Consider the following 110,027-nt stretch of genomic DNA (forward strand, 5'->3'; position numbering starts at 1 on the left):
GACGGAACATGAACTCCAGCCAAGTTGAATGCCGCCAGCGGTCGTCCTTGCCGATGTAGTGATCGTTATAGACCCAGTCCTTGTTGCCGGTATTGTAGGGTGGATCGACGTAGATGCATTTGATCCGTCCGGCCATCGTCATACGCAGCCAGCGAAGGCTGTCGAAGTTGTCGCCTTCGAGGATCAGGTTGGACCATCCGCCCTCGCGATCAGCCGGGTCCGACTTTTCGACCAATAGTTCGGCGGCGATGAACTCCGCCTCCAGTGATCGGTCGGCTTCGATTTCGTCGCGCTCCCAAACAAGTCCGAGCTTCTTGGAGCGGTCATGTTTCTCAAGCAGCTGGATCAGCTGCTCGCGCGAGAGGTTTTCATACCGCCCGCCTGCGTCGTCAGTAGTAGCGACATTTCCCGGATTTTTAGCCATGACCGGATTTGGCATGCTGGCGCCTGATGAGCAACGCTAAGCCCATCGCAACAAAAAAGGGCGGCCCCGTCCCCGGAGCCGCCCTCTTCAGTTTCAGCCGCTAGAGCGAACTGAACGACCGGATCAGAAATCCATGTCGCCCATGCCGCCCATGCCGCCGCCGCCCATGCCGCCACCGGCGCCGCCGGCGGAGCCCTTCTTCGGTGCGTCGGCAACCGCCGCTTCGGTGGTGATCAGGATACCGGCGACCGAGGCGGCGTCCTGGAGGGCGGTGCGGACGACCTTGGCGGGGTCGATGACGCCGGCCTGGATCATGTCGACATATTCCTCGGTCTGGGCGTTGAAGCCGTAGGTGGCCGAGGGGTTTTCCAGCACCTTGCCGACGACGATGGAGCCTTCGACGCCCGCGTTCTCGACGATCTGACGGATCGGGGCCTGGATGGCGCGGCGGATGATGGCGATGCCGGCGGTCTGGTCGGCGTTGTCGCCTTTCAGGCCTTCCAGCGCCTTGGTCGCCTTCAGCAGGGCGATGCCGCCGCCGGGGACGATGCCTTCTTCAACGGCGGCCCGCGTGGCGTTCAGGGCGTCGTCGACGCGGTCCTTCTTCTCCTTGACCTCGACTTCGGTCGAGCCGCCGACGCGGATGACCGCGACGCCGCCGGCCAGTTTGGCCAGACGTTCCTGCAGCTTTTCCTTGTCATAGTCCGAGGTGGTGGACTCGATCTGGGCCTTGATCTGGCCGATGCGGGCCTCGATCGCGTCCTTCTCACCGACGCCGTCGACGATGGTGGTGTCGTCCTTGGTGATGGTGACCTTCTTGGCCTTGCCGAGCATGTCGAGGGTGACGTTCTCGAGCTTGATGCCCAGGTCTTCCGAGATCACCGTGCCGCCGGTCAGGACGGCGATGTCCTCCAGCATGGCCTTGCGGCGGTCGCCGAAGCCCGGAGCCTTGACGGCAGCGACGCGCAGGCCACCGCGCAGCTTGTTGACGACGAGCGTGGCCAGGGCCTCGCCCTCGATGTCCTCGGCGATGATGAGGAGCGGGCGGCCCGACTGGACCACGGCTTCCAGGATCGGCAGCATCGACTGCAGCGACGAGAGTTTCTTCTCGTGCAGCATGATGAGGGGCTCCTCGAGCTGGACCTCCATCTTGTCGGCATTGGTGATGAAATAGGGCGACAGGTAGCCGCGGTCGAACTGCATGCCCTCGACGACGTCGAGTTCGGTCTCGGCGGTCTTGGCTTCCTCAACCGTGATGACGCCTTCGTTGCCGACCTTTTCCATGGCCCTGGCGATCATGTCGCCGACTTCGGAGTCGCCATTGGCCGAGATGGTGCCGACCTGGGCGATTTCGGAGTTGGCGCTGACCTTGCGGCTGGAAGCCTTGATGTCGGCGAGGACGGCGGTGACCGCCTTGTCGATGCCGCGCTTCAGATCCATCGGGTTCATGCCGGCGGCCACGGCCTTGAGGCCTTCCTGGACGATCGACTGGGCCAGGACGGTGGCGGTGGTGGTGCCGTCGCCGGCCTTGTCATTGGTCTTGGAGGCGACTTCCCGGATCATCTGGGCGCCCATGTTCTCGAAGGCGTCTTCCAGCTCGATTTCCTTGGCGACCGAGACGCCGTCCTTGGTCGAGCGTGGGGCGCCGAAGGACTTCTGGATCACGACGTTGCGGCCCTTGGGACCGAGGGTGACCTTGACCGCATTGGCCAGGACGTTGACGCCGCGCAGCATCTTTTCGCGCGCGTCGGTGGAGAACATCACTTGTTTGGCAGCCATCTGGCAGCTCCTTGAATGGGTGGTGAGTGAGGAGTGGCGAGTGGCGAGATCGATGGGGCGGCGCTGGCGGATGACCGGAACGGTCTCACTCGCCACTCGCCACTAACCACTCGCCACTGGAGTTTTGAGCGTTAGCTCAGAACTCCAAGCACGTCCGATTCCTTCATGATGATCAGGTCTTCGCCGTCGATCTTGACCTCGGTGCCCGACCATTTGCCGAACAGGATGCGATCGCCGGCCTTCAGGTCCATGGCGACGTGCTTGCCGTCCTCATCGCGGGCGCCGGGGCCGACCGAGATGACTTCGCCTTCCTGGGGCTTTTCCTTGGCCGAGTCGGGGATGATGATCCCGCCCTTGGTTTTGGATTCTTCTTCAACGCGCTTGACCAGCACGCGATCGCCGAGCGGACGAAACGCCATTTGTCTGTCTCCCTGAGAGTGTCTTGAGGCCCTCCCGCGCGACTTTGGCAGCCGATACACGAGAGTGCTAACGGCGGGCAGATAGGGTCGGCGACCCGGGGCGTCAAGCCGGGCGTCTGTTTTCGTCTTGACGCAATGCACTTTGCAACATAAAGCACTCTACATGAAGCAGCGGGATGGCCCGTTCGCTCACTGACCAGGAGGCTTTCATGCTGTTCAAGACCCTGTCCCTTGCCGCCGCTGCGGCTTTTTCGCTCGCCGCCCCCGCCATGGCCGAGGACGTCACCGTCACCCTTACGGGGGTCCAGGCCCGCGGCGGCGTCATTCTCGCCGCCCTGCAGACCGAGGCCCAGTTCATGCAGCCGGCCGGCACCTATGGCGAGCGCATCACCGACCCTGCCTCCGGTGCCGTGCGGGTGACCTTCCGCAACGTCGCCGCCGGTGACTATGCCCTGATGGTGCTGCACGACGAGGACGGCGACGGCCAGATGAAGATGAACGGCTATATGCCCGCCGAGGGCTGGGCCATGGTCAATGGCGACACCCTGCGGGCGACCCCGACCTTCGACCAGGTGAAATTCACCGTGACCGCCTCGGGCGCCGATCTCAGCGTGCCGATGTCCTATCCGCGCTAGGGGTGGCCGCCGCCGGGGCCCGGCTGTCGTCATGGTCGATGGCCGGGCCGTCGGGGATGAACGCCTGATGAACGGCGGCCTCGCGACGTGTTCAGACGCCCCTGACTAGACCGTGGATCAACCCGGCGGTTCGCCGTCCCCGGCCATGAAAGGACAGACCATGACGATGTTCCCGAAGATCGCCCTCGCCTCGCCGGCCCTGATCGGCGCCATGGCGCTCAGCCTCATGGCCGCCAGCCCGGCCGACGCCCAGAGCCGCCATCGCGACCGGGATCGCGACCGTAACGAGGACCGCACCGGGGACGTCCTGATCGGCGTCGCCATCGGGGCCCTGGCCGGCGCGGCGCTCGCGGCCAGCTCGAACGACGGTGACTGCGACTACTACCGCGGCGGCCGCTGCTACCGGAACCGGGGCCACTGGGAGCGCGAGCACGGCATCAACAGCCGCGACGGCTACGATCGCTATGAACGCCGGCAAGACCGCCGCGACTGGCGCCGCGACCGTCGCGACGACCGGCGATATGACCGCGACTATCGCTACGAGCGTCGCTGGTAGTCAGGCCGACATTCGTCCGGTCGCATCGTCACTGACCCGACGGGAACGAGAGAGGCGGCCTCCGGAAGCCGGGGCCGCCTTTTTCATTACTTTCGTCATCCTCCGGCGCGCGCAGCGCGACCGGGGGACCCAGCGGCGCCGAAGGCGATCTGTTCAGGCAGGCTGTCCGCTTTCCGGCCTGCCGCCGGCGGCGGGTACCGGGCCATTGCGGACAGTGAGCGCGAATGCGACCCTCGTCTCATGAGCCGAAGCGCAATCGTTCTCGCCGTCCTGGGATTGGTCATGATGCCAGTGACAGCACTTGCATGCAGCCCGGTCCCCAGAACGCCGGAGCAGCAAGGTGCTGTTGAGGACCGCCAGCTACGTGAGGCCACGGTCCTCTACCGGGGGACCATCGAGAACATGCGGCAGGAAGACGGCTCGCGTGTGATGGATATTCGTCGAGAGCGGGTCTTCTGGGGCTCCGGTGCACGGCAACTGGTGCAGCTTCCTTGGGACTACTTCTCACAATGTCCGCGAGGCAATCTTCGGGCCGCCGAACTTCTTGGCGTGAGTCTCAGAAATGGGCTGGGCGTTACCGTGATCGGCAGATCGGAAGATATGGCGCGCCCTGAAGACCTGATCATTCTCGTCGATGGTCTGCCCGACACAGAGCGGGTGCTGAGCCGCTTTCGGGAACTGAGGGGAACTCCCTGAGACGACCCGCGAACTATACCTCCGCTCCTGACCGGTAGCGGACCGTGGCGGCGACGTTGGCACAGGCAACGATTGGTGCCCGGCTAGACCGCCAGGGATTGCTCGCCGATTTCGCTGGTCAATCCTTCGAGGAAGCGAATGACGCTGGTGGGGCCATCGATCTGACGCATGTGTATGCGAGCCGATTTGGAGCCAGCACATACATGAATCCACTGCTGTTGCTCATCGACACGAAAGCTGATGCCTCGTTCTTGGGCGACACTGAAAGACTGGTTGTTCCAGCCCCTAACGAGCAGGACTTGACCGTCATATTCAATGACTGGAATCCTGAGCGCAGTTCTCACGACGGCCGGTAGCTGCCACAGCAAATAAATAACGATAACGGCGAGAACGACATCTATGATCAGCCTACCGGGGTAATCGGTTAACAAAACAAAATAGGTAGATGGAAGGTCGAGCAGATTTAAGAAAACTATTCCAATCAGTCCGAGCCAATACCAAATCACTGAAGCGCGGTAGTAGAACTTGGTGACGGGCATTTTTCTGTATCAATTCGTCGAGCACATAAGACGACCGTAGACGACCCCGGAGCCCCCCGCCACTGCGATGTCCGCTCCCCACCCACAGCGGACATGCCGGGCGTCCGCTTCCCGCCCCGACCCTAGACCATCAGCCGCTTCATCAGCTCTGCCGTCGACGGGTCCAGCCCGGCGGACGGTTCCCCCGCCGCGACATCGGCCAGCACCGCCTTCGCCAGCGCCTTGCCCAGTTCGACGCCCCACTGGTCGAAGCTGTTGATGTCCTGGATCACCCCCTCGACGAAGGTCTTGTGCTCATACAGGGCGATCAGGGCCCCGACCGCCTCGGGCGACAGGGCGTCCATCAGGATCGTCGTCGAGGGCCGGTCGCCCGGGAAGGTCTTGTGCGGGGCCAGACGGTCGGCCTCGGCGGCGTCGGCGCCCGCCGCGATCAGCTCGGCCCGGGCCTCGGCCTCTGACTTGCCCACCATCAGCGCCTGGGCCTGGGCCAGGGCGTTGGACCACAGGGGCGCATCGCCCTCGCGCGCATCCATGGCGGCGTCGGTGGTGTGGCCGACGACGATGAACTCCGCCGGAACCACCATCGGCCCCTGATGGATCTGCTGGAAGAAGGCATGCTGGCCGTTGGTGCCGGGCTCGCCGAAGACGATCGGGCTGGTGGCGGTGTCGACGGGCGAGCCGTCGCGCTTCACCCGCTTGCCGTTCGACTCCATCTCCAGCTGCTGCAGGAAGGCCGGCAGCCGGCGCAGGCCGTGGGCATAGGGGGCGACGGTCCGGGCCATGCGTCCGCGGCCCTCGACATTGTAGATCTGCGCCAGCGCCAGCAGCACCGGGGCATTGCACTCCAGATCCGCCTCGAGGAAATGCGCATCCATGGCCCGGGCGCCGTTCAGCACCCGCTCGAACACATCCCACCCCAGGGCCACCGCCACCGACAGGCTGACCGCCGACCACAGGGAATACCGGCCCCCGACCCAGTCGCGGAAGGCAAAGGTCCGGCCACAGCCCCAGGCCGCTGCCTTGTCCGGTGCCGCCGTCACCCCGATCAGGTGATGGACCATCCGCTTGGGCGACAGGCTCTCGGCCAGCCAGGCCTTGGCCAGTTCGGCATTGGCCAGGGTCTCCTGGGTGGTGAAGGTCTTGGACACCACCACGACCAGCGTCGTCTCGGGGTCGAGCCCGGCCAGGGCCTCGCCCATTTCGCGCGGGTCGATATTGGCCACGAACCTCAGGTCGATGACCGGCTCCAGCGGCCGCAGGGCGTCCCACAGGACGCGCGGGCCCAGGTCCGACCCGCCGATGCCGATGTGGACGATGGCGGTGAACGGCTGGTTGGTGCCACCGCCCTCGGCACCCGAGCCGACGTCGGTCGCGAACCGGGCCATGGCCTTGCGCGCGGCGGCCACCTCGGCGGACACCGGCTCGCCGAGCGCCCGGAAATCGGCGTCGTCGGCCGCCCTCAGGGCCGGATGCAGCACCGCCCGACCCTCGGTGTTGTTGACCGCCTCGCCGCCGAACAGGGCCTTGCGCCGCCCCTCGACGTCACAGGCACGGGCCAGGTCCAGCGCAGCCTCGAACCCTTCCGCGCTCCAGGCCTGTTTCGACAGGTCCAGATACAGGCCTGCGGCGTCCACCCCCATCCGGTCGACCCGGCCGGGATCGGTCGCGAACTGGTGCAGGATGCGTCCGTCGGCGTCCTTGCGGGCGACGGCGCGAAGCATGTCGAGGGCCTGGGTGCGGGCGGTCATCGGGCAAGCTCGGAATTCGGGAGGGTAAACCCTCGTTTACGGCTCGGGCGTAAGCCGGTTCAACGCCGAATCCGCGATTCGGCCAACTATATGAGGTTTGCCATGTCCTGCGGCGTCGCCCTGGCGGTCTCCCTGCTGCTCACCGACCCCAATATCGCCCTGGCTGCGGCCCTGCCGCCGCCGGCGGCGGATGCGCCGGTCTCGGTCGCAGGCGAGCCGCTGTTCGCCGAGATCGTCAGCCGCTCCGGTGCCCTCAAGGGCGTGGTCCAGGGCTGGATCGACGCCGGGGTGATCGAACAGTCCGACTTCGCCACGGGCGAAGCCTTCACCGGCTTCCGCGCCCGCGCCGTCGAACTGGCTGCCCTCGACATGCAGGGCCACCTGATCCTCAAGGCGCGGGGCACCGACGGTGACCTGAAATGCATCCTGCGCGGCATCGCCGAGGACATGCCGTTGAAGGTCGCCGCCGTAGCCGCCGCCACCACCCCCGCCGAACGCCGCCTCGCCCTCGAGGAACTGCACTACCTCCTCAACGACAACGTCGAAGTCATCACGGCCCCGCCCCAGCCTGAAGTCTAGACCGTTCTTGGATGGGTGAGGCGGCGTCCGGGCCCTTCACCGGCGATGGCTGTTCATCACGACGGACACAACGCGGGTCACAACGGACACCACGGGTCCTGTGAGCCTGCCGGTACCGCACCTCTTGCCTGAACAGCTGGACGCTGCCCGGAATTGCGCGAGGGCATCGGATCACCGCGGCGAACGCCGCGATCTCGAGCCAATCGAGGAGCCTCGACCTCGACACCGCTCCGGTCCCGTCGTGTTCGTTGTGACCCGCGTTGTGTCCGTCGTGCTGAACCTGCCAACACCTGCACCTCGCCCGAAGGCGCAACCGATCGCTTCGCTCCCGGGCGCTCAAGCCCTCTCCCAATGGGAGAGGGATCAATATCTGACTATCTCCGGATGCTTCGCTGAACAGCGCGACCGATTCTGACGCACCCACCCCCGATGCTGCGCCCATGTACGAGGGACAAACCCGAAAAATCCGCTGCGAAGACACCTGGCGCGCGGTCCGCCGCGCCTGGGAAGCGGGCGAGACCGGGGCCTCCCTGGCCCAGCGATATGATGTCGGCCTGGCCAATCTCTGGCGGCGCCGGGCCTCGGAAGCCTGGAAACGGCGTCCGCCCGCCGAGCCCGATCCGGAACCGGCCGAGGGCTGGAACCGCTACGCCCAACGCAAACAGACCGAGTTCGAATACCGGCGGGAGGAGACGCGGCTGCTGGCGGTCAAACTGGCCGAGGCGATGCGGGGCGAGCCGTTGGCACAGGTTCCGGTCTGGCACCTCGGCTTTGTGCTGGAATGGCGGGCCGAGAACCTGCCGCCCGACCAGGCGGCCCGTGACCGGGACTGGGCGGTCCGTCACGGCTGGACCGAGGCCTTCTGGAGCGAGACAGGCTGGCTGCACCCCCTGTCCTACCTCGACGAGGTGACCCTGCAGGCCAACCGCGAAGACTGGCGCGAGGACGCCGGACTGCCGCCGGGCACGGCGGAGGGGTGGCCGTGTTGAGGGCTTCCTGCTTTCGTCATCCTCCGGCGAGCGCAGCGAGACCGGGGGACCCAGCGGCGCCGAAGGCGACCTGTTCAGGCACGCCGTCCAACAAAGCCGCCGCGACAGGTTCGCGCTCTCGCGCGCCGCTGGGTCCCCCGGTCTTCGCGGCTGCGCCGCTTCGCCGGAGGATGACGAAAGCAAAGGGATCAGCGGTTGGGTCTACCGCCGCCCATCCCCCAACGCCTCCACCACCACCCCCTCGGTCAGCAGTTGCGGCAAAACCCGGGGCTCCGCCACGCCCGGCGTATACAGCAGATACAGCGGCACCCCCGACCGTCCGTGGCGCTGCAGTTCAGCCGTGATGGCGTCATCGCGACGGGTCCAGTCGCCGACCAGATAGACGGCGTTTGACCCCTCGATCGCGGCCTTCACGCCCGCCGTGGCAAGCGAGGTCCGCTCATTGATCTTGCAGGTCACGCACCAGTCGGCGGTGAAATTGACCAGCACCGGTCGGCCCTGGGCCCGGGCCGCCTCGACCGCCGCAGTCGACCAGGGCGCGCTGGTCGGCCCCGCACCCTCTACCGCCGCGGCCGAACCCGCGGCCTCGGCCGGGGCGCGGGCCGCCACGATCAGCGCGGCCCCCGCCAGCAGAAGCGCCGCGACCCCGGCCGTCAGATGAAAAACACCCCGCCGCCCGAAGCCGCGCTCGGTCTGGCCGCAGCCGATCAGCCAGACGCCGAGTGCCAGCATCAGGCCGGCTGCGAACAGCGGGCCCAGCGCCTCCGCCCCGGTCTGGCGGCTGAACACCCAGGCCAGCCACAGGGCGGTCGCATACATCGGGAAGGCCAGAAAATTCTTCAGCCGCTCCATCCACGGTCCCGGCCGCGGCAGCCGTGCCAGCAGGCCGGGCGTCAGGCTGACCACGACGAAGGGCAGGGCCAGACCCAGTCCCAGGCCGAGGAAGACCAGCAAGGCCATCGGCCAGGGCATGACCAGGGCGGCCCCCAGCGCAAAGGCCATGAAGGGGGCGGTGCAGGGGGCGGCCACGACCACCGCCAGCGCCCCGGTGAAGAAGGCGCCGAGACCGCCGGGCAGGCGCGACAGCGGCCCCGATCCGGCACCCTGCAGCCTCCCGCCGACATGGAAGACGCCGGACAGATTCAGGGCGACGGCCAGCATCAGCAGGGCCAGACCCGCCGTCACCGGCGGCGACTGCAGCTGGAAGCCCCAGCCCACGGCCTCGCCGGTCGCCCTCAGGACCAGAAGAACACCCGCCAGCAGCAAGAAGGTCGTCAGCACGCCGGCCAGGAAGGCCAGTCCGTCGCGCCGGGCGTGACGGGTATCATGGGCCGAGCCCGCCAGAGCGGCGGCCTTCATGGCCAGGATCGGAAAGACGCAGGGCATCAGATTGAGGATGAGTCCGCCGAGGACGGCGAACAGCAGGGCTTTGGCGAAGGTCGCCAGATCGCTGCCGCCGTCCGGGTCAGCCGCTGCGGCATCCGCGTCGGCTGCCGCAGCGAGCGCGCCGGATCCGGATGTGCCGGCGGGCAGGGCACCCGGCTCGGCCCGGATTTCCCATGCGCCTGCGGCCGTCACCAGCACACCCCCGACCGGCCCGGTCAGGCCCGTCGCCCGGGTCTCGCTGCCCGGCCGAAGCCGCAGGCTCAGCCCCTGCGGTCCCCATGCGCCGGTCTGGGGGGCCGGATGGTCGATGATCCCTCCCTCAAAGGGGAAGAAATAGCTGGGGCCCGGATCGCTTCCGGCCAGGGGCCCGCCGGCCGCGCCCAGGGTCAGTACGCCGTCCTCCAGCGCGACCCGCGCCGTGATCCCCGCCGGTCGAGGCGCCTTCTCCAGCACCGCGGTGATCGCGGCACCGTGGCGCGGGTTCAGCGGCGCGGCACCGTCGCGGACCCGCAGGTCGAGCCTAAGGGTCAGTTCGTCCGGAACGCACATCTCGGCGCTGCAGACGAGGAACAGGGCCTTGACCGTCAGGGGCAGGTTTGTACCCGGTCGCGCCGAGGCCGGGACTTCGATCGGGACCGGCAGATAGACCGTGCCCGAATAGCCGTAGTTCATCAGCCCCGAGATCCGCTGCCGTTCGGGCACCGGCCAGACGATGTCGCCGGCGCTGACACCCCGGGGCAGGGTCCAGGTCAGGGTTGTGGCTCCGCCGGAATCCCCCGGATTGCGCCAATAGGTGTGCCAGTCCGGCCGGATGGTCTGTTTGACCGCCACCACGGCCGTCGATCCGGGCGCGGCCCAGGCCGACATCGGAACCAGCTCTGCCTCGATACGGTCGGTGCGCTGCGCGCCCTCGGCCCCGGTCTGGCCCATGGCCTGCGCGGGCCACAGACTCAGGGCCAGCAGGATCAACACTCGAACGAACGGGTTCACAAAGCCTCCGGAAACGGTCGACGCCACCTTAGTCGCCCGGACGGCCATCCGTCACCGCCCCCGTACTCGCCGGGCGCACCCCCGCGCTGCCGTGCCGCATCCACTCAAGAAAAGGGCGGTCCGTCCAACGACAAACCGCCCCGAACCCTCGGCCAGTCCGTGAACGCCTAGTAACGACGCTGGCCGTTTTCCCAGTAACACTCGTCCTGACGGCCATCATAGCAATAGTAGTAGCGGTTCTGGCTGTCACGGTAGCGCTGCTGGTTGGCACGGTCCTGCTGGGAGCCGCGCACGGCGCCTGCAACGCCGCCTACGACGGCCCCGATGGCAGCACCGCGTCCGGCGTTGCCGTCGCCGACATTGTTGCCGATGATGGCCCCCGCGATCGCCCCGATGCCGGCACCGATAGCGCCCTGCCGTGTGGCCTCACTGGGGTTGCCGTATTCGTCCGTCGCGCAGGCGCTGACCAGAAGTCCGGCACCGGCGATCGCAATAATTGCCTTGTTCATGTGAGTTTCCTTGATCTCTCGGGTTCGCCCCGTGGGTGAGAACACTGGATAAGCGTAGCGGTTCCGAGGCTATTGTACATCTCAAGCCTGCACCAGGTTTTGATTGGTCCCGCACGGAGGTTGCGGCACCGGTGTTCTGAGTTGAGACGGGGGTTTCGTATGCGTTTTTCTGAACCGGTTCGAATGGCGGATGGCGGTGAACACAGCCCGGTGTGGGCTCGCACCAAACGCCGCTCCGGGGGCAATGCCCTGGTGGGGATCATTGTCACCTTCCTGGCGCTGTTCGGCGTCCTGACGGCCGTTCTGGGTGTCAAGGAACAGTCGTTGGCTGAAGGTGGTGCGATGATGGACGGCTGGATTACCAAGGGCGTCGATACCGTTCGCGGTGTCCTTCCGGGGGGCGCTGAGTCCGCTGCTGCGGCCGATGTCGCTGACGCGGCTGCCGGGACCGCCGGTCCTGCCGCCGTGGCGGGAGCCGCCGCGGCTTCGGACGGGATGAAGAAGGAATAGCCAGACCTGGCCGGTCCCGATCGGAACATTATTCCGGTCGGGACGTTCGGGCGTCATGATCGGTACGGGAGGCCCCGCGCGTGTTATAGCCGCGACGGTGGACAGCGGGACCGCAGATTTACCCATCCTGACCCCGCATGTCGCGCTCGGGCGGGTAACGATGCTGCTCAATCCTTTGTCCGGCGGAGTCGGACCGAATGCGGCATCTGAAGCGTCGGGCATTTTCGCGGAATATGGCCTTGAGGCCGCCATCGTAGTGCTTGAGGGCGGGCAGTTCGATGCGCAAGTGCAGCAGGCGCTCGATGTTTGGCCTGATGCGCTGTTCGTCCTGGCCGGCGACGGCACAGCCAGGGCTGTTGCTTCACGGGCCGGACCCGATGGACCTTTGATTGCGCCGCTGCCGGGCGGCACCATGAATATGCTGCCCCGCGCCCTGTACGGAACTTCGGACTGGAAGAACGCCTTGAGGCGGGCCCTTGAGGAGGGTGCCGAACAGTCCGTCGCCGGCGGAGAGGTCAGCGACGGCAGGGTCCGTCAGTCATTCTTCTGCGCTGCAATCCTCGGTGCGCCTGCGCTTTGGGCACCCGCCCGCGAAGCGGTACGGGAGGGCAAGTTTGGCCTCGCCTGGGCCTATGGCCGCCGGGCGCTGAAGCGGGCCTTCTACGGCCGCTTGCGCTTTTCTCTGGACGGCCGCGCAGACTGCCGCGCCGAGGCGCTTGTTCTCATGAGCCCGATGATTTCAAAGGCGATAGACGAACATGCCGGATTGGAGGCCGCCGCTATGAACACTGCTGATGCGCTTGAGGTGTTCCGCCTCGCCGCTCATGCCGTGTTTGATGACTGGCGTCAGGACCCGGCGGTGACCACCCGGTCGATCCAGCAGGCGACGGTCCGGGCGCGGTCGCGTATACCGTCTGTGATCGACGGCGAACCCGCCCTGTTGCGGCATGTGACCAAGGTACGTTTCATCCGCAGGGCATTCCGCGCCCTTGCACCCAATCCGCCGACCCAGGCCGCAGGCGTCTAGTGGGGCGCATCCTCCAGTTTTCCGACATTCATTTCGGCTGCGAGCATAAGCACGCCTGCGCCGCCGCCCTCGACTACGCCCACGCCACGGCTCCTGACCTGATCCTGATTACCGGCGATATCACCCAGCAGGGGCTACCGGTCGAGTTCGAGGCAGCGGGCCGCTGGATCGCCGGCATGCCGGACCCGCGGTTCGTCGTCGTCGGCAATCATGATGTCCCCTACTGGAGCCTGTTTGCGCGGGTGTTCAATCCCTGGAAGGCTTTTGAGCGTGCGACAGGCCATCCGGCTCATGATCATCAATTCCTCAGCCCGAATTTGATGGTGCGCGGCGTCGTCACCGCGCGCGGTTGGCAGGCGCGGGCGAACTGGTCCAAGGGCGTCATCGATCTTGATCAGACCCGCAAGGCAGCCACGGCCTTGCGCGATGCCCCGCCGGGGGCGCTGCGCATCCTCGCCTGCCATCACCCGCTGGTCGAGATGATCGGTGCCCCGATGACCGGCGAGGTCAAGCGCGGTGAGGTGGCCGCCCGGATTTTCGCCGAGGCCGGCGTCGACCTGATCACGACGGGCCACGTCCATGTACCGTTCGCCCTGCCGATCACGCTCGGGGACCATTGTTCCTACGCCGTGGGCTGCGGTACCCTTTCGCATCGGGAGCGGGGGTCGCCACCGAGTTTCAACCGGATCGAATGGGATGCGGACCACATCACCGTCACTGCGATGGCGTGGTCTGGCCGGCATTTCGAGCCGGACCAAACCTGGAAACTGCCTCGCCGACAGGACACGCGGCGGACGTCCACTGCGCCGGATCCGGAAGATGCCGGTCCGACGAAAAAGGCCGCGGTCTGAGCGACGGCGGCCTCTTTATATCTTTCCGGGCTCGATCCCGCCTCAGCGCCGTCGGCGACCCCCGTGGGATTTCTCGGTAAAGGCTGCCGCCACCATTGTTGCGAGCGCCGGGTTGCGCAGGAAGATCCAGCCGCCGGCGAGGGCCGCAACGGTGCCGAGGATCGGCCGCTGCCGGAACAGCATATAGGCACGCTGCCCAAGGCCTGCGACGTCTTCCTCATCCTCTTCGTCTTCCGCCTCGCTGCGCGCCAGGAAAATCAGCGCGACCGCCAGGGCAATCACCGTGAACAGGAGGAATGTAATCGCCGCGGCGGCGAGCGCCGGGACGACCAGCTGCAGAGCGTAGAAAATCGTCGCGCCGAACGCGAGGACAGCTACCAGGGCGGCCCCGGCCGCGACCGATGCCGCGACGGCCTTCTTGACGAGGCCTCTCGCCATGCCTTCACCCAGCATCAGCGGCGACGACCGGCGAGCAACAGGCCCAGAACGACCCCAACGCCCAGGGCGATGGCGGTGGACTGCATCGGCCGCTCCTGCACGCGCTCGACCAGATAGCGTTGGGCTTCGTCAAGACGTTCGCTGGCCTCGTCATAATACTCCTGACCCCGCACCCGCGCGGTGTCATAGTAACCGCGAGCCCGCTCGCGCAGCACGTCTGCTTCTTCCCGAAGGCGCGTTTCAGCTTCCGCAGCCTTGGCGCGCAGACGGGCTTCGGCCGCCGTCGCCTTCTCACGGAGCCGTGCCTTTTCTTCGGTGCCGAGCACCTTGAGATCGTCCTTCAACGTATTGATGTCGTTCTTCACGGCTGCCCGTGCTGTCTTGGTCGTGGCCATGCTGCGCGCTCCGTTTTTCAGGCTTGACGGTTAGATAGAGAACCCGGTGCCGGAACGCCACTCCCCGGCGGCGGTTCCGGTCCTGCAATACGGGTGATGGTAGCGAAGCGCTGCAACCAAGCATAGACAGGCAGAATGACTGACTGGCTCTTCCCTCCCTCACCCCCCGTTTTCCTGCCTGTTGTGGGGCAGTCTGCGCGGTTTCCGGTTCGTCGCATCCTGTGCGTGGGACAGAACTATGCCGCCCATGCGCGTGAGATGGGTCACGCCCGGGCCGAACCCTTCTTCTTCACCAAGCCGGCCGACGCGGTTGTTGTTGATGGCACCGACCCCGTCTTTCCGATGGCGACGGCCGATCTGCACCATGAGGTCGAACTGGTGTGTGCGGTCGGATCGGCCGGAACCATCGTCGGCTGGGCTGTCGGCTGCGACCTTACCCGGCGGGACCTCCAGGCGGTGGCCAAGGAAAAAGGCCGGCCCTGGGACGCGGCCAAGGGGTTTGACCAGTCCGCGCCTTGCGGTGCCCTGACTCTTGATGCCATGCCGGACCCCGCCGCGCCCATTGCCCTTTCAGTGAATGGAGCGTTGCGTCAGTCCGGCCGGTTGAACGACATGATATGGAGCCCGGACGAGATCCTCGCCAAGGCGCGGGAGCTATGGGAGGTTCGACCGGGGGACCTGATCTTCACTGGCACCCCTGAAGGCGTTGGCCCGCTTCATCCCGGGGATCGGGTCGAGGCGACCATTGAGGGCCTGCAAACCCTGAGCTTCTCGGTGCTTCCGCGATGATCCTGCACGGCTACTGGCGTTCGGGTGCCGCCTACCGGACCCGCATCGCCCTCGCCCTGAAGCACCAGGTCTATGAGCCCCAAGGCGTTGACCTGCGGGCCGGTGCCCACAAGTCCGAAGTCTTCGTCGCCCTCAATCCGCAAGGTATGGTGCCTGCACTGGAGCTGGACAGTGCTGTCCTGACCCAAAGTCCGGCCATCCTCGAATGGCTGGAGGAGACCTGCCCTGCGCCCGCCCTGTTGCCTGCCGCGTCGGTGGATCGCGCTCATGTTCGCGCAATGGCTGCCCTGATTGGCTGCGATATCCACCCGCTCAACAACCTCCGGGTCGGCAAGGCATTGCGCGAGACCTTCGGGGCCGATCAGCCGGCCATAGACGCGTGGGCCGCCCGCTGGATTCTGCCCGGGTTCGAGGCGCTGGAGGCTCTGGTCGCCCGGCACGGCAAGGGCTGGTGCTTCGGCGACGCCCCTACCCTCGCCGACTGCTATCTGATCCCGCAAATCTATTCTGCGCGTCGGTTCAATGTTCCGCTTGAGGCTTTTCCACGCCTTCTGGCCATCGATACTCTCGCTTCGCAGCACCCCGCCTTCATCGCAGCCCACCCGGACGCCCAGCCGGACGCGGATTGAGTAAGTGCCGCGGAAGAGCTCCTCTGCCGCCCTGCTCGCGAGAGCCAGCGGTGCATGAGGTGAAAGTCTAGCCTTGGGCGGGCCTGAGGCCCTCGACCGAGGCGCGCTGGACGACTGGGCGACGCTCACCGCCGGCGGCCCGGATACGATCAATACGGGCTTTTTCCGCCTTGAAGGCCGCCAGATCGGCGCCCGCAAGGATCGTGCCTTCGGTCGTTCGAACACCGGCCGGATTGATCCGCTGGCCGCCGCGCCAGATTTCATAATGCAGGTGCGGGCCGGTCGATGCGCCGGTTGACCCGACATAGGCTACGGTCTGGCCCTGCCGCACACGCTGTCCTGCGCGAATGCCAGAGGCGTAGCGCGAAAGGTGACCGTAGCCGGACTCCAGGCCATTGGAATGCCTGATGCGAAGCCAGTTGCCATAGCCGCCCCAGCGGCGCGCCTCGACGACGACACCATCAGCCGGGGCCACGACCGCGGTCCCGCTGGCGGCCGCGAAGTCGATGCCCTGGTGCATCTTGCGATAGCCGGCGATTGGATGACGGCGGAAGCCGAACGAGGACGAGACGCGGAAGCCTCGCTCGAGCGGGGTCCGCATGAAGGCCGAGCGCGTATTCTTGCCGGTTGCGTCAAAATACTGTGCCTCGCGAGCTCCCGCGGGTCGGAACCGGTAGAAGGCAACCCCCTTCAACTCGGCGTACAGCAACCCATCCGTCCCGATGGTGCGCCCGTTTTCCGTAACGGTGCGGCCAAACACATAGGTGAATTCGTCGTTCGCCCGGATGTCGCGATCCAGGTCGAACCGGTGCGAGAACAGACGTCCGGCGGCGCGGGCCACATCGGCGGGGGCCCCTTCACGACGGGCCGTGCGGGTCAGTGAGCCCTCGACCTTGCCGGTCAGGACCACGATCTCATGAGAGACCTTTTCCTCGAGGGCCCGAAGGCGCAAAGCACCATCGAAACTGCGGGATACGGTCAACTGGGTCGCCGGACCCGTGCGCATGGTCAGACCGATCAAGCGAGCCTCGCCCCGGCCACCGCGCGGCTGGGAGATTGCGGTCTCGAAACGCTGGCCGGCGCGCATTGAATTGACATCCATGGCGTTCGACAGGGTGGCGGCCACAGCCGAGGCTTCTTCGGGTGCGATACCCGTGCGGCGCACGGCCTGCTCAAAGGTTTCGCCCCGGCGAATCTGGACAGGGATGGCTTCCGGCGTCGTCAATCCAGCGGGCATGCCGGCGGCGGCAAAGGCCTGATCAGCCAGGGCGGCGATCTCGGTCTGGGTGAGCGGTGGAACTTCTTCCGCTTTCGCAGGTTGATAAACGCGACCGGCAAGAAGCGCCACCGAGATCGCGGCCACCGCCGTGAGGGCGTGGGGCGCGATGCGCATCGGCTGGCGACGTGGATCGAACTGAGCCATCGGTCCCCGAAAAGCAGCGACGCCCGACGGCGCCAAACTCACTGGTAGCAAGGATCGCGCCGGATGCAGGCCCCGCCGCGGAACAGGGCATATAACCCCTTAGACCCAAGATGGGAAGGCGGTTCGTTACAGTGTGTTAACCGGAGCCGTCGTCGCTGGTAAATCCGCTTTGCCTGCTGAGATTATCTGGAGTTTTCGACAGTCTACCCGCCGAGTTTGCGCACTGATTTGACTCATGGATGCGGCAACCTGTCCCAACCCGAACCAGCCGGCACTAGGAGTGGCTGATTGGCCACTGGACTGTGTTTCAGTCGACACGATCGTGCTGCTGAAAGGAAGGATTCCTTTGCTCAACCGCCTTTCCACCGGCGTGTCCGTCCCGATATGACCGCCTGATGACCATCACGCCCGCTCCTGCCTGCCCTCCTTCGCGGCCTGCACGCGGGCGTGGTCGTCGCGCCGTTATCCTTGCGGGTGCGGCTGTCGGCGTGCTGTCAGTCCTGATCGCCCTGCTCTACCTGAACCGGCGCGAGGCGACGCGACAGGTCCTGACAAGCTGGCTGGAGCATCAGGGGATCGAGGCCGATGCCCAGGTCGAGCGGCTGGAACTGGACGGTCTGGCGGCCAGCATCCGCATCGGCGACGCCGCCGATCCCGATGTGATCGTCGAACGGGTCGAGGTCGACTACGCGATCCGCGCGCCATGGTCGAAGGGAGGGCTCGCCCTGACGCCCACGCGCATCCGTCTGGTCCGCCCGGTGGTGCGCGCCAGTCTTCGTAACGGCAAGCTGACCCTGGGTTCACTGGATCCCCTGATCGAGCGCTTCACCGGTCGTCCGCCGCGGCCCGACAGTCCCGGTCCGCTGGTCCTCGTCGAGAGCGCCCGCGTCCGGCTCGATACGGACTATGGTGCCGCCAACATCTTCGGTGACGCCCGTATCGATGGCGGCAAGCTTGTCCGGCTGGCCGCCCGGATGCCCGCGATGGCCTTCAAAAGCGGTGACGTGGAGGCAGAGGGGTTGCAGGCCACGGTCGAACTGGCCACCGAGGGCGATCGCGTGGCCGTCCGACTTGCGACTCAGGCCGATCGGGCGCGCCTGCGTGGCGTCCAGGTTGATGATGCCCGCCTGACCCTGGCCGGCGACCTCCCCTATCCCGATCTCGAGTCCCGGCGGGGTGATGGCCCGGCAAGGTTCGAACTGCGCGTAGCCGCCGCCCGTCTTTTCGGCGGCGAGGTGTCGGCCCGGGATGTCGACGGGCAGATGACGTTCGCCGGCCAGACCACCGGCTGGATCGAGCGCTTCGGCATCGAGGGAGTCAGCACGGGCGAGCTTCGCGCGGTCAGTATCGACGGCCCTTCTGCCTCGGCGAATACCGTGCGCCTGGGTGTGACTTCGACCCGGGTCCGGTTGGCATACGATACCACCGGGCTGAGCTGGGGACTGGACGGGAGCGCTGCGATCACGGCGGCCCGTGCCGTCGGGGCCGGACTGGACATGGCCGGACTGAACCTGACCTCAGACCGGCTGATCGCGGGCGGACGGGGGTCAGCGGTCGAAGCGGAGGCTCCCATCCTTCTCGCTGCAGGACGGTTGATCCGGGGCGACCTGATCCTGACGGGCGTAAGAGGCGCGATTGATTTCGATCTGACCTCGGTTGATGGCCTGCGGGTCACAGCCCGGGGTGCGCTCCGGTCGGGGCGTGCCGATTGGCCGCTTCTCGGGCAGCCATCCGGGGCTGACGTGCCGGAGCTCGCCGGCATGAAGGGTGCGCTCGCGGCCTTCACTGTCGATGTCCCCGGGTTCGAACTCAGCGCGGAGCGGTCCGGTACGCGCCTGACCCTGACCCGTCCGGCAACGCTGCGGCCATTGAACGGCGGCATACTCGCCGTGAGTCCGGCTGACACACCTGTCTTCCTTGCTGTGCCCGGGCATGCGGGTGGCGGTGCCTTTTCACTGACGGCGACGCGGGGGCGGGGTCTGCCGGAAGCGACCTTTGTCATTCCGGCCTGGCGGCTGACGCCGTCGGGCTTCATGGCCACACTCGATGGCCGTGCTGCCCTGGATTTTGGCCTTGCCCGGCGGCTCGTGCTTCAGACCCGCGGCGAACTGAGGTCGTCCGGCAGTCGCCTCACCTATTTCGCCGACCGCTGTATTCCCCTGACCGTCGGACAGCTCGAGCTGGATGAAAGCGATGTCGTCGATGTTGCCGGCGACATCTGCCCTGTCACCGGTCCGTTGGTCAGCGTCGCAGACGGTCTCTGGCGGGTCGAGGGCGCGCTACGGCACCTGAGTGCCTCGGCTCCCTTTCTCTCCCTGCGGTTCAGCGACACCGAGGGTGGCTTCAACGCCAGCGGCGGCTCGGGAGGCCTGAGCATGGAGGCTCGCATCGCCCGGGCGACGGTCACCGACTCCACCTCACCCCCTCGCTTTCATCCCCTGACAGCGACCGGTTCCGCGCGTCTGGCGGACGCAGGCTGGACCGGCGACTTCGATCTGGTCCGTGGCGAGACTTTGCTGGGGCATCTGACCCTGGCCCATGATGGCTCTGAAGGAGCAGGGGGACTGGTGATCGAAGCCCCGTCAATCGCCTTCGTCGAAGGCGGTCTCCAGCCCGCCGATCTCAGCCCATTGGCCGGGTTCATCGGATCGCCGGCCACGGGGTCGGTCGCCTTCGATGGTCGCATCGACTGGCGGGCCGGGACGGAGGCGACAAGCTCGGGACGTCTGACCATCCCGGGCCTCGACTTCATCAGCCCGGCCGGTCCGGTGAAGGGCCTGAGCGGAACCGTCGACTTCATCAACCTGAGCCCGCTGACCGCGGCTCCGGGGCAACGGCTGTCCGCTGCAGTCCTGGAATCGGCGGTCCCTCTGACCGACATCCAACTGACGTTTGGCCTCGACAAGGCGGCGGTGACCATAGAGGGCGGCGATCTTGTCGTGGCCGGCGGCCGCATAAGCGTCGAGCCTTTCGCCGTCCCCCTTGATCCGAACCGGCCGATAACCGGTGTCATTGTGCTCGAGAACGTCCAGCTGGGTGAGGTCATCACCGGCTCCGGCTTCGGCGACAAGGTCAGTCTCGACGCCGTGGTTTCGGGCCGCCTGCCCTTCACCGCCGACCGGGTGAACGGTGTCCGCATCGCCGGCGGCGCGCTGGCGGCGGTCCGGCCCGGCCGCCTGTCCATCGCCCGCGCAGCCCTCAATGGTCTGGAGGCCGGCGGTGGCGGAGAGGCGGTGCCATCCAATATGGTCCAGGACCTGGCCTACCAGGCCATGGAAAACCTTTCGTTCGACATCCTCTCGGCAGAGGTCAACAGCCTCGATGAGGGCCGTATAGGTGTGTTATTCCGCATTCGCGGCCGTCACGATCCTCCGGTGCGGCAGGAATTGCGCATACCTCTCTCCGAGTTCATCAGCCGTGAGTTCCTGAACCGGATTCTGCCCTTGCCGTCCGACACCGGGATCGACCTGACCTTGGACACCACCCTCAACCTGAACCAGTTGATCGGCGACCTGATGGAGATGAACCGGGCCCGTGGCGGACAGCCTTCGGTCACGCCGTGATCAGCCCGTTTTCGTTGTTCAGGACCCATTCACGCTCCTGCGCGTTAGATCGCATCAGATTGAAGACCGGAGACCTCCGCCCATGACTCGGCCCAAGACCCGGACGCATGCCCGTCTCGCCCTGATCGGCCTCATCGCCGCCGTGGGGACCGGGGCCTGCACGCCCACGGTCCGGCTGCAGGTCGATCCGATCACCATCTATGCGAAGCTCGACGCCGATGTTCGCGTACGCCTCGACAAGGAGTTGCAGGACCTCCTGATCGAAAACCCCAACCTGTTCTGACGCGAAAGTTGCCCCAGATGTCTTTCCGCAAATTCTTCGTCGTCGCTGCGGCCATTGCGGCCCTCGGCGTCGCCGCGGGCGCGGCCTTCGCCCAGACCGCCACCCAGAAATCGATGATCGACGCCGCCAAGGCTCAGGGCACGGTCGGTGAACAGGCTGATGGCTACCTCGGCTTCCGGCTGCCGTCGGTCGATGCTCCGCTGACCGAAGCCGTCCAGGTCACCAACGCGGCCCGTCGGGAAGCCTATGCCCGCAGCGCCCAGGCGGCCGGCGATGGCGCAACGACCGAAACCGCAGCAGCCCGGATGTTCCAGACACAGCTCCTGCCCCGCATCAGCACCGGCCAGTGGTACCGCAACGCCGATGGTCAGTGGGTCCAGCGCTGACCGCGCCTCGTCTGCTGCTGAAGAGTCTCGCGGTCATTGGCGTCGCGGTGATCGCGATGGCGGCCATCAGCTTGGTCTGGACCGCGATTGGTGGTGGGCCGTTGGGCCTGCATGGTCTGATCGCCCTGTCGCTCGGTGTGCTGGGTACGGTGGGACTGACCTGGGCATTGATGGCGCTGGCCTTCAAGTCCAGCCGTGAAGGTTGGGACGACCGGCCCGACGATCCCGACAAGCCTTGAGCCGCCGCGCCGCCCGCGCGATAGGTCGCGGATGACAGACGCCCCAAAGCCCTCCGACATCACCTACGCCGGCTATCTGGCCCTCGACGACCTGCTCGCTGCACAGCATCCGTTGTCGGACGAGCATGATGAGATGTTGTTCGTCATCATACACCAGACCAAGGAGCTGTGGCTCAAACAGATCCTGCACGAGGTGACCCTGGCCCAGGCCCTGGTCCGCGGCGGCGATCTCGTCCCGGCCTACAAATGCCTGGCCCGGGTCAGCCGCATCCAGGCGGTGATGACGATGAGCTGGGATATCCTGGCGACGATGACGCCGGCTGACTACCTGCGCTTCCGCGGCGTGCTGGGCTCGTCCTCCGGCTTTCAGAGCGACCAGTTCCGGCGGTTCGAGTTCATGCTGGGGCTGAAGGACGACCGCTTCCTGCGCTTCCATGTTGAACGCCCCGACGCTCATGCGGCGCTGCAGACGGCGCTGGCGGCGCCCAGCCTCTATGACGACGCCCTCGCCCAGCTCGCGGCCGCCGGCCTGCCGGTGCCGGCCGAGGCCCTGAGCCGCGATGTCAGCCGCCCCTATGAGCCGTCGGAAGGTGTCGAGAACGCCTGGCTTGAGGTCTATCGCGACACCGCCCGCTGGTGGGCCCTCTACCAGCTGGCGGAGAAGCTGGTCGACCTGGACGACGCCCTGCTGACCTGGCGGCACAAACATGTCGTGACGGTCGAGCGCATCATCGGCCGGCGGCGCGGGACGGGCGGGACCGAGGGGGTCGCCTATCTGACCGAGACCCTGCAGCGACGCTGCTTCCCCGAGCTCTGGTCGCTGCGGACGAAGCTGTAGAGAACAAAGGCCCCGGTCGCAGGACCGGGGCCTTTTCAGTCTCAGCGAAAAGAAGCGGCTCAGGCTTCGGTTTCGTCGGCCTTCTGGGCGGAGCCGGTTTCCGGGACCACGACGCCCTTGACCGGGCGGATCGTCTGCTTTTCGGCGATCCGGGCCGATTTGCCGCGACGGTCACGCAGGTAATAGAGCTTGGCGCGCCGGACGACGCCGCGGCGCTTGACCTCGATGGAGTCGATGTTCGGCGACAGGATCGGGAAGACCCGCTCCACACCTTCGCCGAAGGAGATTTTGCGCACGGTGAAATTCTCGTTCACGCCGCCGCCGGCGCGGGCGATGCAGACGCCTTCGAACGCCTGGATGCGTTCGCGCTCGCCTTCCTTGATCTTGACCATGACCCGCAGCGTATCGCCGGGCTGGAAGTCGGGAATGTCGCGCTTGGCGATCAGGCGGGCTTTTTCTTCGGCTTCGATCGTCTGAAGGATGTTCATTCTATTCTCCTCGAGCTTTTGCGCTCTTTACCTGTGATTTGGCGGGCTCAAGTCCCGCATGGGCCGTCTTGTCCGGATAGGCCGCCCAGAGGTCTGGCCGGCGGTCCCGGGTCGTCTCTCGCCGCTGCTCCTCGCGCCATGCGGCGACCTTTTTATGGTCTCCGGACAGCAGAACCTCGGGTATCTCCAGCCCCTCGAACGTCCGCGGTCGCGTGTACTGCGGATGCTCCAGAAGGCCGTCCTCGAAGCTCTCCGAACTCAGGCTGTCGGCCTGGCCCAGCACTCCGGGGATCAATCGTACGCACGCCTCGATCACCACCATGGCCGCCGCCTCGCCACCGGCGAGCACTGCGTCCCCGACGGAGACCTCCTCGAACCCGCGCGCGTCGAGCACACGCTGGTCCACCCCCTCGAACCGGCCGCAGAGGACGGTGATCCCGTCCGCCTTCGCCCATTCCTTCACGCGCGCCTGGGTCAGGGGCCGACCCCGGGCACTCATGTACAAAAGCGGCCGCCCTGACCCGGATACGCTGTCGAGCGCCTTGGCCACCACGTCCGCTTTCAGCACGGCTCCCGGCCCGCCCCCTGCGGGGGTGTCGTCCAGGAAGCCGCGCGTATCTGTGGAAAAGGCCCGAATGTCAACCGTATCAAGGCTCCAGAGCCCGCGCTCACGCCATGCCGTGCCGATCAGCGAGACGCCGAGCGGGCCGGGAAACGCTTCGGGGAACATGGTCAGGACGGTGGCGGTGAAGGGCATGAGGAGGAGTGATTAGTGGTTAGTGATTAGTGGTTGGGGGCGAGCGCGGCGGCGGCGACAGACCCTCTAGCCTCAACCGTGGCCACTAGCCACTAACCACTGATCACTCAGCAGACCTGCCCCGCCGCCCAGCCCGACGACCAGGCCCACTGGAAATTATAGCCGCCGAGCCAGCCGGTGATGTCGGCGGCCTCGCCGATGACATAGAGGCCCGGCACCGAGGTCGCGGCCATGGTCTGCTGGTCGAGCTGGTCGGTGGCGATGCCACCGAGCGTCACCTCGGCGGTGCGGTAGCCTTCGGAGCCGACGGGCTTGACGGTCCAGCCGTTCACGGCGGCGTCGAGGCGGCGCAGGGTCTTGTCGCCGACCTCGGCCAGCTTGCCCTTGACGTCTTCGCGGTCGCAGACGCTTTCGGCGAGGCGGCGGGGGATCAGATGGCCCAGGGCCGTGTGGACCATCTGTTTGCCGTTCTCGTCCTTGGCGGCCTTGAGGCGGGTGTAGAGGTCCTCGCCCGGGGCCATGGCGACGGTGATGGCCTCGCCCTCGCGCCAGTAGCTGGAAATCTGGAGGATGGCGGGGCCCGAAAGGCCGCGATGCGTGAACAGCATGGCCTCATTGAAGGTTGGCCTATCGCCCGGAGCCTGTCCTCGGGCCGACCTTTGGTCGGACCCGGGGGGGCTACTTGAGGCCGGGACGGCGGTGACGCTGACATCCACGGCGACCCCGGCCAGCGGCGTCGTCTGTTCCAGCAGGCCGGCCTCGAAGGTCAGGGGGACCAGGGCCGGGCGGGTGTCGGTGACGCGCAGGCCGAATTGGCGGGCGGTGTCATAGGCCCAGCCGGTGGCCCCCATCTTGGGGATCGACTTGCCGCCGGTGGCCAGGACCAGCGAGCGGCAGCGGACCACAGAGCCGTCCGACAGGGCAGCCTCGAACCCGTCAGCGACCCGGTCGACCCGCTCGACCGAGACGCCCAGCGACAGGACCGCGCCTGCCGCCCGCAGGTCGTCGGTGAGCATGCGGATGATCTGTCTGGCGCTGTCGTCACAGAACAACTGACCCAGGGTCTTTTCGTGCCAGGCGATGCCGGCGCGGTCGACGCGTTTGACGAAGTCGTGCTGGGTGAACCGCTTCAGGGCCGAGGTGGCGAACCGCGGATTCTCGCCGAGGAAATTGGCGGGGCTGGTTCCGGTATTGGTGAAATTGCAGCGCCCGCCGCCGGAGATGCGGATCTTCTCGCCCGGCGCCCGGGCGTGGTCGAGGAGGCGCACGGAGCGCCCGCGCCGCCCGGCCTCACCGGCGCACATCATCCCGGCCGCGCCGGCGCCGACGATCAGGACATCCACAGTCTGGGGGGTCATGGCGAGGGGCTTAGCACGGGCGGCGCCCGGGGCGGGAATACACTGTGACGCGCAGAAAAAGTTGAGGCGGTTTCGGGCGCGCGTTCGGGCAGCGTCAATAGGCTGACATTCCGCGTCGGCCTGGGGCGGTCGGGCGGGGTTTGGGGGTGGCGATGTCAAAGACCCTTGAGGCGGGGCGGGCCTTTGGCCGCCTCGCGCCGCATTATAGGTCGGTTTGGGGCAATGGTGGGTTGGCGGCGGTTTGTGGCGGCGGGTTGGTGCCGGAACCGGGGTCGAAAGGGCAGCTTCTGGGGTCGGGAGGGGGGTGATTATCGGGGGCGAGAATACACTGTTTGCGGCGCGCCCCCTCCGGCCCTTCGGGCCACCTCCCCCATGAAGGGGGAGGAGAACTTGTCATCCCGGACGCCGCGAAGCGGCGATCCGGGACGGTGGTGCCGCCAACCCCACGACCGTCCCGGAAGCGGCGCCCGCCGCTATCCGGGGCAAGGGTCCGGAGGACGCGCGGGTCGCCGCCCTGCTCCCGGCTCAGCCCTGCGGGCTGTCCGGGAGGACGGAAGGGGTGGCCTGTCCCGTCCCGGCTCTTCCCCCGGCTTTCGCCGGGGTTCGGCCGGGATGACAAGGAGGCCTGCATTCCTCCCCCGCCGGGGGAGGGGGAGGAGCGCATGCGATCCGACGACGGGACCATGCGGAGCATGGTGGAGGGGCCCTACCCCTCCGCTGTGGTCAAAAAGAACAAACCACGAACATTCCGGTTGACTCCGTCCCGCCGGATCGGCTGGATCATCCCGGGTCGGCGGTTTCAGAAACGAAGGACACAGATCATGCCGGTCGAAGACCGTATCGCCGCCCGCCTGCTGGAGGCCCTGGCCGGCCTCGACCTGACCAGCGCCGACGGCCGCGCCGGCATCCACACCCTGCTGTCCGAGATCGAACGCGCCTGCCCCGGCGTCCTGCTGCAGCAGGCGGCGCGGATGGAGCTGCGGGCGGTGGGGTGGCCGCGCCCGGGCACCGACCGATAAGCCCCCCGCGCCCCGCCAGCCCCCCGAACGCCCGTCAGCTTCGCGAAAGCTTGTCATCCCCGCGAAAGCGGGGACGCGCCACGACCTTTCGCCGCAAACGCACCTCTTCACAACCGGGAGTAAATCGCGCGATCATACGGCCATGCTTGTCTATATCGACGAAAGCGGAGACGCAGGCTTCAAGGTCGACCAGGGCAGTTCCCCGGTGTTCGTCGCCGCCATGGTGATCTTCGACGACGCCGAGGACGCGGCGCTGACGCGTGACCTGATCAAGGGATCCGCCGCCCGCCAGTTGCACAGGGGCGAGTTCAAATTCAGCAAGAGCCGGGACGAGGTGCGGGACCGCTTCTTCCGCTCGGTCGCCGCTGCGCCCTTCCGTGTCCGTGCCATCGTGGTCGAGAAGGCGGTGATCCGCTCCGCCCATCTGCAGACCGACAAGGAGAGCTTCTACGAATTCTTCGTCAAACAGATGCTGCGGCATGACAACGGCCGCCTGGACAACGCCAAGGTCATCATCGACGGTTCCGGCGACCGGGACTTCCGACAGAAGCTGTCGACGGCCATTCGCCGCAAGGTGCGCGAGGGCGCCGTGCGGGATTGCCGGTTCTCGGATTCAAGGACCGACCCGCTGATCCAGCTGGCCGACATGTGCGCCGGGGCGATCGCGCGGTCTTTTCGCGCCGACCGCCGGGACGCCCATCGCTGGCGCGACATGCTGCGCCCGCGCATCGACGACGTTTGGCGGTTTCAATGACTGAAGGGGTGCCTTCCCGGCCCCTAGTCCCGGCGGAACCGGGACACGCACGCCATACGGCGACAGTTCGGGACGCGGGAAGGACTTTGCCTGCTCAATATGAGTCGTATCGGTGAAAATTTCAACAAGGGGGCTGGTTTTTCACCGGAGCAGTCACCGGACCGGAACCGACCATTTTCCCGGCTCCGGCAAGATGGTCGCGATCATTGCGGTGGCCTCACCGAAATGATCGGTGAGGACCCTGTCGTCAGCCTCACCAAATTGGTCCACCCGCGCTCAAGCAGCGAGCGATAAGACCCTCGCGCCCCGTCATCCCTGCGAACGCTTGTCATCCCCGCGAAAGCGGGGACGCGCCACGACCTGCCGCCGGATGGGCTGCCCGGGCCGGGTCACCTTCTGGGTGCGGCCGCATGGGGCGAGCGGGGATGTGGCGATGACGTGAGGGGGGCTTGGAACGGTGATAGAAAAGCATTGCTCGACACCACTCGGGATTGAGGCCATGTCATTCTGAGGTCCGGTGAGTTCCCGACCATGGAGGGGGCTCCCCAGAATGAAACACGCTGTTGCAGCGGCCGTTTGCGCCGCCATGTCCGTATCTGCCTGCGCGTCGACCTATACGTCCACGCCACGCCCGACCGCCGGTCAATCGATCCGCTATATTCAGGGGGTCGCCACGACCCAGGCAGAGGGCCGCAATGCCACGGTGCAGGTCACCTCGTTTGGCCCGAATGACAAGGGCCGGCTGATCTTCGCCGTAGCGGTGTTCAATCGCGGCGAGGCCGCCATGAATTTCGGCGTGGAGAACATCTCCGTCTCCGCGCTCGGTGCTCCCGTTCGTGTCTTCACCTATGCCGAGCTTGAGCGGATGGCCAAGAACGACGCGACCACTGCGCTCGTGCTGACAGCGCTGGCCGGCGGCGCCGCTGCCGCTGCTGCCTCTTCGGGACCGACCTATCGCAGCACGACCGTGACGCCCTACGGCACCTACAGCACCGTCGCGACGAACTATGCCGCACAGGCTGTCGCCAGCTCGGTCGCGGTGGCCAGCACGGCCAACCAGATGAACAACATCAGCGCCAATCTGGACAGCACCCTGTCCTCGCTGAGCGGCAGCGTGTTGCAGACCACGACCATCGACCCGGAAACCTCGTTCGGTGGGCAGGTAATCTCAGATCGGGTCGCCTTCCCAGAAGCCGGTGCCCTTCCCACCAACTTCATCGTGGTCGTGGGCGACGAGACATTCGACTTCGCCTTCGACATCGCCAAGGACTAGCGACCGATCGGCTGACTCCCGGGCCCGCGAACGCGGCCCGGGCTTCGTCCTGTGTGGCCTCGCCACGACCTGCCGGAGAATGGGCTGCCTGGGGCGGGTCATCTTCTGGGTGCGGCCGCATGGGGCGAGCGGGGATGTGGCGATGACGTGAGGGGGGCTTGACCGCGCCTCACAAACTAAACACCAGAGCTCATCTTATTCCGAGCCGTTAGAAAAACGAGCCACTCTTTGCAGTAAATCTTCATAGTTTCTAGGCAAAGCGAGCGCATTACTATTGATATCTATATTTTGTTGTATTTTAAGCAAAACCAACGAAATTTTGTCGTTAGCATTTGCGGAATTAACGAGATCTCTTTGGCTCAATCCAACTTTACCAGACAAATCAAGAAAGGCAGACTCCATGCTAACGGTTGAAAGAGTCTGATTGTTCCAATCCTCAAACGCGTAATTCCACGAGGGTGCAGTCTCGATTTTTGGAGTCTGGCCAAATTTCATTCCCTTGACCTTCCTGATTATCATGGGAAGTAGGTATGGCATCAGTAGTTCGCTGTCTTTTGTTACAGCGACGCAGGTTTGAATTATATCCATGATGGAAAACGCATCACGAGCAGTCATGCCGTAAGCACGCATGTATCTCGCTATCATTTCACTTGCTGGAAGAATTTCGAGAGTACGATCGGTCTTGGCAACCGCCGGGAATATCAGTCGACTTTCTGAGATTGCATGCTGATTAAGCAAATGCCTTACGAGCGGTTCCAAATCGGGAAATCTTAGGCTATACTGTCGATTAACAAACCGACGTAGGTATCCTTGACCGTCAAAATCAGGACCATAAGCGCCAGATACAGATCGGCTCAATTGTTCAGAGTGCATTCCAAGGACGAATACGATACCCGTAACATCAAATAGATGCTTCGTTTCTTCAAGTAATTTGATCGCATAAGTAGGTCTACACCGGTCAAGCTCATCAATGATTACGACCACTGGTGTTGCTATGTCCCCGACGGGTAGAGCCTCTACCAAATCGCTCAAGCTCTTCTTCAACTCGGTGATCGCTAGCTGTCCGGCCTCGAAAGTGGCAATTCTTTCAGCCATAAGTTCGCCAGCTTTCCGTTTGGAGACGGCATCTACGGCGTCGTCTGCCGCACCTTTCCCAGCATCCTTGAGGGCGTCATCGAGTGCGGCGTCTTTGGCTTCCGGCAAATCACCTAAGGCCGCGTCTGCAAGGTCCACAGCGGCCGATGTGATAACGAGCCCAAGCCCCTTCTTCAGAAGTCCCTTAGCGACGATCTTGGCGACTTCGCCTGTTTTTGATGCGACGGCTTTCCACTGTTGTTCTAGTTTGGGCTCCTTTCTCACCAAAGGCGCGATAGCCTTTTTGAGCGTCGCCGTAATCGCGGTCAGTGGCTCGTTTGCCAAATCGTCTGACCATGCATCAACAAATGCGACTGGATGAGTAAGTTCTAGATGCTCGGCCAAACGGCGTAGAAAATAGCTCTTCCCTATGCCGTAGTCGGCATCAACCGAGATAGTGTAGCCTCTGCAATCTTCGCGCAGAGAGGGGCGACTTCCGACGCTTTCGATGTAGTCAATCAGCAACTCGGCATCACCACGTCGGCCAAAGAGATCGCCTTCCCAAATTTGATCTGGAGTTTTGGCTGGAGGATTCGGATGGTTCATTCGGTCAGGTTGGCATCCTTGAAGCCGATTATCCACCACTGCGTGTAGTAGTTTGCTGCACCACAAGGGATTTTGGCCGAGGCTCTTGACACCCCCCCTCAGATCAGTGCGCCTCATCCCAGTTCCCCGCCGCCCGCGCCTCCACCACCAGCGGCACCGTCAGGGCCACGGCCGGTTCCGCGGCCCCCTCCATCGTCCGCTTGATCACCGCAATCGCGCGGTCGGCCTCGGCTTCCGGAGCCTCGAAGACCAGTTCGTCGTGGACCTGGAGCAGCATCCTTGTTGCCCCATCCTCCCTGACCAGCCCGGCGTCCGTCAGCGCGCCCGGCATCCGCATCATGGCGCGGCGGATGATGTCGGCGGCGGCGCCCTGGATGGGGGCGTTGATGGCGGCGCGTTCGCCGAACTGGCGCTCGGCGCCGGACCTGGAATGGATGGCGGGGATGTGGATGCGGCGGCCGAAGACGGTGCTGACCATGCCGGTCTCGCGCACCTGGGCCTTGGTGGCGTCCATATAGGTGCGGATGCCGGGGAAGCGTTCGAAATAGGTCTTGATATAGTCGCCGGCCTCGCCCTGGCCGATGTTCAGCTGGGCGGCGAGGCCGAAGGCGCTGATGCCGTAGACGATGCCGAAATTGATCGCCTTGGCGCGGCGGCGGGTCTCGGGGTCCATCTGGTCGACGGGGACGCCGAACATCTCGCTGGCCGTGGCGGTGTGGATGTCGATGCCGGCGGCGAAGGCGCGCTTGAGCTCGGGGATGTCGCCGATATGGGCCAGCAGGCGCAGCTCGATCTGGCTGTAGTCGGCGCTGATCAGCACATGGCCGGGGGCGGCGATGAAGGCCTGGCGGATCTGGCGGCCGGTCTCGGTGCGGATCGGGATGTTCTGGAGGTTGGGGTCGGAGGAGGCGAGGCGGCCGGTGGTGGCGGCGGCGAGCTGATAGGAGGTGTGGACGCGGTCGGTGGCGGGGTCGAGCGCCTCGATCAGGGCGTCGGTATAGGTGCCCTTGAGCTTGGCCAGCTGGCGCCAGTCGAGCAGGACGCGGGGCAGGTCGTGGGTGGGGGCGAGGGTCTCCAGGGTGGCGGCGCCGGTTTCCCACTGGCCGGATGCGGTCTTCTTGCCGCCGGGCAGGTTGAGCTCGCCGAACAGGATGTCGCCGATCTGTTTGGGGCTGCCGATGTTGAAGGGGCGGCCGGCGATCTGATGGGCCTGGGCCTCCAGCTCGGCCATGCGCAGGCCGAACTCGGACGACAGGCGCTTGAGGCGGTCGGGGTCGACGCGGATGCCGGCCTGTTCCATGGCGGCGAGGACGGCGGGCATGCCGCGCTCCAGCGTCTCATAGACGGTCATAAGGCGGTCCCCGGCCAGGCGCGGCTTGAGGATGTGCCAGAGGCGCAGGGTGACGTCGGCATCCTCGGCGGCATAGGCGGTGGCCGGTTTCAGGGCGACGTGTTTGAAGCTCTTCTGCGCCTTGCCGGTGCCCGCGACCGCCTTGAACGGAATGGGGTCGTGGCCGAGGTGGAGGCGGGACAGCTCGTCCATGCCGTGGCCGTGCAGCCCGCCCTCCAGCACGTAGGAGATCAGCATGGTGTCGTCGATCGGGGCCACGCGGATGCCGCGCCGGGCCATGACGGCGAGGTCGTATTTGCCGTTCTGGGTGACCTTGAGGACGGCGGGGTCTTCCAGCAGGGGTTTGAGCCGGGCCAGCGCCGTGGCCTTGTCGATCTGGATCAGGGGCTCGCGGGTGTCGGCCTCGCCGCCGAAATCGAGGCCGCCGGCGCCGGCCAGGGGCTCGGCCTCATGGGCCAGGGGGATGTAGCAGGCGTCATTGGGGCCGATGGCCAGGGAGATGCCGCACAGGCCGGCGTGGGTGGCGCTGAGGGCGTCGGTCTCGGTGTCGAAGCCGATGACGCCGGCCGCCGTGGCGCGGGCGATGAAGGCGTCGAGGTCTTCGAGGGTCTGGATACAGCGGTAGGCCTCGGTGTCGAAGCCCGGATCGCCAATGGGCGCCACGGCCGGGCCCTCGACGACCTGGCCGTAGCGGGGGGTGGCGACGGGCGCGCCAAGGGGGGCTGAGGGGGCTTTCGGTCGGGCGACGAAGGCGGTGCCGTTGGTGGCCGGGGCCTTGCCGTCGCCGACCCGGGCCCGCAGGGAGCGGAACTCCATCCGGTCGAGGAAATCGGCCAGGGCCTCCGGGTCGGGGTCGCGGACGGCGAAGTCGGAGATGGGTTCGGGCGCGGGGGCCTCGCAGTCGAGGGTGACGAGGCGGCGCGACAGGCGGATCTGGTCGGCGAATTCGATCAGGGTCTCGCGGCGTTTGGGCTGTTTGATCTCATGGGCGCGGGCCAGCAGGGTGTCGAGGTCGCCATATTCCTCGATCAGCTGGGCGGCGGTCTTGGGACCGATGCCGGGGGCGCCGGGGACGTTGTCGGTGCTGTCGCCGATCAGGGCCTGGACCTCGACGACCTTGTCGGGGGTGACGCCGAATTTCTCGAACACGGCCTCTTCGGCGAGGCGGCGCTCCTTCATCGGGTCCCACATGACGACCGAGGGGCCGATCAGCTGCATCAGGTCCTTGTCGGAGGAGACGATGACCGCCTCGCCGCCGGCGTCGCGGGCGCGGCAGGCATAGGTGGCGATCAGGTCGTCGGCCTCCCAGCCGGCCAGTTCGACACCGTGGATCCCGAAGGCGGCGGTGGCCTCGCGGACCAGGGGGAACTGGGGGATCAGATCCTCGGGCGTGGCCGAGCGGTTGGCCTTGTAGAGGTCGTACATCTCATTGCGGAAGGTCTTGTCCGAATGGTCGAAGACGGCGACCAGATGGGTCGGGCCGTCCTCGCCCTTCATGTCGCGAATGAGCTTCCACAGCATGTTGCAATAGCCCTGGACGGCGCCGACGGGCAGGCCGTCGGACTTGCGCGTCAGGGGCGGCAGGGCGTGGTAGGCGCGGAAGATATAGGCCGAGGCGTCGATCATCCACAGCCGGACGGGGGCACCGTCGGGGGCGGCGGGCGTGGCGGAATCGGGGGCTGTCTCGGTCATCGGGCGAGCATAGGGGGGTGGACCGCCGCCGTCACCGGCTGAGCGTCAGTAGAACGAGGTCACCGGACAGGGCTCAACGAGCCGCCATTGCCCTCCTTCGCGCCGAAGCCGGCAGGACCGCCCCCAGCTATGGATTCCGTTCCAGTACAAGACCTTGACCTGCCGCTGATCGCCCAAGCCCCAGGGGCGGTCGAACCTGACAAGTGGCGTCAAGGCTTCGATTTCCTGCAAGGCCAGCACTTCAACCTCAAGGCCGAGCGAAGGCCAATCACACCGCGGGACATAGCCGGCCCGGTCTATCGGCATGGGCCGGTCAATGCCGAACTCGTACTGTGCCTTCGCGACCTCGGCGATCAGAATGCAGTTGAGCGGCTGTGACGGTGCCCCAACCGGCAAGGGCTCCGAAGGCGAGGTCGCGCAGGACGAAAGTGCCAGTGTAACGCCCAATGCAGCGATGACTGACCTTCTCATCGCTGGCCTACCCGCCCCTGAGGCCGGTGATCGTCCGGCCGGGGGCGATGTCCTCGGCCGAGGTGATCAGGTGGACGAGGGCGGGGCGGCCGGCGCTGCGGGCGGCCTTGAGGGCGGCGGGGAAGTCGGCGGTGGTCTCGCAGCGGATGCCGAAGGCCCCGAAGGCCTCGGCATATTTGACGAAGTCGGGGTTCACCAGGTCGGTGGCCATGACCCGCTCAGCACCCGGATAGTGGCCTTCCTGGTGCATGCGAATGGTACCGTAGGTGCCGTTGTCGACGACCACGACCACGACATTTATGCCGTACTGGACCGCCGTGGCGATCTCCTGGCCGGTCATGAGGTAGTCGCCGTCGCCGGCGATGCAGATGACGTCGCGCTCGGGGTGGACCGACTTGGCGGCGATGGCGGCCGGATAGCCATAGCCCATGGCACCGGAGGTGGGGGCCAGCTGGGTGCGCCGGGCGCGGTGGCGGTGGAAGCGGTGCAGCCAGGCGGCGAAATTGCCGGCCCCGTTGGTGAGGATGGCGTCGGCGGGCAGGACCTCGGCCAGATGGCGGATGACCTCGCTCATATTGACCGCACCGGTGACGGTGACGGGCTGGATGAAGGCGCGGTAGTCGGCGTGAGCGGTGGCGGCCTCGGCGGTCCAGTCGCGGCCGGGATCGATGCCGGCGAGCGCCATTGCGGCGAGCGAGCAGTCGGCGGCGGCGCCCATCAGGGTCGGCCAGACGCGGCCCAGTTCCTCGGGCCCGGGGTGGATGTGGATCAGGACCTCGGCGGTCCGCGCCCGGGTCAGCAGGGTGTAGCCGAGGGTCGGATTCTCGCCCAGCCGGGCGCCGATGGTCAGGATCAGGTCGGCGTCCTTGACCCGCTGGACCAGTTTCGGGTTCGGCCCGAGGCCGAGGTCGCCGGCATAGTTGGGGCGGTCGTTGGAGATCAGGTCCTTGCGGCGGAACGACAGGGCGACCGGCAGGCCGATGCGCTCGGCCCAGTCGCCGATGGCGGTGGTGGCGGCGTCGGTCCAGCCGGAGCCGCCGAGCACCAGAAGCGGGCGTTCGGCCTTCGACAGGCGCGCGCGCACCTGTTCGACAAAGGCCGGGTCCAGTGCGGCCTTCGCCGGGGTCACCGGCCGGATCGGGGCCGGGCCGCCGTCGGCGTGGAGGATGTCCTCGGGCAGGGCGATGACCACGGGCCCCATCCGGCCCTGCAGGGCGGTGGCGAAGGCGCGCTCGACCACCTCGACGGTGCGTTCCGGGCTCTCCAGCTCGGTGGCCCATTTGGCCAGGCCGCCGAAGACCTCGCGATAGTCGACCTCCTGGAAGGCGCCGCGGCCGCGGTCGGTCAGGGCGATCTGGCCGACGAACAGGATCATCGGGGTGGAGTCCTGATGCGCCGTATGCACGCCGATGGCGGCATGGGTCGCGCCGGGGCCGCGGGTGACCATGCAGACGCCGGGCTTGCCGGTGAGTTTCCCGTAAGCCTCGGCCATATTGGCGGCGCCGGCCTCATGGCGGCAGGCGATGACCTGGATCCTGTCGCGCACATCGGCGAGGGCATCGAGGACGGCGAGATAGCTCTCGCCCGGGACGCAGAAGACGCGGTCGATGCCGTTCATGACGAGGGTGTCGACGATGCGGCGGGCGGCGGTGTTGGCGGGCTGGCTCATGAGGCGGGGGTTAGCAGATCAGACCCCGGCTTGGCCATGCGGGGGCTGTCGTGCCCGCTTTTCGGCGACAGCTGGTTCATCACAAAGGACACGAAGGGGGCACGAAGAACACGAAGGGGTCCGGGGGAGCGGCAACCCTGTCGCCGCAAGCGTCCCGAGGCGTGAGTGATCGAGGCCAGGGCCTCGATCGGATTTGTGCGGCGAATGCCGGGGCGGAGGAAGCCAGGACCCAGGTCGAACTTGTCATCCCGGCCGACGCGAAGCGGAGAGCCGGGACGGGCCAGCCCACTCCCCCCGCCTCCCGGACAGCCCGCAGGGCTGAGCCGGGAGCAGGGTGGCGGCCGGCGCGTGCTCCTGACCCTTGCCCCGGATAGCGGCTGGCGCCGCTTCCGGGACGGTCGTGGGGTGGAGCCGTGGTCCCGTCCCCGATCTCCGCTTCGCTCCGTCGGGGATGACAAGCGCCGAGCCCGATATCGATTGAGCTAGTAACGCACGCCCGTCAGATAGAGCCCCGTGGAGGGTGCCACCGGCCCGCAGGCGGCGCGGTCGCGGGCGGCGAGGGCGGTGGCGACGTCGTCGATGGTCCAGCGGCCCAGTCCGACCTCGGCGAGGGTGCCGGTCATGGAGCGGACCTGGCGGTGCAGGAAGCTGCGGGCCTCGAACACCAGATGCACCTCCTCGCCGACGCGCCGGACAGAGGCGACGTCGAGCGTCTTCTCCGGCGATTTCGACTGGCAGTTCACATCGCGGAAGGTGGTGAAGTCGTGCAGGCCGACGAGGACCTGGGCCGCCGCATGCATGGCGTCGGCGTCCATGGATTTGCGCATGTGCCAGACCCGGCCGGCATCGAGGGCGGGCGGACCGGGGCGGTTGAGGATGCGGTAGAGGTAGCGGCGGCCGGTCGCCGAGAAGCGGGCGTGCCAGTCGTCCTCGACGCCCTCGCAGTCCAGCACCGAGATCGCCTCGCCGACCAGATGGGCGTTGAGGGCGTTCATCACCGTCTGCGCCGGCCAGGCCTTTTCCAGATCGAGGCTGATGACCTGACCGGTGGCGTGGACGCCGGTGTCGGTGCGACCGGCGGCGGCGAGGCGCACGGCCTCGCCGCAGAAGGCGGTGATGGCGGCCTCGACGGAGCCCTGCACCGTCGGCTGGTCGGTCTGGGCCTGGAAGCCGTTATAGGCCGAGCCGTCGTATTCGAGGGTCAGTCGATACCTCGGCATCAGCCCAGCACCGTCCCCTGTGGCAGCGGGAAGCCGCGCAGCATCTCATCGGCCGACTGGGCCGCCTTGCCCGCCCGCTGGACCCGAAGCAGCCGCACCACGCCGTCGCCGGTTGCGATACGCAAGTCGCTGTCCAGGACCTCACCCGGCGAACCGTCACCCGCGCCGCGCAGCGATGGCCGCGACATCAGGACCTTGATCCGGACCGGGCCGTCCTCGCCGGGCACCTCGAACCAGGCGCCGGGGAAGGGTGACAGGCCGCGGATGTGGGCGTCGATGTCCGCCGCCGGGCGGGACCAGTCGATCCGGGCCTCGGCGGGGGTGATCTTCTTCGCATAGGTCGGCTCGCCGACCTGTTCCGTGCCCTCGACCCCGCCGCGCTCGATGGCGGCCAGGGCCCGGGGCCAGAGGGCGGCACCGATGTGCGACATGCGTTCGCCGAGGCTGGCGGCGGTGTCGTCGGGGCGGATATCGAGGATTTCCGAGAGCAGGATCGCGCCTTCGTCGAGGCCCTCGGACATCCGCATGATCTGGACGCCGGTCTGGCGGTCACCGGCCATGATGGCGCGCTGGATCGGGGCGGCGCCGCGCCAGCGGGGCAGCAGGGAGCCGTGCAGGTTGAAACAGCCGAGGCGGGGGGCGTCGAGCACCTCCGTCTTGAGGATCTGGCCGTAGGCGACGACGCAGGCGGCATCGACCTCGAGGGCCTGGAAGATCTCGATGGCCTCGGCCGACTTCATCGAGGCGGGGGTGAAGACCGGCAGGCCCATGGTCTCGGCAAAGGCCTGGACCGGCGACGGCGTCAGCTTCTGGCCGCGGCCGCGCGGCTTCGGCGGCTGGGAATAGACGGCCACGATCTCATGGCCCGAAGCGATGAGCTCGGCCAGGGACGGCACGGCGAATTCGGGGGTACCCATGAAGGCGAGGCGCATGCGCGCGCTTTGCCCTAAGCGCGGGGCGGGGACAAGGCGAGGGGCGGGAGGGGGCGGCTTTCAGGCGGGGCGCCGTCCCGGATCGCCGCTGCGCGGCGTCCGGGATGACAAGGCTCCGCAGACCCAGCGTGTCATCCCCGACGAAGCGAAGCGGAGATCGGGGACGGCGCGCCGTCCTCCCTGACCCCTCCCGGACAGCCCGAAGGGCTGAGCCGGGAGCCGGGTGGTGGCGACGCGACTTCATGACATCTGGCAGGGGCGTTCAGCCTCTTTCCCGCCTGTCCGGGGGGCCGCAGGCTGTCGCCCGGCTCAGCCCTGCGGGCTGTCCGGGCGTGGCCAAAGAGGGAGGCTCACTCCGTCCCCGATCTCCGCTTCGCTTCGTCGGGGATGACAAAGGAGCGATTTCCACTTCGCTCCGTCGGGGATGACAAAAGAGCGATCTCCACTTCGCTCCGTCCGGCATGACAAGGGCTCCCGCCGGCTCTACTCCCAGCGGGTGTAGACCCCGCCGCCCTCGTCCCATTCGCCGCCGGCGTCGAGGACGTCGTCGAAATCGAGCATCCGGTCCAGGATCACGCCGGCGATGACGCCGACGGCGGCCACGCCCAGCAGGACGGCGATACTGCCGATGCCGACCTTTTCATTGCGGGTCAGGCGGCGGCGACCCTGGGGGTCGATGATCCGGTCACGTCCGCGCTTCAGGCGTGTTGCGTTTCTGGCCATCAGGCAGCCATCCTTGCATTCTTCTTGACCTTGGCCACGGCGCGTTCGCGCTTCAGCCGGGACAGGTGGTCGATGAACAGGACCCCCTCGAGGTGGTCCATCTCGTGCTGGATACATACGGCATAGAGGCCCTCGGCCTCTTCCTCGACCGTCTCGCCGGCATAGTTCATGTAGCGCAGGCGGACCCGGGCGGGGCGTTCGACGCGGTCGAAAAACTCCGGCACCGACAGGCAGCCTTCCTCATAGGTGAACAGTTCGTCGGAGGCCCAAACGATCTCCGGATTGACGTAGTAACGCGGATTGCGGCGCGCGCGTTCCCATTTGGCCCGGTCCTCGTCCGACAGTTCGGCGGGGTCCTGATCGTCGGCGAGGCCGTCGCGATCATTGAGGTCCATGACGATGACCCGGCGCGTGTCGCCGATCTGGACGGCGGCCAGGCCGATGCCGGGCGCGTCGTACATGGTGTCGAGCATGTCATCCATCAGGGCCCGCAGCTCATCGGTCACCGGCCCTTCGACGGGGGTGGAGATCTGCTTCAGCACCGCCACGTCGGCGGCGTTGTCGATGGTGAGGATGCGACGGACGGCCATGCCCGCGAGGTAGGGGCGCGGAGGCCAAAGGTCAAGATTTCCCACTGTCGCAGTGGGTTATCCGGCGGCGTCCGGCAGCGGCCTCGGCTTGCGGTCATCGTCGATGGCCACATAGGTGAAGATGCCCTCGGTGACGCGCACGGAGGCGGCCTGGGCGTGGTCGCGGGGGCGTTTCCAGGCCTCGACATGGACCCGGATCGAGGTGCGGCCGGTCTTGAGCACACGGGCGTAGATCGAGACCTCGTCGCCGACCGCGACGGGCTGGTGGAAGACCATGCCGTCCAGCGCAATGGTCACGCAGCGGCCCCGGGCCAGTTCAAAGGCGGGGGTGGCCCCGGCCAGGTCCATATGGGCCAGCAGCCAGCCGCCGAAGATGTCGCCCTCGGGATTGGTGTCGGCGGGCATGGCGATGACGCGCCCGACGGGCTGGCCGGTTGGCACGGTCGGAAGGGCGTCGGTCACGCGCGGCTCCGGCAGGACAAGGGAAGATGGCGCACCCGACACGATTCGAACGTGTGACCTTTGCCTTCGGAGGGCAACGCTCTATCCAGCTGAGCTACGGGTGCGTCTGTCGGCCATGACGCCGGACGAAGGGCCTTACAGCAGGAGCGCGCTGCCCTCAATCCCGAATGCGCCCGCGGTCGTTCCAAGGTGCGGGCCGGACCGGTCGATTTGCAGGGTGCGGGACGCCGCGTCCCGGTCTAGCCTGTCTCCGCTTCGATGAGGGAGGTCCCGATGCGCGCCGTTCTGTTCAGCCTGTTGATGCTTGTGGGAGTCTCGGCCGCGGTGCCGGACGAGGCGAAGGCCGGCCCGCGCGACGGCGCGCCCGACAGTCTCAACGCCATCGCCGAATCCTATGTGATGCTGATCCTCGATATCGGCGAGCTCGAGCCGGGCTATGTGGACGCCTATTACGGCCCGGCCGAATGGCAGGTGGCGGCCCGGGCGGAGACCGAGACCCCGGCCCAGCTGATCCAGCGCGCCGGGGCCCTGACCGACCGGCTGGAGGATCTCGAGCGCAACGGCGGCATGGCGGGGGCGAGCCCGGCGGAGGTCCAGCGGCGCAAATATCTGGCCGCCCATGTCTCGGCGGCGGCGGCGCGGCTGCGGATGATCTCGGGCGAGGTGATGAGTTTCGCCGATGAGGCCGAGGCCCTGTTCGGCATCCGGCCCGAGCTGCCGCCGCTGGAGAGCTTTGATCCGGTGCTGGCAGAGATCGACGCCCTGCTGCCCGGCGAGGGGTCGCTGACCGACCGGGTGATCGCCTTTCGGGCCGATTTCGTCATTCCGAAGGACCGGCTGCAGCCGGTGATGGACGCCGCCATCGCCGAGTGCCGCCGCCGCACCGCCGTCCATATCGCCCTGCCCGCCCATGAGCGGTTCACCCTGAGCTTTGTCGGCGACAAGGTCTGGTCTGGCTACAACTACTATCTCGGGGACGCGGCCAGCCGGATCGAGATCAATTCCGACCTGCCGATCTATACCGAACGGGCCATCGATCTGGGCTGCCATGAGGGCTATCCCGGCCACCACGTCTACAACGCCCTGCTGGAACAGACCTTTGTGCGCGAGCGCGGCTGGGTGGAGATGAGCGTCTATCCGCTGTTCTCGCCCATGTCCTTCGTCGCCGAGGGCAGTGCCAACTACGGCATCGACCTGGCCTTTCCGGGCGATGAGGGCCTGGCCTATGAGCGGGATGTGCTGTTCCCGTTGGCGGGTCTCGACCCGTCCACGACCGAACGCAAGGCGCGGCTCGCAGGGCTGATGCGAAAGCTGGCGCGGGCGGAATACACGATCGCCGACGCCTATCTGGCCGGGCGGATCGACCGGGCCGAGGCGATCCGGCTGGTGATGCACTACAGCCTGTTCAGCGAGGCGCGGGCGACCCAGCGGGTGCGGTTCATCGACGTCAACCGCAGCTATGTCATCAACTACGGCCTCGGCCGCGACGTGGTCCAGGCCTGGGTCGAACGCCAGGGAGCGGATCACTGGCAGGGGATGGAGACCCTGCTGGCGAGTCAGATCCTGCCGGTGGATCTGGTGGAGTAGGGCTTGGGGCTTGGGGCTTAGGGCTTAGGGATTAGGGATTAGGGAGTAGGGAGTAGGGAGTAGGGAGTAGGGAGGATTTTTCGAGCTCTGCGTTTTCGCGCAAGCCCTAAGCCCTAAGCCCTAAGCCCTAAGCCCTGCGCCTCACTGCGCCAGCATGCCGCCGTCGATCTTGAACTCGGCACCGGTGACGAATTTGGATTCGTCGGCGGCGAGGTAGAGGACGCACCAGGCCACGTCGTCCGGTTCGCCGATCCGCTTCATGGGGATGCCGCGGCTGAGGCGTTCGTGGGCCTTGGCCTCGTCGCCGCCGGACAGGGCGATGAAGGGGTCGAGGATCGGGGTCTTGATGAAGACCGGATGGACCGAGTTGCAGCGCACGTTCCAGCCGCCCTTGGCGGCCTCGAGGGCGATGGTCTTGGTGTACATCCAGACCGCTGCCTTGGTGGCGTTATAGGCGCCCATGCCGGGGGCGGCGGCGAGGCCGGCCACCGAACTGATGTTGATGATCGAGGACCCTCCCGGTCCCTTGGCGGCTGAGGCCCGCAGGTGGGGCATGGCGTGTTTGCAGCCCAGCATGATGGACTCGATATTGACCGCCTGGACCCGACGCCAGTTCTCGAGCGTGTCGGTCTCGACGAATTTCAGGTCGCCGCCGATGCCGGCATTGTTGACCAGGATCGACAGCCCGCCCATGGCCGCCACGGCCTGGTCGATGACCGAGACCCATTCGGCCTCGTCGGTGACGTCGTGAGCGAAGGCGAAGGCCGCGCCCGGGACCTCGGCATTGATCGCCCCGGCCAGGGCCTGCGCCCCCGCCAGATTGACATCGGTGACCGCGACCTTCGCGCCCTCGCGTGCGAGCATCCAGGCCATGGCCTCGCCGAGCCCGCCTGCTGCGCCGGTGATCAGGGCCTGTTTGCCCGCGACCCGTCCTGCCTTGCCCGTCATCATTTCGCTCCCGTTGCCGCGGCCGCTTCATCGATGAAGCGGGCCATGCGGACATCTTTTTCTGTGACGCCACCGGCGTCGTGGGTGGTCAGAAGAACCTCGACCCGGTTGTAGACATTCGACCATTCCGGATGGTGGTCGACCTTGTCGGCCAGCAGGGCGACACGGGTCATGAAACCGAAGGCGGCGTTGAAATCCGTGAAGGTCAGGCTGCGGGTGATCGCGGGCCGGTCGCCCTCGTGCGCGCGCCAGAGCGGCAGGGCTTTCAGAGCTTCCGCAACGTCAATCCGGTCGGTCATGGCGTCCTCCTGTTCCCCTCGCCGTATCGTGCCGGACCCGGCTCCACAAGCGTCGATGGCGGGGTGGCGACAACCGCGACCACTCAGCCCGGTGACGGCGGCCCGGCGACGCGCTAGACCGCGCCCATGACCGACGCCTCCGCCTCGACCGGCAAGACCTCCTCCTTCGGCTTTCGCGACGTCGACGCGAAGGAGAAGGTGCAGCTTGTCCGTGGCGTGTTCGACAGTGTGGCCTCCAGCTACGACCTGATGAACGACCTGATGAGCGGGGGCGTGCACCGGCTCTGGAAGGATGCCGCGGCGGCGAAGCTGAACCCCCGCCCGGGCGAGACCATCCTTGATGTGGCCGGGGGTACCGGCGACATGGCGCGGCGCTATGCGAAGATGGCCCGGGCGGCGCAGGAGCGGCGCGGGGGCGAGGATGCCTCGGTCATCGTGCTGGACTACAATGCCGAGATGATCATGGCGGGCGTCCAGAAGGGCGGCGAGCCGGAGATGCAGTGGTCGGTCGGCGACGCCATGGCCCTGCCCCTGCCGGACGCCTCGGTCGACGCCTATTCGATCAGTTTCGGAATCCGCAACGTGGCCGACATTCCGCAGGCGCTGCGCGAGGCGCGGCGGGTGCTGAAGCCCGGCGGCCGGTTCCTGTGCCTGGAGTTTTCGCGCCCGACCGCTTCGGCGGTGCGCAAGGCCTATGACGCCTGGTCCTTCCACGCCATTCCGCGCATCGGTGGCTGGGTCGCGGGTGACCGTGACAGCTATCAGTATCTGGTCGAGAGCATCCGCCGCTTCCCCGACCAGACGACCTTCAAGGGCATGATCGAGGACGCGGGTTTCAGCCGCGTGACCGTGACCAATCTGTCGGGCGGGGTCGCCGCCATCCATCACGGGTGGGCGATCTGACCCGTTCCGCCGACTACAGGACAGCGCCGCCGCCGCCGGTGGCCGAGCCGGTCCAGCATCCGGTCGAGGCGACCCTGCGCCTGCTCGGCTGGTGCTGGGTGCTGGTGCGCCACGACGCCCTGGCCCCGCGCGAGATCACACCGATGCTGCCGGTCTGGATCCGCTGGCTGGCTCATCTGCTGCACATCTTCGCCTCCCGTTCGGCGCGCGAGGGTCGTCCGGGCCAGCGGCTCGGCAGGGCGTTCGAACATCTGGGGCCGGTTGCGATCAAGCTGGGCCAGGTTCTGGCCACCCGGGCCGACATCTTCGGCATCGAATTCGCGCGGGATCTGGGCCGTCTGAAGGATGCCCTTGCCCCCTTTTCCGTCGAGGAGGCCCGGCGCGAGGTCGAGCGTTCGCTGGGGCGGCCGGTCGAGAGCCTGTTCACGGAATTTGGCCCGCCCGTCGCCGCCGCTTCCCTGGCGCAGGCCCATCCGGCCCGGCTGGCTGACGGCCGCAAGGTGGCGGTCAAGGTGCTGCGTCCCGGCGTCGAGCGGCGGGTGGAGCGCGGGCTGGACTCGATGCGGCTGGCGGCGCGGCTGGCGGTCCGGTTTGTGCCGCTGGCGCGGCGGCTGGAGCCGCTGGCCTTCGTCGAGACCATCGCCCGGTCGATGCAGCTGGAGCTGGACATGCGGCTCGAGGCCGCCGCCGCCTCCGAGCTCAAGGACATCATGGACAAGGAGTCCGGCGTCGGCGGCCACATGACCGCGCCGGCCGTGATCTGGGACGGGGTCGGCAAACGGGTGCTGACACTGGAGTGGGCGCCGGGCATGGCCATGACCGATCCGGCCGCCGCCGACCAGCCGGGACTGGACAAGAATGCCCTGGCCGACAATGTCGTGCGCGCCTTCCTGACCCAGGCGCTGGACCACGGGACCTTTCACGCCGACCTGCATGAGGGCAATCTGTTCTGCCATGCCCCGGCCGAGCTGACGGCGATCGATTTCGGCATCGTCGGACGGATCGGCCCGGCCGAGCGGCGCTATCTGGCGGAGATTCTCTGGGGTTTCCTGAGCCGCGACTATGACCGCATCAGCCGGGTCCATTTCGAGGCCGGCTATGTCCCGCCCGAACATTCCGTCGAGGCCTTCGCCCAGGCCCTGCGGGCGGTCGGCGAGCCGGTGATCGGCAAGGCCGCGTCCCAGGTGTCGATGGGGCGGCTGCTGGGCCAGTTGTTCGAGATCACCGACCTGTTCGACATGCATCTGCGGCCCGAGCTGATCCTGCTGCAGAAGACCATGGTCTCGGTCGAGGGGGTAGCGCGGCGGCTGAACCCCGACCACGATCTGTGGGCGGCGGCCGCGCCCGTCGTGGAGCGCTGGATCCGTCGGGAACTGGGGCCGCAGGCGCAGGTCCGGGACGCCGTCGAGGAGATTCGCGCCACCCTGAAGGCGCTGTCGCGGCTGGCCATGAACCCGCCGCAGACGCAGACGGTGGTGATCCGCGAGGCCCATACGCCGGCCTGGCTGGTGGTCTGTGTGACCCTGGCCCTGACGGCTGCGGCCGCTGCCCTTGTTCTGTCGCTTTGGCCCGGCATGGTCTGATCTCCGAACCGGAGACGACCCCATGAAGCCGCTTTTGATCGCCGCTGCCCTGCTGTTGCTTCCGGCCGGGGCCCAGGCCCAGGTTGCGGCTGCTTCGATGCCCAACAGTTTCGACGGCCCTGTCCGGGTCGCCCAGACTGCGCCCCCGGCCGCTGTCCCGGCCGCCCCTGCGCCCGCCAATCCCCAGGCCGAGGCCGTGCTGCGCGACATCATCGCCGGCGCCCAGGCCGGTACGATCGACTATGCCCTGATGAGCGATGACCTCGCCGCCCGTGTGCGTGAGCAGGAGGCGACCATCCAGCCCCTGATCGCCGGCTTCGGCCCCGTCCAGGCCGTTGATTTCGTCAGCAGCCAGAATGGCGCGGACCTATTCGCCGTGATCTTCGCCAATGCCGCGACCGAGTGGGTCATCGGCTTCAATGAAGCCGGCAAGGTCGCCGCCCTGCTCTTCCGCCCGGCGGCGTAGGGACGTCAGTCGTCGCTGCCCGGTCGTCCGCGGCCGCTCTTGATCGTGGACCGTTTCGCCTTGCCCTCCAGCCGCCGCTCCTTCGAGGCGCGGGTGGGCTTTGTCGGCACGCGATAGACCGGGGCGATCGAGGCCTTGTCGACCAACCCCTGCAGCCGCTCGATCGCATCGGCCCGGTTGCGCTCCTGGGTGCGATAGCGGACGGCGGTGATCAGGATCACGCCGTCCAGCGTCAGCCGGCTGCCCGCCAGTTTCATGAGCCGTGCCCGCACCGGCTCGGTCAGGGACGGCGAGTTGCGGGCGTCGAACCGCATCTGGACCGCCGTCGAGACCTTGTTGACGTTCTGGCCCCCCGGTCCGCCGGCGCGGAAGAAGCGGAACTCCAGCTCGCTCTCGGGGATTACCGTCACCGAACCACCCGTTTGGCACGGACCACGGCCTGATCCAGCGCCTGCAGGAAGGCCGAGCGATCCTTCGGTCCGAACGGCGGCGGGCCGGAGGTGGCCACGCCCATGGAGCGCAGATGCTCGCCGACCATCCGCCCGGCCAGGGCCGAGCCGATGGAGTCCGGGGTGAAGGGCTGGCCGTTGGACTTCAGCGCCTGGGCCCCGGCCTTGAGGCAGCGGTCGGCCAGGGGGATGTCGGCGGTGATCACGATGTCGCCCTTGCCTGCCCGTTCGGCGATCCAGTCGTCGGCAATGTCAGGCCCGGCGTCGACGACGACCTGTTCGATCCATTTTTCGCGCGGCGTGTTGATCCAGCTGTTGGAGACCACGAACACATGCAGGCCGTAACGCGCCGCCACGCGATAGACCTCGTCCTTCACCGGACAGGCGTCGGCGTCGATGAAGAGGCGGGGGGAGGGGGGCATGGGGGGTGGGGTGTGGGGTGTGGGGTGTGGGGATTAGGGATTGGGGATTAGGGATTAGGGATTAGGGAAGCTGGTGCTCATACCCCCGCAAGCCCAGCCCGTAAAACCTCGGCCCCCAAGCCCCAAGCCCCAAGCCCCAAGCCCTAAGCCCTAAGCCCTAAGCCCTAAGCCCTAAGCCCTAAGCCCTTACCTCGTGTAAGCCGGCGGCATCGCCCCTTCGCCACCGGACGCATAGCGGTCGCGGAGCAGGAATTGGCGGCTGGTCGGGGCCTGTTCGGCGCCGCCGATGAAGATGGTCTCGGCATTGCTGAGCGGTTCCAGCGGATCGCCGGACCAGATCACCACATCGGCGGCCGCCCCGGCGCGCAGTTCGCCGAACTGGCCCGCCATGCCGAAGATCTTCGCCGGATTGACGGTGATGGCCTCGATGGCGGCGTCATAGGGCAGGCCGTGCGAGACGGCGTTGCCGGCATTGTAGCGGGTCTCGCGAACCCGGTGGGAGCCGTCATTGCCCTTGATGGCGATGACCACACCGGCCGCGTCGAGAACGGCCGCGTTCTGCATCCGCGCCGCCCGGGTTTCGAGGCTGCCGGGCAGGTTGGAGATGGGGTTCAGGAGGACCGGCACATTGGCCGCCGCGATCTGGTCGGCGACCAGCCAGGCTTCCTCGGCTCCATCGAGAATGATCTTCACACCCTCCTCGCGGGCGAGGCGCAGGACCTGCTGGATATCGGCCGCACGGCGCACGGTGACGATCAGCGGCATCGAACCGTTGGCGACCGGGATCAGGGCCTCCAGGTCGGCGCGGGACAGGCTGAGGTCGCGCAGGCCGGCGCGGTCATAGGCGGCGCGGTTGCGGGCGAAGAGACGGACCTCGGCCAGGGTTTCCTTGAACTGGGTGAACTGGGCCCCGCGAGCCCCGCCGGCGATACCGGCCCCCGCTTCGCCGAACGGGGCGATCATGGCCACGCGCGGCTTGACCAGGATGTCGGTCCCGGCCGCCAGATGGATGATGGCCGCCTGGCCGGCGAACAGGCCGGGTGACTGCAGGCCGCCGTGACCGACGCCGGCGAAATCGGAGTCGTCATGGGCATGACCGCCACTGCCACCGCCGCCGCCGGCATGGGTCGGGACGACGATGGCGCGGGTGATGCCGCCGAGGCGGGCCACCGGCAGGGTGAAGGACCAGGGGTCGAGGCCGTAGCTGACATCGAACGAGGCACTGATGGTGTTGGCCCCGTTGGACAGGTCGTCCGAGCCGTTGACGGAGGAGATCTCAGACCCGCCGAGGCCGCTGTCGACCGCGACGAAGCCGGGCGAGACCACCTTGCCGCGGGCGTCGATGATGCGGGCCCCCGCAGGGGCGGCACCGGTCCCGACCGAGACGACCCGACCGTTCTGGATCACGACCGTGCCGTTCTCGATCACCGAGGTTCCGGTCAGGACCCGACCGCCGGTGATGGCCGTCAGGGACTGGGCGGAGGCGGGGCTGGTCAGGGCGAGGGCGCAGACGGCGCCGAGGATGAGGCTCTTGAGGCGCATCAGCGGGCTCCCTGCAGGACGTTGGCGGCGGGCAGGCCGAAACCGGGCTGGCCCAGTTCGAAGTCCGACAGCGGTTGATAGGCCGGGTTGGTGCGGTCGAAGGTCAGGGCTCCGTCGATGAAGACCTGGTCGGCGCGGGCATAGACGCTGAACGGATTGGCGCTCCAGATCACGACATCGGCGCGTTTGCCGGTCTCGAGCGAGCCGGTCTGGTCGGCGATGCCGAGCGAGCGGGCCGGGTTGAGGGTGATCCAGCTGATCGCCCGCTCCTCGCTGATGTTCATGCCGATGCGGCGACCGGCGGCCAGGGCGGCGGCGGCCTCCTGGTTCAGGCGCTGGGTCAGTTCGGCGTCGTCGGAATGGATGACGGCGCAGGAGCCTTCGGGGGCGTCGACCAGGGCGGCATTGGCCTCGACCGCGTCGAGGGCCTCCATCTTGAAGCCCCACCAGCCGGTCCACATGTCGGCGCAGATGCCTTCGCGGGCCAGCAGGGGCGCGATCTTGTAGGCCTCGACGGCGTGGTGGAAGGCGGTGATCTCATAGCCGAACTCATTGGCGATATCGATCATCACCGCCATTTCGTCGGCGCGGTAGCAGTGGTTCTGGACCAGGACGGTGCCGTCCAGAACCCCGGCCAGGGTCTCGAGCTGCAGGTTGCGGGTCGGGGGCGAGCCCTCCCCGTCCTCGCGCCATTTGTCCCATTTGGCCTTGTAGTCCCGGGCGGCGATGAAGGCGGCGCGATAGCCGGCGACATTGCCCATGCCGGTGGCGGGCGAGCTGTTGCGGCCGCCGTAGACGCGGCTGGGGTTCTCGCCACAGGCCATCTTCAGACCGTAGGGGGCGCCGGGCATCTTCATGCCCTGCATGGTCACCGAGGGGACGTTGCGCAATGTCACGCCGCGACCGCCGAACAGATTGGCCGAGCCGGGCAGGACCTGAAGGGTGGTGATGCCGCCGGCGCGGGCGGTGTTGAAGCCGGGATCCTGGGGCCAGATCGAATGTTCGGCCCAGACCTGGGCGGTGTTGGGGCTGGTGGCTTCGTTGCCGTCGCTCATTCCGGCCACGCCGGGCGAGGGATAGACGCCGAGGTGGCTGTGGACGTCGATGATGCCGGGGGTCACGAACCGGCCGCGGGCGTCGACGATGCGATAGCCGGCGGGCACCGGCGTTGAGGCACCGCCCACGGCGGCGACCTTGCCGTCGGTGACGATGACCACGCCGTTCTCGATCTTCTGGCCGGCGCCGGTGAAGACCGTGCCGCCGACGATGGCCATGTTCTCGCGCGGCAGGCCGCGATAGGTCGAGGGGAAGGGATCGGGGACGTCCGCGACGTCCAGACCTCGTGCCAGCGGCGTGCGCGCCTCCGCATCCGACGCGTCGTCGGCCGCAGGGGGGGCGGCGTCGCCCGCGAGGGTGGCGCAGGCCGACAGGGCCAGTGAACCCGCCAGCACACAGGCGAGAGTGGCGAGGCTTGAGCCCCGCAGGCTTTGACGTCTCATCGAAGGCTCCCCGGATGCGCCCGGCGTGAAGGATGGGGCGCAAGTCGGGAGGGATTACAAAGGCGTTCGACGGGTTCCGTCAAAGCCGGAAACATTACAGATCGGTAAGGTGGGCTTTCCGTTCGGGTTCGGACAGACCGGCGACCTCGATCAGCTTGGTCCGCGACTGGCCGCCGCGCGGGGCCGGACCTGTCCCCCGGATAGCGTCTGCCGCCGCTTTCGGCAGGGCGAAGTGAGTGTTGGTTGCCGTCCCGGATCGCCGCTTTGCGGCGTCCGGGATGACAAGGGGTTTGGTCCCTACCCCAGTGCGGCCATCAGCTCCGGCACCACGGTCTTGTAGTCGCCGACGATGCCGTAGTCCGCGACCTGGAAGATCGGGGCGTCGGCGTCCTTGTTGATGGCGACGATGACCTTGGAGTCCTTCATCCCGGCCAGGTGCTGGATGGCACCCGAGATGCCGATGGCGATGTAGAGGGCCGGGGCGACGACCTTGCCGGTCTGGCCGACCTGGTAGTCGTTGGGGGCGTAGCCGGCGTCGACGGCGGCGCGCGAGGCACCCACGGCGGCGCCGAGGCGGTCGGCCAGCGGGTCCATGACGGCCTGGAATTCCTCGGCCGAGCCCATCGCCCGGCCGCCCGAGACGACGATCTTCGCCGCGCCCAGTTCCGGACGGTCCGACTTGACCATCTCCTCGCTGACGAAGGTGGCCTTGCCGCCGTCAGCGCCCGCGATGGTCTCGACCTTGGCCGAGCCGCCCTCGCCCGCCGCGTCGAAGCTGGTCGGGCGGACGGTGATGACCTTCTTGCCGTCCGACGACTGGACGGTCTCAAGGGCGTTGCCGGCGTAGATCGGACGCACGAAGGTGTCGTTGGAGACGACCTCGATGACGTCCGAGATCGGGGCGACATCGAGACTGGCGGCGATCCGCGGCATGAAATTCTTGCCGTCGGTGGTGGCCGGCGAAAGGATGGCGTCATAGCTGCCGGCCAGGCCGACGACGGTGGCGGTGACCGCCTCGGCCAGCTGGTGGCTCAAGGCCCCGCTCTCGGCGAGCAACACCTTGCGCACGCCGGCGATCTTCGCGGCGGCCTCGGCGGCCGCCTTCGAGCCCTGGCCGATGACCAGGATGTCGACGTCGCCCGACAGCTTCAGGGCGGCGGTGACGGTCTTGTGGGTGGTGTCGCGGACGGTGTCGCCGTCGCGATCGGCGATAACGAGAACGGCCATTACAGGACCCCCGCGGTCTTGAGTTTGGAAACCAGTTCGGCGGCATCGGCCACCTTGATCCCGGCCGAGCGGGTCGGCGGGGCCGTGACCTTCTTCACCGTCAGGCGCGGCGCGATATCGGCGCCGTAGTCGGCGACCGCCTTGACCGCGATCTCCTTCTTCTTGGCCTTCATGATGTTGGGCAGGGAGGCATAGCGCGGGGTGTTGAGGCGCAGATCGACCGAGACCACGGCGGGCAGGGTCGCGGCCAGGGTCTGAAGGCCGCCGTCGACCTCACGGGTCACGGTGGCCTTGCCGCCGCCGATCACGATCTTGCCGGCGAAGGTGGCCTGGGGCCAGTCCAGCAGGGCGGCCAGCATCTGGCCGACCGCATTGTTGTCGCCGTCGATCGACTGTTTGCCGAGCAGGACGAGGTCCGGCTTCTCCTCATCAACCACGGCCTTGAGCAGTTTGGCGACGGCCAGGGGCTCGAGGTCGGCGTCCGACTGGATCAGCAGGCCGCGATCCGCGCCCATGGCCAGGGCGGTGCGGATGGTTTCCTGGGCCTGGGTCACGCCGATGGAGACGACCACGATCTCGGTGGCGGTTCCGGCGGCATGGTGCTCCTTGCCCTCCTTCATGCGCACAGCCTCCTCGACGGCGATCTCGTCGAACGGATTCATGCTCATCTTGACGTTGGCCAGATCGACACCGGTCTGGTCCGCCTTGACGCGAGCCTTGACGTTGTAGTCGATCACCCGTTTGACGGGGACGAGAACCTTCATTGTGCTATCCACGAAAGCGCCGGAATGTTGGGTGAGGGAATGGTACGCCTCACCCCGCCTGTCAACGTAACGCCGCGTCAACGGACAGAAACGTCCGCCTCTCAAAGCTTTGGAACGCCCCCATGCATCGCCTCCTGTCCATGAAACGGCTCAGCATCCTGTTCCTGTCCATCTTCGCGGTCCTACTGGCCGGCATGTTCGCCTATGAGCGGCTGGTCGTGGCTCCGGGCGACCGCTGCGAGGCGGGCGGCAAATGGTGGGATCCCGAAAGCAGGGTCTGTGCCCAGCCGATCTCGATCGCCGAGATCACGGGCCGTCCCAATCCCGGTGAACGCGCCGCAGCCTCGGCGGAGAAGAACCGCGAACTGGTGGCGATCGAGGATTCGCTCGCGGCCCAGAAGCGCGCCCGTGACGCGGACGCCGACCGCCAGCGCGCGGCCCTGGCGGCGCAGTAGTCCGGGGCATCGGGATCAATGGGCTGTCGGTCTCTGCTGTGCCGAGGTGCTGACCGCCGGATGTTTCATCACAAAGGGCACGAAGGAATTCACGAAGGACACGAAGAGACCGGTGATGGGTTCAAATTCGCGTCTTCCTCCGCGACCAATTCGATCGCGGCTTTGCCGCATTTGACTTGATCGAGGTCCGGCGCGTTCGCCTCCCGCGGGTGAAGCGCGTCTGTTTCAGACCCACAGGACCCTTGGTGTCCTTTGTGAATTCCTTCGTGCCCTTCGTGATGAACCTGCACTCGCCGAAGGAGGTTCGCAGGCGGCGTCGGCTCGCCCTATCGGGTCGCGCCCGGTTTCCACTTCACGTCGTCCGCGCCGTTGGCGTTGGCGCGGCGGGCGGCGACGAACAGGTGGTCGGACAGGCGGTTCAGGTAGCGGATCGCCGCAGGGGTCACCGCCGCGCCGGTTTCGACCAGTCGCACCGCCTCGCGTTCGGCCCGGCGGGCCACGGTACGGGCCAGATGCAGATGGGCCGACAGGGCGGAGCCGCCGGGCAGGATGAAGCTGTCCAGTTCCTTGAGACTTTCGTTCATCCAGTCGATCTCGGACTCAAGCCGATCGACCTGGCTGTCGATGATCCGCAGTGCCTCCCATTTGGGCGGTGGGTCCAGCGGGGTGGCAAGGTCTGCGCCGAGGTCGAACAATTCGTTCTGGATCCGCCCCAGCATGGCGTCGATGCGGTCGTTCTGGCCGGAATGCAGCCGGGCCAGGCCCAGGACGCTGTTCAGCTCGTCGACGGCACCATAGGCCTCGACGCGGCGGTCGCTTTTGGAAACCGTTTCACCCGACGCCAGACGGGTCTGCCCGCCATCGCCGGTCTTCGTATAGATGCGGTTCAGGACGACCATGGGCTCAGCGTCCCGCGGGTCTAACCGGCATGCGTGGATTTCCACCACATGCCGACGCACAGCAGCACGACCGCCACCGCCTGCAGTCCCACGCGCAGTCGCATGAGCTTGTTGGAACGCGACCGATCCGCGTCACTGCCCCTGTGAAGGGACCAGAGGCCGAACCCGAGGGTGACGGCGACGGCCAGGATTGCGATGAGGATGAGGATGTTGATCAGGTTGCCCATGTCCGCAATCTAGGCCGGGTCGCCGGGCGAGACCAGTGCGTCGGTGCCACAGGTCGCCCGCCCTGGCCGTTAAGCTTTCGGTCATCCTTTCGGCTAGGTCGATGGTCATTTTTCCGTGGTTCGTTGGCGCTCCCCGAGGGTGTCCATGACCGACCGCACGATCCGCAATCTGGCCCATCTGCGGCGCTCTGCCTCCACGGCTCGTGTCCTGAACCTGCTCAGAGTCTGGCTGGACCACGGCCATGAGTCCGAATGGGCGGAGCGGCCCGTGTTCCAGACAATGGCGCTGAACCGCTCCCTGATCATGAAGCACCGGCTGCGGCGGGACGAGGTGGACTCATTCTACCTGCGACGGCAGGTGGCAACGAAGGTGATCATTCCCCTGGATTCCCGCGACCTCAAGGCAGGGGGGCGTTACCTCTTCGTCGGTCAGCGCGACTATGAGCGGGTCATGCGGGAGGCGTTCGGACTCTCCCCCAGTCATCCGGACATGAAGACGCTCGCCCTGTTGGACCGGCTGCCATCGCTGGACCCGTTCCTTCTGCGCGAACAGTTGAGGCGGGGCGGGGTGGATCCCGCGTTCTGCTATTTCTCGATCAGCGATTCCGACCTCGAACGCATGTCGAGTTTCGTTCAGAAAGAGATCCGACCGCTGGTGACCCTGTCCCTCGGCCCCGATCTTGAGTCCGTGGGTTCCACCCGGCGCCTTGCGGCCAAGATCATGTCGAACCGCCCGACCGACCATATGGAGGCCCTGCGCACGACCCTTCGTCTGGAGCTGGAGGAATATGAAGACGGCATCTTCTGCTGGAAGGGTTTCCTCTACTACAAATGGGTCCTGACCAGCCTGAGGGTCGAGGCCTTCGGCGTCGCCGATGCCGTCAAGTCCGTGCGTCCGGTCGGGAAGGTGGATCGGGAATCCCGGACCTGGCTGGAGCGGGGCAGGAGCGTGCTGCATGACCGGATCATCGAGACCTGCAATGAGGCGGAACGCACCCTTGCGATTTACGATACGGCCTTTGCCGGGCTGACGGACAAAAACCGGCCGGCTTCTTTCCGGGAGTTCCTCCTGGAATCGCCGCAGTTGTTTTCCAAGCTGGGCGACCAGCTCGGGGCCATCCAGCACATCGTAAGCTTCTGGCGGTTCCGGTTCAGCTCCGGGTCCTCGGGGGTGGCGGTCGATGAACTGATCGACATCTTCATGGATTTCGAGGCCGGTCTTGCGGCCGGGCAGGCCGGCAGATCCGCCTCCCGCTGGGCGGCCTGAGCGAATCTCGCAGTCATCGGCTCATGGCGTAAGCCCGGGTCAGGACGGCGACGTCCAGTTCGGATATCCGGCCACCGGAGCCTCCCAGTGAACATTCCCGCCGCCGGGCCTCGGCGCGCGCAGCCGCTGTGAAGGCCAGATCCACCCCTCGCCGACGATGTATCGGGTCCTCGAGATAGTGCATCACCGAACAGGGGTCATACTGACGGGTGAACAGCAGCCGGGGCGTCGTTCCGACCCCGTCGGCTGCGCCGCGGGGGTCCGTGACGGGGACCTCGAGGCGGACGGAGTAGTTTCGCTGCCAGAGGGCCTCGCGTTCGGCGAGGGCGGTGGGCCCCGTTCCGGCCGGTGCGGGCAGGCGGCCGACGTTGAGCCATCGGGCCCGATCGCTGCGCTCATGCTCATGGTCCAGCCCGAGGACATGGCCGATCTCATGGACCAGAACCCGGTGACGGCAGGGCCCGCTGAGGATGAGGAAGCTTCGGGCCGTCGGTGGCGCGCCGGTCCCTGATGGCCGCTCAAAGGCACCGCGCGGCGGCGGCCGGTCGATGGCCCCGCGCCCGACGGTGGCGCGGCACCGGTTGGCACCGTCGTCGGACTGGTGCCGCAGAATGATCAGCCGTGGGCCGGAGGTCGCAGTCACAAACCGGACCGGGGCACCGGCCGCGGTCCATGACTGCATGGCCAGCCGCACCGCGGCCTGGTCCGCGGCTGTGACGCCCGGCCCAAAGCTGTAACGAACCTGGCCGTCGGGCCACAGGCCCGTGTTCCGCTGGACCACGCCTGCCGTCGACGGGCTCGCTGCCGTCAGCCCGGCGACAAGCGCGGCGACAACCTGCAGCCGCCGTTTGCTGATCCAGATCATTCTCGCTCCCGGAACCCCGCCGGGAGAAGCCTAACAGGCCACGGCCTAGTAGCGGTAGTGGTCCGGCTTGAACGGTCCCGCCGTGGGGACCGAGATATAGTCGGCCTGTTCCTTCGACAGGGTCGTCAGCTTCGCGCCCAGCTTGGCGAGGTGGAGCATGGCGACCTTTTCGTCGAGGTGTTTGGGCAGGACATAGACCTGGTTGTCGTAGGATTTGGCGTTGGTCCAGAGTTCGATCTGGGCCAGCGTCTGGTTGGTGAAGGACGCCGACATCACGAATGAGGGGTGGCCCGTGGCATTGCCCAGGTTCACCAGACGGCCCTCGGACAGCAGGATGATCTTCTTGCCGTCCGGAAATTCGACGTGGTGGACCTGGGGCTTGATCTCGTCCCATTTGAAATTCTTCAGGCCGGCGACCTGAATCTCGGAATCGAAATGGCCGATATTGCAGACGATGGCGTTGTTCTTCATCGCCCGCATGTGGTCGACGGTCAGGACGTCCTTGTTGCCGGTGGCGGTGACGAAGATGTCGGCCTCGTGGGCCACGTCCTCGACGGTGACGACCTCATAGCCTTCCATGGCTGCCTGCAGGGCGCAGATCGGATCGACCTCGGTCACCTTCACCCGGGCGCCGCCCTGGCGCAGCGAGGCGGCCGAGCCCTTGCCGACATCGCCATAGCCGCAGACCACGGCGACCTTGCCCGACAGCATGACGTCGGTGCCGCGACGGATCGCGTCGACCAGGGATTCACGGCAGCCGTAGAGGTTGTCGAACTTGGACTTGGTGACGCTGTCGTTGACGTTGATGGCGGGGAAGGGCAGGTCGCCCTTCTTCGCCATTTCATACAGGCGGTGGACGCCGGTGGTGGTCTCTTCCGACACGCCGCCGATGGCGTCGCGAATGGCCGAATAGAAGCCGGGCTTTTCGGCGATGTAGCGCTTCATGACCTTGAAGAGGGCTTCCTCCTCCTCATTCTGCGGGTCCGACAGCAGGGACAGGTCCTTCTCGGCCTTGGGGCCGAGGACGCACAGAAGGGTGGCGTCGCCGCCGTCGTCGAGGATCAGGTTGGGATAGCCGCCGTCGGCCCATTCGAAGATCCGGTGGGCATAGTCCCAGTATTCTTCCAGGGTCTCGCCCTTGGTGGCGAAGACGGGGGTGCCGTTGGCCGCGATGGCCGCAGCGGCGTGGTCCTGGGTTGAGAAGATGTTGCAGGAAGCCCAGCGGACCTCGGCGCCCAGGGCTTCCAGCGTCTGGATCAGCACGGCGGTCTGGATGGTCATGTGCAGCGAGCCGGCGATGCGGGCGCCCTTGAGGATCTGCTGCGGACCGAACTCTTCGCGCAGCGCCATCAGGCCCGGCATTTCGGTTTCGGCGATGGCGATTTCCTTGTTGCCGAACGGGGCAAGCGAAATGTCGCGGACGATATAGTCGGTCATGAGGCGAGGCTTTCCGGCAAGGTGTTGCGGCGGCCTATAGACCGGTCCCGGGGCCGGGGCAAGAAACCCATAAGGATGTCTTTATGTGTTTGGGTGCCGACAGGCTCTGGCGTGTGGCGCTCAGGTGCGCTCAACATAGGGCTCGGTTCGGGAGAGGTATCATGCACAGATTGACGGCGAGCGCAGCGGTTGCGGCGGTTCTCGCGCTGGCGGCACCGGTGACGGCGCAGGCGCAGGCGGGCAGCGCGGCCGGCCCGGTGACCCTGGTCCAGGCCGGACGGCTTCTGGATCGACCGGGACAGGCACCGCGCGGCCCCTCGACCGTGGTGGTGCAGGACGGGCGGATTGTCGAGATTCGCGACGGCTTCGTCGACGCCTCGGCCTTCCCGGGCGCGACTGTGATCGATCAGCGCGAGCGGTTCGTGCTGCCGGGCCTGATCGACAGCCATGTGCATCTGGTCTCGGACCTCGGCGGCCAGGCCGGCTTCCTGTCCGGCGTCACCGAGAACCTGCCGGCGCATGCCTTTCGGGCGGCCGAGAACGCCGAGAAGACGCTGATGGCCGGCTTTACCACGGTGCGGAACCTCGGCGACGAGGGCGGGGTGACCCTGGCCCTCGCGGACGAGACCGCCGCCCACCGACTGCCCGGTCCGCGCATCATCGACTCGGGCAACAGCATCTCGACGACCTCCGGTCATATGGACGGGCGGCTGGGCTTCAATGACGATTTCCGCGAGACCATTGCCCACGACAATGTCTGCAACGGCGTGGAGAGCTGCCGCGAGGCCGTGCGCATCCAGGTCGGGCGCGGTGCCCGGGTGATCAAGATCGCCACTACCGGCGGGGTCAACAGCCGGATCGGTGCCGGTCTGGGGGCCCAGATGTTCGAGGACGAGGCGCGGGCCCTGATCGAGACCGCCCACCTCTATGGCCTCAAGGTCGCGGTCCATGCCCATGGCGCGGACGGGATCAATATGGCGCTGCGGCTGGGTGCCGATTCGATCGAGCACGGGACCATCTTCGACGACGAGACCCTGCGGCTGTTTCGGCAGTCGGGGGCCTATTATGTGCCGACCCTGTCGACGGTGAACGGCTATCTCGAAAGGCTGGCCGCCGATCCGAACGCCTATCCGCCGGAGGTCATGCCCAAGATCCAGTGGCGGATCTCGATCACCGGCCAGTCGCTGCGAAGGGCCGTGCCGGCCGGTGTTCGCATCGCCTTCGGCACCGATGCGGGTGTCTCGAAACACGGCCGCAACGCTGATGAGTTCGCCCTGATGGTCGCCAACGGCATGACGCCGATGACGGCCATTGAGGCGGCGACGGTGAACGCCGCGGACCTGCTGGGATTGTCAGCCGAGATCGGGACGCTGGAACCCGGCAAGCGCGCCGACATCATTGCGGTCGATGGTGACCCGCTGACGGATGTATCGGCGCTGACGTCGATGGACTTCGTCATGCGCGACGGCCGGGTCTATCGCGACGAGGAGTAGGGGGTGGCTTGGCGGGCGGAGGCGGCGGCGTAACCGACCCTTAAGCGCCTTCCGCTATGGTCGGCCTATGGATCGACGCGCCCTTCTCGGATTGAAGACCCGCCCGCTCAGGGTCAGTGGCGGCGGCGGTGGCGCGGCTGCCGCGCAGTCCACCTATCTGGCTATGCCGACCATCACCGCCAATGTCGTCCGCACGGGTGGACGCCGGGGCATGATGACGGTCGAGACGGGGATCGATACGCCCGACGCCGCCCTGCGTGTCCGGGTCGCCCAGTCCATGCCGCGGCTTCGGGCTGCCTTTGCGGTGGCGGTGCAGCAGTCGGCGAATGTCATCCGGCCCGGCGCGCCACCGGATGTGGAACGTCTGGTGGCCCAGCTTCAGGCGGCGACCAATACGGTGATGGGGCGGCCCGGCGCGCGGCTGCTCATCGGGACCGTGATGCTCAGCTAGGGGTAAGGGGGCGCCTGCCCTGTTCCTTCAGTCCTTCGTCGGACTGACCTGACGGTCATCGCCATAGGTCAGGGCCAGGAAGACGTCTTCCAGATCCGGGTCCTCGGTGACGATATCGGCGATGGTCACGCCTGCTGCCCGCACGGCGGCCAGCACCTGCTCCACCGAGGACTGGCCCTTCCTGTAGGTGACAGCAAAGGCCCCGTTGGGCCGGGCGACGGCCTCGAAGCCCTTGAGCTTCGGCAGGGCCTTCAGGGGGCTCTCGGGCGTCACCACGACGTTCCGCGTGTCCAGCCGGCGCAACAGCTGCGGGGTCGGCTCACAGGCCACGACCTCGCCGCGGTTCATGATGGCGATGGTGTCGCAGAGCTCCTGCGCCTCTTCCAGATAGTGGGTGGTCAGCAGGATGGTCACGCCCTCGGCATTGAGGCGGCGGACGTATTCCCAGAGCTGGCGGCGCAGCTCGACATCCACGCCTGCGGTCGGCTCGTCGAGGATCAGGATGGGCGGATTGTGGACCAGGGCCTTGGCCACCATCAGGCGACGCTTCATCCCGCCGGACAGGGCGCGAACATAGGCGTGGGCCTTGTCGCTGAGGCCGAGCGCTTCCAGCAGCTCGTCCGAGTGGCGTTCACCGGCGGGAACACCGTAGAAGCCGGCCTGGACCTCCAGCGACTCGCGCGGGGTGAAGAAGACGTCGGCGACGATCTCCTGAGGAACGACACCGAGGGCGGCGCGGGCGTCGCGCGGCTGTCTGTCGATATCGCGGCCCCAGATTTCGGCGGTGCCGCCGGTCTTGTTGACCACGCCGGCCAGGATGTTGATCAGGGTCGACTTGCCGGCACCGTTGGGGCCCAGCAGGCCGAACATCGAGCCGCGCGGAATGACCAGATCGACGCCGCGCAGCGCAACCTTGGGCGGGGCCTTTTTCGAGCCCGCATAGGTCTTTTCCAGCCCCCGGACCTCGATGGCGTTGACGGGCAGGGCGGCGGCTTCAGACATCGGCGGCTTTCGGTGGGTGAGCGGCCTAGGTAGGCCCGCTGTCCGGCGCCGCCAAGGGCGGTTGCGGTGCAGGATGCAATTTGTTGTCAATGGTGCTTGACATTCTTCGGCAAGATGTCTAGTAAGCTTGTCATTATGGATAGCTTGCTTGACGGAGATCGACCTGTGGCGCGTACGAAAATGATCGGCTGGACGGCCTTCGCCTTTTGCCTGCTCGGCTATGGTGTGTTCACCGCCGTGGTGGTCCTGAACCTGACGGGCGAAATCTCCAGGCGCGACCTGCTTCTGATCGGCGGTCCCGCAGCGGTGATCGGCGAGATCGGGCTCTGGGTCGCCGCCGCCTCCCTGGGCTGGTCCCTGTTCCGCAAGCGCAAGGCCTTCCTTGACCGGGTCTTCCGCCGGAAATCGCAGACGGTTTGACGACAGGCGGCGGGGCTTCTAGGGAGTCGGCCACCAGCCGCCGCCACCAGTCAGGGTCGCCCATGCCGCCGCGCCACGCCGATGCGATCATTCCTCCGCCCGAGGCCATTCTGGTCTCCACGAAGCGGGTCGCCTGCGACGGCGGCGGCGGCGCCCTCGGGCATCCGCTGGTCTATATGGACATGGGCGGGGATGATTTCGTCGAATGCGGCTATTGCGACCGCCGCTTTGTGCTGGACCCCCATCCGAAGTCCGGGGCTGACTACCACAGCCCTGCCGCCCGGCCTCCGGAAGCCCACTGACCCGGCTTCAGCCGACCCGGACGCCCGTGGGGCAGCCAGACCCGGGCGCGGCATAGACCCGGACGGCCTTGTTCAGGTCCGTCGCCTTTCAGGTGCGACAATTGGGAAGGCCGCAGGGTGACCCCGGCCGCAACCCCTCGTTAATCGACACGGTGCAACCTCGACCGGGTAACTTACCGGAAGACTCGCCATGTCGACCATCCAGACGTCCAGCTATCGCCGCCCACGCGACCATTTCGAGCCGCAGGATACCGACCCGCAAGACCAGCGGCGCCTGCGCGGCCTGCTCGAGCAGATTGACTATTCGGCCTTCGTCGCCAATCGCGAGGTCATCGGCCAGATGATCCCGAAAGTGGATGCGGCCATGTTTCAGAAGCTGGCCGTGCTGACGGCGACGGCCCGGGCGAAATGGGCCGTTGAAAGCCTGCGTCAGTCGGAATCAGGCGCTCCATCGACCCCAGACCAGATCGCACGACTGGCCGCGGCGCGGAACGCCTATGAAGAGCTGGGCGAGGCCTATGAGGCCCTGCGCCGGATGGTTGAGCGCGGCTATCTTACAGTCCGCTATCAGACAAGCTGAGGCCGGGTCGCAAACCGGAAGGTGATTTCGGTCGCAGCACCGGGGGCGGCAACCGGCCTGTCAGCCGGCGGCCCGGGCCAGCAGCCATCCACCCAACGCGAACACCGTCAGCGCTGCAAGGGCGATTCCGGCATAGAGCAGGGTCCGGTTGACCGGTCCGGGCCCAGGTCCGGCGTCGACGGGCGGCGCGGGGTGCGTGACGGGGTCCGCTGTGACCGCAACCGGTTGCGCCGGCGCGGTCGGGAGAACCGGCTCCGGCGGGGTCCCAGGGTTCGGCTCGACCGCCGGGACAGGAGCCGCGGTCAGACCGGGCGAGGCGGTGGCAGCGGTCCGGGCCGCGCCGGGAATCAACGAGCCGCTCAGGACTCCTGGCGAAAGCTGCATCGGCGCCGGTCCGGGCTGGGGGACGCCGCTTCGGGGAAGCGGGCCGACGCGGAACACGGTCGCGGGGGGACGACCCCAGACCACGGGTCTGCGAAAGGGCTGCGGGGTGCCGTTGAGCGGCTTGTCAGTGTCGGTGGGCATCAAAACTCCCGGGTCGGTCCCGGCGCGCTACATCAAATGCACAGGGGGGCCAAGCGGTTCGTCAATCCGGCGCATGGCGGAACCCGACGCCGGGGCCCTCAGTTTTTCAGCCGGTAGCCGGTGCGGAACATCCAGCCGACGATGGCCAGACAGACGAGCAGAAAGCCCAGGGTCGCGGCGAGGCTGATCCCGATACCGACATCGCCGGATCCATAGAAGGTCCAGCGGAAGCCCGAGATCAGATAGACCACCGGATTGAACAGGGTGATGGTGCGCCAGACCGGGGGCAGCATGTCGATCGAATAGAATGAGCCGCCGAGGAAGGTCAGGGGTGTGACCACCAGCATGGGAACCATCTGCAGCTGTTCAAAGCCGTTGGCCCAGATGCCGATAATGAAGCCGAAGAGACTGAAGGTGGTCGCGACCAGGATCAGGAAGGCCAGCATTTCGAGCGGATGCAGGATCCGCAAGGGGACGAACAGGGCTGCCGTGGCCAGGATGATCAGTCCCAGTACCGCCGATTTTGTCGCTGCCGCGCCGACATAGGCGAGGACGATCTCGAACGGACTCACCGGGGCGGACAGCAGCTCGTAGATGGTGCCGGTGAATTTCGGGAAATAGATGCCGAAGGAGGCGTTGAAGATCGACTGGGTGAACAGGCTGAGCATGATCAGGCCGGGCACGATGAAGGCGCCGTAGGCGACGCCGTCGATCTCGGTCATCCGGCTGCCGATCGCCGAGCCGAAGACGACGAAATACAGGGATGTGGTGATCACCGGCGTGACCAGGGACTGCCAGACGGTCCGCAGGGCGCGCGCCATCTCGAACCGGTAGATGGCCCAGACGCCGTAACCGTTGAAGGTCATGCTCATGCCGCCGCTCCCGTCGTCCGGTCGCCGTGAACGAGGCTGACGAAGATGTCCTCCAGCGAGCTCTGGCTGGTGTGCAGGTCCTTGAAGGCGATGCCGAGGTCCGAAAGCCTGCGCAGCAGGGACGGCACACCCGTGTTTTCGAGGTTGGAGTCGAAGACGTATTCCAGCTCATTGCCGTCCGCCCTGAGCGTCGGCGACCATTCGGCCAGTTCCGGCGGGATCGCGGCCAGGGGCTCCTGCAGGTTCAGCGTCAGGGTCTTCCGGCCCAGCTTCTTCATCAGGGCCGCGGTCTGTTCGACGAGGATCAGCTCGCCCTTCAGGATCACCCCGACCCGGTCGGCCATCTCTTCGGCCTCCTCGATATAGTGGGTGGTCAGGATGATGGTGACGCCCTTGTCGCGCAGACTGCGGACCAGGTTCCACATGTCGCGGCGCAGCTCGACATCGACCCCTGCGGTCGGCTCATCCAGGAACAGGATGTCGGGCTCGTGGCTCAGGGCCTTGGCGATCATCACCCGGCGCTTCATCCCGCCGGACAGGGTCATGATCCTGTCGTTGCGCTTGTCCCAGAGCGACAGGTCACGCAGCGTCTTTTCGATGTGTCCCGGGTCCGGAGCCTTGCCGAACAGGCCGCGGCTGAAGGTCACCGTGGCCAGAACGGTTTCGAAGGCGTCCGTGGTCAGCTCCTGGGGCACAAGGCCGATCTTCGACCGCGCCGCCCGATAGTCCTTGCGGATGTCATGGCCGTCGGCAACGACCGTGCCGGTCGTCGGGTTGACGATGCCGCAGACGATGGAGATCAGCGTCGTCTTGCCTGCGCCATTGGGCCCCAGCAGGGCGAAGATCTCGCCCTTGCCGATGGTCAGGTCTGTGGTCTTCAGGGCCTGCAGCCCCGATTTGTAGGTCTTGGTCAGACCCTGGATGGAAACAACCGGCTGCATAAGCGCCCTCCCGAGATGACGGCAGATATGCGTCCGGGTGTCGCACCTCAAGGGCCGCCGATAGGGGGGACCCGGGCGGGTCTCATCGCCTCCGGCCTGTTTTCCGCTATACAGGTTGCGCGTCCGCCCGCTCGGATGGTCGTGCGACCGGAATCCGCCCAGCCGACGCGTCCGTCCGGAACCGTTACCGTAACTGCCCGTTGAACCCCCTGTCGGAGACCGCCCCATGCAGATGAGAAACCTCGCCGCCGCCCTGGTTGTCACGGCAGCCCTGCCGTTGTCGGCATGCGTCACAGCCCCCGGGCCCGATGACGTCCGCGCGCCGGCACCGACCCGGGCCGTTGATCTGGATCGCTTCTATTCGGGTCGCTGGCTGGAGATCGCGCGCTTGCCGATGAGCCTGACGGACGGATGCGTGGCCGGTGCCACCAACTATGTCGTGGTCAATCCGACCCGGGTGGATGTTCGCGACACCTGCCAGGTGGATACGCCGCAGGGCCGTGAGAAGGCGATCGGGGGCCGGGGAGAGGTGCTGGATCCGGGCATGAACGCCAAGCTGCGGGTGCGCTACGTCGGTGGCCTGATCACCTGGGACTACTGGGTGCTGGATCGTGCGGATGACTACAGCTGGTTTATCTCGGCTGATCCGACGTTCGAGAAGCTCTGGATCTATACGCGCGAAGTTCCGGATGCGGCGGAACGCGAGGCCCTCGTCGCGCGCGCGGCGGCGCTGGGTTATGACGTCAGCCGTCTGGAATTCCCCGAGTTCTGATCCGCTCCTTCAAGGCCGTCCCATGATCCGTCCGAGAGTCTTCCTTGCCGCCTCCCTGCTGGCGTTTGCGCTCGCGGGCTGCGGAGGCCGGGAGGCGCTGGATCCCGCGGCAGGCTTTGGCCCGAACCCGACCCTTCCGCCGCCCCAGCTGTCGCTGTTCCCGCGGGTCAATGTGGCCGAGGCCGTGGGGTGGCCACAGGGGCGTATGCCGACGCCGGCCCGAGGCTTCCGGGTGCAGGCGTTCGCTTCCGGACTGGATCATCCGCGCTGGCTCTATCGCCTGCCCAACGGCGACATCCTGGTCGCCGAATCCAATGCACCGCCGAAGCCGGAGGGCCGGTCGGGAGGGCTTCGGGGCTGGATTGAGGGGCTGGTCATGAAACGGGCGGGAGCCCGGGCCCCCAGCGCGGACCGCATCACCCTGCTGCGTGACGCCGACGGGGACGGCGAAGCCGAGACGCGGACGGTGTTTCTTGAAAACCTGCGGTCACCCTTCGGCATGGCGCTGGTCGGGCAGACCCTTTACGTCGCCAATGCCGACGCCGTGGTCGCCTTTCCCTACCAGACGGGTCAGACGCAGATTTCTGCGGCCGGGCGGACGCTCGCGGCCTTGCCGGCGGGCCGGAACCACCACTGGACCAAGAGCCTGGTCGCCAGCCCGGACGGGCGGCGGCTGTATGTCGGCGTGGGATCCAATTCGAACATCGCCGAGCACGGCATGGCCGAGGAGGAAGGTCGCGCGGCCATCCATGAGATCGACATCGCCACCGGCGCGGGCCGCATCTTTGCGTCCGGCCTGCGCAATCCCGTCGGCCTGGCCTGGCAGCCGGACAGCGGCAAGCTCTGGGTCGCCGTGAATGAGCGCGATGAACTGGGCCATGATCTGGTGCCCGACTACATGACCTCGGTGACCCGGGACGGCTTCTATGGCTGGCCCTGGAGCTACTATGGCCAGATCGTCGATGCGCGGGTCGAACCGGCCAATCCGGAGATGGTCGCCCGGGCGCAGCGGCCCGACTATGCCCTGGGTGCGCACACGGCATCGCTGGGATTGACCTTCGGCGAAGGCGGACTGTTTGCCGCCCGTTATCGCGGCGGGGCCTTCGTGGGTCAGCACGGCTCTTGGAACCGCACGCCGCGCAATGGCTATCGGGTGATCTTTGTGCCGTTCGCGGGCGGGGTTCCGTCAGGGCTGCCGGAAGACCTTCTGGCCGGCTTCCTCAACGAAGAGGGTCAGGCGATGGGCCGGCCGGTCGGTGTGCAGTTTGACCGCGCGGGGGCGCTGCTGGTGGCGGACGACGTCGGCAATGTGATCTGGCGGGTCTCGCCTGCGGCCTGACGATCAACAATGAAAACCCCGGCGGATCCCTCCGCCGGGGTCTGTCTTAAGCCGTATTGCCGTTTCAGGCCCGCCCGGAACGGGGCGGTCGGCTTCAGAAGCTGGCGACTTCCGAGATCGAAAGGACAGCCGGTTGGGGATCGCCACTGCCATAGGTGCCGACCCAGATTTCATAGCGACCGGCATTTGATCCGAGGGTGACCAGTGGGTTGGTGTCTTCACCCGAGTCATCGTCGCAGTACCATTCGCCGTTCGGGCCGTTCACCACCAGGGTGGTGTCGCTTCGGGAAAGCACCGAAATCATGATGTTCAGCGAGCCCTTGCCGCTCCAGTAGAAGCGGAAGTCCGGTGCGTTGGTGATATAGCCCGAGCAGCCGCTGCCGGCATTGGTGGCGCTGATGCTGCCGCCGGCGCGCAGGCTGACCAGATGCGGATCCGGTTGAAAGCCGGGTGCCAGGGAAATGTCGCCATAGTTCGGGCTGGCGTTGAAGTCCTGGGCCGCGACGGGCCCGGCGAGCGCCAGGGCGCAGACGGCAGTCAGAAGATATTTCATCGGTTTTGTCCCCTCCGGATCGTTCCGGCCCCGCGCCGCCAATCCGCGTTGCGTGATTAAGCCTTGTCGTGTGGCGTTCTACAAGCGGCCGTCAGACTTCGGCGGGTTCGCTCCCGGAACCGCCGCATCGGCGCCACGCCGACGCACAAACCGGCGGCTTTTTGCAAGGAAAGGCTTCTGTGATTCGCCTGCCGGTTGACCGGGACGGGCGGCTTGTTCATCACCGGGACAGGGGCGGCTGCCTGCGGAGCGATGACGACGATGGGTCTGATGGCGAACATCAAGCGCAACCTGCGCTTCGCCAAGGGGCTGGGCCGTCTGCTCAAGCGCATCAAGCCCGTCGAGCTGGACAGTGCCGATCTGGTCTGTGACGACTGGGAAGAGGCCGTTGACCAGTTTGGCGAGCGGATAGCGATCCGGGACGACCGTCGCGCGGTGACCTATCGCGAGCTTGACGCCATGGCCAACCGCTTCGGCCACTGGGCCCAGAGTCGGCGGCTCAAGCGCGGGGACACCATCGCCCTGGTGATGCTCAACCGGGCCGAATACATCGCCGCCTGGCTGGGGTTTTCCAAGGTCGGCGTCGCTACGGCCCTGATCAACACCAATCTGACCGGCCACGCCCTGGCCCACTGCCTCTCCATTTCCAATGCCTCGCAGGTGGTGTCGGACGAGGATTGCTGGAAACGCGTCGAGGATGCACGGGCCCTGTCCGGGCGCAACCTGATGCTCTGGGTCCTGGGGCTGGGTGATGAGGACGAGGCGGATTCCCGGCGTGGGCTCGACAAGCCTGTTCGTAGCGGCTCTTCCGTGCGCCCGGCCCGATCCGCCCGCGCGGGCCTGACCAATCGCGATACGGCCCTTTATATCTACACCTCCGGCACCACGGGCCTGCCAAAGGCCGCCAAGGTCACCCATGCCCGGGCGCGCACCTATATGCGGGCCTTCGCAGGCGCGACGGGCGCGACGGGCAAGGACGTCACCTTCAACGTCCTGCCCCTCTATCATGCGACCGGCGGATTGGTGGGCGTGGGGCCGGCCCTGTTGAACGGTGGTCAGCTGGTCCTGCGCAAACGATTTTCGGCGACGAATTTCTGGCCGGACGTAAAGGCCTCGGGTGCCACCCTTTTCGTCTATATCGGTGAGCTGTGCCGCTATCTGGTCAACTGCCCCGAAAACCCGGACGAACGGTCGCACAAGCTCCGTCTGGCCTTCGGAAACGGTCTGAGGCCCGATGTCTGGACTGACTTTCAGAAGCGGTTTGCCGTGCCGGACATCTTCGAATTTTACGGCTCGACCGAGGGCAATGTCTCGGTGTTCAATTTCGACGGCAAGCCGGGCGCCATCGGCCGCGTGCCGGGATTTCTGAAGAACAAGATCAATTTCCGCCTTGTCCGGTTCGACCTGGAGACGGAGGAGCCGGTTCGCGGCCCTGACGGCCTGTGTCAGCTGGTCAGGGCAAATGAGGTCGGCGAGGCGATCGGCCGGATCGGTGACGATCCGCGTCACGCGTATTCGGGCTATGCCGACAAGGCGGCCTCGGAGAAGAAGATCCTGCGCGACGTCTTTGTCCGCGGCGACCGCTGGTTTCGCACCGGCGATCTGATGAAGCAGGACAGCGAGGGCTATGTCTATTTCATCGACCGGATCGGCGACACCTACCGCTGGAAGGGCGAGAACGTCTCGACCGCCGAGGTTGAACAACGGCTGACCGACGCGCCGGGTGTGAAAGAGGTCATCGCCTATGGTGTTCCGGTGCCGGGACATGAGGGCAAGGCCGGCATGGTCGCCCTGGTCGTCGAGGGTCGTTTCGCCGCCAAACCTTTCGCCGACTGGGTCGACCGGGAGCTGCCGGCCTATGCGCGCCCCGCCTTCGTGCGTCTGATCAAGGCGGCCGACACCACCGGAACCTTCAAATACAAGAAGGTCGATCTGGTCGCAGACGGGTTTGATCCGGACAGGATCGACGGTCCCCTCTACGTCCGGGGCGGAAAGAATGGCTACGCCAGATTAAGCGAGGCGGCGCGCACGGCGATCATGAACGGCGAAACCCGCTTCTAGGGCGCGGTTCGCAACCGCCCCTTAATCAATAACAGCGAAGGTGCGGGCCTCCCACGCTCAGGACGCCCCGGCTTTTCATGTTCCAGATCATCGGCATTGTCCTCCTGTTCGGCATGGTGTTCGGCGGTTACACTATCGCCGGCGGCAAGATGGGCGTGATCCTGCACTCCCTGCCCTATGAGATGATGATGATCGGCGGATCCGCGGTGGCGGCGCTGGTCATGTCCAACTCGGTTGGGACCCTCAAGGGTGTGGGTGGTGGTCTGGGCAAGGTCTTCGCCGGGCCCAAATGGAAGAAGCAGGACTACAAGGACCTGCTGAGCCTGCTGTTCCAGCTCACGAAGACGATGAAATCAAAGGGTGTCATCGCCCTCGAAAGCCACATCGAAAAGCCGGGCGACAGCACCATCTTCCAGAAATATCCAAAGGTGCTGAAGGACCATTTCGCCACCGACTTCATCTGCGACACCCTGCGGATGATGACCATGAACCTCGAGGATCCTCACCAGATCGAGGATGTCATGGAAAAGCAGCTGGAGAAGCATCACCACGAGGCCCTCGGGCCGGCGCATGCGCTGCAGAACATGGCCGACGCCCTTCCGGCGCTGGGCATCGTCGCGGCCGTGCTGGGGGTGATCAAGACCATGGCGGCGATCACCGAGCCGCCTGAGGTGCTGGGCGGCATGATCGGCGGCGCCCTGGTCGGTACCTTCCTGGGCGTCTTCCTGGCCTATGGCCTGGTGGGTCCGCTGGCGGCGCGCCTGACCCAGATCGTTGATGAGGAGGGCGCCTACTACAAGATCATCCGGTCGGTGCTGGTCGCCCATCTGCACGGCAATGCCGCCCAGATCTCTGTCGAAATCGGCCGCGGCGACATTCCCTCCTCGGCCCAGCCGTCCTTCCTCGAGATGGAAGAATCGCTGTCCGCTGCGCCGACGGACGCCTGACCGGTCTGAATAGGGTCTGATCCGGCGACGGCCCCGGCATCAGCCGGAACGATTCGCCGGACGGGGGAAGTCTTCGCGACTCGCGAGATTCGCTGACCCCCACGCCGGAAGCGCGACAGGCGCGAAGACGATACGGTCGCTGTTTCGCCCTGCCGATCACACCGGTTCACGAATACGTGAGAATTGGGCTTGGCTTTCGCTCACGTTCCCGTTATCTCCGGAACTGCGAGGAGTTCATGACCTCGTTTGACCCTTCTGAAGGAATAAAACTATGCGCATCACCGCTCTGGTCGCCGCTTCGGTCGCCGCTCTGGCCCTGGCCGCCTGCACCCCCGCCGCCGACAAGGCTGAAGAAGCTCCGGCCGCTGACGCCGCTGCTGAAGCCCCGGCTGCCGACGCCGCCATGGCCCCGGCTGCTGACGCCGCTGCCCCGGCTGCCGACGCCGCTGCCGCCCCGGCCGCCGACGCCGCTGCCGCTCCGGCTGCCGACGCCGCTGCCCCGGCCGCCGCTCACTAATACGAGCGACATCATTCGGGCCTTCGGGCCTGATGAAGGAAGGGCCGTCCCGAAAGGGGCGGCCCTTTTTCCTTGTCCGGTGCGCAGGAGCGCGCGGCAGATGGGCGCTATTTAACTTGCAGGGGTTCGCCGGCGCTCGTTATCCAGTGCCCCGGGACGTCCCCGTCCACCGATTTCAAAGGAGCCATCCGATGCGTATCACCGCCCTGATCGTGGCCGCCGCCGCGGCTCTGACCGTGTCCGCCTGCCAGAAGGCCGAGGAAAAGGCCGAAGGCGCCTCGACCGAAGCCGCCGAGGCGGCCGGCGTGGCCGACCCGGCCGCCGCCAACACCAGCATCGACCAGGCTGCAGCTGACGCCAGGGCCGCTGCGGATGCCGCCGCCGCGGCGGAACTCGCGCCCGCGGCCGCCGGTGGCACCGCTCCGGCCGCAGCGGCGGCCACCCCGGCCCCCGCAGCAGCAGCTGCGCCGGCCGCTCCGGCGGCAGCCCACTAGACCCGGCACCGAAAGCTGACCAACGGCTAGCGCCGACGGACAGGGGCCGCTCTTCGGAGCGGTCCTTTTTCGTTGCGCCGCAGCCCAGGCCGTATAGGCCGTGGCCAATGGTTGAAGACCGCGCGCCCCAACTGATCTGGACTGAGGACGGTTCGCCGCGTTCGGGGCGATTCGGCGATGTCTATTTCTCGCAGCAGGACGGGTTGGCCGAAGCGCGCGCGGTCTTCCTCGCGGGGTGCGGCCTGCCGACGGCATGGGCGGGGCGCCGTCGATTTTGTGTGGCTGAACTGGGGTTCGGCACGGGGCTGAACATTGCGGCCCTGCTGGACCTGTGGCGTCGTGAGGGGCCGGCTGAGGGGCATTTGAGCGTCTTCTCGGTGGAAGGCTTCCCGCTGGGCCGCGAAGAGGCCGGGCGCGCCCTGGAAGCCTGGCCGGAACTGGCCAGCGTGACGCAGGCGCTGCTGGATGTGTGGCCCCAGGCGACGCCGGGGTTTCATCGCCTTGACCTGCCCGACTTCAATGCAACGCTGGACCTGGCGATCGGCGATGTCGGCTGGGCCCTGTCGCAGTGGACGGGACAGGCGGACGCCTGGTTCCTCGACGGTTTTGCACCCTCGACCAATCCGGAGATGTGGTCGGACGCGGTGCTGGACGGCATCGCGGCCCGATCGGCTCCGGGTGCACGGGCCGCGACCTTCACGGTTGCCGGAGCCGTACGCCGGGGGCTGTCCGGGCGGGGCTTCTCCGTCGACAAGCGCCCGGGCCACGGACGAAAGCGGGAACGGCTGGAAGCGCGCCTGCCGGGCCCCGCCGCCGACTCACCCCGGATCCCGTCGGTGGCGGTGATCGGGGCCGGGATCGCGGGGGCAGCGCTGGTGCGGGCCTTCGCCGCGCTCGGCGTGCCAGCGACGGTGATTGAGGCCGAGGGGTCCGGTGCCGGAGCCTCCGGCTTTCCCACGGCGCTTGTGACCCCGCGGCTCGATGCCGGGGATGCCGGGATCGCCGCGCTCCATGCCCAGGCGCTGTCGCGGGCGGCGGCCCTGTACGCCCCCCTGCCCGGAGCCGTGGTCGGGACAGGCGTGCTCCAGCTTGAACAGATGCCCCGTGACGCCGTGCGCTACGCCAGGGTCGCGGGTCAGCCGATCTGGGCCGACGGGGCGATGGAGGTTCGCGATGCCGCCGCCTGCGCCGCCGGTCTGGGCGAGCCGGTGGGGTGCGGCGGCCTGTGGATGCGCGATGCCATGGCGGTCCGACCTGCCGCCGTGCTTGAGGCCTGGCTGGGTCCGGCGGAACGGATCACCGCCACCGTTGTACGGATCGAGGCGACCGAAGGCGGCTGGCAGCTGCGGGATGCGACAGACGCCGTCGTCCTGGAGGCCGGGATCGTGGTGGTCGCGGCCGGCTGGGGGAGCGCGGGGCTGATCCCGTGTCTGGCGCTGGCACCGGTCCGCGGTCAGGCGAATTGGGTAGAGGGTGTTCAGACAGGCCCGGTCGCCTGGGGGGGCTATGCCGTTCCAACGGGGTCCGGCCTGCTGTTTGGCGCGACCCATGACCGGGGCGAGACCGACGGCGGGCCCTCGGACGAGGCCACGGCGCGCAATCTGGAGACGGTCGCGTCCCGTCTGCCGGAGTTGGCGGCGCGGATCGCAGCGGCCGGTCCGGTTCAGGCCCGGACGGCGGTGCGCGCGACCACGCCTGACCGGCTGCCGCTGGCCGGGGCGGTGCCGGGCACCGACGGCCTGTTCATGCTCGGCGGGCTTGGTTCGCGCGGCTTCTGCGTTGCGCCCCTGCTGGCCGAGCACGTCGCGGCCCTGGCGACGGGGGCACCGTCGCCATTGCCGGCAGACCTGGCCACCCGTATCTCGCCCTTGCGAACCGCCGCCCTTGCGACCCTTGCGCAACCGGTCGGCAGGGTGGAGGTTTGAGCGTCCGGTTCCTTGAGGAGACCAACCCCATGCGCACCCTCGCCTTCGCCGCTCTCGGCCTCCTGACGTTTGCGGCGTCCTGCGCGCCTGTCGCGGGCGACGACATGGCCGGAGCCGCGCCGCCGCGCGCCCGCCAGTGTTTCAGCGTCCGCCAGGTCGATAATTTCAAACAGGGCCGCCCGGATCAGGTCTTCCTGCGGGTGGGCCGTAACGACGTCTATGAGCTGAACGCCGTCGGCGGCTGCCCGGACATGGATTTTGCCGTCCAGATGGCCCTGATTCCGGACGGCGGCATGGTCAGCGAGCGGCTGTGCACGGACGACTGGGCCCGGATCGTGGTGCCGGGATCGACGTCCCAGACCTCGGTCTGCCGCGTTCGGGTCAGCCGCAAACTGACGGCCGAAGAGATCGCCGCCCTGCCACCGCGTCACCGGCCCTAGAGTCTCTGGGCGTAGCCGAGGCGCTGGTTGAGCTTGTCGATCAGATCGATGGCTGTGTCGGCGACCACCGAGCCGGGCGGATAGACGGCGGCGGCACCCATGTCGATCAGGGTCTGGATGTCCGACGGCGGGATGACGCCGCCGACCACGATCATGATGTCGGGACGTCCCAGCTTCTCCAGCTCGGCCTTGAGTTCCGGCACGAGCGTCAGGTGGCCGGCTGCCAGGGATGAGGCACCGACAGCGTGGACATTGGCGGCCACGGCGTCGCGTGCGGCCTCGGCCGGGGTCTGGAACAGCGCCCCGGCGGTGGCCTCAAGTCCCAGGTCGCCATAGGCGGTGGCGATGACCTTCTGGCCCCGGTCGTGGCCGTCCTGGCCAAGCTTGGCGATCAGGATGCGCGGCGGTCCCCCGTCGTTGTCGACGAAGGCGGCGACCATGTCGCGCGCGCGTGAGATCTTCGGATCGTTCCCGGCCTCGCGGGCATAGACGCCGCGCGCGGTCTTCACCGTCGCCACATGGCGGCCGAAGGCGGCTTCCAGCGCATCGGAAATCTCGCCGACGGTCGCAAAGGCGCGGGCCGCCCGGACCGACAGTTCGAGCAGATTGGCATTCCCCCTGGCGCCCTCGGTCAGGGCGTCGAGGGCGGCCTGCGTCTTCGCCTCATCGCGTTCGGCGCGCAGGCGTTTCAGCTTGTCGATCTGGGCCGCGAGCACGGCGGCGTTGTCGACCTTGAGCATGGGGATATCGTCGACCGCGTCTGACAGATAGCGGTTCACCCCCACGACGGTCTGCTGGCCCGTGTCGATCCGCGCCTGCGTCCGGGCCGCGGCTTCCTCGATCCGCATCTTGGGCACGCCGGCCTCGATGGCCTTTGCCATGCCGCCCAGGGCCTCGACCTCGGCCATCAGGACGCGGGCCTTGCTGGCCAGTTCGTGTGTCAGGCGTTCGACATAGAAGCTGCCGCCCCAGGGATCGATGACCTTCGTCAGGCCGGTCTCCATCTGCAGCAGCAGCTGGGTGTTGCGGGCGATCCGGGCCGAGAAGTCGGTCGGCAGGGCCAGGGCCTCGTCCAGGGCATTGGTGTGCAGGCTCTGGGTCTGGCCGCCGGCCGCGGCCATGGCCTCGACCATGGTGCGGGGCACATTGTTGAACACATCCTGCGCCGCCAGCGACCAGCCGGAGGTCTGGCAGTGGGCGCGCAGCGACAGGGAGCGGGGGTCCTTTGCGCCGAATTTCGACACGGCCTCGGCCCACAGCAGGCGACCGGCGCGCAGCTTGGCCACCTCCATGAAATAGTTCATGCCGATGGCCCAGAAGAAGCTGAGCCGGGGCGCGAACCGGTCCACGTCCATGCCCGCCGCCACGCCCGCCTTCAGATATTCGACGCCGTCGGCGAGGGTGTAGGCCAGCTCCAGATCGGCCGAGGCCCCGGCCTCCTGCATATGGTAGCCGCTGATCGAGATGGAGTTGAATTTCGGCGTGTGCTCTGCGGTCCAGGCGAAGATGTCCGACACGATCCGCATCGAGGGTTCTGGCGGATAGATGTAGGTGTTGCGGACCATGAACTCCTTGAGGATGTCGTTCTGGATGGTCCCGGTCAGGGCCGCGTGCGGCACGCCCTGTTCCTCGGCGGCGACGACATAGAGGGCCAGGATCGGCAGGACGGCGCCGTTCATGGTCATCGACACCGACATCTGGTCCAGCGGAATGCCGTCGAACAGGGTACGCATGTCATGGATGCTGTCGATGGCCACGCCGGCCATGCCGACATCGCCCTTCACCCGCGGGTGGTCTGAGTCATAACCCCGGTGGGTCGCCAGGTCGAAGGCGATCGACAGCCCCTTCTGACCGGCGGCGAGGTTGCGGCGATAGAAGGCGTTGGATGCCTCGGCGGTCGAGAAGCCGGCATACTGGCGGATGGTCCAGGGATTACCCGCATACATGGTCGGATAGGGGCCACGCACAAAGGGGGCGATGCCGGGCAGGCCGTGGATGAAGTCGAGCCCCTCGATGGCGTCGGGACCATAGGCGGTCGCGACGGTCAAGCCCTCGGGCGTCTGCCAGGCGTCACGTGCAGGACCGGGACCGGTCGGGCCGAGGTCGAGCTGGACCTTTGCGAAATCGGGGAAGCTCATTGGCCGGCCTCCCGCTGCTGCGTCTCGAACGGCGCGGCGAAGCGGATCGGGATCAATGGATCGCAAACGTCGCCGCCGCCGGGGTAGACCGGGGCGGGATCCGCCTCAAACGGCGCAGGCCGGGGCGCGGGATCGACGAATTTCGTCACCCCCACCAGCTGGGAGGCGCCGGTCGCCAGTGCGGCTTCGCGTTCGGCGCGGGCGGCGGCCACGCGGCCCTGCAGGCTGCCGGCCCTCAGGGAGCCGATCAGCCCGCCCTCGCCCTCGATCCGCTGGAACTCGGCCCATCCGGCCTCCGCGAGATCCCGGGTGCGGGCGTCGAGGAACCACGACCCGGCGGCCGGATCATCGACCCGGCCGAGATGGGCTTCTTCCATCAGCACGGCCTGGGTGTTGCGGGCCTGCCGCCGGGCGAAGGCGTCGGAACGGCCATTGGCGCGGGAAAGACCGTCCAGCACCACGGCGTCGGCCCCGCCGACCGCCCCGGCATAACCCGCGGCCGCCAGGCGCAGCAGGTTGGGCCAGGGATCGTGCGCCGACAGCATCCGCCGCGAGGATCGCGCCTCGATCACGGCCGGAGTCTCGATCCCGAAGGCCCGCGTGAGGGTACGCCACATCAGCCGCAGGGCCCTGACCTTGGCGAGGCCGTCAAAGTATTCCTGATCCAGCGAGACGCCGAGGACGGTGCCCTTCAGCGCTGCCTCGACCGTCATGCCCGCCGCCACCGCGGCCTTGACGAGGGCTGCGGCGTTGGCCGCGGCAAACCCCAGTTCCTGTCCGATCGACCCGCCCGCCTCGTGCACGACGCGCCCGCCGGCCAGAAAGAAGGTCGCCTCGGGATAGGCTCCGGCATGGCGGGCCGCCGTATTGGCGGCCAGCAGCAGATGTTCGTCGATCGCTCGCGGGGCCATGCCGGCTTCCGCGAAGGCCGAGAGCGGGTCCATGTGAAACATGAGCCGGGCGCGGGGTGAGCCCTTGGCCGCAACCGCCAGCGCATTGGCCGCCTCCGGTCCGTCAATCCCGGCGTCCAGTCCGACCGGTGCCAGCTCCAGGGCGACGCCGTCCAGCGCGCGGCCGAGGGGTTCGGAGTCGGCCAGAACGGCCCCCTTCAGCAGCACCGAGGCCGCCCCGCCCACAAGGTCGGCGAGGACGGCGGTGTTGACGGTCGCCGGGTCTTCGCCCTCGACCAGGGTCCGGACATCCCAGGCGCGTCCCTCGGCATCTGACGGTCGGGGCGCCGACAGGGCCGCACCACCGGTCGCGGCGGCATAGAGGGGCCGGATCGCCAGGCCGTCGGAGTCGAGGTGAACCAGACTTTCCAGCGATCGGCCCTTCAGGGCCTTTTCGGCCAGACCGCGCCAGTCGGCAGGGGAGGGGTCGGGAAACAGGTCGGACATGAGGCCTGTAATGCGTCGCCGCGCCGTTCCGGTCCAGCCCGGTCGTCGTCACCGGAGGCATCCAGGACCGCAGGGAAAGGAATGGTGGACGCGACAGGGATTGAACCTGTGACCCCCTCGATGTCAACGAGGTGCTCTCCCGCTGAGCTACGCATCCGCCAAGACGGTTCCAGACGGGTCCGGAACGGGAAGGACGGGTCTATAACCCCTGGGACCCGCCGACCGCAAGGGGCTTTCCCGGAGGGCTGCGGTCAAATGGCTGCGCCTTTTCGACCCGGTGCGGTTTGAAATCAGGCGGCGACCATCCGCTCGACCTCACCGACCAGGTCACGCAGGTGGACGGGTTTGGCCAGCACCTTGGCCTGGGGGCTGGCCTGGGCGGCCGACAGGGCCACGGCGGCGAAGCCGGTGATGAACATGATGCGTATGCCGGGCTGGCGGGCGGCGGCGACGCGAGCCACCTCGATCCCGTCGGCACCGGGCATGACGATGTCGGTCAGCAGCAGGTCCCACGGACCCTGATCCAGCGCCTCGATGGCGTCGTCGCCATTCTCGCAATCGACCACGGAATGGCCGGCGCGTTCGAGCGCCCGGGTCAGGAAGCCGCGGAGCGAGTGATCGTCCTCGGCCAGTAGAATGCGCGCCATGTCGTTCCCCGATGGTCTTTCCGGAAGGCTACGCCGCGACTGGTAAACCCGCCATGAAAATCAGGGGTTCCGGGCGGCCACCGGCTGTGAAGGCCGGGGTGAAAAAGGGTAAGGCATCAGCATGGATGAGAACCGGGGCGAAACGGAGGTCGAGGGTGGTGAGGCGTCTGTCGTTCTGCGTCCGCAGACACCCGGTCGCTTTGTCTTCGCCTCACCCCATTCGGGTACGATCTATCCGCCGGAGATGGGCCGCGATCCGGCTCTGGACGAGGCCGGCTTGCGCAGCGCCGAGGACGCCCTGGTGGATCGGCTGATCGCATCCGGCGTTGCCGGGGGTGCGATGGTGGTCCTCGGCCGGTTCGGCCGCGCCTGGGTCGATCTGAACCGTGATCCGGCCGATCTGGACCCTGTCCTGATCGAAGGCCTCGCCGATGGACCGGTTTCGGCCCGGACGGCAGCGGGGTATGGCGTCATTCCCCGGCTGGCGGGCGACGGGCGGGCACTCTATGACCGGCGTCTGTCGCTGGCCGAGGCCCATGACCGGATTCTGCGAGCGCATTCGCCCTATCATCAGCAGCTTGCCGCCGGAATGGAGGCGGCGCGGGCGCGACATGGCGAGGCCGTGCTGGTCGACTGGCATTCGATGCCCGCGCGGGCCACGCAAGGCGTGGGCGGGGCCCGAGGGCCGGATGTGGTCCTCGGTGACCGTCACGGGTCGTCCTGCGAGGCCGGGCTGACTCGACGTCTGCGCCGGGCGTTCGAGGCCCTGGGCTGGCGGGTGGCGCTGAACCAGCCCTATGCCGGGGGCTGGACCACCCAGCGATGGGGACGTCCGTCCGAGGGATTTCACGCCATCCAGATCGAGCTGAACCGGGCCCTTTATTTCGACGAGCAGGCCCGGGCACCGGGACCCGGCTGGTCGCGCACGGAAAAGGGCGTGGCGCGGGTCATCGCTGACCTGTTGGCGGGGGCATAAAAAAAGCCGCGCCCGAAGGCGCGGCATGAAGTCTATAGGGAGGAAACGCCCAGACGGGCACGACGCCCGAAAGCGTCAGACCTCAAGCTAGGTTGCAGCGCACAAATCGTCAAGCGTTTATCTCGCAACTGCGTTCAAGAAATACCTGGCCGCCGGACGGCTCAGGTCCGCTCCAGCAGCCGGCGGGCGCTGCGAATGGCGCGCGCAGCCGGTGATCCGGCCTGTCGCCAGACCATCAGCCAGAATGCGGCTGCCACGCCGAGCGCCAGCCAGAGCGGTCCGAACAGCCAGGCCGCCGCCGCCAGGGCGAAATAGTAGCCTCGCACGCCCTGGCTGAAGGCATTCAGCGCCGGGTTCAGCAGATCGGCGGCGGCGTCGCCGAGCGCGACCCGGTCGGCCTCGGTATGCACCTCGGGCGCGGCACCGATCAGGGCCAGGGCGTAGTTCAACTGTCTGATCGACCAGATGAAATCCAGCAGTCCGCGGGCGAGGCAGAGCAGTACCAGGGCCAGCTTGGCGACCAGCAGCTTCGTCGGTACGGCCTCCGCACCGACCGAGGCGAACCCCTGCATCGCCTGTTCCCCACCGAACAGGACGCTGGCCACGGCCGCGATGAGCAGCAGGTTGGTCGAGGCGAAAAAGCCGCCGGAATTGATCGTGTGGCCCAAAAGATTGCTGTCGACGAGACGGATCTCACGGTGAGTCATGGCCGTCATCCACACCCGGCGAACGACCAGCATGTCAGCGTTCAGAGTACCGCTGCGTTGGGCCAGGAGGGTCAGAAGCGGGCCATAGCCGAGCCAGCAGAGCATAAAGAGAGCCAGCGCCAGCCAGTCGAACAGTGTCATCGCAGCCTCCTCATCACACCGGCACCGTGAGGCACCGGGGCCTCGCGCTCAAGCGGCGTGTGTCAGGCGCGGCGCCTCCCGCCTTGCTTCCGCCGCGACCCGCGCCTATCACGCCCGCCACTTTCGTATCGCACTGCACAATAATCGAGCGCGCCATGAATATCGACGCCATTCCCGTCGGCCCCAATCCGCCCTGGGACGTCAATGTCATCATCGAGATCCCGCAAGGGGGGCTGCCGGTGAAATACGAGATGGACAAGGCGTCCGGTGCCCTGTTCGTCGACCGCTTCCTGCACACGGCGATGTACTATCCCGGCAACTACGGCTTCATCCCGCACACCCTGTCGGACGACGGTGATCCCTGCGATGTGATCGTGCTGAATCCGACGCCGGTGGTGCCGGGCTGTATCATCCGCTCGCGCCCGATCGGCGTGCTGAAGATGGAAGACGAGGCCGGAGGCGACGAGAAGATCCTCGCCGTGCCGGTCGACAAGCTGAACCCCTATTACACCGACATCGCCAGCTACCGTCAGTTGCCGACCATCATGGTCGAGCAGATCGAGCATTTCTTCACCCGCTACAAGGATCTGGAGAAGAACAAGTCGGTCACGGTCAAGGGTTGGGGCGACGCCGGCGAGGCCGCCGAACTGATCGCCACCGGCATGCGGGCGCATCAGGAAAAGCTGAAGGCCGCCGCCTCCAAAGCCGCCAACGCGGCCTGAGCCTTTCGCGACCGATAGCGACCGGCTAGGGAAATCCATGGCCGCCGCCGAGACCCCCGCAGACGTCTTCAAGCGCGCCCTCGCCCATGCGGCGCGGGCGCTGGCGGAGCAGTCCGAGCTTGAGGTGGTGTTCGGCTCAGACGGGCCGAAGCTTTCCAACGGTGTCCTGACCCTGCCACACCCGCCGCGCGATCCGGGTGGGCCCGAGAGCGCGACCCTGCGCGGCCAGGCCGACCGGCTGGCGCTGCGGCTGGCCAATCACGATGAGACCCTGCACGCCCGGCTGCGGCCGCTCGACAGCCTGGCCGCGGATGTTTTCGAGGCGGTGGAGCAGGCGCGGGTCGAGGCGGTCGGCTCGCAGTCCCTGGCCGGGGTGCGGGCCAATATGGGTGCGGCCCTCCTGACCCGGCTGGAAAAGATGGGGGCCCTGAGGGTCACCGAGGCTGAGCGGGTGCCCGTGGCCGAGGCGGTGGCCCTGCTGGTGCGCGAGCGTCTGACCGGCCAGCGCGCGCCGGACGGTGCCGCCGCCATGCTGGATCTCGTCCGCACGTCCATGGAGGACAAGGCCGGGGCCAAACTCAACGCCCTGGCCGAGGTGGCCGACGACCAGGTCGCCTTCGCGACCCGGCTGAAGGACGTGCTGCGGGCGCTGGATCTCGATCCCGGTGACGGGCGCGGCGATGACGTCTCGGACGAACAGGGGGAGGACGAGGCCGATCCCCGGTCGCCGGATGCCGCCGATGATCAGGATGAGGAAGACGACGCCGGCGGCGGCGAAGGCCAGACCATGGATGGCTCCGCAGATGACTCGTCGCAGGGCGATGAGCGTGAGGCCCGGCCCGACGGCTCGGCCGGCGACCCCGAAGGAGAGGCCTCGGACGAAGGGCCTGACGTCAATGAGGGGGCCCTGCCCAACCGGCAGCAGACGGCCGACGATGGTCGGAGCATTGATGCCTACCGGGTCTTCACCACCGCCTTTGACGAGGTGATCGACGCCGCCGATCTGTGCGACCCCCATGAACTGGAGCGACTGCGCGCCCTGCTGGACCAACAGCTGACGGCCCTGTCCTCGGTCGTCTCGCGACTGGCCAACAAGCTGCAGCGCCGGCTGATGGCGCAGCAGAACCGCAGCTGGCATTTTGACCTTGAGGAAGGGGTGCTGGACACGGCCCGCCTGACCCGGATCATCACCGATCCCACCAGTCCGCTGAGCTTCAAGGCCGAGAGCGAAAGCCCGTTCCGCGATACGGTGGTGACGCTGTTGCTGGACAATTCCGGTTCGATGCGCGGGCGACCGATCATGGTGGCGGCGGTCTGCGCCGACATTCTGGCGCGGACGCTGGAGCGGTGCGGGGTCAAGGTCGAGATCCTGGGGTTCACCACCCGCGCCTGGAAGGGCGGGCAGGCGCGTGAGGCCTGGATCACGGCGGGCAAGCCGGCCAGTCCCGGGCGGCTGAATGACCTGCGCCACATCATCTACAAGGCGGCGGATTCGCCCTGGCGGCGGGCCAAGAAGAACCTCGGCCTGATGATGCGCGAAGGGCTGCTGAAGGAAAACATCGACGGCGAGGCCCTGACCTGGGCGCACGAACGGCTGCTGGGCCGGACGGAGGCGCGGCGCATACTGATGGTCATTTCGGACGGTTCGCCCGTCGACGATTCCACCCAGTCGGCCAATGCCGCCCTCTATCTGGACAAGCATCTGAGGCAGGTGATTGCCGAGATCGAGACGCGCTCGCCGGTCGAGCTGATCGCTATCGGCATCGGCCATGACGTCACCCGCTGGTATCGACGGGCGGTCACCATCGTCGACGTCGAGCAACTGGCCGGTGTGATGACCGAGAAACTGGCCGAGCTTTTCGAGGGTGAGCCGAAGGCGGCACCCGGTCGCCGGCGCAAGGCGGCGTGAGCCTCAGCCCGACGGCGGGACCCGGGCCCCCTGCATCTGACGGAGCATCTCGCGGCTGGCGGCGCGATCCTCGTCGGTCTGGACCGCGCTGCGGCAGACCCGGCGGCCGAAGCGCGAGCCGGTCACAGCCTCGGTCCGGCAGACCTGGGCGGTGGCCGCGGCCGGTCGGGCGGCACCGGCAGGCGGCGTTGCGGAAGCCTCGGTCTGGGCGCCCGGGGCCGGTTGAGCGGTGGCGGGAGCCGCGGGCGCCTGCTGCACAAGGGCGAGAGAGGCGAACAAAACGACGGGCGACAACATCAGGCTCTCCAGCGACCTTTTGTCAGAATATTGCCGCACAGGTCGAACTTCGCAACCCGGGCGGGAGATCAGAAGCGTTCGCTGATCTTGATGGCCGCCCGGCAGCCGGCCTTGATCACCGTGCTCAGCAGATCGTAACCCGGCGCGTCCCGGCTGCCATGGGAGACGGCGTGGTCATGGTGGGCCAGTTCCTCATCGCGAAAGACCGACAGCTCGGCAGCCAAGGCCGGATCCCGATCCTTCAGTTCGGCGATCTGATCGGCGTAGTGCTCCCCGATCACGCTCTCGACCGCCTCTGTGCAGGCGTGGGCGGCCTTCTCGCCCATGAGGGCCGTGCCGGTCCCCAGCGCCAGGGCAGCCAGCCGCCAGACCGGCGTCATGATGGTCGGGCGCACCCGCTCGGCGTTCAGCAGGGCGTCGAACCGGGCCAGGTGGACGGCCTCCTGGGCCTGCATTTCGCCCATGTCGGCCGCGATGCTCTCGCGGCCGGCGCGGCCCTCGAACACCGCCCGCTGGGCCCGGTAGATGTGGACGGCGGCGTATTCTCCGGCGTGGTCGACGCGCAGGATCTCTGCGCGACGGCGCTGGCTGGCACCCCGACCGGGGCGGGCCAGGGGGATGCGGCGATGGCCTGCCGGATCGGCTTCCGGTCGCCCGGTCGCGAGGGGCTCAGTTTCGGGGAGCGCGGGCATCCTTGGGCCTCTTTGCGGCGAGCAGGCTGAACACAGCCAGGGCGGTCGAGATCAGGGCGTTCCACCCTGCCATGGACAGGCCGAGGAAGCGCCACGTCACCGCGTCGCACAGGACGATCTTTTCGACCGGACCGGTGCCGAGCGCCAGGGCGGCCAGTCCCTCGAGATTGATGTCGCCGCCGCCGGAACAGGTTGCGGGCAGTTCCCACCATTTCATCTCCCCGCCCATGTGGAAGACGGCCGTCACAGCCCCGGTCGCGAAGACTACGGCGAGCAGGAAGGCGGCGATGCGCGGCGTACCGCGGCTGCCGCGGCTGATCACATGCCAGAGGGTGGCCACCAGGGCGATGGCGACCGCACCCCAGTAAACCTCGCGCTGCTTGAGGCAGAGGTTGCAGGGGGCGAGCCCTCCGAACCGCTCGAACGCATGCGCCGCGCCCAGCAGGGCGAGCGAGGCCGCAAGGGCGAAGGCGGTCCACCACCGCGTCAGGAGTCGATAAAGGCCTCTCATCGGACGACGTTCATAGCGGGGGCAGACGCTCGCGTCGATGCGCTTAGCCGGCGAAGCGCGCGATCAGCGAGACGGCCCAGCCGGCGCCGACGTAGAAGCCGACCGCGACCGTCGCCAGGGCCGTGGCCCAGCCGGTCGCCACGGCCGCTCCGGCCAGGACGAACAGGCCGTCGCGCTGGATCAGCCCCACGGCCATCAGGGTCAGGGCGACCGAGGGCACCGTATTGGTCATGGGCAGGACGATGGTCACGGTCGCGAGGATCATGAACAGGGCCACCACCCGTTCGGCCCAGCCGACCGTGAACAGGGTCAGGCGCGGCCGCGAGAGACGTTCGAACCAGCCCATCCGTTTGGTGGCGAAGTCGGCCATGCGATCCAGCCAGGCCTTTGAAACCCGGCGCTTCAGGACGGCCTCGGGCAGCCAGGGCTCGATCCGGCCGGCCAGCATCTGCCCCGCCAGCAGCAGGATCGGGATGCCGACGATCTGGGGCACGCCGTACAGGGCCGGCACCAGGCAGGGGATGGCGAGGATCAGGATCATCAGGCCGAAGCCGCGCTCGTCCAGCTCATCGCGGATCTCCCGCAGGGTCATGCCCTCAGGCCCGCTCATGGCCGCCAGACCGGCCACCAGGGCGGTGAAGCTCTGTTTCGGATTGTCGATGTGTGGGGTCTCGGTCTGGATCATGGGCTCGATCTCATCGGGGCAGGCGGGGTCGTTATCGGGAAAACGCCGGGGATGCGCCAGCCCGAAACCGCCGGTGAGTCGCCGTCGCGGCGGAGGGTCGCTATACAGGCCGTCCCCCCGCCCCTGCCCCCGGACGAAATCCCGATGCGCTATCTGCACACCATGGTCCGGGTCACCGACCTCGACGCCTCGCTGCGCTTCTATTGCGAGCTGCTGGGCCTTGAGGAGATGAAGCGGACCGAGAGTGAGGCGGGGCGGTTCACCCTGGTCTACCTGGCCGCCCCGGCGGACCGGGACCGGTCGGACGCCGACCGGTCGCCGGAAGTTGAACTCACCTTCAACTGGGATCCGGACCCCCAGCCCTATGCCGGCGGCCGCAATTTCGGCCATCTGGCCTACAAGGTCGGCGACATCCATGCCGCCTGCCAGCGGCTGATGGACGGCGGCGTCGTCATCAACCGGCCGCCCCGCGACGGCCGCATGGCCTTCGTCCGCTCGCCCGACGGCATTTCCATCGAACTGCTGCAGGAGGGTGCCGCCCTGACCCCGGCCGAGCCCTGGATCTCCATGCCCAACACCGGGAGCTGGTGAGTCCGGGATTGCGGTTGTCATCCCGGCCGAAGCGAAGCGGAGAGCCGGGACGATTGAGGCACCCTCTTCATTGACCTCCCGGACAGCCCGCCTGGGCTGAGCCGGGAGCAAGGCTGCCATTGCACAGAAGGCAGGGCTTGCCCCTTGGGCAGCGTCGCGAGTCCGAAGACCGGAGAGGCCTCCGCCCGTCTCCCGGCTCAGCCCAAGCGGGCTGTCCGGGAGGGACATGGGGGATGTCATCTGCCGTCCCCGATCTCCGCTTCGCTCCGTCGGGGATGACAAGGGCGATCTCCGCTTCGCTTCGTCGGGGATGACAAGGGCGATCTCCGCTTCGCTCCGTCGGGGATGACAAAAGCGATCTTCGTTCCGGCCGGGATCACAAGGGCTCAACCCCTGTACAAGGGGCGAGAAGACATCGTGTACCGGAATGGCGTGACGCTGGTCCGGAATTGCGCGGGTTGAGCGCCTTCCCGGCGGCCGTTCCTGTCGACCGCTCCTGCGTCGGAGCCGCCGTAAATCCTTGTTGTCAAAGACCTGCGCCGCTTTTCGGAGGCGGCGACGGATCATTTTACCTCCGCCGCGAGGGACGATGGATGATTTCCGGCGACAGGGGTCGGGAAGGGTGAAAACGGGGTCGGGAGGGGCGAGATTATACGGGGCGGGAAGACACGGTTTCGGTGAGGCCCGCACCTTGCGCACCGGGCTTCGCTCAGGGATGGTCGTGGCCTGAGTTTCCCCGAGGGTTCCCATGCGTCGTCTGCTCGTTTCGTCTGCCGCTGTTCTTGCCCTGATGGCGGGGGCTTCCGCTGCGGCGGCGCAGGATCCGCACGCCGGACATGCCGGGCATGCGGCCCCGGCGGCTGCGACGCAGAGCGAGGATGCGCGGCTGGCGGCCTTCTTTGAGCAGGCGTTTCAGGAGCGGATCGCCCTGTCGCCGCAGCAGATGACCTCGCTGGGACTGAAGACCGATTACGACAGGCTGGACGACAATACCGATGCGGCGGCGGCGCGGTCGTTGGCCCTGGCCGAGCGGCAGCTGTTGCAGCTGAACGACCAGTTCAATCCGCAGACCCTGAGCGAGGACAGCCGGCTGTCCTGGCGGCTGTTTGAGTACGGGGTGGAGCAGGCGCGGCTGTCGAACCGCTGGCGCGGCTGGGGCTATCAGTTCGCGGCCAACGGCAATCCGACGACGGGCCTGCCGGTCTTCATGATCAACAACCACCGCGTCACCAGCGTTTCGGACGCCGAGGCCTATGTGGCGCGGCTGATCGAGGCCGAGCGGGTGATGGGCGAGATTTCGGCCACCCTGCGGGCGCGGGCGGCGGCGGGGGTGATCTCGCCGGTGTTCGTGTTCCAGCCGACGATCGCCAATACGGGCGCGATCATCGCAGGCGCGCCGTTCGATGACGGGGCCGACAATCCGGTCTGGGCCGATTTCCAGCGCAAGGTGGGCGCGCTTGAAGCCGATGCGGCCACGAAGGAACGGTTGCTGGCCGAGGGCCGGGCGGCGCTGACGGGGCCCTGGCGGCGCGGCTATGAGGGCGTGCTGACGGCCCTGGCGGAAGTGGGAGCGCAGGCCGAGGCCATGCCGGACAATGCGGGCGGGGTGTGGCGGCTGCCCGAGGGCGAGGCCTTCTACAATGCCCGCCTGCAGCTCTCGACCACCACCGACCTGACGGCGGACCAGATTCACGAGCTCGGCCTCGCCGAGGTGGCGCGGCTGCAGGGCGAGATGCAGACGATCATGACCCGGGTCGGCTTCACCGGCTCGCTGCAGGAGATGTTCGCCTGGCTGAAGACCGATCCGTGCTTCCAGTATCCGAACACGCCGGAGGGCAAGGAGCAGTATCTGACCGACGCCCGCGCCTTCGTGGCCCAGGTGATGGCGGCGGCCCCGCAGTGGTTCAGCGACCTGCCGGAATCGGCGCTGGAGGTGCGGGCGGTGGAGCCCTGGCGGGAAGCGACGGCCTCGATCGCCTTCTATAACTCGCCCGCGCCCGACGGGTCGCGGCCGGGCATCTACTACGTCAATCTGTCGGACATGACCCAGGTGCTGAAGCCCCAGATCGAGGGGATCAGCTATCACGAGGGCGCGCCGGGCCACCATTTCCAGATCGCCTATGCCCAGGAGATGGAGGGGCTGCCGCGCTTCCGCCGGTTCGGGGGTTACGGGGCCTATGCCGAGGGCTGGGGGCTGTATGCCGAGCGGCTGGGCAAGGAGATGGGCTTCTATGAGGACCCCTATTCCGACTTCGGCCGGCTCTCGACCGAGCTGTGGCGGGCGGTGCGGCTGGTGACCGATACGGGGCTGCACGCCAAACGCTGGAGCCGCGAACAGGCGATCGACTATTTCCGGCGGAATTCGCTGCTGAGCGAGCGCGACATCGTCAAGGAGGTCGAGCGCTATCTGACCAATCCGGGGCAGGCGACCAGCTACAAGATCGGCGAGCTGAAGATCATGGAACTTCGGGCCCGGGCGCAGACGGCGCTGGGTGACCGGTTCGACATCCGCGACTTCCATGCCGTGGTGCTGGGCTCGGGTTCGGTGCCGCTGGATGTGCTGGAGGACCAGGTCGACGCCTGGATCGCGGGCGGCGGTGGCGCGCCGGACTGACACCGCCCCGGGCCGGCGCGGCCGATCGCCGCGTTGGCGGAACGGGTGCGGCACCCTAGCTGTAACTCTGGACTGAACAGGAGACACCGATGCCGCTGCTGATGTGCCCCAATGACAATGCCGCCATGCAGACGCTGGAACGGGGCGGCGTACAGTTCGACATGTGCCCCAGCTGCCGCGGGGTCTGGCTGGATCGCGGCGAGCTGGAGAAGCTGATGGACTCGGCGACGCAGGACGGTCGGGCGTCTGCGCCCCAGGCCGTACCGGCACCGCAGGCCCAGCCCTATCCGCCGCAACAGCCGCCGCAGCAGCCCTGGGGCGGGCAGCCGGCCTATCGCGATGAGCGCTATCGCAGCCGCGACGACGATGACTACCGCTACAAGAAAAAGAAGCGCGACAGCATCTTCGACATCTTCGACTGATCAGGCGGCGTCCGGAGAGACCGGAAACCGGTGCCGTATCAGGCCGCCAGGCCGGCGGCCTGCATCAGGCCCTTCAGCGGGGCCAGGTTCTCCGGCGCCGCCGTCAGGGTGGCGCGGCATTCGGGCGTGCGGAACAGTTTGACGGCCTCGACCCTGGCCCGGTCGGCTGCGGGTCCCAGGGGTGCGGTCTCGCCGGCCGCAAGCCGCAGCAGGACCGGCAATCTCTGCATCAGGGGGGCCGATGAGCGGGCCACCATCATGACGATCCGGGCCTCGGCCTCGATGGTACCGCCGACCCGGCCGATGACGGCGCTGATTTCCTCATTGTCGCGCTCCGTCAGACCGCTGGCCCGGACCGCGCGCTGGAGCCCGGCCAGCGCGCCCAGCTTCTGACCAGAGGTCTGGGTGATGGATGGCGCGCGCAGCTCGTTCTCAAACCGCAAGGAGCCCACACAGGCCGAAAGCCAGCCGGCGGCAGAGCGTTTGTTGGCGGTCCCGGTGACGTTCTCGCACAGCCGGGTCAGGGCCTCCGCTTCATCCAGGACGGTGGTGCAGGGCTCGACGTAGGCGGCAACGAAGTCGGTGGTGACAATGGCCCTGGACCGTTCATTGAAGGCGGTCTGCACTTCCTCAAGGGTCAACAATCGCCCGGCGGTCATGGTCAGGGCCGTCGCCAGGCTGCGCAGGATCTCGATCTCGCCGGTGGCATCGGTGGGGCGCAGACGGCGCGGGCTCATCAGCTCCCGCAGGATCATGCGGGCCAGGGCGGCGGAGAGCAGCGGAAACTGACCCGCCTCGAGCCGGGCGCTGAGGCGCGCGGCGGGGCCGTCGATGGCCGGTATCTGCAGGGCGAGGCGGGAATTCTGCGAGACCAGGGCCTTGATCTCGCCGGGTGCCACCATGCGGACGACGGCGGCCAGGGATGCGCCCTGGTCGAGGGACGGTCCCAGCACATCGGCCAGGGGGGTCCGGAGCGTCAGCAGCTCGCACAGCAGCTGTTCGATCGGCACCATGATCATGGCATGGGGCGCGCCCTGAAGCGGGGCCTGGTCCGCCAGGTCCATCAGCCGATCGAGGCGGGCGCGGCCACCGCGCACGTCCTTCAAGGCGCCGCAAACAACCCCGGCCATGATGAAGGCCCGCTCCGGCTGGCCGGCCATCCGGTCGGCGATGTCAGCGATCGAACAATCCCCGAGGCCCGGGAACAGCTTGCGACGCCCGGCGCTGACGACCCGTTCCAGGGCCTGGTCGGACAGTTTCTGGTAGTAGCGTACCAGTTCATGGACCGGCCGGCCGATGTTCTGGCTCTCCGGCACGGCGACTTTCTGGATGGCATGCTGAAGCTCGACGCCCGAGGCTTCCAGCTTTTCGGCCAGATCAGGGCGGTGCAGCAGTTCGAAAGCCGTGACGCCGTGGCGCGCCAGCCAGTCCTCCAGCACCCGGCCGATCGTCTCGCGCGCCTGGGGGGTGTAGAGATCCTGCGGCACCGAGCAGCGCGGCCCGGCGTCCTGAGCGGGTCCGGCCCGCCTGGACTGGACCTCGGGCGCTCCACGCGTCAGCACGGTCATGCTCTTGAACAGCATGGTGTCCGGGTCGAGGGTTTCCCGGGTCACGCGGACAGCGACAGCCCCGTTGCCGGCCAGCATGTCCTCGGCGGTCCGCACGGCCGCGGCGCGGTCCTCGGTCGCCATGTGGAGGCTCCAGGGGGCCGGCGCGGTCTTGCGGATAAAGACTTCGTAGTGGACGGGGCCGGCCATCAGGACACTCACACGGTGAGCCCCGAGCATGGCACCAAGGCTTTAAGCTCGCGTTGCGTTGTGAATTAAGGCGGCGCAGCCCATGTTTTACGCCGTAATCTCTCCACGATGTTCTAGAACGGTGGGGCCTGCCGCGCGTTGAGATGGCGAATGAATCGTCTGCAAGGAGCCTGACTTGGCCAACATCACCCTGGTCGATGACGACGAGAACATCGTCGCCTCCGTTTCACTGGCGCTGGAAAGCCATGGCCACAAGGTCACGGCCTGGCACGACGGTGCCTCCGGACTTGAGGCGCTGGAAGCCAGCCCGCCCGATCTGGCCATCCTCGATGTGAAGATGCCGCGCATGGACGGGATGGAAGTCCTGCGCCGCCTGCGCCAGACCTCGCAGATCCCGGTCATCATGCTGACGTCCAAGGACGAGGAGATCGACGAGATCCTCGGCTTCAACCTCGGCGCCGACGACTATATCCACAAGCCGTTCAGCCAGCGTCTGCTCATCGAGCGGGTCAAGGCCCTGTTGCGCCGGACCGGCGCCGACGGGGCCGAGCCCGAGCCCTCGGGCGAAGGCTCCACCAAGGCGATCCGGCGCGGCAAGCTGTCGATGGATCCCGCCCGCCACGAGAGCACCTGGGAAGGCCGGCCGGTCAAGCTGACCGTGACCGAGTTCCTGCTGCTGCAGGCCCTGGCCCAGCGGCCCGGATTCGTGAAGAGCCGCGACAACCTGATGGACGCCGCCTACGACGATCAGGTCTATGTCGATGACCGCACCATCGACAGCCACGTCAAACGCATGCGGAAGAAGTTCCGGGTGGTCGACCCCGAGTTCGACGCCATCGAGACCCTGTATGGCGTTGGATACCGCTACCGCGAAAGCTGATCCGCCGCTCCCGCCGGGAGAGGCTGAACCGCGCCGTCGCCTGAAACGCTTCAGCGGATCGCGGCTCGGCGGGCTGATTCTCGCGCTCAACCTGCTGAGCCTGCTGATCCTGTTCGTCGGGGCCCTGTTGCTGAACGAGTGGCAGCGGGGGCTGATCGAGTCGCGTCAGGAGACCCTGGTCGCCCAGGCCGAACTGCTGGCCAATGTGCTGGCCGACAAGGAGTACACGGTCGGCGAGCCGATGCCGCAGTTCAACGTCGAGAAGGTGCCCCTGCTGCTGCTCGACAATTTCATCCCCGCAGGCCAGCGCGCGCGGTTGTTCGACCTCGACGGTCTTCTGGTCGCCGACAGCTATGCCTTGACCGAGGAGATCCCCGGCCAGGCCCTGCCGCCCGCCCGGCCCGCCGGCTCTCCCGTCCCGCCGCCCGCGCCGAAGGTCGAGACCCGCAACGCCGCCCGGTTGGAGGAGGCCCGCTCGGCCCTCGCGGCCGAGGTGGAACAGGCGCTGGCCGGGGAACCCCAGTCGACACTGCGCCGGTCCGAAAGCGGCGACCGGGTGGTCTCCGTCTCCATTCCCGTGCGGCATGTTCAGCAGGTTCTGGGCGTGCTGACCCTTGAGGCCGGGGACGTGGACGAGACCCTGTCCGCCCAGCGCCGGGCCCTGATGCCCTTCGCCCTTGTCGCCCTGGCGGTGAACCTGCTCGGGTCGCTGCTGATGCATCTGTTCGTGGCGCGGCCGGTGATGCGGCTGTCGGCGGCGGCGGATGAGGTGCGGCTGCAAAGGGCGCGGGCCATCTCCCTGCCCGATCTGGAGGGTCGCAAGGACGAGATCGGCGACCTGGCCCGGTCGCTGGAGACGATGACCGAGACCCTGTCGGACCGGATGGATGCCATCGAGGCCTTCGCTGCCGATGTCTCGCACGAGATCAAGAATCCCCTGACCTCGATCCGCTCGGCGCTGGAGACCCTGCCGCTGGTCAAGACTCCGGCCCAGCGCGAGAAACTGACCAATCTGCTGCAACAGGATGTGCGGCGGCTGGACCGGCTGATCACCGACATCTCCAATGCCTCGCGGCTCGACGCCGAGCTGAACCGCGACCGGCCGCGGGCCATCGACCTGACCCAGCTGCTGGCCGAGATCGTCGGCGTCTATGAGGCGGGGGTAAAGCCGGGCGAGGCCCATGTGACCTTCACGGCCCCGGCCGGGGATCGCGTCCCGGTCATGGGCCGCGACGGGCCGCTGGGGCAGGTGTTCCGCAATCTGGTCGACAACGCCCGCTCGTTCAGCCCGCCGGGCGGGACGGTGCGGCTGTCGCTGGTCCGCGACGACCTGGACCCGGACCGGCCGATCCGGGTGCGGATCGACGACGACGGACCCGGTATTCCGCCGGAGAATCTGGAGACGGTGTTCGAGCGGTTCTATACGGCCCGACCGAGAGGCACGGCGTTCGGGGCCAATTCCGGGCTGGGCCTGTCGATCGTGCGCCAGATCGTCGAGGCGCACGGCGGGCGGGTGACGGCCGCCAATCGTGTCGACGGCGACGGTGGTGTCGTCGGGGCCCGCTTCGAGGTCGCCCTGCCCATGGTGCCGACGTCCGGCCGCCGGACATGACCCCCGCCCAGCCGCTGCACGCGACCGCCGTGGCGCAATGGGCCCCCGGGGCAGGCTGGCGTGCCATCCTGATCAGCGGGCCCTCCGGTGCGGGCAAGAGCGATCTGGCGCTGCGACTGATCGGACGGGGCTGGCGGCTGGTGGCCGATGACTCGGTTCATGTCTTCGCCTCGGGTGAGGCGCTCTATGCCGTCGCCCCGGAGACGATCGCCGGGCGGATCGAGGTGCGCGGGGTCGGGATTGCAGGAGCCGGTGCCCGGGACGTCGCGCGGCTGGTTCTCGCCGTGGATCTCGGCGGACCGGCCCCGGAACGGCTGCCGGAGCCGGAGTCGCGGATGCTCGCGGGCCGGGCCCTGCCGCGTCTGAGGCTGACGGGTTTCGAGGCCTCGGCGGTCGAAAAGGTCGCGGCGGCCATTGCCGCGCTTTAACCGGGCGCGGACTTGGGCTATTCCGGCCGGCTTGCGGTCGCCCCGAACGGGACCGGACGCGGGGCGAATTTTGGGGCGCGAGCTTTGGTAATGCCTTCATGATCGGGCTGGTGATTGTCACCCACGGAGGGCTGGCCTCCGAGTTTCTCGCCGCCATGGAACATGTGGTGGGACCCCAGCGCGGGGTCGCGGCCATCTGCATCGGGCCCGAGGACGACATGGAGCGGCGTCGTCGCGACATCGTCGACGCCGCCGGGGCGGTCAATGACGGAGACGGCGTCATCCTGCTGACCGACATGTTCGGCGGCACCCCGTCCAACCTGGCCATTTCGGTGATGGAAGAGACCCGCGCCGAGGTCATTGCCGGGCTGAACCTGCCCATGCTGATCAAACTGGCCAGTGTGCGCGGCCGCGAGCCGCTGGAGGCTTGCGTCGCCCACGCCCAGGACGCCGGACGGAAATACATCTCGGTCGCCAGCTGGGTGCTCCAGGGCGAGAAATGACCGTCCTCGCGACCGCGAACATCTGCAACACCCGCGGCCTGCATGCCCGCGCCTCCGCCAAATTCGTCAAACTGGCCTCGACCTTCGATGCCGAAATCCACGTCACCCGCGACGGCGTCACGGTGAACGCCCTGTCGATCATGGGCCTGCTGATGCTGGGGGCCGGCAACGGCAGCACCATCGACATCTCGGCCGAGGGGGCGGAGGCCGGGGCCGCCGTGGCCGGTCTGGTCGAGCTGGTCGCCCGGAAATTCGACGAGGACAGCTGACCGCGACGCCGTGGCGATGGTCAAACGCCGGGACCGGGTTACAGTTCGCGTGGCGACCCGTTTTGCCGGGTCTCTGACAGGGGAAGCCGATGACCCAGCCCGCCGTTGATGGGCCCCGGACCGATCATGCCGCGGGCGGTGTCCTGGGGGCCCGTCTGGGTCTCGGCCTCGGCCTGGTCGTGTTTGTCGTGATGCAGGTTCTCGGGCCGCCGGCAGGTCTGGACGGCAAGGCCTGGCAGGTTCTGAGCCTGTTGGCCCTGATGATCATCTGGTGGGTGAGCGAAGCGATCCCGGTCGCGGCCACGGCCCTGCTGCCGCTCGGGCTTCTGCCGTTGATGGGCGTCGTCAAGCCGATCGAGGCCGCCGCGCCCTATGCGGATCCGATCATCTTCCTGTTCGTCGGCGGGTTCATGATTGCCGTGGCGATCGAGCGGTCCGGCCTCCACCGGCGCATCGCCCTTGGCGTCCTGAGCCGGGTCGGATCAAGCCCCGCTGCGATCGTCGGCGGCTTCATGCTGGCCACCACACTGCTGTCGATGTGGATTTCCAATACGGCCACGGCCCTGATGATGACTCCGATTGCGGTGGCGGTCTGTGTCGCTGCAACCGACCCCGGGCCGGAACGGCGCAAACTCATGGCCGCCTGTGTTCTGGGGGTCGCCTATTGCGCCTCGATCGGCGGTCTCGGCACGCCGGTGGGGTCGCCGACCAATCTCATCGGGATGCGGTGGCTCGAGGCCAATGGCGTCGGTCTGAGCTTTCCGCAGTGGATGATGATGGGAGTCTCCGCCATCCTGGTGCTGGTCCCGCTGACCTGGCTGCTGCTGACCCGGGTCTTCTATCGCCTGCCGCGCCATCTGGGTGACGCTGACGCCCATGAGGCCATCCGGGCGCAAGGCCGCAGCCTGGGGCCGATGCGGGCCGCCGAAATGCGCCTGGTGATCATCTTCCTGGGGGTCGCCCTGGCCTGGATGTTCCGCGAACCCCTGGCGAAGCTGCCGGGACTGTCCGGCCTGACCGATATGGTGATTGCCATTATCGGGGCCTGCCTGTTGTTCATTGTGCCCGCCGGAAAACCTGAAAAGCCCGGCGAGGCCCTGCTGGACTGGGACTCTGCCGAGCGTATTCCGTGGGGGATCGCCATTCTGTTCGGCGGTGGTCTGTCGATGGCAGCGGCCATGGAGGCCACGGGGGTGACGCTCTACATCGGCAGCCAGATCCAGGGGATCGGCGGCCTGCCCCTCGTCGCCATCATCCTGGTCATTGTGGCGTCGACCGTGTTCGCCTCGGAGCTCGCCTCCAATGTCGCCACCCTGACGGCGATGCTGCCGGTTCTGTCCGCGATCGTCAGCGCCACGGGGGCAGACCCCCTGATCGTCGGCGTGTCGGCGACCTTTGCGGCCAGCCTCGGCTTCATGTTGCCGATCGCCACAGCGGCCAATGCCATTGCCTATGCCACCGGCGCACCAAGACAGGCCGAAATGCTGCGGATCGGATTCCTGCTGAACGTGCTGGGCATTCTGGTCATTGCCACAGTCGTGGCCCTCATCGGGCCCCGGTTGGTGGGGGCGTAGACCCGGGGACGGTCCCCGGCGGTGTCGCCGCGGCGCCGATGTGGGCGACGCCCCGCCGCGCGGCGATCTCCACCTGTTTCGCCCGTTCGAGATAGCGGGCGCGGTCGGCTTCGGTCCGGCTGTCGGCGCAACGGTCGCAAGCGACCCCCTCGACATAGCGGGGCGAGGTCCGGCCTTCGGGGCTGACCGGCATGCGGCAGCCCCGGCACAGGCTGTGGCGGCCCGGCGCCAGGCCGTGGCCGACGGCGACCCGTTCATCGAAGACGAAACACTCGCCCTGCCAAAGGCTGTCGGCCTCGGGCGTCGTTTCGAGATAGCGCAGGATGCCGCCCTCCAGATGGAAGACGTCCTGCACGCCTTCGGCCTTGAGGAAGGCGGTGGCCTTTTCGCAGCGGATACCGCCGGTGCAATACATGGCGACCTTCGGCGGGCTCGGCCCGTCCAGCAGGGCGCGGCCCTCGGCGCGAAACCAGTCGGGGAAGTCACGAAAAGCCCGGGTATTGGGCTGGACCGCCCCCTCGAAGGCCCCGACGGCGGCCTCATAGTCGTTGCGGGTGTCGATCACGACGACGCCCGGCTCCCGGATCAGGGCGTTCCAGTCCGCGGGCGCGACATAGGTTCCGGCATGGGCGGCCGGGTCGAGGTCCGGCTGGCCCATGGTGACGATCTCGGGCTTGATCCGGACCTTCAGCCGGTGGAAGGGCATGGCCTCGGCATCTGCGAATTTGACGTCGAGGTCAGCGAAACCGGGCAGGGCGCGGATGCCCGTCAGCACACGGTCGATGGACGCCCCGGGGCCGGCGATGGTGCCGTTCAGCCCCTCACGGGCGACCAGCAGGGTGCCGCGGACGTCCGGCCGGCACAGGGCGTCGAGGTGATCGCGCACGGCGGCGCAGTCAGCGATGGTCGCGAACCGGTAGAGGGCGGCGACGCGGATGGGGGCGGATGGCGGGGCAAGGTTCACAGCATCACCCTGTTTCGCACTATCGGGGCTTGCCCTGCGAAGCGCGCCAGCGCGAAGCAGGGTGGTGGAGCCGAGGGGAGTCGAACCCCTGACCTCGTCATTGCGAACGACGCGCTCTACCAACTGAGCTACGGCCCCCCTACCCCGCCGGACGAAGGGGTGCAGGCGAGGGCGCGACATAAGGGGGGCGGAGAGGGAGTGTCAACGGGGTTGGCGTTGCCGCTACCCGGGGGCAGGGCCTGCCGTCGCGGAATCGTTGGACGGGCGACGCGGTCACGCTAGAAGCAGGACAAATCAGGTTTCGGGAGCATCGGAAATCATGGCGGCGATCATTGGTTTCATCTTCTTCGTCATTGACGCCCTGCTGGGGGTGTTCGTGCTGGCCGTCATCGTCAGCGCGATCCTGAGCTGGCTGTTCGCCTTCGATGTCATCAACCACCGCAACCGGTTCGTGAACCAGCTCGCCTATTTCCTGGACAGGGTCACCGGTCCGGTTCTGCTGCCGCTGCGCAAGATCATCCCGTCGCTGGGCGGAATGGACATCACCCCGATCATCGCCCTGATCCTCATTCACGGGGTGCGGGTCTATCTGCTGCCTGCCTCGCACGCGGCGCTTCTGACACTCTTCGGGGCTTACTGACGGGCCACCCGTCATCGGGCCTTGCGCCGTCCGGCAGGGGTCCTAAGGTGCTGCTCCGACCGGGCTTTCCGCCTGCCAGCTATCCGGACTTCATGACCACGATCCGATCCGTCGCCATTATCGGCGCAGGCCAGATGGGCGCAGGCATCGCCCAGGCCGTGGCCGTGGGTGGCTATCAGGTGCTCCTGTACGACGCCGCCGCCGACCGTGTCCCCCAGGCCCAGGCCGCGATTGCCGCCAGTCTGGCGCGGCAGGTCGGCCGAGGCCTGGTCGACCAGGCCGCGGCCGATGCCGCCCTGTCGCGCATCGCGGCAGCTTCCTCGCCGGCCGCGGCGGCCAAGGCCGATCTGGTGATCGAGGCGGCGGTCGAGGATGAGGCCGTGAAAAAGTCGATCTTGGCCGAGCTGGTGCCGCATCTGGGTCCGGACACACTGCTGGCGTCCAACACCTCCTCGATCTCGATCACCCGCCTGGCCTCGGTCACGGACCGGCCCGACCGGTTCATCGGCCTGCATTTCATGAAGCCGGCCCCGGTGATGAAACTGGTCGAGATCGTGCGCGGCATCGCCACCTCGGCGGACACTTATGAGACGGCGGTCGCCTTTGCCGAGTCGCTGGGCAAGACCACGACCAATGCCGAGGATTTTCCCGCCTTCATCGTCAACCGCATTCTGGTGCCGATGATCAATGAGGCGATCTACACCCTCTATGAAGGGGTCGGGAACGTCGCCTCGATCGACAAGGCGCTGAAGCTGGGGGCCAACCATCCGATGGGGCCGCTGGAGCTGGCCGATTTCATGGGGCTGGATGTCGTTCTGGCCATCATGAATGTGCTCCATGAAGGTCTGGCCGACACCAAATACCGGCCCTGTCCCCTGCTGGTGAAATATGTCGAGGCCGGCTGGCTGGGGCGCAAGTCCGGGCGCGGCTTCTATGACTATTCCGGCGATACGCCGGCGCCGACGCGGTGAGTCCGGTGCGATGATCTCGATCCCGGAAAAAGCCGAGGACTTTCCCGGGCAGGAGCGGGTGACCTGGCGTCGTGAGCCGCACTGGCTTGTGCTGGCGGCCATCGCCGGGGCCCTGTGGCCGCCGATCCCGATCACCCTGCTGATCTGGCCGCCGCAAAACTGGGGGCTCTCGCTGGAGATCGACCCGCGCCTCGTGGCTCTTGTCATCGGTTTGATGGCCGTACCGGCGGGCCTGTGGCTGCTCCGGCGCGAGCGCGAGCGGACGGGGAAGCCGTCGACGCGGCTGGGCGTGGTCTGGCGGTTCATGTTCTATGGCGGTCTGCTGGCGGCCGGGCTCCAGGCCCTGTTCGCCCTGATCCTTTGCATCTTCGGCTGGTTTGAGGCGGGCGGCATCGCCCAGGCGGCGGGCGCGACGGAGACGACCCTGCTGATCTATGGGGTCGGACTGCTGCCGGTCGCGGTCATGATCGGGGTCAGCTATGCCCTGTGGGCGGGCCTTTGCGTTGCCTTCATCGCCTGCCGGCCCCAGCCCGAGGTGCGGGACCGGCTCGGCCTGATGGGCGAGGCCGACGGTTTCTGATCGCGCCGGTCGGCGGGTTACAGGGAATTCAGTTTCAAGACCGGACGGCATCAGCCAGACTTGTCGTGACAAGTTCGGGGGAAATGTCATGGCCGCTGTTGAAACCGAAACCGAAGCCGCGCCGCGCGCGGGGCTTGCACCGGTCGGTGCCAAGGATCGCATCTACAACCTCGACATGCTTCGCGGCTGGGCGATCCTGGGCATTCTGGCGGTCAACGCGATTTCCTTTGCCTGGCCCTTCCAGTTGACCATGTCGGAAGCGCCGCCACCCGGCGTGCTCAGCCAGGCCGACGTCATCGGCCTGTGGGTCACCGACGTCTTCTTCGCCGACAAGATGCGCACCCTGTTCACCATGCTGTTCGGCGTGTCGGTGTTTCTGGTCGGCGGCGAGCGTTCGGACAGCGATCGCGGGCGGCTGTTGCGGCGCCGGCTGCTTTGGCTGGGCCTGATCGGCGCGATCCACGGCATGGTGTTCTGGTACGGTGATATCCTGCTCCACTATGCCTATTGCGGCCTTCTGCTGATGCTGATGCGCTCGTGGAGCGCGCGCCGGCTGCTGTGGATCGGCGGGTCGATCACCCTGTTGTGGGGCCTGGTCGCCACCGGCGGCTATTGGGCCATGGCCAATCTGCCGGCCGAGTTTGCGGCCAAGATGGAGGCCGGAATGCCGGCCGCCGACCCGGCTGCCATCCAGGCGGCGATCGACCTTTACCGGACCGGCTGGCCTGCCGGTCTGATGGCCAATCTCGAGACCTGGGCGACTTTCCAGTTGATGGCCACCCCCTTCCTCATCCTCGTGACCGTGCCGCTGATGATGGTTGGCCTCGGCCTGTTCAAGTCGGGCTATCTGTCCGGCCGCTCGCCGATCTGGGTCTATCTGCTGGTCATCCTGGCCGGCGGGGCCAATCTGGCGGCCTTCGCCTGGTGGGGTTGGCAGGAGGCCATGGCGGGCGAAGGGGCTGATCCGACCGGAGGCCTGGCCGCCGCGGCGGGGGGCATGGCACCCTTGATCACCCTGTTCTACGCCAGCGTCCTGATCCTGATCACCCGGTTCGGGCTGAAGGCGCTGACGGCCATATTCGTCCCGGTCGGGCGGATGGCCTTCACCAACTACCTGACCCAGACCCTGATCATGGTCACCCTGTACTATGCGCCCTGGGGTCCGATGTGGTTCGGCACGCACGGCCCGGCCGAGATGTGGATGGTGGTCGGTGGGGTCTGGATCGCCCAGCTGATCTGGTCGCCCCTGTGGCTGTCGGTCTTCAGCATGGGGCCGCTGGAATGGGGTTGGCGCTGCCTGACCTACGGGCGGATGGTGCCGCTTCGGAAGCCGTAGGGTCGGGGTTCGAGGGGCGAGGGTCGAGGCTCAAGCCGTGTCCTGCGGTGGTCGGGGCCTCGACCCTCGCCGCGCGCCCCTCTAAAGACGCGGCATGACCCCAGATGCCGCCGCCTCCACCCGTCCCGAAGCCCGCAATCCGCGGGGGTTCGCTGACCGTCGGGGTCGCGATCTGGTCGCCGAACGTCGCCTCGTCCAGCGGGTGTCCGAGGTCTATGAGCGCTGGGGTTTCGAGCCGCTGGAGACCGGTGCCTTCGAATATGCCGACGCGCTGGGCAAATTCCTGCCCGACGCCGACCGTCCGAACGAGGGCGTCTTTGCGCTGCAGGATGATGACGATCAGTGGATGGCGCTGCGCTATGACCTGACCGCGCCCCTGGCCCGGTTCGCGGCGCAGGGCTGGGAGACCCTGCCCAAGCCGTTCCGCCGCTACGCCTTCGGCCCGGTGTGGCGCAACGAAAAGCCCGGCCCCGGCCGGTTCCGCGAATTCGTCCAGTGCGACGCCGACACGGTCGGATCCGACCGGCCCGAGGCCGATGCCGAAATCATCGCCATGGCCTGCGAAGGCCTGCGCGCGGCCGGTCTGGACGCCGGCCAGGCCGTGGTGCGCGTTTCGAATCGAAAGTTGTTCGACGGTCTGTTCCAGGCCGGCGGGATCGAGGATGCAGGCCAGAGGCTGACCGCGCTCCGTGCCATCGACAAATTCGACCGGCTGGGCTGGGAGGGCGTCGCCGCCCTGCTGGGCGAGGGGCGGCTGGATGAGTCGGGTGACTACACCAAGGGCGCGCGCCTGCCGTCGGGCGTCATCACGACCATCGAAGGCTTCCTGTCGTCGGTGGCGACCGAGGGGCTGACCCGGGGCGAGACGCTGGAGGCCGTGGCGCGGGTCGGGGGGCTGGGCGAGATCGGTGAGGCGGCCCTGACCGAGCTCGCTGCCATAGACGCGGCCCTGAACGCGATGAAGGTCGGCCAGGACGCCGTCCGCTTCGACCCGACCATCGTGCGGGGGCTGGAGTATTATACCGGGGCCGTGTTCGAGGCCGAACTGCTGCTCGACACGGTCGACGACAAGGGTCGCGCCGTGCGCTTCGGCTCGATCGGGGGCGGTGGCCGCTACGACGATCTGGTGGCGCGGTTCACCGGCGAGCGGCTGCCGGCGACGGGGTTCTCGTTCGGGGTGTCGCGACTGGCCTCAGCCCTGCGCGCGGCCGGACGGGGCGACGCGGATGCCGTGCGGGGGCCGGTGGTGGTCATCGTCTTCTCCGACGCCGACATGCAGCACTATCTCGACGCCGTGTCCGAGCTGCGCAACGCCGGGATCGCCGCCGAGCTGTATCTCGGCCGGGCCGGCATGAAGGCACAGATGAAATATGCCGACCGCCGCGGCGCGCCGGCGGCCGTCATCCTGGGCGGAGACGAGATCGCGGCCGGACAGGTGACGGTCAAGGACCTGGACGCGGGCCGCGCCCTGGCCGCCGGCGTCAGCGACAATGAGGCCTGGAAATCGGAGCGGCCGGGCCAGCAGGTCGTGGCGCGATCCGAACTGGTGGCGACCGTCGCCCGGATCGTCGCCCAGGCGCGCACCGCGCTGTGACTTATCACTGATAAGTCGCGTAAAGGCCGGGTTTGGCCGGCCGGTTCGTTGACTTGAGGCAGAAAATGTCGTTTTTTCGACGCACTCGGGCGGCGCAGCGTTTCGATGCAGCAGCAGCCCGGAGGCGTTTCGGGGAGGAAACGTCCGCTCGTCAAAGAGCGAAAGAAAGCCCGCCGCGACGATATTCCCCGCGGCGGGCTTTTTTGTGCCCGGAGTCCGGCGCTGCTCCAGGCGCCGCGCCGGGAGCGAGCGGCCAGAAAAAAAGGGGCCGGAGCACCGGCTCCGACCCCTCCTGTCTCCGTTGGGCCGCTTCCTACCAGATGCGGACCCGGTCTTCCGGGGCGAGATAGTATTTGTCGCCAGGCTGGACGTCGAAGGCCGCATACCAGGCGTCCGAGTTGCGGACCGGTCCGATGACACGGAACTCGGCCGGGCTGTGCGGATCGGTGGCGATCTGGTTGCGCAGCGCGTCCTCGCGGTATTTCGACTGCCACACCTGGGCCCAGCCGAAGAAGAAGCGCTGGTCACCGGTAATGCCGTCCAGCACCGGAGCGGGCCGGCCGTTCAGCGACAGGTGATAGGCCTCCAGACCCACGGCCACGCCGGCGGCGTCGCCGATGTTCTCGCCCATGGTCAGGCCGCCCTGGACGGGGAAGCCGGGCAGGGGCTCGAACTGGTCGTACTGGGCCCCGAGGCGGGCGGTCAGGGCTTCGAAATTGGCCTTGTCCGCGGGGGTCCACCAGTTGCGCAGCACGCCGTCGCCGTCGGATTTGGAGCCCTGGTCGTCGAAGCCGTGGCCGATCTCGTGGCCGATCACGCCGCCGATACCGCCGTAGTTGACGGCTGCGTCGCCGTTCGGATCGAAGAAGGGCGGCTGCAGAATGGCGGCCGGGAAGACGATCTCGTTGTTCGCCGAGTTGTAATAGGCGTTCACCGTCTGGGGGGTCATGCCCCACTCGTCCTTGTCGACGGGCTGGTTCAGGCGGTTCAGCTGGTACTGCCACTGGAACAGGCCGGCGCGCTCGCTGTTGCCGAACAGGTCATCCGGGTGGATCTCAAGGCCCGAATAGTCGCGCCATTTGTTCGGGTAGCCGATCTTGACGGTGAATTTCTCCAGCTTCTCCTGGGCCGCAGCCTGGGTCTCCGCACTCATCCAGGTGTAGTTGCGGATACGGTTCGACAGGGCGATGCGCAGATTGGCGACGAGCTCTTCCATCTTGGCCTTGGATTCGGCCGGGAAATATTCGGCGACGTACTGGCGGCCGACCGCCTCGCCCAGCATGCCCTCGGCGAAGCTGATGCCGCGCTTGTCGCGGGGACGCTGCATCGGCTGGCCGTTCAGGTCGCGCGACCGGAACTCCCACTGGGCGTCGACGAAGCGACGCGACAGGCGCGGTGCGGCGTCATCGACCGTGTGGAAGGCCTGCCAGGCCTGAAGGACGTCCATCGGCGTCTCGGCATAGATCGCCGCCATCCGGGGCATGGCGGTGTCCTGACGAACGATCAGCCGGGGGACTTCGCCCACCCCGACGGAGGCGTAATAGTCCTGCCAGGCGAAGCCCGGCGCTTCCGACGCCAGCCGGGCGATGGTGTATTCGTTATAGGTCTCGTCGCGGTTGCGGTTCTGGATCGGGGTCCAGTGGGCCTCTGCGATACGGGTTTCAAAGGCCACGATGGCGGCGGCGCTCTCGACCGGATTGTCCCAGCCGATCATCTCGAGCATGCGCGCGACATAGACCTGGTAAAGCGCCTTCTTCTCGGCCCAGCGGGCTTCGAGATAGTAGTCGCGGTTCGGCAGGCCGATCCCGGACTGGCCGGTCGAGACCACGTAACGGGTCGGGGCCTTCTGATCGATCGAGATGCCCGTACCGAAGAGCGAGACGCCCACGCGGCCCTGGGTCTGACCCATGTAGACGGCCATGGCGTCATGGGTGTTCGCGGCACGGATGGCGGCGAGATAGGGTTGGAGCGGCTGGGCGTCGAGCGCCTCAAGCCTTGCCTCATCCATATAGGAGCGATAGGCGTCGGCGATCTTCTGCTCATCCGAGCCGGCGACCAGGTCGGTCCGCGCCACCAGGGCGTCGATCATCACCTTGACCCGGTTGTCCGACAGTTCGCGCAGCAGGTTGAACGAGCCGTAGGAGGTGCGGTCGGACGGAATCTGCAGCCGGTCCAGCGCAGCCCCGTTGGCATAACGCATGAAGCTGTCACCCGGGCGGACCGAGGTGTCGCGGCCGTTCAGGTCAAAGCCCCAGGTCCCGTAGCGCGGAGCCTCGATGCCCTGGTAGCCGAGGATGGTCGCACCGTCGGCGGGAGCCTGGAACAGTTCGAACACGGTGCAGCTCTCGTCGATGCAGGCGTGGCCGTGATCCGCGCCGCCGACCTGGGCAGAGGCTACGGACGCAGGGAGCAGCAGGGCGCCGAGCGCCGCGCCGATGAGCAGTTTTTTCATGGGAATTTCCTCGACTTCGCGTCTCTTGCGGACCGCGTCATCGCAGACCCTACGCCCCGGGTCAGCCCTGTCGCCTGAATTTTTTGTCATCCGGGATACAAAGCCCGGCGGGAAAGCGTTTCAGCCTGTAGGCTGAACCCGACGGAGGACGAATGGCGATTCACGGCGACGGCGGCGAATACAAGGACCTGGTGGTCTTTCTGGCCGCGGCCGGTGTGGTCGTTCCGCTGTTCAATCGCCTGAAGATCAGTCCGGTCCTCGGCTTCCTCGCGGCGGGCGTGCTGCTGGGCCCGGACGGGCTGGCGCGCCTGGCGGACACAGCGCCCTGGCTGTCCTGGCTGACCATTTCGGATGCCGCCCAGATTCGGTCCCTGTCCGAGCTCGGCGTCGCCTTCCTGCTGTTCATGATCGGGCTGGAACTGTCGTGGGAGCGCCTCAGGGCCATGCGCAGACTGGTGTTCGGCCTCGGCCTGACCCAGGTCGCGGCCTGTACCGTGGCGCTGGCGGCGGTGTTTGTCTTCATGGGGCAGCCGCTGGTCTCGGCGGCTGTTCTGGGGATGGGCCTGGCCCTGTCGTCGACCGCCGTTGTCATGCCGGTGATGGCCGAGCGGGGCCGGATCAAGACGACGGCCGGGCGCGCCACCTTCTCCATCCTTCTGGCCCAGGATCTGGCAGTGGCGCCGATCCTGATCACCGTCACGGTTCTGGCGGCACTGGCCGTAGGCGGGGTCGGGCGTGATGATTTCGACCCGGCGGTCCTGGGACCTGCGCTGCTCACCCTGATCCCGGCGGCGATCGGGCTGGCACTTTTGGTCGTCCTCGGCCGGCTGGTCCTGCGACCGATGTTCCGATCGGTCGCGCGAGCCAAGGCCAGGGGACAGGGGCAGGAGATGTTCATCGCCGCCAGCCTGCTGGTGGTCGTCGGCGCAGGGGTGGCGGCCCAGGCCGCCGGCCTGTCGATGAGTCTGGGGGCCCTGATCGCCGGCCTGCTGCTGGCCGAGACCGAGTTCCGCCGGGAGGTCGAGATCTCGATCGAGCCGTTCAAGGGGCTGCTGCTGGGTGTGTTTTTTGTCGGGGTCGGGATCAGTCTCGATCTCGACGCTGTCGCCGCCGATCCCGTCGCGGTCTTCGGCCTTGCCGCCCTGCTGACCCTGCTGAAGGCCGGGCTGATCTTCGGCATGGCCCGCCTGTGGGGCCTGAACAACCGCACCGCCATCGAGACGGCGCTGGTGCTGGGACCCGCAGGCGAGTTCGCCTTTGTCATCCTGGGGGCCGGTCTGGTCGAGGGTATTGCGTCGCCGGCCTTCACCCAGACGGTCCTGATCGCCGCGACCATCAGCATCTTCACCATCCCGCTGATGGCCCTGATCGCCGATCGGCTGCTGCAGCGCGTGGCTCCCGCCATGCCCGAGCTGCCGCCTGAGGCCCTTGAGGTGCCGTCTGCGACCTCGGGCCAGGTGCTGATCGTCGGTTTCGGCCGGGTCGGGCGGCTGGTCGGGGAAATGCTGACCGAGCATGGCCAGGCCTTTCTGGCGATCGACGCCAACCCCGCGACCGTGGCCAAGGGCCGGGCCGAGGGGGCCAATGTCTTCTATGGTGACGCGGGGCGGGCCGAAATGCTGGTTCGATGCGGGATCGATACCGCGCGGGCCATGGTCGTGACCATGGACGCACCGACCAAGGTGGACGAGGTGGTGATGGCGACGCGATCGCTGCGACCGGACCTGATCCTGATCGCCCGGGCCCGTGATCACAAACACGCCGCCCGCCTCTACGCCCTCGGTGTCACCGACGCCGTGCCGGAAACCACCGAGGCCAGCCTGCAACTGGCCGAAAACACCCTGGTCGACCTGGGCGTGCCCATGGGACTGGTACTGGCCTCGATCCATGAGCGTCGGGACGCCTTCCGGCGGATCTTCCAGGAGGCCATGCCGGGGAACGAGCATGCGCGCCTTCCGCGCGCCCTGCACTCGACCCTGCGTCGCTGAGCCGCACAGCAGCCATCCAGCCGCTCAGGCGTTAACCGATTGCCGAATGCAGCCGTTAACCCGGCGACCCCATTCTGGTGGTCGTTGAGTGCTGCCCGCCGCGTTCTCGCTTGACAGGCGATTTCTGTGACTGCCTTTGCGTCTCCTGCGGATTTTCCTCCGCTTTGGCTACAGTTCCCACGACGGTGGAAATCCGTCGACCAGTGAGTACCCGTTTCATGCCAGATACCCCCTTGCCTCCTGCTCAAGCCGGTGATCGCGATAGCGAGACGCCACGGCTGAACCGCCGCCAGGCGGCCAAGTTGCGCACCCGCCAGAAGGTCCTGGAAGCCGCCCGCACCCTGTTTGCCGAGCGGGGCTATGAGCCGGCGACCATCCGCGACATCGCCAAGGGCGCAGGCATGTCCACGGGCGCGGTTTTTGCCAATTTCCAGGACAAGGCCGAGCTGTTCGAGGCTGTCCTGACCGAGGATCTGCTGAAACTGGGCGAAACCCTGCGCACCGCTGCGGACGCCGAGACCTCTGTGCGTGCGCGGCTTCTGGCCGCCCTGACCGCCGGCTATCACGGCTCCCTGGACCAGCTGCCCCTCGTCCAGGCGGTGGTCGCGCGCTCCTGGTTCCAGCCCGTCGCCGCCGAGACGCACACCCGCAGCGCGATCAAGCCGCTGGTCAGGGTCGTGGCCGACACCCTGCAGGCCGGGGTGCAGGCAGGCGAACTGCGCCCGGACGCCGATGTGCGCCTGCTCACCGAGCTGATCTATGGGGCCTGGCTGTCGAACTATCGCGGTGCGGCCTATGACGGCTGGACGCTGCAGGATCTGACGACCCGGATCGGCAAGCAGATCGATGTGATCCTGGCGGGCCAGATCATCCGGCAGTAGCCCCGACCGGAGACGAAATGACAGGAAGGCTGCGGCTTGCGTCGCGGCCTTCTGCCTCAGCTCTTCCACCTCAGCACAGCCGCCTTCACAGGATTGGCGAACGGCCGGCCTTCCGCGCGGGACCTGGCCCATTCGCGCTTGAGCTGCTGGTACCATTTGGCCTGTTTGTCGGCGTCGTCGATCCAGATCAGGGCCGGGTCGTAACGCAGGCCTTCGTTCTGCAGGTTCACCATGCCGCCGTCCTGTTTCAGGAAGGCGACGACGCCCATGCGCAGGAAGGGCCTGGCGAGGCTGAACACCCAGTGGTCGGACCAGAAGATCTGGGTGATCGTCGTCCGGGTGTCGGTCCGGGGGGTCAGGCAGGTCAGGGCCAGCACCTGTCTGGGCCCGACCTGAATGTGTTCCCAGCGATAGCCGGGCAGGCGGAAGGTGATCTCGGTCGCGGGGGCACCGCCCAGCAGCCGGTAGGCCCGGCTGTTGGATGAGGGCGCGTGGCGCACCATGGCGAAACCGTGCTCGCGCGGCTCGAAGGCCTTGGCCTTCTCATGCATCGACTTTGCCGACCGCCACCACCACTGCTGATGCACATAGGGGCCGTGGGCCGGGTCCATCAGGCCGACGACGGCGTGGTCGACATGGGCATCGAAATCCATCGACTCGACCATCTTCGCCTCACCCCCGACGACGCCGGGGAACAGGGGCGGCTCGTGGTCCGGATCGGGCGCGTTACGCGGGTCGGAGGCCATCCAGACGAAGACCATGCCCTGGCTCTCGCGCACCGGATACGACCGCACGCGGATCCGGTCGGCTTCATAGGCCTGGTCCTCGACCAGGGAGGGGATGGCGGCACAGACGCCGTCCGGGCGGAACCGCCAGCCGTGGTAGCAGCACTCGATGGTCTCGCCCTCGCCGGGCTTTTCGACCAGTCGTCCGGCGGACAGGGGCGCCGCGCGGTGCGGGCAGATGTCGCGCATCGCATAGACCTGGCCCGCGCGGGTCCGGCCGATCAGCACCGGTTCTCCCAGCAGTTCGTGGCGTTTGAGCGAGGCGGGGGCGACGTCGCGCGACAGGGCGACGAAATACCAGGCGTCCAGCACAAACCCGGTGCCGAAGGCGGCCGGCGGGGCCTTGGCTTCGGGGGAACGGGCGGAGAGGGGGGCGCTGTCGGCTGGGCTCATGCGAACACTTTAGCGGGACGCGACGGTGAAGTCTTGACCGGCCGCATCCAATCGCGCCCTGTGTGACGACCCGTGGAGAGAAGCGGGCGTATCGCCCGACCGCCGAGGGACAGACCATGAAGACCTTGACCGCCATCGCCGCCCTCGCCGGGGCCGTCGCCCTCGCTACCGGCGCGCCCGCCCTCGCCCAGGCGCACGGCGACCATGGCCAGCACCCGGCCCCCGCGCGGGCCGGGGCACCGGAGGCCGGCCACGGTCATGCCCATGCCGATTTCGAATCCGGCCGGTTCCACGTCCGCGTCGACGGACCCGAGCACCCGGTCGGCGACATCATCATGATCCCCGGCCTGTCCTCGTCGCCCCACGCCTTTGACCTGTTGACCGAAGAGCTGAAGGGCCGTTACCGCATCCACCGCATTCATGTGCAGGGCTTCGCCGGCGCACCCGTCGAGGACAATGCCACAGGTCCCGTCGCCGCCCCGGTGGCCGAGGATCTGGCCCGCTACATCGCCGAACAGGGGCTGAACAGGCCGGCGGTGATCGGCCATTCGATGGGCGGGACGATCGGCATGATGCTGGCGGCGCGCCATCCCGACAGCGTCGGCCGGCTGATGGTCGTCGACATGATCCCCTTCATGGGGGCGATGTTCGGTGGTGCCGCGGCAACCCCGGCGAGCGTCGCGCCTATGGCGGACCAGATCTACGCCGGCATGACCGCAGCGCCCGAGGAGTCCTACCGGCAACAGGCCGCCGCCGCCGTGACGGGGATGATCCGGACGGAGTCCCTGCGCGCCGGCCCGCTGCAGGACTCGGCCCGCAGCGACCGGGCGGTCTCCGCCTCGGCCTATCGGGAGCTGATCGTCACCGATCTTCGGCCGGAGCTGCCCCGGATCAAGGCCCCCACAACCGTCCTCTATGTGGCCTTCGACTTTCCGGGCATGACGCCCGCGATAACCGACGGCATCTACGGGGCCTCCTTTGCCACCCTGTCCGGCGCGACCCTGAAGCGGATCGATGACAGCGCCCATTTCATCATGCTGGACCAGCCGGCGCGGTTCGCCGCCGAGGTGAACGCGTTTTTAGAATAGGCGTGCGAATCGTCATGGTTTCGGCGGAAACACCTCTCACAGTGCTGTGACTGACGAGGGGGCGTTTCCGTGCGTCCCAGGACCGGCTAAGACCGGACCGGGTTTGATGAGGTTTCGATGGCGGGCTTCGACTTCAGCTTCGGGCGTGGCGGCGGCGCGAGGCCGCAATCCGAACGCACGCCGTTGCAGCGCGTTCTTTACTGGGGCGCGGTTCTGGCCGTCTGGGGGGCGATCTTCCTGGTCGTCTTCTTCGCGGTCTTCGCCCGGGACCTGCCTGACACCTCGACCCTCTACAATGTCGATCGCCAGCCCTCGATCACCTATCTGGACCGCAACGGTGCCCTGATCGCGGTGCGCGGCACCCAGCAGGCTCCGCCGGCCGATCTGGAGGCCCTGCCCGACTATGTGCCCGCGGCCTTCATCGCCATCGAGGACCGGCGCTTCTATTTCCATCCCGGCTTCGACCCGATCGGCATGAGCCGGGCCATGGCGGCCAACATGCGCGCCGGTCGCGTGGTCCAGGGCGGCTCGACCCTGACGCAGCAGCTGGCCAAGAACCTGTTCCTGTCCCCCGACCAGAACATGAAGCGCAAGGTCCAGGAGCTGATGCTGGCGGTCTGGCTGGAGATGAAATTCTCCAAGAAGGAGATCCTCGCCCTGTATCTGAACCGGGTCTATTTCGGTGCCGGGGCCTATGGGATCGAGGCGGCCTCGCAGCGCTATTTCGACAAGAGCGCCAAACAGCTGACGGTCGGCGAGGCGGCCTTGCTGGCCGGGCTTCTGAAGGCACCGTCGCGGTATTCGCCCGTGTCCGAGAGCGAACGGGCGGCCGCGCGCGCCACCGTTGTGCTGAACGAGATGGTGGACGCGGGGGTGATCACGCCCGAACAGCGCGCCGCCGCCGTGACCGAGCCGGTCCGCGTCTCGCGCACCCTGGCCACCCAGCACGCCCAGTATTTCATCGACTGGCTGGACAAGCAGATCCGCGAACTGGTCGGCGAGCCGACCGAGGACATGATCGTCGAGACCACGCTGGACCTGACCCTCCAGACCCAAGCCGAGCGGGTGGTGCGCCGCATCCTCGACCGCGACCGCTCCCGGGGGGTGCAGCAGGCGGCGTTGGTCGCGCTGGACGGCGAGGGCCGGGTCCGGGCCATGATCGGCGGGGCCTCCTATGCCGACAGCCAGTTCAACCGGGCCACCGATGCGCGCCGTCAGGCCGGATCCGCCTTCAAGCCGTTCGTCTATCTGACGGCGCTGGAGACCGGTTACACGCCCGAGACCATGGTCAATGACGCCCCGATCCGCATCGGCAACTGGTCGCCGAGCAACTATTCGGACTCATTCGCCGGCGAGATGACCATGGCCCAGGCCGTGGCCCAGTCGACCAACACCATCGCCGCCGGCATGGCGGACCAGATCGGCCGGGACAATGTCGCCCGCACCGCCCGTCGTCTGGGGATCACCAGCCGGATCGGGCTGGAGCCGGCCATGGCGCTGGGGGCCGTCGAGGTCTCGCCGCTGGAAATGGCCCAGGCCTATGACGCCTTCGCCAATGGCGGCAAGCGGGTCACGGCCTTCGGGATCAGCCGGATCCGTTCGCCCGAGGGCCGGGTGATCTACCAGCGGGCCAGCCGCGAGGCCGGGCCGGTCCAGGCCATCTCCAATCCGTACCTCTACTATCAGAACCAGATGCTGCGGGGCGTCATGACCTCGGGCACGGGTCGCGCGGCGGCCATCGCCGGCCGGGATATCGCCGGCAAGACCGGCACCACCTCGGACTACAAGGACGCCTGGTTCGTCGGCTATACCGGCGGCTTCGTCACCGCCGTCTGGGTCGGCAAGGACGACAATACCGCCATGCGCGGGGTCACCGGCGGCTCGTCCCCGGCAGCCATCTGGCGCGGCTTCATGGAGGTGGCCCTGCCGCGCCTGAACGCCCCGGCCATCCCCAACGGCCCGGCCATGCCCGAGGGCTGGGAGCCGCCGAGCCCGGTCGAGAATCTGATCGGCCGCATCGGGGACATCTTCGGCGACAGTCCGCCGGCCGAGGTCGATCCGGTGGGCGAGGCCCAGCTGGAGCCGATGCCGCGCCAGCCGGCACCGCCGCGCCGCTCCGAGCCCGGGCCCGCCGTGGTGCGTCCGACCGCGCCCCAGCCGCAGCGCGATGCACCGGATCAGCGGCCCGAAGCGGCACCGCCGCCCGAGAAGAAGGCCGAGCCGCTGTTCTTCTAGTCCGATCAGGCCCTAGCGGCCGACGGCGTGAAGCGCGGGCCCGTTCTCGCGCAGCCATTTGCGGAACGGGCGGTGGTCGCCGACCAGACGCTGGACCACGGCCCAATAGGCCGGGCTGTGGTCGGCGTGGACCAGATGGGCGACCTCGTGGGCGGCGAGGTAGTCGATCACCGCGGGCGGGGCCATGATCACGCGCCAGCTGTAGCGGATCGAGCGGTTGTGCGGGCTGCACGAGCCCCAGCGGGATTTCGGGTCGGCGATCGACAGTCGGACCGGACGCTGGCCCAGGGTGCGCAGATGGACATCGGTGCGGGTCTGGAGCGTGTCCCTGGCCACCCGCTTGAACAGGTTTTCGACCCGGCGCACATAGGCCTCGCCCTCGCCGCCCGAGGCGATCAGGGGACCGTCGGCGTCCTCGGTCAGACGGGCCGCGCCGGCGCCACCGGTGGAGATCAGCCGCGTCGGCCGGCCGAACAGGTCGATGACCGCGCCGGGCGCGATCGGCGTGCCTTGCGGCCGTTCGGCCAGCCGTTCGCGCATCCAGTCCGTCTTGGTGCGGGCGAAGGCGACGACCTCGGCCAGTTTGCGCTCGGACGGGGCGATCAGCACGGCCTCACCGGCGCGGGCGTCGATCCGGATCGACAGCCGGCGTGCGCGCGGATTGACGGACAGCCGGGCCGTCAGTCCTTCAAGCGGCAGCCGCTGGCCGTTCCGGTACTGCAACTATGGCCTCGTTCTTCGCAATGAAGTCGCGCACCCGCGGATAGATGTCGTCGCGGAAGCGGCGTCCGTTGAAGACGCCATAGTGGCCGACATCGGGGTGAACATACAGCACCCGCCGGTCGTCCGGCAGGCCTGTGCACAGGGTATGGGCGGCCTGGGTCTGGCCGACGCCCGAGATGTCGTCCTGCCCGCCCTCGACCGTCATCAGGCCGATGTCGGTGATGCCGGTCAGATCGACCGTGCGGCCGCGATGCTCCAGCAGGCCGCGCGCCAGCAGGTGCTGCTGGAAGACGATGTCGATGGTCTGGAGATAGAATTCCTCGGTCAGGTCCAGCACCGAGAGATATTCGTCGTAGAAGGCCTCGTGCTTCTGGGCCCCGTCGCCGTCGCCCG

General features: G+C 67.4%; 110 protein-coding genes, 3 tRNA genes and 1 pseudogene (1 of these 114 running past the window's edge). 59 read left to right on the forward strand and 55 right to left on the reverse strand.

What is annotated here, in order from left to right; translation table 11 throughout:
- From Q0053_RS03960 to groES, 3 genes and pseudogenes are all read right to left on the reverse strand, one after another.
- Window positions 1-424 (reverse strand): annotated as a pseudogene (locus tag Q0053_RS03960) (hypothetical protein); the annotation flags it as partial.
- Window positions 425-547: 123 nt separating this feature from the next.
- Window positions 548-2,203 carry a chaperonin GroEL gene (gene groL, locus Q0053_RS03965; RefSeq protein ID WP_298096342.1) on the reverse strand — a complete coding sequence of 552 codons (1,656 nt, stop codon included), beginning with the start codon at window positions 2,201-2,203 and terminating at the stop codon, window positions 548-550.
- A 131-nt stretch (window positions 2,204-2,334) separates the two neighbouring features.
- Window positions 2,335-2,622, reverse strand: coding sequence for a co-chaperone GroES (gene groES, locus Q0053_RS03970; RefSeq protein ID WP_298096344.1), 288 nt, complete (start codon window positions 2,620-2,622; stop codon window positions 2,335-2,337).
- A gap of 209 nt (window positions 2,623-2,831) precedes the next feature.
- On the opposite strand from groES, the gene Q0053_RS03975 reads away from it, so the two are divergent.
- From Q0053_RS03975 to Q0053_RS03985, 3 genes are all read left to right on the forward strand, one after another.
- Window positions 2,832-3,257, forward strand: a complete 426-nt coding sequence (locus Q0053_RS03975) for a DUF2141 domain-containing protein (protein WP_298096347.1) — start codon at window positions 2,832-2,834, stop codon at window positions 3,255-3,257.
- A 160-nt stretch (window positions 3,258-3,417) separates the two neighbouring features.
- Window positions 3,418-3,813: a hypothetical protein gene (locus tag Q0053_RS03980; RefSeq protein WP_298096349.1), complete on the forward strand. Its 396-nt coding sequence runs from the start codon at window positions 3,418-3,420 to the stop codon at window positions 3,811-3,813.
- Between the two features lie 282 nt (window positions 3,814-4,095).
- The gene (locus Q0053_RS03985) at window positions 4,096-4,509 is read left to right on the forward strand and encodes a hypothetical protein (protein ID WP_298096351.1); all 414 of its coding nucleotides are present in this window, start codon (window positions 4,096-4,098) and stop codon (window positions 4,507-4,509) included.
- 83 nt (window positions 4,510-4,592) lie between these two features.
- Here the strand turns inward: Q0053_RS03985 and Q0053_RS03990 are convergent, their stop codons facing one another.
- Together Q0053_RS03990 and pgi are read right to left on the reverse strand one after the other, a co-directional pair.
- Window positions 4,593-5,048 (reverse strand): hypothetical protein, encoded by a 456-nt coding sequence (locus Q0053_RS03990; protein ID WP_298096353.1) that lies wholly within the window; start codon window positions 5,046-5,048, stop codon window positions 4,593-4,595.
- A gap of 122 nt (window positions 5,049-5,170) precedes the next feature.
- Window positions 5,171-6,796, reverse strand: coding sequence for a glucose-6-phosphate isomerase (gene pgi / locus Q0053_RS03995; protein WP_298096355.1), 1,626 nt, complete (start codon window positions 6,794-6,796; stop codon window positions 5,171-5,173).
- Window positions 6,797-6,898: 102 nt separating this feature from the next.
- Between pgi and Q0053_RS04000 the strand changes: the two genes are divergently transcribed.
- Together Q0053_RS04000 and Q0053_RS04005 are read left to right on the forward strand one after the other, a co-directional pair.
- Entirely contained in the window at window positions 6,899-7,375 is a 477-nt protein-coding gene (locus Q0053_RS04000) for a hypothetical protein (protein ID WP_298096357.1), read from the forward strand.
- A 440-nt stretch (window positions 7,376-7,815) separates the two neighbouring features.
- Window positions 7,816-8,364 carry a hypothetical protein gene (locus Q0053_RS04005; protein ID WP_298096359.1) on the forward strand — a complete coding sequence of 183 codons (549 nt, stop codon included), beginning with the start codon at window positions 7,816-7,818 and terminating at the stop codon, window positions 8,362-8,364.
- 201 nt (window positions 8,365-8,565) lie between these two features.
- Here the strand turns inward: Q0053_RS04005 and Q0053_RS04010 are convergent, their stop codons facing one another.
- Together Q0053_RS04010 and Q0053_RS04015 are read right to left on the reverse strand one after the other, a co-directional pair.
- On the reverse strand, window positions 8,566-10,767 hold the full coding sequence (locus tag Q0053_RS04010; protein ID WP_298096362.1) for a thioredoxin family protein: 2,202 nt from the start codon (window positions 10,765-10,767) through the stop codon (window positions 8,566-8,568).
- Window positions 10,768-10,907: 140 nt separating this feature from the next.
- The gene (locus tag Q0053_RS04015; RefSeq protein WP_298096365.1) at window positions 10,908-11,249 is read right to left on the reverse strand and encodes a YMGG-like glycine zipper-containing protein; all 342 of its coding nucleotides are present in this window, start codon (window positions 11,247-11,249) and stop codon (window positions 10,908-10,910) included.
- A gap of 159 nt (window positions 11,250-11,408) precedes the next feature.
- Between Q0053_RS04015 and Q0053_RS04020 the strand changes: the two genes are divergently transcribed.
- The 3 genes from Q0053_RS04020 to Q0053_RS04030 all read left to right on the forward strand — a co-directional run bounded on the left by Q0053_RS04020 (window position 11,409) and on the right by Q0053_RS04030 (window position 13,637).
- Entirely contained in the window at window positions 11,409-11,759 is a 351-nt protein-coding gene (locus tag Q0053_RS04020; RefSeq protein ID WP_298096367.1) for a hypothetical protein, read from the forward strand.
- Between the two features lie 160 nt (window positions 11,760-11,919).
- Window positions 11,920-12,786: a diacylglycerol kinase family protein gene (locus Q0053_RS04025; RefSeq protein ID WP_298096370.1), complete on the forward strand. Its 867-nt coding sequence runs from the start codon at window positions 11,920-11,922 to the stop codon at window positions 12,784-12,786.
- A complete protein-coding gene (locus Q0053_RS04030; RefSeq protein WP_298096373.1) occupies window positions 12,786-13,637 on the forward strand; it encodes a metallophosphoesterase in 852 nt (283 codons plus the stop codon). Before Q0053_RS04025 ends, Q0053_RS04030 begins: the two co-directional genes overlap by 1 nt.
- Before the next feature lie 42 nt (window positions 13,638-13,679).
- On the opposite strand, the gene Q0053_RS04035 is transcribed toward Q0053_RS04030, so the two are convergent.
- Both Q0053_RS04035 and Q0053_RS04040 read right to left on the reverse strand, forming a co-directional pair.
- Window positions 13,680-14,090, reverse strand: a complete 411-nt coding sequence (locus tag Q0053_RS04035) for a hypothetical protein (protein ID WP_298096376.1) — start codon at window positions 14,088-14,090, stop codon at window positions 13,680-13,682.
- Window positions 14,090-14,470 (reverse strand): DUF883 domain-containing protein, encoded by a 381-nt coding sequence (locus Q0053_RS04040; protein ID WP_298096379.1) that lies wholly within the window; start codon window positions 14,468-14,470, stop codon window positions 14,090-14,092. The genes Q0053_RS04035 and Q0053_RS04040 overlap by 1 nt, the downstream gene beginning before the upstream one ends.
- A gap of 135 nt (window positions 14,471-14,605) precedes the next feature.
- Between Q0053_RS04040 and Q0053_RS04045 the strand changes: the two genes are divergently transcribed.
- Window positions 14,606-15,259 carry a fumarylacetoacetate hydrolase family protein gene (locus tag Q0053_RS04045; RefSeq protein ID WP_298096382.1) on the forward strand — a complete coding sequence of 218 codons (654 nt, stop codon included), beginning with the start codon at window positions 14,606-14,608 and terminating at the stop codon, window positions 15,257-15,259.
- Window positions 15,256-15,888 (forward strand): maleylacetoacetate isomerase, encoded by a 633-nt coding sequence (gene maiA / locus Q0053_RS04050; protein WP_298096385.1) that lies wholly within the window; start codon window positions 15,256-15,258, stop codon window positions 15,886-15,888. Before Q0053_RS04045 ends, maiA begins: the two co-directional genes overlap by 4 nt.
- Window positions 15,889-15,955: 67 nt before the next feature.
- On the opposite strand, the gene Q0053_RS04055 is transcribed toward maiA, so the two are convergent.
- Window positions 15,956-17,311 (reverse strand): M23 family metallopeptidase, encoded by a 1,356-nt coding sequence (locus tag Q0053_RS04055; RefSeq protein ID WP_298096388.1) that lies wholly within the window; start codon window positions 17,309-17,311, stop codon window positions 15,956-15,958.
- Window positions 17,312-17,706: 395 nt separating this feature from the next.
- Here Q0053_RS04055 and Q0053_RS04060 point away from each other — a divergent pair, with 395 nt between their 5' ends.
- From Q0053_RS04060 to Q0053_RS04080, 5 genes are all read left to right on the forward strand, one after another.
- Complete coding sequence (locus tag Q0053_RS04060; RefSeq protein ID WP_298096391.1) at window positions 17,707-20,874, forward strand: YdbH domain-containing protein; 3,168 nt, start codon at window positions 17,707-17,709, stop codon at window positions 20,872-20,874.
- A gap of 82 nt (window positions 20,875-20,956) precedes the next feature.
- On the forward strand, window positions 20,957-21,157 hold the full coding sequence (locus Q0053_RS04065) for a YnbE family lipoprotein (protein ID WP_298096394.1): 201 nt from the start codon (window positions 20,957-20,959) through the stop codon (window positions 21,155-21,157).
- Between the two features lie 17 nt (window positions 21,158-21,174).
- On the forward strand, window positions 21,175-21,543 hold the full coding sequence (locus tag Q0053_RS04070) for a YdbL family protein (protein WP_298096900.1): 369 nt from the start codon (window positions 21,175-21,177) through the stop codon (window positions 21,541-21,543).
- Window positions 21,544-21,599: 56 nt separating this feature from the next.
- On the forward strand, window positions 21,600-21,782 hold the full coding sequence (locus Q0053_RS04075) for a hypothetical protein (RefSeq protein ID WP_298096397.1): 183 nt from the start codon (window positions 21,600-21,602) through the stop codon (window positions 21,780-21,782).
- A 31-nt stretch (window positions 21,783-21,813) separates the two neighbouring features.
- The gene (locus Q0053_RS04080) at window positions 21,814-22,620 is read left to right on the forward strand and encodes a tryptophan 2,3-dioxygenase (protein WP_298096400.1); all 807 of its coding nucleotides are present in this window, start codon (window positions 21,814-21,816) and stop codon (window positions 22,618-22,620) included.
- A gap of 59 nt (window positions 22,621-22,679) precedes the next feature.
- Here Q0053_RS04080 and rplS read toward each other — a convergent pair whose 3' ends face one another.
- The 3 genes from rplS to Q0053_RS04095 all read right to left on the reverse strand — a co-directional run bounded on the left by rplS (window position 22,680) and on the right by Q0053_RS04095 (window position 25,223).
- Entirely contained in the window at window positions 22,680-23,108 is a 429-nt protein-coding gene (rplS, locus tag Q0053_RS04085; RefSeq protein WP_298096403.1) for a 50S ribosomal protein L19, read from the reverse strand.
- Window position 23,109: 1 nt separating this feature from the next.
- Entirely contained in the window at window positions 23,110-23,865 is a 756-nt protein-coding gene (gene trmD / locus Q0053_RS04090; protein WP_298096406.1) for a tRNA (guanosine(37)-N1)-methyltransferase TrmD, read from the reverse strand.
- A 107-nt stretch (window positions 23,866-23,972) separates the two neighbouring features.
- Entirely contained in the window at window positions 23,973-25,223 is a 1,251-nt protein-coding gene (locus Q0053_RS04095; protein WP_298096409.1) for an NAD(P)/FAD-dependent oxidoreductase, read from the reverse strand.
- Between the two features lie 821 nt (window positions 25,224-26,044).
- Between Q0053_RS04095 and Q0053_RS04100 the strand changes: the two genes are divergently transcribed.
- The 3 genes from Q0053_RS04100 to Q0053_RS04110 all read left to right on the forward strand — a co-directional run bounded on the left by Q0053_RS04100 (window position 26,045) and on the right by Q0053_RS04110 (window position 28,269).
- Window positions 26,045-26,242, forward strand: a complete 198-nt coding sequence (locus tag Q0053_RS04100; protein ID WP_298096412.1) for a hypothetical protein — start codon at window positions 26,045-26,047, stop codon at window positions 26,240-26,242.
- Window positions 26,243-26,384: 142 nt separating this feature from the next.
- Window positions 26,385-26,996 (forward strand): DUF3800 domain-containing protein, encoded by a 612-nt coding sequence (locus tag Q0053_RS04105; RefSeq protein WP_298096414.1) that lies wholly within the window; start codon window positions 26,385-26,387, stop codon window positions 26,994-26,996.
- Between the two features lie 550 nt (window positions 26,997-27,546).
- Window positions 27,547-28,269, forward strand: a complete 723-nt coding sequence (locus Q0053_RS04110) for a hypothetical protein (protein WP_298096417.1) — start codon at window positions 27,547-27,549, stop codon at window positions 28,267-28,269.
- A 195-nt stretch (window positions 28,270-28,464) separates the two neighbouring features.
- Here the strand turns inward: Q0053_RS04110 and Q0053_RS04115 are convergent, their stop codons facing one another.
- Both Q0053_RS04115 and polA read right to left on the reverse strand, forming a co-directional pair.
- Window positions 28,465-29,949, reverse strand: a complete 1,485-nt coding sequence (locus Q0053_RS04115; RefSeq protein WP_298096421.1) for a P-loop NTPase fold protein — start codon at window positions 29,947-29,949, stop codon at window positions 28,465-28,467.
- 103 nt (window positions 29,950-30,052) lie between these two features.
- The gene (gene polA / locus Q0053_RS04120; protein ID WP_298096424.1) at window positions 30,053-32,992 is read right to left on the reverse strand and encodes a DNA polymerase I; all 2,940 of its coding nucleotides are present in this window, start codon (window positions 32,990-32,992) and stop codon (window positions 30,053-30,055) included.
- Between the two features lie 129 nt (window positions 32,993-33,121).
- Here polA and Q0053_RS04125 point away from each other — a divergent pair, with 129 nt between their 5' ends.
- Complete coding sequence (locus Q0053_RS04125) at window positions 33,122-33,370, forward strand: hypothetical protein (protein WP_298096429.1); 249 nt, start codon at window positions 33,122-33,124, stop codon at window positions 33,368-33,370.
- A 100-nt stretch (window positions 33,371-33,470) separates the two neighbouring features.
- On the opposite strand, the gene Q0053_RS04130 is transcribed toward Q0053_RS04125, so the two are convergent.
- The 7 genes from Q0053_RS04130 to Q0053_RS04160 all read right to left on the reverse strand — a co-directional run bounded on the left by Q0053_RS04130 (window position 33,471) and on the right by Q0053_RS04160 (window position 39,163).
- A complete protein-coding gene (locus Q0053_RS04130; RefSeq protein ID WP_298096432.1) occupies window positions 33,471-35,132 on the reverse strand; it encodes a thiamine pyrophosphate-dependent enzyme in 1,662 nt (553 codons plus the stop codon).
- 482 nt (window positions 35,133-35,614) lie between these two features.
- Window positions 35,615-36,352: a tRNA pseudouridine(38-40) synthase TruA gene (gene truA, locus Q0053_RS04135; RefSeq protein ID WP_298096435.1), complete on the reverse strand. Its 738-nt coding sequence runs from the start codon at window positions 36,350-36,352 to the stop codon at window positions 35,615-35,617.
- The gene (gene fmt, locus Q0053_RS04140; RefSeq protein ID WP_298096437.1) at window positions 36,352-37,284 is read right to left on the reverse strand and encodes a methionyl-tRNA formyltransferase; all 933 of its coding nucleotides are present in this window, start codon (window positions 37,282-37,284) and stop codon (window positions 36,352-36,354) included. Before fmt ends, truA begins: the two co-directional genes overlap by 1 nt.
- A 483-nt stretch (window positions 37,285-37,767) precedes the next feature.
- Window positions 37,768-38,007, reverse strand: coding sequence for a hypothetical protein (locus tag Q0053_RS04145; RefSeq protein WP_298096440.1), 240 nt, complete (start codon window positions 38,005-38,007; stop codon window positions 37,768-37,770).
- Complete coding sequence (locus Q0053_RS04150) at window positions 38,007-38,597, reverse strand: peptide deformylase (protein WP_298096442.1); 591 nt, start codon at window positions 38,595-38,597, stop codon at window positions 38,007-38,009. Before Q0053_RS04150 ends, Q0053_RS04145 begins: the two co-directional genes overlap by 1 nt.
- Before the next feature lie 57 nt (window positions 38,598-38,654).
- Window positions 38,655-39,002, reverse strand: coding sequence for an acyl-CoA thioesterase (locus Q0053_RS04155; RefSeq protein ID WP_298096903.1), 348 nt, complete (start codon window positions 39,000-39,002; stop codon window positions 38,655-38,657).
- Window positions 39,003-39,086: 84 nt separating this feature from the next.
- Window positions 39,087-39,163, reverse strand: a tRNA-Arg gene (locus Q0053_RS04160).
- Between the two features lie 169 nt (window positions 39,164-39,332).
- Here Q0053_RS04160 and Q0053_RS04165 point away from each other — a divergent pair.
- The gene (locus tag Q0053_RS04165; protein ID WP_298096444.1) at window positions 39,333-40,646 is read left to right on the forward strand and encodes a hypothetical protein; all 1,314 of its coding nucleotides are present in this window, start codon (window positions 39,333-39,335) and stop codon (window positions 40,644-40,646) included.
- Window positions 40,647-40,787: 141 nt separating this feature from the next.
- On the opposite strand, the gene Q0053_RS04170 is transcribed toward Q0053_RS04165, so the two are convergent.
- Complete coding sequence (locus Q0053_RS04170) at window positions 40,788-41,594, reverse strand: SDR family oxidoreductase (protein ID WP_298096445.1); 807 nt, start codon at window positions 41,592-41,594, stop codon at window positions 40,788-40,790.
- Complete coding sequence (locus tag Q0053_RS04175) at window positions 41,594-41,893, reverse strand: 4a-hydroxytetrahydrobiopterin dehydratase (protein ID WP_298096450.1); 300 nt, start codon at window positions 41,891-41,893, stop codon at window positions 41,594-41,596. Before Q0053_RS04175 ends, Q0053_RS04170 begins: the two co-directional genes overlap by 1 nt.
- Before the next feature lie 126 nt (window positions 41,894-42,019).
- Here Q0053_RS04175 and Q0053_RS04180 point away from each other — a divergent pair, with 126 nt between their 5' ends.
- The 3 genes from Q0053_RS04180 to Q0053_RS04190 are packed head-to-tail and all read left to right on the forward strand — an operon-like array spanning window position 42,020 to window position 44,845.
- Window positions 42,020-42,796 (forward strand): class I SAM-dependent methyltransferase, encoded by a 777-nt coding sequence (locus Q0053_RS04180; RefSeq protein WP_298096453.1) that lies wholly within the window; start codon window positions 42,020-42,022, stop codon window positions 42,794-42,796.
- Complete coding sequence (gene ubiB / locus Q0053_RS04185; protein WP_298096456.1) at window positions 42,784-44,379, forward strand: 2-polyprenylphenol 6-hydroxylase; 1,596 nt, start codon at window positions 42,784-42,786, stop codon at window positions 44,377-44,379. The genes Q0053_RS04180 and ubiB overlap by 13 nt, the downstream gene beginning before the upstream one ends.
- A gap of 22 nt (window positions 44,380-44,401) precedes the next feature.
- Window positions 44,402-44,845: a hypothetical protein gene (locus Q0053_RS04190; RefSeq protein WP_298096459.1), complete on the forward strand. Its 444-nt coding sequence runs from the start codon at window positions 44,402-44,404 to the stop codon at window positions 44,843-44,845.
- 5 nt (window positions 44,846-44,850) lie between these two features.
- Here the strand turns inward: Q0053_RS04190 and arfB are convergent, their stop codons facing one another.
- The 6 genes from arfB to Q0053_RS04220 all read right to left on the reverse strand — a co-directional run bounded on the left by arfB (window position 44,851) and on the right by Q0053_RS04220 (window position 50,748).
- Complete coding sequence (gene arfB, locus Q0053_RS04195; RefSeq protein ID WP_292098127.1) at window positions 44,851-45,255, reverse strand: alternative ribosome rescue aminoacyl-tRNA hydrolase ArfB; 405 nt, start codon at window positions 45,253-45,255, stop codon at window positions 44,851-44,853.
- The gene (locus Q0053_RS04200) at window positions 45,252-45,716 is read right to left on the reverse strand and encodes a YaiI/YqxD family protein (protein WP_298096461.1); all 465 of its coding nucleotides are present in this window, start codon (window positions 45,714-45,716) and stop codon (window positions 45,252-45,254) included. Before Q0053_RS04200 ends, arfB begins: the two co-directional genes overlap by 4 nt.
- Before the next feature lie 186 nt (window positions 45,717-45,902).
- On the reverse strand, window positions 45,903-47,258 hold the full coding sequence (locus Q0053_RS04205; RefSeq protein WP_298096463.1) for an amidohydrolase family protein: 1,356 nt from the start codon (window positions 47,256-47,258) through the stop codon (window positions 45,903-45,905).
- Window positions 47,258-48,757 carry an amidohydrolase gene (locus Q0053_RS04210; protein WP_298096465.1) on the reverse strand — a complete coding sequence of 500 codons (1,500 nt, stop codon included), beginning with the start codon at window positions 48,755-48,757 and terminating at the stop codon, window positions 47,258-47,260. Before Q0053_RS04210 ends, Q0053_RS04205 begins: the two co-directional genes overlap by 1 nt.
- A gap of 297 nt (window positions 48,758-49,054) precedes the next feature.
- Entirely contained in the window at window positions 49,055-49,984 is a 930-nt protein-coding gene (locus Q0053_RS04215) for an electron transfer flavoprotein subunit alpha/FixB family protein (RefSeq protein ID WP_298096468.1), read from the reverse strand.
- The gene (locus tag Q0053_RS04220) at window positions 49,984-50,748 is read right to left on the reverse strand and encodes an electron transfer flavoprotein subunit beta/FixA family protein (RefSeq protein ID WP_298096471.1); all 765 of its coding nucleotides are present in this window, start codon (window positions 50,746-50,748) and stop codon (window positions 49,984-49,986) included. Before Q0053_RS04220 ends, Q0053_RS04215 begins: the two co-directional genes overlap by 1 nt.
- A 122-nt stretch (window positions 50,749-50,870) precedes the next feature.
- Here Q0053_RS04220 and Q0053_RS04225 point away from each other — a divergent pair, with 122 nt between their 5' ends.
- Window positions 50,871-51,203, forward strand: a complete 333-nt coding sequence (locus tag Q0053_RS04225) for a hypothetical protein (RefSeq protein WP_298096474.1) — start codon at window positions 50,871-50,873, stop codon at window positions 51,201-51,203.
- 326 nt (window positions 51,204-51,529) lie between these two features.
- On the opposite strand, the gene Q0053_RS04230 is transcribed toward Q0053_RS04225, so the two are convergent.
- Complete coding sequence (locus tag Q0053_RS04230) at window positions 51,530-52,102, reverse strand: cob(I)yrinic acid a,c-diamide adenosyltransferase (protein WP_298096477.1); 573 nt, start codon at window positions 52,100-52,102, stop codon at window positions 51,530-51,532.
- 20 nt (window positions 52,103-52,122) lie between these two features.
- Window positions 52,123-52,329, reverse strand: coding sequence for a twin transmembrane helix small protein (locus Q0053_RS04235; RefSeq protein ID WP_298096479.1), 207 nt, complete (start codon window positions 52,327-52,329; stop codon window positions 52,123-52,125).
- A gap of 145 nt (window positions 52,330-52,474) precedes the next feature.
- Between Q0053_RS04235 and Q0053_RS04240 the strand changes: the two genes are divergently transcribed.
- Window positions 52,475-53,596, forward strand: coding sequence for a hypothetical protein (locus Q0053_RS04240; protein ID WP_298096482.1), 1,122 nt, complete (start codon window positions 52,475-52,477; stop codon window positions 53,594-53,596).
- A 13-nt stretch (window positions 53,597-53,609) separates the two neighbouring features.
- On the opposite strand, the gene Q0053_RS04245 is transcribed toward Q0053_RS04240, so the two are convergent.
- Both Q0053_RS04245 and ahcY read right to left on the reverse strand, forming a co-directional pair.
- Window positions 53,610-54,461, reverse strand: a complete 852-nt coding sequence (locus Q0053_RS04245) for a M12 family metallopeptidase (RefSeq protein ID WP_298096485.1) — start codon at window positions 54,459-54,461, stop codon at window positions 53,610-53,612.
- Between the two features lie 45 nt (window positions 54,462-54,506).
- Entirely contained in the window at window positions 54,507-55,898 is a 1,392-nt protein-coding gene (gene ahcY / locus Q0053_RS04250; RefSeq protein ID WP_298096488.1) for an adenosylhomocysteinase, read from the reverse strand.
- 161 nt (window positions 55,899-56,059) lie between these two features.
- Between ahcY and Q0053_RS04255 the strand changes: the two genes are divergently transcribed.
- Window positions 56,060-57,391: an amidohydrolase family protein gene (locus tag Q0053_RS04255; RefSeq protein ID WP_298096491.1), complete on the forward strand. Its 1,332-nt coding sequence runs from the start codon at window positions 56,060-56,062 to the stop codon at window positions 57,389-57,391.
- Window positions 57,392-57,458: 67 nt separating this feature from the next.
- Entirely contained in the window at window positions 57,459-57,842 is a 384-nt protein-coding gene (locus tag Q0053_RS04260) for a Tat pathway signal protein (RefSeq protein ID WP_298096493.1), read from the forward strand.
- A 27-nt stretch (window positions 57,843-57,869) separates the two neighbouring features.
- Here Q0053_RS04260 and Q0053_RS04265 read toward each other — a convergent pair whose 3' ends face one another.
- On the reverse strand, window positions 57,870-58,844 hold the full coding sequence (locus Q0053_RS04265) for an ABC transporter ATP-binding protein (protein WP_298096496.1): 975 nt from the start codon (window positions 58,842-58,844) through the stop codon (window positions 57,870-57,872).
- A gap of 165 nt (window positions 58,845-59,009) precedes the next feature.
- Here Q0053_RS04265 and Q0053_RS04270 point away from each other — a divergent pair, with 165 nt between their 5' ends.
- The 3 genes from Q0053_RS04270 to Q0053_RS04280 all read left to right on the forward strand — a co-directional run bounded on the left by Q0053_RS04270 (window position 59,010) and on the right by Q0053_RS04280 (window position 60,146).
- A complete protein-coding gene (locus tag Q0053_RS04270) occupies window positions 59,010-59,264 on the forward strand; it encodes a hypothetical protein (protein WP_298096499.1) in 255 nt (84 codons plus the stop codon).
- Window positions 59,265-59,326: 62 nt separating this feature from the next.
- Entirely contained in the window at window positions 59,327-59,566 is a 240-nt protein-coding gene (locus Q0053_RS04275; RefSeq protein WP_298096502.1) for a zinc-finger domain-containing protein, read from the forward strand.
- A 190-nt stretch (window positions 59,567-59,756) separates the two neighbouring features.
- The gene (locus Q0053_RS04280) at window positions 59,757-60,146 is read left to right on the forward strand and encodes a hypothetical protein (protein ID WP_298096504.1); all 390 of its coding nucleotides are present in this window, start codon (window positions 59,757-59,759) and stop codon (window positions 60,144-60,146) included.
- Between the two features lie 60 nt (window positions 60,147-60,206).
- On the opposite strand, the gene Q0053_RS04285 is transcribed toward Q0053_RS04280, so the two are convergent.
- The 3 genes from Q0053_RS04285 to Q0053_RS04295 form a co-directional block, all read right to left on the reverse strand.
- Window positions 60,207-60,530: a hypothetical protein gene (locus tag Q0053_RS04285; protein WP_298096507.1), complete on the reverse strand. Its 324-nt coding sequence runs from the start codon at window positions 60,528-60,530 to the stop codon at window positions 60,207-60,209.
- A gap of 239 nt (window positions 60,531-60,769) precedes the next feature.
- Window positions 60,770-61,537 carry an ABC transporter permease gene (locus tag Q0053_RS04290; RefSeq protein ID WP_298096906.1) on the reverse strand — a complete coding sequence of 256 codons (768 nt, stop codon included), beginning with the start codon at window positions 61,535-61,537 and terminating at the stop codon, window positions 60,770-60,772.
- A gap of 2 nt (window positions 61,538-61,539) precedes the next feature.
- Complete coding sequence (locus Q0053_RS04295) at window positions 61,540-62,484, reverse strand: ABC transporter ATP-binding protein (protein WP_298096510.1); 945 nt, start codon at window positions 62,482-62,484, stop codon at window positions 61,540-61,542.
- 226 nt (window positions 62,485-62,710) lie between these two features.
- Between Q0053_RS04295 and Q0053_RS04300 the strand changes: the two genes are divergently transcribed.
- Both Q0053_RS04300 and Q0053_RS04305 read left to right on the forward strand, forming a co-directional pair.
- The gene (locus tag Q0053_RS04300) at window positions 62,711-63,256 is read left to right on the forward strand and encodes a lipocalin family protein (protein WP_298096513.1); all 546 of its coding nucleotides are present in this window, start codon (window positions 62,711-62,713) and stop codon (window positions 63,254-63,256) included.
- Between the two features lie 22 nt (window positions 63,257-63,278).
- Window positions 63,279-64,595, forward strand: coding sequence for a sorbosone dehydrogenase family protein (locus tag Q0053_RS04305; protein ID WP_298096516.1), 1,317 nt, complete (start codon window positions 63,279-63,281; stop codon window positions 64,593-64,595).
- Window positions 64,596-64,689: 94 nt separating this feature from the next.
- Here the strand turns inward: Q0053_RS04305 and Q0053_RS04310 are convergent, their stop codons facing one another.
- Window positions 64,690-65,148: a peptidase S1 gene (locus Q0053_RS04310; protein WP_298096519.1), complete on the reverse strand. Its 459-nt coding sequence runs from the start codon at window positions 65,146-65,148 to the stop codon at window positions 64,690-64,692.
- A 261-nt stretch (window positions 65,149-65,409) separates the two neighbouring features.
- On the opposite strand from Q0053_RS04310, the gene Q0053_RS04315 reads away from it, so the two are divergent.
- From Q0053_RS04315 to Q0053_RS04340, 6 genes are all read left to right on the forward strand, one after another.
- Window positions 65,410-67,209 (forward strand): long-chain-acyl-CoA synthetase, encoded by a 1,800-nt coding sequence (locus tag Q0053_RS04315; RefSeq protein WP_298096522.1) that lies wholly within the window; start codon window positions 65,410-65,412, stop codon window positions 67,207-67,209.
- Between the two features lie 77 nt (window positions 67,210-67,286).
- Window positions 67,287-68,156, forward strand: a complete 870-nt coding sequence (motA, locus tag Q0053_RS04320; protein WP_298096524.1) for a flagellar motor stator protein MotA — start codon at window positions 67,287-67,289, stop codon at window positions 68,154-68,156.
- Between the two features lie 271 nt (window positions 68,157-68,427).
- Window positions 68,428-68,673 carry a hypothetical protein gene (locus tag Q0053_RS04325; RefSeq protein ID WP_298096531.1) on the forward strand — a complete coding sequence of 82 codons (246 nt, stop codon included), beginning with the start codon at window positions 68,428-68,430 and terminating at the stop codon, window positions 68,671-68,673.
- A gap of 191 nt (window positions 68,674-68,864) precedes the next feature.
- Window positions 68,865-69,167 carry a hypothetical protein gene (locus Q0053_RS04330; protein WP_298096534.1) on the forward strand — a complete coding sequence of 101 codons (303 nt, stop codon included), beginning with the start codon at window positions 68,865-68,867 and terminating at the stop codon, window positions 69,165-69,167.
- A 107-nt stretch (window positions 69,168-69,274) separates the two neighbouring features.
- Window positions 69,275-71,092 (forward strand): tRNA (5-methylaminomethyl-2-thiouridine)(34)-methyltransferase MnmD, encoded by a 1,818-nt coding sequence (mnmD, locus tag Q0053_RS04335; RefSeq protein ID WP_298096537.1) that lies wholly within the window; start codon window positions 69,275-69,277, stop codon window positions 71,090-71,092.
- A gap of 29 nt (window positions 71,093-71,121) precedes the next feature.
- On the forward strand, window positions 71,122-71,532 hold the full coding sequence (locus Q0053_RS04340; RefSeq protein WP_298096540.1) for a DUF6491 family protein: 411 nt from the start codon (window positions 71,122-71,124) through the stop codon (window positions 71,530-71,532).
- Here Q0053_RS04340 and scpA read toward each other — a convergent pair.
- From scpA to cpdR, 4 genes are all read right to left on the reverse strand, one after another.
- Complete coding sequence (scpA, locus tag Q0053_RS04345; protein WP_298096543.1) at window positions 71,529-73,670, reverse strand: methylmalonyl-CoA mutase; 2,142 nt, start codon at window positions 73,668-73,670, stop codon at window positions 71,529-71,531. The genes Q0053_RS04340 and scpA overlap by 4 nt on opposite strands.
- Window positions 73,667-75,067, reverse strand: coding sequence for a methylmalonyl-CoA mutase family protein (locus Q0053_RS04350; RefSeq protein WP_298096545.1), 1,401 nt, complete (start codon window positions 75,065-75,067; stop codon window positions 73,667-73,669). Before Q0053_RS04350 ends, scpA begins: the two co-directional genes overlap by 4 nt.
- A gap of 82 nt (window positions 75,068-75,149) precedes the next feature.
- A tRNA-Val gene (locus tag Q0053_RS04355) sits at window positions 75,150-75,224 on the reverse strand.
- Between the two features lie 133 nt (window positions 75,225-75,357).
- Complete coding sequence (gene cpdR, locus Q0053_RS04360) at window positions 75,358-75,714, reverse strand: cell cycle two-component system response regulator CpdR (RefSeq protein WP_298096547.1); 357 nt, start codon at window positions 75,712-75,714, stop codon at window positions 75,358-75,360.
- A gap of 121 nt (window positions 75,715-75,835) precedes the next feature.
- Between cpdR and Q0053_RS04365 the strand changes: the two genes are divergently transcribed.
- Complete coding sequence (locus Q0053_RS04365; protein WP_298096550.1) at window positions 75,836-76,690, forward strand: N-formylglutamate amidohydrolase; 855 nt, start codon at window positions 75,836-75,838, stop codon at window positions 76,688-76,690.
- A gap of 161 nt (window positions 76,691-76,851) precedes the next feature.
- Here Q0053_RS04365 and Q0053_RS04370 read toward each other — a convergent pair whose 3' ends face one another.
- On the reverse strand, window positions 76,852-77,538 hold the full coding sequence (locus tag Q0053_RS04370; RefSeq protein ID WP_298096553.1) for a DUF599 family protein: 687 nt from the start codon (window positions 77,536-77,538) through the stop codon (window positions 76,852-76,854).
- 155 nt (window positions 77,539-77,693) lie between these two features.
- Between Q0053_RS04370 and ppa the strand changes: the two genes are divergently transcribed.
- Complete coding sequence (gene ppa, locus Q0053_RS04375; protein WP_298096555.1) at window positions 77,694-78,260, forward strand: inorganic diphosphatase; 567 nt, start codon at window positions 77,694-77,696, stop codon at window positions 78,258-78,260.
- Window positions 78,261-78,297: 37 nt separating this feature from the next.
- The gene (cobT, locus tag Q0053_RS04380; protein WP_298096558.1) at window positions 78,298-80,169 is read left to right on the forward strand and encodes a cobaltochelatase subunit CobT; all 1,872 of its coding nucleotides are present in this window, start codon (window positions 78,298-78,300) and stop codon (window positions 80,167-80,169) included.
- 3 nt (window positions 80,170-80,172) lie between these two features.
- On the opposite strand, the gene Q0053_RS04385 is transcribed toward cobT, so the two are convergent.
- From Q0053_RS04385 to Q0053_RS04400, 4 genes are all read right to left on the reverse strand, one after another.
- Window positions 80,173-80,466 (reverse strand): hypothetical protein, encoded by a 294-nt coding sequence (locus Q0053_RS04385; RefSeq protein ID WP_298096561.1) that lies wholly within the window; start codon window positions 80,464-80,466, stop codon window positions 80,173-80,175.
- 68 nt (window positions 80,467-80,534) lie between these two features.
- Complete coding sequence (locus tag Q0053_RS04390; RefSeq protein WP_298096564.1) at window positions 80,535-81,158, reverse strand: demethoxyubiquinone hydroxylase family protein; 624 nt, start codon at window positions 81,156-81,158, stop codon at window positions 80,535-80,537.
- Window positions 81,136-81,669 carry a disulfide bond formation protein B gene (locus tag Q0053_RS04395; RefSeq protein ID WP_298096567.1) on the reverse strand — a complete coding sequence of 178 codons (534 nt, stop codon included), beginning with the start codon at window positions 81,667-81,669 and terminating at the stop codon, window positions 81,136-81,138. The genes Q0053_RS04390 and Q0053_RS04395 overlap by 23 nt, the downstream gene beginning before the upstream one ends.
- A gap of 43 nt (window positions 81,670-81,712) precedes the next feature.
- On the reverse strand, window positions 81,713-82,354 hold the full coding sequence (locus Q0053_RS04400) for an exopolysaccharide biosynthesis protein (RefSeq protein WP_298096570.1): 642 nt from the start codon (window positions 82,352-82,354) through the stop codon (window positions 81,713-81,715).
- A 144-nt stretch (window positions 82,355-82,498) separates the two neighbouring features.
- Here Q0053_RS04400 and Q0053_RS04405 point away from each other — a divergent pair, with 144 nt between their 5' ends.
- The 3 genes from Q0053_RS04405 to Q0053_RS04415 all read left to right on the forward strand — a co-directional run bounded on the left by Q0053_RS04405 (window position 82,499) and on the right by Q0053_RS04415 (window position 85,981).
- Window positions 82,499-82,945, forward strand: coding sequence for a VOC family protein (locus Q0053_RS04405; protein ID WP_298096909.1), 447 nt, complete (start codon window positions 82,499-82,501; stop codon window positions 82,943-82,945).
- Between the two features lie 748 nt (window positions 82,946-83,693).
- A complete protein-coding gene (locus Q0053_RS04410) occupies window positions 83,694-85,559 on the forward strand; it encodes a DUF885 family protein (protein WP_298096573.1) in 1,866 nt (621 codons plus the stop codon).
- Window positions 85,560-85,648: 89 nt separating this feature from the next.
- A complete protein-coding gene (locus Q0053_RS04415) occupies window positions 85,649-85,981 on the forward strand; it encodes a zf-TFIIB domain-containing protein (protein WP_298096576.1) in 333 nt (110 codons plus the stop codon).
- A gap of 38 nt (window positions 85,982-86,019) precedes the next feature.
- On the opposite strand, the gene Q0053_RS04420 is transcribed toward Q0053_RS04415, so the two are convergent.
- On the reverse strand, window positions 86,020-87,738 hold the full coding sequence (locus tag Q0053_RS04420) for a hypothetical protein (protein ID WP_298096579.1): 1,719 nt from the start codon (window positions 87,736-87,738) through the stop codon (window positions 86,020-86,022).
- 175 nt (window positions 87,739-87,913) lie between these two features.
- On the opposite strand from Q0053_RS04420, the gene Q0053_RS04425 reads away from it, so the two are divergent.
- The 6 genes from Q0053_RS04425 (at window position 87,914) to Q0053_RS04450 (ending at window position 93,004) form a co-directional block, all read left to right on the forward strand.
- Complete coding sequence (locus Q0053_RS04425; protein ID WP_298096582.1) at window positions 87,914-88,618, forward strand: response regulator transcription factor; 705 nt, start codon at window positions 87,914-87,916, stop codon at window positions 88,616-88,618.
- Window positions 88,587-90,230, forward strand: coding sequence for an ATP-binding protein (locus Q0053_RS04430; RefSeq protein WP_298096584.1), 1,644 nt, complete (start codon window positions 88,587-88,589; stop codon window positions 90,228-90,230). The genes Q0053_RS04425 and Q0053_RS04430 overlap by 32 nt, the downstream gene beginning before the upstream one ends.
- Window positions 90,227-90,658: a serine kinase gene (locus Q0053_RS04435; RefSeq protein ID WP_298096587.1), complete on the forward strand. Its 432-nt coding sequence runs from the start codon at window positions 90,227-90,229 to the stop codon at window positions 90,656-90,658. Before Q0053_RS04430 ends, Q0053_RS04435 begins: the two co-directional genes overlap by 4 nt.
- A 98-nt stretch (window positions 90,659-90,756) precedes the next feature.
- The gene (locus tag Q0053_RS04440) at window positions 90,757-91,161 is read left to right on the forward strand and encodes a PTS sugar transporter subunit IIA (RefSeq protein ID WP_298096589.1); all 405 of its coding nucleotides are present in this window, start codon (window positions 90,757-90,759) and stop codon (window positions 91,159-91,161) included.
- Complete coding sequence (locus Q0053_RS04445; protein ID WP_298096592.1) at window positions 91,158-91,430, forward strand: HPr family phosphocarrier protein; 273 nt, start codon at window positions 91,158-91,160, stop codon at window positions 91,428-91,430. Before Q0053_RS04440 ends, Q0053_RS04445 begins: the two co-directional genes overlap by 4 nt.
- 89 nt (window positions 91,431-91,519) lie before the next feature.
- Entirely contained in the window at window positions 91,520-93,004 is a 1,485-nt protein-coding gene (locus Q0053_RS04450; protein ID WP_298096594.1) for a DASS family sodium-coupled anion symporter, read from the forward strand.
- Here Q0053_RS04450 and Q0053_RS04455 read toward each other — a convergent pair.
- Complete coding sequence (locus Q0053_RS04455; RefSeq protein ID WP_298096597.1) at window positions 92,976-93,968, reverse strand: rhodanese-related sulfurtransferase; 993 nt, start codon at window positions 93,966-93,968, stop codon at window positions 92,976-92,978. The genes Q0053_RS04450 and Q0053_RS04455 overlap by 29 nt on opposite strands.
- 62 nt (window positions 93,969-94,030) lie before the next feature.
- A tRNA-Ala gene (locus tag Q0053_RS04460) sits at window positions 94,031-94,106 on the reverse strand.
- Window positions 94,107-94,287: 181 nt separating this feature from the next.
- Here Q0053_RS04460 and Q0053_RS04465 point away from each other — a divergent pair.
- The 5 genes from Q0053_RS04465 (at window position 94,288) to hisS (ending at window position 99,089) form a co-directional block, all read left to right on the forward strand.
- Window positions 94,288-94,608 (forward strand): YggT family protein, encoded by a 321-nt coding sequence (locus Q0053_RS04465; RefSeq protein WP_298096600.1) that lies wholly within the window; start codon window positions 94,288-94,290, stop codon window positions 94,606-94,608.
- A gap of 92 nt (window positions 94,609-94,700) precedes the next feature.
- Window positions 94,701-95,579, forward strand: coding sequence for a 3-hydroxybutyryl-CoA dehydrogenase (locus tag Q0053_RS04470; protein ID WP_298096911.1), 879 nt, complete (start codon window positions 94,701-94,703; stop codon window positions 95,577-95,579).
- A 10-nt stretch (window positions 95,580-95,589) separates the two neighbouring features.
- Complete coding sequence (locus tag Q0053_RS04475; RefSeq protein ID WP_298096603.1) at window positions 95,590-96,159, forward strand: phthalate transporter; 570 nt, start codon at window positions 95,590-95,592, stop codon at window positions 96,157-96,159.
- Between the two features lie 88 nt (window positions 96,160-96,247).
- Window positions 96,248-97,495, forward strand: a complete 1,248-nt coding sequence (locus Q0053_RS04480; RefSeq protein ID WP_298096605.1) for a DUF418 domain-containing protein — start codon at window positions 96,248-96,250, stop codon at window positions 97,493-97,495.
- Between the two features lie 94 nt (window positions 97,496-97,589).
- Complete coding sequence (gene hisS / locus Q0053_RS04485) at window positions 97,590-99,089, forward strand: histidine--tRNA ligase (protein WP_298096608.1); 1,500 nt, start codon at window positions 97,590-97,592, stop codon at window positions 99,087-99,089.
- A 313-nt stretch (window positions 99,090-99,402) separates the two neighbouring features.
- Here the strand turns inward: hisS and Q0053_RS04490 are convergent, their stop codons facing one another.
- Window positions 99,403-101,541 carry a M13-type metalloendopeptidase gene (locus tag Q0053_RS04490; RefSeq protein WP_298096610.1) on the reverse strand — a complete coding sequence of 713 codons (2,139 nt, stop codon included), beginning with the start codon at window positions 101,539-101,541 and terminating at the stop codon, window positions 99,403-99,405.
- Window positions 101,542-101,693: 152 nt separating this feature from the next.
- Here Q0053_RS04490 and Q0053_RS04495 point away from each other — a divergent pair, with 152 nt between their 5' ends.
- Window positions 101,694-103,529 carry a cation:proton antiporter gene (locus Q0053_RS04495; protein WP_298096612.1) on the forward strand — a complete coding sequence of 612 codons (1,836 nt, stop codon included), beginning with the start codon at window positions 101,694-101,696 and terminating at the stop codon, window positions 103,527-103,529.
- Between the two features lie 218 nt (window positions 103,530-103,747).
- Window positions 103,748-104,410, forward strand: a complete 663-nt coding sequence (locus Q0053_RS04500; RefSeq protein WP_298096613.1) for a TetR/AcrR family transcriptional regulator — start codon at window positions 103,748-103,750, stop codon at window positions 104,408-104,410.
- Between the two features lie 56 nt (window positions 104,411-104,466).
- Here Q0053_RS04500 and Q0053_RS04505 read toward each other — a convergent pair whose 3' ends face one another.
- Window positions 104,467-105,588: an aromatic ring-hydroxylating dioxygenase subunit alpha gene (locus tag Q0053_RS04505; protein WP_298096616.1), complete on the reverse strand. Its 1,122-nt coding sequence runs from the start codon at window positions 105,586-105,588 to the stop codon at window positions 104,467-104,469.
- Window positions 105,589-105,704: 116 nt separating this feature from the next.
- Here Q0053_RS04505 and Q0053_RS04510 point away from each other — a divergent pair, with 116 nt between their 5' ends.
- Window positions 105,705-106,676: an alpha/beta hydrolase gene (locus Q0053_RS04510; RefSeq protein ID WP_298096618.1), complete on the forward strand. Its 972-nt coding sequence runs from the start codon at window positions 105,705-105,707 to the stop codon at window positions 106,674-106,676.
- Window positions 106,677-106,793: 117 nt separating this feature from the next.
- Window positions 106,794-108,911, forward strand: a complete 2,118-nt coding sequence (locus Q0053_RS04515; RefSeq protein ID WP_298096621.1) for a PBP1A family penicillin-binding protein — start codon at window positions 106,794-106,796, stop codon at window positions 108,909-108,911.
- 12 nt (window positions 108,912-108,923) lie between these two features.
- On the opposite strand, the gene Q0053_RS04520 is transcribed toward Q0053_RS04515, so the two are convergent.
- Together Q0053_RS04520 and Q0053_RS04525 are read right to left on the reverse strand one after the other, a co-directional pair.
- Window positions 108,924-109,634: a M48 family metallopeptidase gene (locus tag Q0053_RS04520; protein WP_298096624.1), complete on the reverse strand. Its 711-nt coding sequence runs from the start codon at window positions 109,632-109,634 to the stop codon at window positions 108,924-108,926.
- On the reverse strand, window positions 109,600-110,027 hold the end of the coding sequence (locus tag Q0053_RS04525) for a polyhydroxyalkanoate depolymerase (protein WP_298096626.1). It continues 853 nt past the right edge of the window; only the last 428 of its 1,281 coding nucleotides appear in the window; the start codon falls outside the window, past its right edge; the stop codon is at window positions 109,600-109,602. Before Q0053_RS04525 ends, Q0053_RS04520 begins: the two co-directional genes overlap by 35 nt.

Origin of the sequence: Brevundimonas sp. (assembly GCF_027487935.1) — a bacterium.
Classification (GTDB): domain Bacteria; phylum Pseudomonadota; class Alphaproteobacteria; order Caulobacterales; family Caulobacteraceae; genus Brevundimonas.

Bases quoted from the DNA above. Each gene is read 5' to 3' on its own strand.
- groL (WP_298096342.1), bottom strand. From the start codon at position 2,203: ATGGCTGCCAAACAAGTGATGTTCTCCACCGACGCGCGCGAAAAGATG.
- groES (WP_298096344.1), bottom strand. From the start codon at position 2,622: ATGGCGTTTCGTCCGCTCGGCGATCGCGTGCTGGTCAAGCGCGTTGAA.
- Q0053_RS03975 (WP_298096347.1), top strand. From the start codon at position 2,832: ATGCTGTTCAAGACCCTGTCCCTTGCCGCCGCTGCGGCTTTTTCGCTC.
- Q0053_RS03980 (WP_298096349.1), top strand. From the start codon at position 3,418: ATGACGATGTTCCCGAAGATCGCCCTCGCCTCGCCGGCCCTGATCGGC.
- Q0053_RS03985 (WP_298096351.1), top strand. From the start codon at position 4,096: ATGATGCCAGTGACAGCACTTGCATGCAGCCCGGTCCCCAGAACGCCG.
- Q0053_RS03990 (WP_298096353.1), bottom strand. From the start codon at position 5,048: ATGCCCGTCACCAAGTTCTACTACCGCGCTTCAGTGATTTGGTATTGG.
- pgi (WP_298096355.1), bottom strand. From the start codon at position 6,796: ATGACCGCCCGCACCCAGGCCCTCGACATGCTTCGCGCCGTCGCCCGC.
- Q0053_RS04000 (WP_298096357.1), top strand. From the start codon at position 6,899: ATGTCCTGCGGCGTCGCCCTGGCGGTCTCCCTGCTGCTCACCGACCCC.
- Q0053_RS04005 (WP_298096359.1), top strand. From the start codon at position 7,816: ATGTACGAGGGACAAACCCGAAAAATCCGCTGCGAAGACACCTGGCGC.
- Q0053_RS04015 (WP_298096365.1), bottom strand. From the start codon at position 11,249: ATGAACAAGGCAATTATTGCGATCGCCGGTGCCGGACTTCTGGTCAGC.
- Q0053_RS04020 (WP_298096367.1), top strand. From the start codon at position 11,409: ATGCGTTTTTCTGAACCGGTTCGAATGGCGGATGGCGGTGAACACAGC.
- Q0053_RS04025 (WP_298096370.1), top strand. From the start codon at position 11,920: ATGCTGCTCAATCCTTTGTCCGGCGGAGTCGGACCGAATGCGGCATCT.
- Q0053_RS04035 (WP_298096376.1), bottom strand. From the start codon at position 14,090: ATGCTGGGTGAAGGCATGGCGAGAGGCCTCGTCAAGAAGGCCGTCGCG.
- Q0053_RS04040 (WP_298096379.1), bottom strand. From the start codon at position 14,470: ATGGCCACGACCAAGACAGCACGGGCAGCCGTGAAGAACGACATCAAT.
- Q0053_RS04045 (WP_298096382.1), top strand. From the start codon at position 14,606: ATGACTGACTGGCTCTTCCCTCCCTCACCCCCCGTTTTCCTGCCTGTT.
- maiA (WP_298096385.1), top strand. From the start codon at position 15,256: ATGATCCTGCACGGCTACTGGCGTTCGGGTGCCGCCTACCGGACCCGC.
- Q0053_RS04055 (WP_298096388.1), bottom strand. From the start codon at position 17,311: ATGGCTCAGTTCGATCCACGTCGCCAGCCGATGCGCATCGCGCCCCAC.
- Q0053_RS04060 (WP_298096391.1), top strand. From the start codon at position 17,707: ATGACCATCACGCCCGCTCCTGCCTGCCCTCCTTCGCGGCCTGCACGC.
- Q0053_RS04065 (WP_298096394.1), top strand. From the start codon at position 20,957: ATGACTCGGCCCAAGACCCGGACGCATGCCCGTCTCGCCCTGATCGGC.
- Q0053_RS04070 (WP_298096900.1), top strand. From the start codon at position 21,175: ATGTCTTTCCGCAAATTCTTCGTCGTCGCTGCGGCCATTGCGGCCCTC.
- Q0053_RS04075 (WP_298096397.1), top strand. From the start codon at position 21,600: ATGGCGGCCATCAGCTTGGTCTGGACCGCGATTGGTGGTGGGCCGTTG.
- Q0053_RS04080 (WP_298096400.1), top strand. From the start codon at position 21,814: ATGACAGACGCCCCAAAGCCCTCCGACATCACCTACGCCGGCTATCTG.
- rplS (WP_298096403.1), bottom strand. From the start codon at position 23,108: ATGAACATCCTTCAGACGATCGAAGCCGAAGAAAAAGCCCGCCTGATC.
- trmD (WP_298096406.1), bottom strand. From the start codon at position 23,865: ATGCCCTTCACCGCCACCGTCCTGACCATGTTCCCCGAAGCGTTTCCC.
- Q0053_RS04095 (WP_298096409.1), bottom strand. From the start codon at position 25,223: ATGACCCCCCAGACTGTGGATGTCCTGATCGTCGGCGCCGGCGCGGCC.
- Q0053_RS04100 (WP_298096412.1), top strand. From the start codon at position 26,045: ATGCCGGTCGAAGACCGTATCGCCGCCCGCCTGCTGGAGGCCCTGGCC.
- Q0053_RS04105 (WP_298096414.1), top strand. From the start codon at position 26,385: ATGCTTGTCTATATCGACGAAAGCGGAGACGCAGGCTTCAAGGTCGAC.
- Q0053_RS04110 (WP_298096417.1), top strand. From the start codon at position 27,547: ATGAAACACGCTGTTGCAGCGGCCGTTTGCGCCGCCATGTCCGTATCT.
- Q0053_RS04115 (WP_298096421.1), bottom strand. From the start codon at position 29,949: ATGAACCATCCGAATCCTCCAGCCAAAACTCCAGATCAAATTTGGGAA.
- polA (WP_298096424.1), bottom strand. From the start codon at position 32,992: ATGACCGAGACAGCCCCCGATTCCGCCACGCCCGCCGCCCCCGACGGT.
- Q0053_RS04125 (WP_298096429.1), top strand. From the start codon at position 33,122: ATGGATTCCGTTCCAGTACAAGACCTTGACCTGCCGCTGATCGCCCAA.
- Q0053_RS04130 (WP_298096432.1), bottom strand. From the start codon at position 35,132: ATGAGCCAGCCCGCCAACACCGCCGCCCGCCGCATCGTCGACACCCTC.
- truA (WP_298096435.1), bottom strand. From the start codon at position 36,352: ATGCCGAGGTATCGACTGACCCTCGAATACGACGGCTCGGCCTATAAC.
- fmt (WP_298096437.1), bottom strand. From the start codon at position 37,284: ATGCGCCTCGCCTTCATGGGTACCCCCGAATTCGCCGTGCCGTCCCTG.
- Q0053_RS04145 (WP_298096440.1), bottom strand. From the start codon at position 38,007: ATGGCCAGAAACGCAACACGCCTGAAGCGCGGACGTGACCGGATCATC.
- Q0053_RS04150 (WP_298096442.1), bottom strand. From the start codon at position 38,597: ATGGCCGTCCGTCGCATCCTCACCATCGACAACGCCGCCGACGTGGCG.
- Q0053_RS04155 (WP_298096903.1), bottom strand. From the start codon at position 39,002: ATGCCCGCCGACACCAATCCCGAGGGCGACATCTTCGGCGGCTGGCTG.
- Q0053_RS04165 (WP_298096444.1), top strand. From the start codon at position 39,333: ATGCGCGCCGTTCTGTTCAGCCTGTTGATGCTTGTGGGAGTCTCGGCC.
- Q0053_RS04170 (WP_298096445.1), bottom strand. From the start codon at position 41,594: ATGACGGGCAAGGCAGGACGGGTCGCGGGCAAACAGGCCCTGATCACC.
- Q0053_RS04175 (WP_298096450.1), bottom strand. From the start codon at position 41,893: ATGACCGACCGGATTGACGTTGCGGAAGCTCTGAAAGCCCTGCCGCTC.
- Q0053_RS04180 (WP_298096453.1), top strand. From the start codon at position 42,020: ATGACCGACGCCTCCGCCTCGACCGGCAAGACCTCCTCCTTCGGCTTT.
- Q0053_RS04190 (WP_298096459.1), top strand. From the start codon at position 44,402: ATGAAGCCGCTTTTGATCGCCGCTGCCCTGCTGTTGCTTCCGGCCGGG.
- Q0053_RS04200 (WP_298096461.1), bottom strand. From the start codon at position 45,716: ATGCCCCCCTCCCCCCGCCTCTTCATCGACGCCGACGCCTGTCCGGTG.
- Q0053_RS04205 (WP_298096463.1), bottom strand. From the start codon at position 47,258: ATGCGCCTCAAGAGCCTCATCCTCGGCGCCGTCTGCGCCCTCGCCCTG.
- Q0053_RS04210 (WP_298096465.1), bottom strand. From the start codon at position 48,757: ATGAGACGTCAAAGCCTGCGGGGCTCAAGCCTCGCCACTCTCGCCTGT.
- Q0053_RS04215 (WP_298096468.1), bottom strand. From the start codon at position 49,984: ATGGCCGTTCTCGTTATCGCCGATCGCGACGGCGACACCGTCCGCGAC.
- Q0053_RS04220 (WP_298096471.1), bottom strand. From the start codon at position 50,748: ATGAAGGTTCTCGTCCCCGTCAAACGGGTGATCGACTACAACGTCAAG.
- Q0053_RS04225 (WP_298096474.1), top strand. From the start codon at position 50,871: ATGCATCGCCTCCTGTCCATGAAACGGCTCAGCATCCTGTTCCTGTCC.
- Q0053_RS04230 (WP_298096477.1), bottom strand. From the start codon at position 52,102: ATGGTCGTCCTGAACCGCATCTATACGAAGACCGGCGATGGCGGGCAG.
- Q0053_RS04235 (WP_298096479.1), bottom strand. From the start codon at position 52,329: ATGGGCAACCTGATCAACATCCTCATCCTCATCGCAATCCTGGCCGTC.
- Q0053_RS04240 (WP_298096482.1), top strand. From the start codon at position 52,475: ATGACCGACCGCACGATCCGCAATCTGGCCCATCTGCGGCGCTCTGCC.
- Q0053_RS04245 (WP_298096485.1), bottom strand. From the start codon at position 54,461: ATGATCTGGATCAGCAAACGGCGGCTGCAGGTTGTCGCCGCGCTTGTC.
- ahcY (WP_298096488.1), bottom strand. From the start codon at position 55,898: ATGACCGACTATATCGTCCGCGACATTTCGCTTGCCCCGTTCGGCAAC.
- Q0053_RS04255 (WP_298096491.1), top strand. From the start codon at position 56,060: ATGCACAGATTGACGGCGAGCGCAGCGGTTGCGGCGGTTCTCGCGCTG.
- Q0053_RS04260 (WP_298096493.1), top strand. From the start codon at position 57,459: ATGGATCGACGCGCCCTTCTCGGATTGAAGACCCGCCCGCTCAGGGTC.
- Q0053_RS04265 (WP_298096496.1), bottom strand. From the start codon at position 58,844: ATGTCTGAAGCCGCCGCCCTGCCCGTCAACGCCATCGAGGTCCGGGGG.
- Q0053_RS04275 (WP_298096502.1), top strand. From the start codon at position 59,327: ATGCCGCCGCGCCACGCCGATGCGATCATTCCTCCGCCCGAGGCCATT.
- Q0053_RS04280 (WP_298096504.1), top strand. From the start codon at position 59,757: ATGTCGACCATCCAGACGTCCAGCTATCGCCGCCCACGCGACCATTTC.
- Q0053_RS04285 (WP_298096507.1), bottom strand. From the start codon at position 60,530: ATGCAGCTTTCGCCAGGAGTCCTGAGCGGCTCGTTGATTCCCGGCGCG.
- Q0053_RS04290 (WP_298096906.1), bottom strand. From the start codon at position 61,537: ATGACCTTCAACGGTTACGGCGTCTGGGCCATCTACCGGTTCGAGATG.
- Q0053_RS04295 (WP_298096510.1), bottom strand. From the start codon at position 62,484: ATGCAGCCGGTTGTTTCCATCCAGGGTCTGACCAAGACCTACAAATCG.
- Q0053_RS04300 (WP_298096513.1), top strand. From the start codon at position 62,711: ATGCAGATGAGAAACCTCGCCGCCGCCCTGGTTGTCACGGCAGCCCTG.
- Q0053_RS04305 (WP_298096516.1), top strand. From the start codon at position 63,279: ATGATCCGTCCGAGAGTCTTCCTTGCCGCCTCCCTGCTGGCGTTTGCG.
- Q0053_RS04310 (WP_298096519.1), bottom strand. From the start codon at position 65,148: ATGAAATATCTTCTGACTGCCGTCTGCGCCCTGGCGCTCGCCGGGCCC.
- Q0053_RS04315 (WP_298096522.1), top strand. From the start codon at position 65,410: ATGGGTCTGATGGCGAACATCAAGCGCAACCTGCGCTTCGCCAAGGGG.
- motA (WP_298096524.1), top strand. From the start codon at position 67,287: ATGTTCCAGATCATCGGCATTGTCCTCCTGTTCGGCATGGTGTTCGGC.
- Q0053_RS04325 (WP_298096531.1), top strand. From the start codon at position 68,428: ATGCGCATCACCGCTCTGGTCGCCGCTTCGGTCGCCGCTCTGGCCCTG.
- Q0053_RS04330 (WP_298096534.1), top strand. From the start codon at position 68,865: ATGCGTATCACCGCCCTGATCGTGGCCGCCGCCGCGGCTCTGACCGTG.
- mnmD (WP_298096537.1), top strand. From the start codon at position 69,275: ATGGTTGAAGACCGCGCGCCCCAACTGATCTGGACTGAGGACGGTTCG.
- Q0053_RS04340 (WP_298096540.1), top strand. From the start codon at position 71,122: ATGCGCACCCTCGCCTTCGCCGCTCTCGGCCTCCTGACGTTTGCGGCG.
- scpA (WP_298096543.1), bottom strand. From the start codon at position 73,670: ATGAGCTTCCCCGATTTCGCAAAGGTCCAGCTCGACCTCGGCCCGACC.
- Q0053_RS04350 (WP_298096545.1), bottom strand. From the start codon at position 75,067: ATGTCCGACCTGTTTCCCGACCCCTCCCCTGCCGACTGGCGCGGTCTG.
- cpdR (WP_298096547.1), bottom strand. From the start codon at position 75,714: ATGGCGCGCATTCTACTGGCCGAGGACGATCACTCGCTCCGCGGCTTC.
- Q0053_RS04365 (WP_298096550.1), top strand. From the start codon at position 75,836: ATGGATGAGAACCGGGGCGAAACGGAGGTCGAGGGTGGTGAGGCGTCT.
- Q0053_RS04370 (WP_298096553.1), bottom strand. From the start codon at position 77,538: ATGACACTGTTCGACTGGCTGGCGCTGGCTCTCTTTATGCTCTGCTGG.
- ppa (WP_298096555.1), top strand. From the start codon at position 77,694: ATGAATATCGACGCCATTCCCGTCGGCCCCAATCCGCCCTGGGACGTC.
- cobT (WP_298096558.1), top strand. From the start codon at position 78,298: ATGGCCGCCGCCGAGACCCCCGCAGACGTCTTCAAGCGCGCCCTCGCC.
- Q0053_RS04385 (WP_298096561.1), bottom strand. From the start codon at position 80,466: ATGTTGTCGCCCGTCGTTTTGTTCGCCTCTCTCGCCCTTGTGCAGCAG.
- Q0053_RS04390 (WP_298096564.1), bottom strand. From the start codon at position 81,158: ATGCCCGCGCTCCCCGAAACTGAGCCCCTCGCGACCGGGCGACCGGAA.
- Q0053_RS04395 (WP_298096567.1), bottom strand. From the start codon at position 81,669: ATGAGAGGCCTTTATCGACTCCTGACGCGGTGGTGGACCGCCTTCGCC.
- Q0053_RS04400 (WP_298096570.1), bottom strand. From the start codon at position 82,354: ATGATCCAGACCGAGACCCCACACATCGACAATCCGAAACAGAGCTTC.
- Q0053_RS04405 (WP_298096909.1), top strand. From the start codon at position 82,499: ATGCGCTATCTGCACACCATGGTCCGGGTCACCGACCTCGACGCCTCG.
- Q0053_RS04410 (WP_298096573.1), top strand. From the start codon at position 83,694: ATGCGTCGTCTGCTCGTTTCGTCTGCCGCTGTTCTTGCCCTGATGGCG.
- Q0053_RS04415 (WP_298096576.1), top strand. From the start codon at position 85,649: ATGCCGCTGCTGATGTGCCCCAATGACAATGCCGCCATGCAGACGCTG.
- Q0053_RS04420 (WP_298096579.1), bottom strand. From the start codon at position 87,738: ATGGCCGGCCCCGTCCACTACGAAGTCTTTATCCGCAAGACCGCGCCG.
- Q0053_RS04430 (WP_298096584.1), top strand. From the start codon at position 88,587: ATGGCGTTGGATACCGCTACCGCGAAAGCTGATCCGCCGCTCCCGCCG.
- Q0053_RS04435 (WP_298096587.1), top strand. From the start codon at position 90,227: ATGACCCCCGCCCAGCCGCTGCACGCGACCGCCGTGGCGCAATGGGCC.
- Q0053_RS04440 (WP_298096589.1), top strand. From the start codon at position 90,757: ATGATCGGGCTGGTGATTGTCACCCACGGAGGGCTGGCCTCCGAGTTT.
- Q0053_RS04445 (WP_298096592.1), top strand. From the start codon at position 91,158: ATGACCGTCCTCGCGACCGCGAACATCTGCAACACCCGCGGCCTGCAT.
- Q0053_RS04450 (WP_298096594.1), top strand. From the start codon at position 91,520: ATGACCCAGCCCGCCGTTGATGGGCCCCGGACCGATCATGCCGCGGGC.
- Q0053_RS04465 (WP_298096600.1), top strand. From the start codon at position 94,288: ATGGCGGCGATCATTGGTTTCATCTTCTTCGTCATTGACGCCCTGCTG.
- Q0053_RS04470 (WP_298096911.1), top strand. From the start codon at position 94,701: ATGACCACGATCCGATCCGTCGCCATTATCGGCGCAGGCCAGATGGGC.
- Q0053_RS04475 (WP_298096603.1), top strand. From the start codon at position 95,590: ATGATCTCGATCCCGGAAAAAGCCGAGGACTTTCCCGGGCAGGAGCGG.
- Q0053_RS04480 (WP_298096605.1), top strand. From the start codon at position 96,248: ATGGCCGCTGTTGAAACCGAAACCGAAGCCGCGCCGCGCGCGGGGCTT.
- hisS (WP_298096608.1), top strand. From the start codon at position 97,590: ATGACCCCAGATGCCGCCGCCTCCACCCGTCCCGAAGCCCGCAATCCG.
- Q0053_RS04490 (WP_298096610.1), bottom strand. From the start codon at position 101,541: ATGAAAAAACTGCTCATCGGCGCGGCGCTCGGCGCCCTGCTGCTCCCT.
- Q0053_RS04495 (WP_298096612.1), top strand. From the start codon at position 101,694: ATGGCGATTCACGGCGACGGCGGCGAATACAAGGACCTGGTGGTCTTT.
- Q0053_RS04500 (WP_298096613.1), top strand. From the start codon at position 103,748: ATGCCAGATACCCCCTTGCCTCCTGCTCAAGCCGGTGATCGCGATAGC.
- Q0053_RS04505 (WP_298096616.1), bottom strand. From the start codon at position 105,588: ATGAGCCCAGCCGACAGCGCCCCCCTCTCCGCCCGTTCCCCCGAAGCC.
- Q0053_RS04510 (WP_298096618.1), top strand. From the start codon at position 105,705: ATGAAGACCTTGACCGCCATCGCCGCCCTCGCCGGGGCCGTCGCCCTC.
- Q0053_RS04515 (WP_298096621.1), top strand. From the start codon at position 106,794: ATGGCGGGCTTCGACTTCAGCTTCGGGCGTGGCGGCGGCGCGAGGCCG.